102 protein-coding genes and 1 pseudogene (1 of these 103 running past the window's edge) are annotated in these 115,343 nt (G+C 41.1%); 46 read left to right on the top strand and 57 right to left on the bottom strand.

The window, feature by feature from the left end; genetic code table 11:
* Positions 1-159 precede the first annotated feature (159 nt).
* Positions 160-426: a hypothetical protein gene (locus tag AAEY98_RS00005; RefSeq protein ID WP_011638879.1), complete on the top strand. Its 267-nt coding sequence runs from the start codon at positions 160-162 to the stop codon at positions 424-426.
* Between the two features lie 51 nt (positions 427-477).
* Positions 478-900, top strand: coding sequence for an Xre family toxin-antitoxin system antitoxin (locus AAEY98_RS00010; protein WP_011638878.1), 423 nt, complete (start codon positions 478-480; stop codon positions 898-900).
* Between the two features lie 94 nt (positions 901-994).
* On the opposite strand, the gene AAEY98_RS00015 is transcribed toward AAEY98_RS00010, so the two are convergent.
* Both AAEY98_RS00015 and AAEY98_RS00020 read right to left on the bottom strand, forming a co-directional pair.
* Positions 995-1,165: a hypothetical protein gene (locus AAEY98_RS00015; protein ID WP_165870202.1), complete on the bottom strand. Its 171-nt coding sequence runs from the start codon at positions 1,163-1,165 to the stop codon at positions 995-997.
* Between the two features lie 154 nt (positions 1,166-1,319).
* Positions 1,320-1,751, bottom strand: coding sequence for a WapI family immunity protein (locus tag AAEY98_RS00020; protein ID WP_011638905.1), 432 nt, complete (start codon positions 1,749-1,751; stop codon positions 1,320-1,322).
* Positions 1,752-2,599: 848 nt separating this feature from the next.
* Between AAEY98_RS00020 and ltrA the strand changes: the two genes are divergently transcribed.
* Positions 2,600-4,072, top strand: coding sequence for a group II intron reverse transcriptase/maturase (ltrA, locus tag AAEY98_RS00025; RefSeq protein ID WP_011638906.1), 1,473 nt, complete (start codon positions 2,600-2,602; stop codon positions 4,070-4,072).
* A 349-nt stretch (positions 4,073-4,421) separates the two neighbouring features.
* On the opposite strand, the gene AAEY98_RS00030 is transcribed toward ltrA, so the two are convergent.
* The 7 genes from AAEY98_RS00030 to AAEY98_RS00060 all read right to left on the bottom strand — a co-directional run bounded on the left by AAEY98_RS00030 (position 4,422) and on the right by AAEY98_RS00060 (position 9,877).
* Positions 4,422-4,577 (bottom strand): hypothetical protein, encoded by a 156-nt coding sequence (locus AAEY98_RS00030; protein WP_207891339.1) that lies wholly within the window; start codon positions 4,575-4,577, stop codon positions 4,422-4,424.
* A 194-nt stretch (positions 4,578-4,771) separates the two neighbouring features.
* The gene (merA, locus tag AAEY98_RS00035; RefSeq protein WP_011638907.1) at positions 4,772-6,430 is read right to left on the bottom strand and encodes a mercury(II) reductase; all 1,659 of its coding nucleotides are present in this window, start codon (positions 6,428-6,430) and stop codon (positions 4,772-4,774) included.
* 34 nt (positions 6,431-6,464) lie between these two features.
* Positions 6,465-6,884: an organomercurial transporter MerC gene (gene merC, locus AAEY98_RS00040; RefSeq protein WP_011638908.1), complete on the bottom strand. Its 420-nt coding sequence runs from the start codon at positions 6,882-6,884 to the stop codon at positions 6,465-6,467.
* Positions 6,885-6,894: 10 nt separating this feature from the next.
* Positions 6,895-7,170, bottom strand: a complete 276-nt coding sequence (gene merP, locus AAEY98_RS00045; protein WP_041413222.1) for a mercury resistance system periplasmic binding protein MerP — start codon at positions 7,168-7,170, stop codon at positions 6,895-6,897.
* 98 nt (positions 7,171-7,268) lie between these two features.
* Complete coding sequence (locus AAEY98_RS00050) at positions 7,269-7,616, bottom strand: mercuric transporter MerT family protein (protein WP_011638910.1); 348 nt, start codon at positions 7,614-7,616, stop codon at positions 7,269-7,271.
* A gap of 90 nt (positions 7,617-7,706) precedes the next feature.
* Positions 7,707-8,114, bottom strand: a complete 408-nt coding sequence (gene merR / locus AAEY98_RS00055; protein WP_011638911.1) for a mercury resistance transcriptional regulator MerR — start codon at positions 8,112-8,114, stop codon at positions 7,707-7,709.
* A gap of 581 nt (positions 8,115-8,695) precedes the next feature.
* Entirely contained in the window at positions 8,696-9,877 is a 1,182-nt protein-coding gene (locus AAEY98_RS00060; RefSeq protein ID WP_351014382.1) for an OprD family outer membrane porin, read from the bottom strand.
* A 426-nt stretch (positions 9,878-10,303) separates the two neighbouring features.
* Between AAEY98_RS00060 and AAEY98_RS00065 the strand changes: the two genes are divergently transcribed.
* On the top strand, positions 10,304-10,855 hold the full coding sequence (locus AAEY98_RS00065; RefSeq protein ID WP_124018398.1) for a CueP family metal-binding protein: 552 nt from the start codon (positions 10,304-10,306) through the stop codon (positions 10,853-10,855).
* A gap of 182 nt (positions 10,856-11,037) precedes the next feature.
* Here AAEY98_RS00065 and AAEY98_RS00070 read toward each other — a convergent pair whose 3' ends face one another.
* From AAEY98_RS00070 to AAEY98_RS00150, 17 genes are all read right to left on the bottom strand, one after another.
* Entirely contained in the window at positions 11,038-11,481 is a 444-nt protein-coding gene (locus AAEY98_RS00070; RefSeq protein ID WP_351014385.1) for a YybH family protein, read from the bottom strand.
* A gap of 75 nt (positions 11,482-11,556) precedes the next feature.
* Entirely contained in the window at positions 11,557-12,453 is an 897-nt protein-coding gene (locus AAEY98_RS00075; protein ID WP_351014386.1) for a CopD family protein, read from the bottom strand.
* 14 nt (positions 12,454-12,467) lie between these two features.
* Positions 12,468-12,890, bottom strand: a complete 423-nt coding sequence (locus AAEY98_RS00080; protein WP_124018400.1) for a copper resistance CopC family protein — start codon at positions 12,888-12,890, stop codon at positions 12,468-12,470.
* A gap of 114 nt (positions 12,891-13,004) precedes the next feature.
* The gene (locus AAEY98_RS00085; RefSeq protein WP_124018401.1) at positions 13,005-13,718 is read right to left on the bottom strand and encodes a copper resistance protein B; all 714 of its coding nucleotides are present in this window, start codon (positions 13,716-13,718) and stop codon (positions 13,005-13,007) included.
* Between the two features lie 11 nt (positions 13,719-13,729).
* Positions 13,730-15,748 (bottom strand): copper resistance system multicopper oxidase, encoded by a 2,019-nt coding sequence (locus AAEY98_RS00090; protein WP_351014389.1) that lies wholly within the window; start codon positions 15,746-15,748, stop codon positions 13,730-13,732.
* The gene (locus AAEY98_RS00095; protein ID WP_123884748.1) at positions 15,745-16,260 is read right to left on the bottom strand and encodes a DUF411 domain-containing protein; all 516 of its coding nucleotides are present in this window, start codon (positions 16,258-16,260) and stop codon (positions 15,745-15,747) included. Before AAEY98_RS00095 ends, AAEY98_RS00090 begins: the two co-directional genes overlap by 4 nt.
* Before the next feature lie 137 nt (positions 16,261-16,397).
* Entirely contained in the window at positions 16,398-16,766 is a 369-nt protein-coding gene (locus AAEY98_RS00100) for a hypothetical protein (RefSeq protein ID WP_351014391.1), read from the bottom strand.
* A 188-nt stretch (positions 16,767-16,954) separates the two neighbouring features.
* Positions 16,955-20,086, bottom strand: coding sequence for an efflux RND transporter permease subunit (locus AAEY98_RS00105; protein WP_123884666.1), 3,132 nt, complete (start codon positions 20,084-20,086; stop codon positions 16,955-16,957).
* Between the two features lie 2 nt (positions 20,087-20,088).
* On the bottom strand, positions 20,089-21,627 hold the full coding sequence (locus AAEY98_RS00110) for an efflux RND transporter periplasmic adaptor subunit (RefSeq protein ID WP_351014393.1): 1,539 nt from the start codon (positions 21,625-21,627) through the stop codon (positions 20,089-20,091).
* The gene (locus AAEY98_RS00115) at positions 21,624-23,057 is read right to left on the bottom strand and encodes a TolC family protein (RefSeq protein ID WP_123884664.1); all 1,434 of its coding nucleotides are present in this window, start codon (positions 23,055-23,057) and stop codon (positions 21,624-21,626) included. Before AAEY98_RS00115 ends, AAEY98_RS00110 begins: the two co-directional genes overlap by 4 nt.
* Positions 23,058-23,180: 123 nt before the next feature.
* Positions 23,181-23,465, bottom strand: a complete 285-nt coding sequence (locus AAEY98_RS00120) for a hypothetical protein (protein ID WP_123884663.1) — start codon at positions 23,463-23,465, stop codon at positions 23,181-23,183.
* Positions 23,466-23,738: 273 nt separating this feature from the next.
* Positions 23,739-24,104 carry a cation transporter gene (locus AAEY98_RS00125; protein ID WP_123884662.1) on the bottom strand — a complete coding sequence of 122 codons (366 nt, stop codon included), beginning with the start codon at positions 24,102-24,104 and terminating at the stop codon, positions 23,739-23,741.
* 212 nt (positions 24,105-24,316) lie between these two features.
* Entirely contained in the window at positions 24,317-24,667 is a 351-nt protein-coding gene (locus AAEY98_RS00130) for a cupredoxin domain-containing protein (RefSeq protein WP_037425971.1), read from the bottom strand.
* A 10-nt stretch (positions 24,668-24,677) separates the two neighbouring features.
* A complete protein-coding gene (locus AAEY98_RS00135) occupies positions 24,678-26,924 on the bottom strand; it encodes a heavy metal translocating P-type ATPase (RefSeq protein ID WP_351014396.1) in 2,247 nt (748 codons plus the stop codon).
* Positions 26,924-27,394 carry a MerR family transcriptional regulator gene (locus AAEY98_RS00140; protein ID WP_351014398.1) on the bottom strand — a complete coding sequence of 157 codons (471 nt, stop codon included), beginning with the start codon at positions 27,392-27,394 and terminating at the stop codon, positions 26,924-26,926. The genes AAEY98_RS00135 and AAEY98_RS00140 overlap by 1 nt, the downstream gene beginning before the upstream one ends.
* A gap of 121 nt (positions 27,395-27,515) precedes the next feature.
* Positions 27,516-27,950 carry a DUF2057 family protein gene (locus AAEY98_RS00145; protein WP_124018410.1) on the bottom strand — a complete coding sequence of 145 codons (435 nt, stop codon included), beginning with the start codon at positions 27,948-27,950 and terminating at the stop codon, positions 27,516-27,518.
* Between the two features lie 90 nt (positions 27,951-28,040).
* Positions 28,041-28,382: a hypothetical protein gene (locus AAEY98_RS00150; RefSeq protein WP_123884658.1), complete on the bottom strand. Its 342-nt coding sequence runs from the start codon at positions 28,380-28,382 to the stop codon at positions 28,041-28,043.
* 539 nt (positions 28,383-28,921) lie between these two features.
* On the opposite strand from AAEY98_RS00150, the gene AAEY98_RS00155 reads away from it, so the two are divergent.
* Positions 28,922-29,917 (top strand): DUF4382 domain-containing protein, encoded by a 996-nt coding sequence (locus tag AAEY98_RS00155; RefSeq protein ID WP_351014400.1) that lies wholly within the window; start codon positions 28,922-28,924, stop codon positions 29,915-29,917.
* An 810-nt stretch (positions 29,918-30,727) separates the two neighbouring features.
* Complete coding sequence (locus AAEY98_RS00160) at positions 30,728-31,288, top strand: hypothetical protein (protein WP_351014402.1); 561 nt, start codon at positions 30,728-30,730, stop codon at positions 31,286-31,288.
* A gap of 207 nt (positions 31,289-31,495) precedes the next feature.
* Here AAEY98_RS00160 and AAEY98_RS00165 read toward each other — a convergent pair whose 3' ends face one another.
* The 6 genes and pseudogenes from AAEY98_RS00165 to AAEY98_RS00190 all read right to left on the bottom strand — a co-directional run.
* On the bottom strand, positions 31,496-33,103 hold the full coding sequence (locus AAEY98_RS00165) for a hypothetical protein (protein WP_351014404.1): 1,608 nt from the start codon (positions 33,101-33,103) through the stop codon (positions 31,496-31,498).
* Between the two features lie 4 nt (positions 33,104-33,107).
* Entirely contained in the window at positions 33,108-33,971 is an 864-nt protein-coding gene (locus AAEY98_RS00170) for a hypothetical protein (RefSeq protein ID WP_351014406.1), read from the bottom strand.
* Positions 33,916-35,093, bottom strand: a protein-coding gene (locus AAEY98_RS00175) for an IS3 family transposase (protein ID WP_351014408.1) whose coding sequence is annotated in 2 segments (ribosomal slippage) — positions 33,916-34,835 and positions 34,835-35,093 — 1,179 coding nt in all. Because the reading frame shifts where the segments join, the coding sequence is not laid out codon by codon here. Before AAEY98_RS00175 ends, AAEY98_RS00170 begins: the two co-directional genes overlap by 56 nt.
* Before the next feature lie 69 nt (positions 35,094-35,162).
* On the bottom strand, positions 35,163-35,465 hold the full coding sequence (locus tag AAEY98_RS00180) for a hypothetical protein (RefSeq protein ID WP_351014410.1): 303 nt from the start codon (positions 35,463-35,465) through the stop codon (positions 35,163-35,165).
* A gap of 597 nt (positions 35,466-36,062) precedes the next feature.
* Positions 36,063-36,437, bottom strand: coding sequence for a hypothetical protein (locus AAEY98_RS00185; protein ID WP_124018447.1), 375 nt, complete (start codon positions 36,435-36,437; stop codon positions 36,063-36,065).
* 268 nt (positions 36,438-36,705) lie between these two features.
* Positions 36,706-36,866 (bottom strand): annotated as a pseudogene (locus tag AAEY98_RS00190) (transposase); the annotation flags it as partial.
* Between the two features lie 645 nt (positions 36,867-37,511).
* Between AAEY98_RS00190 and AAEY98_RS00195 the strand changes: the two are divergent.
* Positions 37,512-38,162 carry a class I SAM-dependent methyltransferase gene (locus AAEY98_RS00195; RefSeq protein WP_242445107.1) on the top strand — a complete coding sequence of 217 codons (651 nt, stop codon included), beginning with the start codon at positions 37,512-37,514 and terminating at the stop codon, positions 38,160-38,162.
* 208 nt (positions 38,163-38,370) lie between these two features.
* On the opposite strand, the gene AAEY98_RS00200 is transcribed toward AAEY98_RS00195, so the two are convergent.
* Together AAEY98_RS00200 and AAEY98_RS00205 are read right to left on the bottom strand one after the other, a co-directional pair.
* On the bottom strand, positions 38,371-38,748 hold the full coding sequence (locus tag AAEY98_RS00200) for a hypothetical protein (RefSeq protein WP_351014413.1): 378 nt from the start codon (positions 38,746-38,748) through the stop codon (positions 38,371-38,373).
* A 212-nt stretch (positions 38,749-38,960) separates the two neighbouring features.
* Positions 38,961-39,089, bottom strand: a complete 129-nt coding sequence (locus AAEY98_RS00205; RefSeq protein WP_351014415.1) for a hypothetical protein — start codon at positions 39,087-39,089, stop codon at positions 38,961-38,963.
* Between the two features lie 399 nt (positions 39,090-39,488).
* Here AAEY98_RS00205 and AAEY98_RS00210 point away from each other — a divergent pair, with 399 nt between their 5' ends.
* The 7 genes from AAEY98_RS00210 to AAEY98_RS00240 all read left to right on the top strand — a co-directional run bounded on the left by AAEY98_RS00210 (position 39,489) and on the right by AAEY98_RS00240 (position 45,823).
* A complete protein-coding gene (locus tag AAEY98_RS00210; RefSeq protein WP_174839625.1) occupies positions 39,489-40,037 on the top strand; it encodes a hypothetical protein in 549 nt (182 codons plus the stop codon).
* 574 nt (positions 40,038-40,611) lie between these two features.
* On the top strand, positions 40,612-40,860 hold the full coding sequence (locus tag AAEY98_RS00215; RefSeq protein WP_101086109.1) for a hypothetical protein: 249 nt from the start codon (positions 40,612-40,614) through the stop codon (positions 40,858-40,860).
* 24 nt (positions 40,861-40,884) lie between these two features.
* Entirely contained in the window at positions 40,885-41,382 is a 498-nt protein-coding gene (locus AAEY98_RS00220; RefSeq protein WP_351014416.1) for a hypothetical protein, read from the top strand.
* A gap of 457 nt (positions 41,383-41,839) precedes the next feature.
* The gene (locus tag AAEY98_RS00225; RefSeq protein WP_351009885.1) at positions 41,840-43,390 is read left to right on the top strand and encodes a methyl-accepting chemotaxis protein; all 1,551 of its coding nucleotides are present in this window, start codon (positions 41,840-41,842) and stop codon (positions 43,388-43,390) included.
* Between the two features lie 852 nt (positions 43,391-44,242).
* A complete protein-coding gene (locus tag AAEY98_RS00230; RefSeq protein ID WP_101086105.1) occupies positions 44,243-44,494 on the top strand; it encodes a superinfection immunity protein in 252 nt (83 codons plus the stop codon).
* Between the two features lie 531 nt (positions 44,495-45,025).
* Entirely contained in the window at positions 45,026-45,223 is a 198-nt protein-coding gene (locus AAEY98_RS00235) for a hypothetical protein (protein ID WP_351014418.1), read from the top strand.
* 48 nt (positions 45,224-45,271) lie between these two features.
* Entirely contained in the window at positions 45,272-45,823 is a 552-nt protein-coding gene (locus AAEY98_RS00240; protein ID WP_351014420.1) for a hypothetical protein, read from the top strand.
* Positions 45,824-46,019: 196 nt separating this feature from the next.
* On the opposite strand, the gene AAEY98_RS00245 is transcribed toward AAEY98_RS00240, so the two are convergent.
* On the bottom strand, positions 46,020-46,970 hold the full coding sequence (locus AAEY98_RS00245; RefSeq protein ID WP_351014422.1) for a hypothetical protein: 951 nt from the start codon (positions 46,968-46,970) through the stop codon (positions 46,020-46,022).
* A 224-nt stretch (positions 46,971-47,194) separates the two neighbouring features.
* On the opposite strand from AAEY98_RS00245, the gene AAEY98_RS00250 reads away from it, so the two are divergent.
* Positions 47,195-48,061: a pirin family protein gene (locus tag AAEY98_RS00250; protein WP_101086102.1), complete on the top strand. Its 867-nt coding sequence runs from the start codon at positions 47,195-47,197 to the stop codon at positions 48,059-48,061.
* Between the two features lie 325 nt (positions 48,062-48,386).
* Positions 48,387-49,790, top strand: a complete 1,404-nt coding sequence (dbpA, locus tag AAEY98_RS00255) for an ATP-dependent RNA helicase DbpA (RefSeq protein WP_101086101.1) — start codon at positions 48,387-48,389, stop codon at positions 49,788-49,790.
* A gap of 333 nt (positions 49,791-50,123) precedes the next feature.
* Here dbpA and AAEY98_RS00260 read toward each other — a convergent pair whose 3' ends face one another.
* A complete protein-coding gene (locus AAEY98_RS00260) occupies positions 50,124-51,557 on the bottom strand; it encodes a DEAD/DEAH box helicase (protein ID WP_101086100.1) in 1,434 nt (477 codons plus the stop codon).
* Between the two features lie 336 nt (positions 51,558-51,893).
* On the opposite strand from AAEY98_RS00260, the gene AAEY98_RS00265 reads away from it, so the two are divergent.
* The 9 genes from AAEY98_RS00265 to nqrF all read left to right on the top strand — a co-directional run bounded on the left by AAEY98_RS00265 (position 51,894) and on the right by nqrF (position 62,984).
* Complete coding sequence (locus tag AAEY98_RS00265) at positions 51,894-52,952, top strand: DUF3626 domain-containing protein (protein WP_351014424.1); 1,059 nt, start codon at positions 51,894-51,896, stop codon at positions 52,950-52,952.
* 321 nt (positions 52,953-53,273) lie between these two features.
* Positions 53,274-55,064, top strand: a complete 1,791-nt coding sequence (gene cydD, locus AAEY98_RS00270) for a heme ABC transporter permease/ATP-binding protein CydD (RefSeq protein ID WP_351014426.1) — start codon at positions 53,274-53,276, stop codon at positions 55,062-55,064.
* 35 nt (positions 55,065-55,099) lie between these two features.
* Positions 55,100-56,797, top strand: a complete 1,698-nt coding sequence (gene cydC, locus AAEY98_RS00275; RefSeq protein ID WP_351014771.1) for a heme ABC transporter ATP-binding protein/permease CydC — start codon at positions 55,100-55,102, stop codon at positions 56,795-56,797.
* 356 nt (positions 56,798-57,153) lie between these two features.
* A complete protein-coding gene (locus tag AAEY98_RS00280; protein ID WP_101086097.1) occupies positions 57,154-58,533 on the top strand; it encodes a Na(+)-translocating NADH-quinone reductase subunit A in 1,380 nt (459 codons plus the stop codon).
* Positions 58,533-59,747 carry an NADH:ubiquinone reductase (Na(+)-transporting) subunit B gene (locus tag AAEY98_RS00285; RefSeq protein WP_351014428.1) on the top strand — a complete coding sequence of 405 codons (1,215 nt, stop codon included), beginning with the start codon at positions 58,533-58,535 and terminating at the stop codon, positions 59,745-59,747. Before AAEY98_RS00280 ends, AAEY98_RS00285 begins: the two co-directional genes overlap by 1 nt.
* The gene (locus AAEY98_RS00290) at positions 59,737-60,504 is read left to right on the top strand and encodes a Na(+)-translocating NADH-quinone reductase subunit C (RefSeq protein WP_101086095.1); all 768 of its coding nucleotides are present in this window, start codon (positions 59,737-59,739) and stop codon (positions 60,502-60,504) included. Before AAEY98_RS00285 ends, AAEY98_RS00290 begins: the two co-directional genes overlap by 11 nt.
* Complete coding sequence (locus AAEY98_RS00295) at positions 60,505-61,125, top strand: NADH:ubiquinone reductase (Na(+)-transporting) subunit D (RefSeq protein ID WP_101086094.1); 621 nt, start codon at positions 60,505-60,507, stop codon at positions 61,123-61,125.
* Between the two features lie 9 nt (positions 61,126-61,134).
* Positions 61,135-61,743, top strand: a complete 609-nt coding sequence (nqrE, locus tag AAEY98_RS00300; RefSeq protein WP_101086093.1) for an NADH:ubiquinone reductase (Na(+)-transporting) subunit E — start codon at positions 61,135-61,137, stop codon at positions 61,741-61,743.
* Between the two features lie 23 nt (positions 61,744-61,766).
* Positions 61,767-62,984, top strand: a complete 1,218-nt coding sequence (nqrF, locus tag AAEY98_RS00305) for an NADH:ubiquinone reductase (Na(+)-transporting) subunit F (RefSeq protein ID WP_101086092.1) — start codon at positions 61,767-61,769, stop codon at positions 62,982-62,984.
* Positions 62,985-63,180: 196 nt separating this feature from the next.
* Here the strand turns inward: nqrF and AAEY98_RS00310 are convergent, their stop codons facing one another.
* Both AAEY98_RS00310 and AAEY98_RS00315 read right to left on the bottom strand, forming a co-directional pair.
* Complete coding sequence (locus tag AAEY98_RS00310; RefSeq protein ID WP_101086091.1) at positions 63,181-63,354, bottom strand: helix-turn-helix domain-containing protein; 174 nt, start codon at positions 63,352-63,354, stop codon at positions 63,181-63,183.
* Between the two features lie 233 nt (positions 63,355-63,587).
* The gene (locus AAEY98_RS00315; RefSeq protein ID WP_351014430.1) at positions 63,588-64,268 is read right to left on the bottom strand and encodes a Rossmann-fold NAD(P)-binding domain-containing protein; all 681 of its coding nucleotides are present in this window, start codon (positions 64,266-64,268) and stop codon (positions 63,588-63,590) included.
* Positions 64,269-64,490: 222 nt separating this feature from the next.
* Between AAEY98_RS00315 and AAEY98_RS00320 the strand changes: the two genes are divergently transcribed.
* Both AAEY98_RS00320 and AAEY98_RS00325 read left to right on the top strand, forming a co-directional pair.
* Positions 64,491-65,162: a nitroreductase family protein gene (locus tag AAEY98_RS00320; RefSeq protein WP_351014432.1), complete on the top strand. Its 672-nt coding sequence runs from the start codon at positions 64,491-64,493 to the stop codon at positions 65,160-65,162.
* 161 nt (positions 65,163-65,323) lie between these two features.
* Entirely contained in the window at positions 65,324-65,698 is a 375-nt protein-coding gene (locus AAEY98_RS00325; RefSeq protein WP_101086088.1) for a hypothetical protein, read from the top strand.
* A 161-nt stretch (positions 65,699-65,859) separates the two neighbouring features.
* Here the strand turns inward: AAEY98_RS00325 and lpxL are convergent, their stop codons facing one another.
* The gene (lpxL, locus tag AAEY98_RS00330; protein WP_335690720.1) at positions 65,860-66,786 is read right to left on the bottom strand and encodes an LpxL/LpxP family Kdo(2)-lipid IV(A) lauroyl/palmitoleoyl acyltransferase; all 927 of its coding nucleotides are present in this window, start codon (positions 66,784-66,786) and stop codon (positions 65,860-65,862) included.
* A gap of 105 nt (positions 66,787-66,891) precedes the next feature.
* Between lpxL and hldE the strand changes: the two genes are divergently transcribed.
* The 3 genes from hldE to AAEY98_RS00345 all read left to right on the top strand — a co-directional run bounded on the left by hldE (position 66,892) and on the right by AAEY98_RS00345 (position 70,007).
* Positions 66,892-68,322, top strand: coding sequence for a bifunctional D-glycero-beta-D-manno-heptose-7-phosphate kinase/D-glycero-beta-D-manno-heptose 1-phosphate adenylyltransferase HldE (gene hldE, locus AAEY98_RS00335; RefSeq protein WP_192115481.1), 1,431 nt, complete (start codon positions 66,892-66,894; stop codon positions 68,320-68,322).
* A 3-nt stretch (positions 68,323-68,325) separates the two neighbouring features.
* Positions 68,326-69,312, top strand: coding sequence for a hypothetical protein (locus AAEY98_RS00340; protein WP_351014434.1), 987 nt, complete (start codon positions 68,326-68,328; stop codon positions 69,310-69,312).
* A gap of 227 nt (positions 69,313-69,539) precedes the next feature.
* Positions 69,540-70,007 carry a TetR/AcrR family transcriptional regulator gene (locus AAEY98_RS00345; RefSeq protein ID WP_162022321.1) on the top strand — a complete coding sequence of 156 codons (468 nt, stop codon included), beginning with the start codon at positions 69,540-69,542 and terminating at the stop codon, positions 70,005-70,007.
* A gap of 236 nt (positions 70,008-70,243) precedes the next feature.
* Here AAEY98_RS00345 and AAEY98_RS00350 read toward each other — a convergent pair whose 3' ends face one another.
* On the bottom strand, positions 70,244-70,942 hold the full coding sequence (locus tag AAEY98_RS00350) for a DUF3581 domain-containing protein (RefSeq protein ID WP_351014436.1): 699 nt from the start codon (positions 70,940-70,942) through the stop codon (positions 70,244-70,246).
* A gap of 243 nt (positions 70,943-71,185) precedes the next feature.
* Entirely contained in the window at positions 71,186-71,683 is a 498-nt protein-coding gene (locus AAEY98_RS00355) for an Lrp/AsnC family transcriptional regulator (protein ID WP_174839627.1), read from the bottom strand.
* A gap of 147 nt (positions 71,684-71,830) precedes the next feature.
* On the opposite strand from AAEY98_RS00355, the gene AAEY98_RS00360 reads away from it, so the two are divergent.
* Positions 71,831-72,358: a peptidylprolyl isomerase gene (locus AAEY98_RS00360; RefSeq protein ID WP_335690727.1), complete on the top strand. Its 528-nt coding sequence runs from the start codon at positions 71,831-71,833 to the stop codon at positions 72,356-72,358.
* A 30-nt stretch (positions 72,359-72,388) separates the two neighbouring features.
* Here the strand turns inward: AAEY98_RS00360 and AAEY98_RS00365 are convergent, their stop codons facing one another.
* The 7 genes from AAEY98_RS00365 to AAEY98_RS00395 form a co-directional block, all read right to left on the bottom strand.
* On the bottom strand, positions 72,389-73,540 hold the full coding sequence (locus AAEY98_RS00365; RefSeq protein WP_335690729.1) for an MFS transporter: 1,152 nt from the start codon (positions 73,538-73,540) through the stop codon (positions 72,389-72,391).
* A 40-nt stretch (positions 73,541-73,580) separates the two neighbouring features.
* A complete protein-coding gene (locus tag AAEY98_RS00370) occupies positions 73,581-75,293 on the bottom strand; it encodes a hydantoinase B/oxoprolinase family protein (protein ID WP_101086081.1) in 1,713 nt (570 codons plus the stop codon).
* A gap of 17 nt (positions 75,294-75,310) precedes the next feature.
* Positions 75,311-77,368 (bottom strand): hydantoinase/oxoprolinase family protein, encoded by a 2,058-nt coding sequence (locus AAEY98_RS00375; RefSeq protein WP_101086316.1) that lies wholly within the window; start codon positions 77,366-77,368, stop codon positions 75,311-75,313.
* A 57-nt stretch (positions 77,369-77,425) separates the two neighbouring features.
* Complete coding sequence (locus tag AAEY98_RS00380; protein ID WP_351014440.1) at positions 77,426-79,585, bottom strand: TonB-dependent receptor; 2,160 nt, start codon at positions 79,583-79,585, stop codon at positions 77,426-77,428.
* Positions 79,586-79,931: 346 nt separating this feature from the next.
* Positions 79,932-80,948 carry a diguanylate cyclase domain-containing protein gene (locus AAEY98_RS00385; protein ID WP_351014442.1) on the bottom strand — a complete coding sequence of 339 codons (1,017 nt, stop codon included), beginning with the start codon at positions 80,946-80,948 and terminating at the stop codon, positions 79,932-79,934.
* A 103-nt stretch (positions 80,949-81,051) separates the two neighbouring features.
* Positions 81,052-82,536 carry a Re/Si-specific NAD(P)(+) transhydrogenase subunit beta gene (gene pntB, locus AAEY98_RS00390; protein ID WP_101086078.1) on the bottom strand — a complete coding sequence of 495 codons (1,485 nt, stop codon included), beginning with the start codon at positions 82,534-82,536 and terminating at the stop codon, positions 81,052-81,054.
* Between the two features lie 11 nt (positions 82,537-82,547).
* Positions 82,548-84,077, bottom strand: a complete 1,530-nt coding sequence (locus AAEY98_RS00395; protein ID WP_351014444.1) for a Re/Si-specific NAD(P)(+) transhydrogenase subunit alpha — start codon at positions 84,075-84,077, stop codon at positions 82,548-82,550.
* Positions 84,078-84,543: 466 nt separating this feature from the next.
* Between AAEY98_RS00395 and AAEY98_RS00400 the strand changes: the two genes are divergently transcribed.
* From AAEY98_RS00400 to AAEY98_RS00415, 4 genes are all read left to right on the top strand, one after another.
* On the top strand, positions 84,544-86,334 hold the full coding sequence (locus AAEY98_RS00400; RefSeq protein WP_351014446.1) for an assimilatory sulfite reductase (NADPH) flavoprotein subunit: 1,791 nt from the start codon (positions 84,544-84,546) through the stop codon (positions 86,332-86,334).
* Between the two features lie 79 nt (positions 86,335-86,413).
* Positions 86,414-88,105 carry an assimilatory sulfite reductase (NADPH) hemoprotein subunit gene (cysI, locus tag AAEY98_RS00405; protein WP_351014448.1) on the top strand — a complete coding sequence of 564 codons (1,692 nt, stop codon included), beginning with the start codon at positions 86,414-86,416 and terminating at the stop codon, positions 88,103-88,105.
* A complete protein-coding gene (locus AAEY98_RS00410) occupies positions 88,098-88,889 on the top strand; it encodes a phosphoadenylyl-sulfate reductase (protein ID WP_101086074.1) in 792 nt (263 codons plus the stop codon). The genes cysI and AAEY98_RS00410 overlap by 8 nt, the downstream gene beginning before the upstream one ends.
* 878 nt (positions 88,890-89,767) lie before the next feature.
* Positions 89,768-91,492 carry a hypothetical protein gene (locus AAEY98_RS00415; protein WP_351014450.1) on the top strand — a complete coding sequence of 575 codons (1,725 nt, stop codon included), beginning with the start codon at positions 89,768-89,770 and terminating at the stop codon, positions 91,490-91,492.
* 152 nt (positions 91,493-91,644) lie between these two features.
* Here the strand turns inward: AAEY98_RS00415 and AAEY98_RS00420 are convergent, their stop codons facing one another.
* Positions 91,645-92,535, bottom strand: coding sequence for a phospholipase A (locus AAEY98_RS00420; protein ID WP_242445105.1), 891 nt, complete (start codon positions 92,533-92,535; stop codon positions 91,645-91,647).
* A 284-nt stretch (positions 92,536-92,819) separates the two neighbouring features.
* Between AAEY98_RS00420 and cobA the strand changes: the two genes are divergently transcribed.
* The 5 genes from cobA to cysC are packed head-to-tail and all read left to right on the top strand — an operon-like array spanning position 92,820 to position 98,518.
* Positions 92,820-93,638: a uroporphyrinogen-III C-methyltransferase gene (gene cobA / locus AAEY98_RS00425; RefSeq protein WP_101086071.1), complete on the top strand. Its 819-nt coding sequence runs from the start codon at positions 92,820-92,822 to the stop codon at positions 93,636-93,638.
* A 53-nt stretch (positions 93,639-93,691) separates the two neighbouring features.
* On the top strand, positions 93,692-94,600 hold the full coding sequence (cysD, locus tag AAEY98_RS00430; protein ID WP_101086070.1) for a sulfate adenylyltransferase subunit CysD: 909 nt from the start codon (positions 93,692-93,694) through the stop codon (positions 94,598-94,600).
* A gap of 60 nt (positions 94,601-94,660) precedes the next feature.
* A complete protein-coding gene (gene cysN, locus AAEY98_RS00435) occupies positions 94,661-96,121 on the top strand; it encodes a sulfate adenylyltransferase subunit CysN (protein WP_351014453.1) in 1,461 nt (486 codons plus the stop codon).
* Between the two features lie 3 nt (positions 96,122-96,124).
* Entirely contained in the window at positions 96,125-97,849 is a 1,725-nt protein-coding gene (locus tag AAEY98_RS00440; RefSeq protein ID WP_182744240.1) for an SLC13 family permease, read from the top strand.
* A gap of 45 nt (positions 97,850-97,894) precedes the next feature.
* Positions 97,895-98,518: an adenylyl-sulfate kinase gene (gene cysC, locus AAEY98_RS00445; protein ID WP_101086067.1), complete on the top strand. Its 624-nt coding sequence runs from the start codon at positions 97,895-97,897 to the stop codon at positions 98,516-98,518.
* 275 nt (positions 98,519-98,793) lie between these two features.
* Here cysC and AAEY98_RS00450 read toward each other — a convergent pair whose 3' ends face one another.
* The 6 genes from AAEY98_RS00450 to yjjX all read right to left on the bottom strand — a co-directional run bounded on the left by AAEY98_RS00450 (position 98,794) and on the right by yjjX (position 104,196).
* Positions 98,794-99,960, bottom strand: coding sequence for a membrane dipeptidase (locus AAEY98_RS00450; RefSeq protein WP_351014455.1), 1,167 nt, complete (start codon positions 99,958-99,960; stop codon positions 98,794-98,796).
* A 27-nt stretch (positions 99,961-99,987) separates the two neighbouring features.
* Positions 99,988-100,443, bottom strand: coding sequence for a SufE family protein (locus tag AAEY98_RS00455; protein WP_182744243.1), 456 nt, complete (start codon positions 100,441-100,443; stop codon positions 99,988-99,990).
* 65 nt (positions 100,444-100,508) lie between these two features.
* A complete protein-coding gene (locus tag AAEY98_RS00460; RefSeq protein WP_351014457.1) occupies positions 100,509-101,813 on the bottom strand; it encodes an aminotransferase class V-fold PLP-dependent enzyme in 1,305 nt (434 codons plus the stop codon).
* Positions 101,814-101,925: 112 nt separating this feature from the next.
* Positions 101,926-102,966 carry an NADP(H)-dependent aldo-keto reductase gene (locus AAEY98_RS00465; protein ID WP_192115492.1) on the bottom strand — a complete coding sequence of 347 codons (1,041 nt, stop codon included), beginning with the start codon at positions 102,964-102,966 and terminating at the stop codon, positions 101,926-101,928.
* A gap of 143 nt (positions 102,967-103,109) precedes the next feature.
* On the bottom strand, positions 103,110-103,631 hold the full coding sequence (locus AAEY98_RS00470; RefSeq protein WP_192115493.1) for a GNAT family N-acetyltransferase: 522 nt from the start codon (positions 103,629-103,631) through the stop codon (positions 103,110-103,112).
* A complete protein-coding gene (gene yjjX, locus AAEY98_RS00475) occupies positions 103,624-104,196 on the bottom strand; it encodes an inosine/xanthosine triphosphatase (RefSeq protein WP_162024272.1) in 573 nt (190 codons plus the stop codon). The genes AAEY98_RS00470 and yjjX overlap by 8 nt, the downstream gene beginning before the upstream one ends.
* 278 nt (positions 104,197-104,474) lie before the next feature.
* On the opposite strand from yjjX, the gene AAEY98_RS00480 reads away from it, so the two are divergent.
* Together AAEY98_RS00480 and AAEY98_RS00485 are read left to right on the top strand one after the other, a co-directional pair.
* Positions 104,475-105,278, top strand: a complete 804-nt coding sequence (locus tag AAEY98_RS00480) for a DUF4097 family beta strand repeat-containing protein (protein ID WP_101086058.1) — start codon at positions 104,475-104,477, stop codon at positions 105,276-105,278.
* A 174-nt stretch (positions 105,279-105,452) separates the two neighbouring features.
* Positions 105,453-106,241 carry a ribonuclease H1 domain-containing protein gene (locus tag AAEY98_RS00485; RefSeq protein WP_351014459.1) on the top strand — a complete coding sequence of 263 codons (789 nt, stop codon included), beginning with the start codon at positions 105,453-105,455 and terminating at the stop codon, positions 106,239-106,241.
* Between the two features lie 94 nt (positions 106,242-106,335).
* On the opposite strand, the gene AAEY98_RS00490 is transcribed toward AAEY98_RS00485, so the two are convergent.
* Positions 106,336-106,785 carry a GNAT family N-acetyltransferase gene (locus AAEY98_RS00490; RefSeq protein ID WP_192115495.1) on the bottom strand — a complete coding sequence of 150 codons (450 nt, stop codon included), beginning with the start codon at positions 106,783-106,785 and terminating at the stop codon, positions 106,336-106,338.
* Between the two features lie 531 nt (positions 106,786-107,316).
* On the opposite strand from AAEY98_RS00490, the gene mdh reads away from it, so the two are divergent.
* The 4 genes from mdh (at position 107,317) to AAEY98_RS00510 (ending at position 112,775) form a co-directional block, all read left to right on the top strand.
* A complete protein-coding gene (mdh, locus tag AAEY98_RS00495) occupies positions 107,317-108,252 on the top strand; it encodes a malate dehydrogenase (protein WP_011638612.1) in 936 nt (311 codons plus the stop codon).
* A gap of 268 nt (positions 108,253-108,520) precedes the next feature.
* Positions 108,521-109,483 (top strand): extracellular catalytic domain type 1 short-chain-length polyhydroxyalkanoate depolymerase, encoded by a 963-nt coding sequence (locus AAEY98_RS00500; RefSeq protein WP_350998058.1) that lies wholly within the window; start codon positions 108,521-108,523, stop codon positions 109,481-109,483.
* Positions 109,484-109,701: 218 nt separating this feature from the next.
* Positions 109,702-111,981: a TonB-dependent receptor gene (locus tag AAEY98_RS00505; protein WP_351014461.1), complete on the top strand. Its 2,280-nt coding sequence runs from the start codon at positions 109,702-109,704 to the stop codon at positions 111,979-111,981.
* A gap of 116 nt (positions 111,982-112,097) precedes the next feature.
* Complete coding sequence (locus AAEY98_RS00510; protein ID WP_101086054.1) at positions 112,098-112,775, top strand: response regulator transcription factor; 678 nt, start codon at positions 112,098-112,100, stop codon at positions 112,773-112,775.
* 155 nt (positions 112,776-112,930) lie between these two features.
* Here the strand turns inward: AAEY98_RS00510 and AAEY98_RS00515 are convergent, their stop codons facing one another.
* Positions 112,931-115,343, bottom strand: the 3' portion of a protein-coding gene (locus tag AAEY98_RS00515) for a hybrid sensor histidine kinase/response regulator (RefSeq protein ID WP_351014463.1). Its footprint extends 1,094 nt past the window's final position; only the last 2,413 of its 3,507 coding nucleotides appear in the window; its start codon lies beyond the right edge, outside the window; its stop codon occupies positions 112,931-112,933.

Raw genomic sequence — 115,343 nt, forward strand, 5'->3', positions numbered from 1 at the left:
TTTTCATGCAGAATCTCCCTGCGTATATATTACGAGAAAATTCTACTTTTGAAATCTACTATTTTTAGGGGGGATTAGCCCAAACTTGTAACGTTTTATTTGATTATGTAACCAAATCAAGCTACCTTGATATCGTTACGTAATCAAGAGGTTCTAAGTATGGCAGATAAAAGTGATGCTCATAAAGGGGCGCATGGTGGTGTACGTAAAGGTGCTGGCCGCAAGACTAGATATGAAAAAACGATAGTGATGAGAGTTCCTGAACAATATAAAAATGCGATCAAAGCATTAATTCAACACATAGATGAATGCGAAAAAGTTGATCATCACTACTCACCTGTAGTTTCTAAACCTATATTTACAAGGTCGTTGCAGGGCAAGCCGCAACAAGTTACTTTTACGGTGAGTTCAGTAAAAGCAACTTGATATCGTTACAGAATCAAATGTATTTATCAAAAAAATTGTTTAGGACAATCTATGTATCAGAAAGCTTTCTATATACTTGGTGGCAAAGACTTTGATTTTAAGGATGATTCATTACTTAACATTATTCAGTTTCTCAAAATAGGTTTACCTGAAGCAATGCTGGATGAAGCAGCAAGATTAATGGGATTGAATAAAAAGCATGTAATCTTGCTGATAGGAAAAGCTTCAGGTAGCACAAGTTTAAAATTTGTTTGTCGACTATCCCCGAATCAGAGCGAACGTATGTTAATGATTATTGAAGTTTTAGCTCAAGCCGAGCAATATCACGGTAATAATGCAGCCGCTTTGAAATGGTTAAACACTCCAAACCTCCAATTATACAATGAAACCCCGCTGAATTATCTTGATACAGTAATGGGTATTAAACTTGTTTCAGAAGAACTAAATAAACTCTCTCATGGAATGACAACATGAAAAAAATTAGTTAGGATGCAAACAATCTCTATTGGAACTTTAGATAAATTCATCAAGAAATTAGTTATGGACAGTTAGTTTTCATTAAAGACTATTACAAGTCATCAATCCCAATTTCGATTTCTTCTTGATCACGTCGCCGATGAACTATTTCAGCTATTTCACAATCTTCATCTATAGCAAATAGCAAAGATTCATCATCATTTAAAGAACCGTCTATTTTAATATCCTTTAAAATACCTTTTGCTGAGCCATGTTTTTTCACAAAGGAACTCCTCTTACAAAATTTGTATTATAGGTATAAATGGGCCATTTACTAAACCGTTTTTGGACAGAAGCTTGTTAGTGCCCAAGCTCTAACACTCACTATTCGCATTATGATAAGTATGGTGAATTTAGGTTAACGCCATAGTCTCTTGTTATAAAGCTCGTACGGGAAAGCCTTCTAAAATCTCATCTAGATCTTCGATAATAGATTGGAGATAGGTTTGATCAAATCCTGTAGAGAACTTAAGTTCATTTCCAACACCAACACTGTCCATGCAATTACCCTCTAATTCAATTCCACCTCTTCCATTCCCGATTAGCTTGATTTCAAGCTGCCCCTCAAGACTGTCGAATGTAGCTGTACCTTTTAGGCAAACATAGAGCTTTTGTATTTCTTTAGAGAACTTAACGAAATCATAGGTTTGAAAACTGGCAGAAAATTTACCACTGAAGCTTCCAAATGAAACACTAACAGAGCAAATAAGCCAGTTATCATCAAAAGACTCACTGCTTGGAGAATGTTGGTACTGTTCTACAGTGATCTCAACTTGCTCATTTGGAGAACAACCGATGGATAAACTCATACGTTCCTTGTGCTTTATAACGTTTTAGTATTTATACGTTGCGCTATTTGCAAGGCATAAATCGCTTGTTGGACTTGGCCTATGCCACATCCATATTAATCGGTATGTTTTATGCTATAGGAATTTGCTTTTTTACGGTACTTGTTTTTTGTACAGCTTTGTATCTAATCACCTTTTCTGATTACATCTTTTAAGAAAGGTTTTCGATATTTTAGCTTTTATATTGCCCGTTTATGAGTTTTCCCAGATATACCTTACTGACACGTAATGGGGCGTGCGACGTGAGGTCGTATGAAGCGCTGTTCACCGCTTTTGAGTGAACCATCTGTATCACCAGATGAACCTAGGAGCCTGAATAAAGTAGCGGCTCTGACAATGTAATGAAGATTGGTTATAGACCAATCGGGATCTGAATCGTGAGAGAACGATCCTCCTGATAACCACAAATTGGGTGAGTGCTAGGTAGTCAGTATGATGAACATATGTAAATCCGCGTAAGGTGCGTTATACGATGAAACAGCGGAAGTGGTTTATACGCTGTGGCCAAAAGGCAATGAGAGTTGGAAAGAGATTGCCCCATGCTCTTTCGTGGTCAATATAACTCTTCGCACTATAGCGGGCATCTACCCTGACATTGCGCGACATACGGAACACGGTAAGCCTGTATTGCTCCCTTTGGGAAAGCCGATATGGCCGATAGCGGTGCAGGTATAGGAGGTTGGAAAAAGCAAAGGCTGCATTGTAACGATGCAGATACAGACTTGTGTCTGGTCACGAAAGTGAGCCCACTTCCGACTGGTCTCCCGTTGCAAGATAATGTGAAGAACTTTATTCAAGGAGAAACGCAAATGATGATTTCAACAGAGATTAGTGCCTCTCCTGACGGCGAACAATGGCAGTCCATAGACTGGAAATCCGTTGAACCGCATGTATTAAAGCTTCAGATGCGTATTGCAAAGGCAACACGAGAAGGTAAACACGGTAAGGCGAAAGCGTTGCAATGGATACTGACTCACTCGCGTTCAGCAAAACTTCTTGCTGTTAAACGAGTATCAAAAAACAAAGGCAGTAGAACGCCTGGAATAGATGGTGTCATCTGGAACACGGATGCACGCCGCATGAAAGCAGTAAATCAATTGAGCAGGAAGGCATATCAAGCCAAACCACTCAAGCGTATCTATATCCCCAAAAAGAATGGCAAACTTAGACCTCTTGGTATCCCAAGCATGATAGACAGAGCACAACAAGCGCTCCACCTTCTTGCATTAGAGCCTATATCGGAGACGCTTGCTGACCCAAACAGCTATGGATTTAGACCAAATCGTAGCACTGCCGACGCAGTCGATCAGTGCTTCAAATGCTTGGCTCTAAAGAGATCAGCGCAATGGGTTCTTGAGGGAGATATCAAATCCTGCTTCGACAAAATCGGGCATCAATGGCTTGTTGATAACATCGCCATAGATAAACGAATGTTGGAACAATGGTTAAAGTCTGGTTTTATGGATAAAGGGTTGTTTTATCGTACTGATGAGGGCACGCCACAAGGAGGGGTTATATCCCCAACCTTGATGCTAATGACTCTTGCTGGACTTGAACAGCGCATAAAGTCTACAGCACTCAAAAAGGGTGCTAGAGCCAACTTTATTGGATACGCCGACGATTTCGTCGTCACCTGCGCTTCAAAGGAAGTGCTCGAGAACGATATCAAACCGTTGATCGCTGACTTCTTGGCGGAAAGAGGCTTAACACTCTCCGAAGAGAAAACGCACATTACCCACATCAACAAGGGTTTTGACTTCTTAGGGTTCAATCATAGGAAGTACAAAGGAAAATTGCTCATTAAACCGAGTAAATCCAACACGCTGTTGTTCTTGAGTAACCTGCGCGAACTCATCAAAAAGCACGCAACCATCCCTGTTAACGACCTTATCAAACTGATAAATCCGAAACTAAGGGGGTGGGCGAATTATTATCGTCATTGTGTTGCTAAACAAGTATTCGGGTATGTTGGGCACAAACTATTCTATTCGTTATGGCACTGGGCAGTAAGGCGTCACCCAACAAAGTCTAAGACTTGGGTAGCCCTTAAATACTTCATCAACCGAAAAGGCCAATGGCAATTTCACGGTTGGCAGAAGGTCAAGGATATGGATTGCCAATTCAATCTATTCCAAATAGCCAAAGTGCCTATTGAGAGGCATGTGAAAATTCGAAGTGCGGCTATACCATTCGATCCTCAATACCAAGAATACTTGGCTAGGAGAAAATCGAAAAGGCAAGCTCGTAACGCTTGGAATGAACCTGCTCTCACTGCTTTATAAGTTGCTGGGTATCAAACGATACCTTTGTGGAGGCTTGAGCCTAGTGCAGTGAAAGTTGCACGCTGGGTTCTTAGGGGGGCGGCACTTGGCAACAAGTGTCGTCTACCCGACGTCTATAGTACGAGTAGCTAATCGACTGTTGTTTCAATCTAGGGCTAGAAAAAATAAAATCGCTTGCGCTTAACGAAGCAAGTAAGATCCATTTCATCAAACTTTGTTGGGTTCTGGCTATAATTTCAAATTGAACTTCAATATCAGTCTTCTTCTGGATATGCTTAACTCGATTAAATATCCTGTCTTGGGAAGAAACATCGCATACTTTCAAAGATAGTAAGTGTAGTGGTCAAGCTTAATTGGCCCTAAGTTTGCTATCAATAGCCAGATTGAATAGTGCTAACTGCATCAAGTTCTCCTCAATCTCTAGTCTCGTGCGAATACGCCAAATTTCTTCAAGCCTGAAAGGCTTTTTGACACCACTTCGTTGTCCACGGTTTAGTATGACCATGATGACCTCCTTTTTGGTTGACTGGTCATAATGGTCATAGTTAGTAGGATTGGGATACAAATAAATTACACGTCTAGGCTCATTTCTGAACAAAAAAGCTAAGTCTCGGTGGCATTTAGTACCACCGACCTTCGACTGTTCTTGTTTGATTTCAAATTCATATCATATAGAACACCACATCAATCAGTGATTCTTTACCCGGCGCAGCAGGAGAGTGCTTTAACATCCTTGTTAAAGGTCTGCGCGCAGAGTTTTAGTCCTTCCACCATGGTCAGGTAGGGGAAGAGTTGATCCGCTAGCTCAGTGACTGTCATGCGATTGCGAATGGCCAATGCTGCACTCTGAATTATTTCACCGCCTTCATGCGCCAATATTTGCGCTCCGATAATTCGACCGGTTTTCTTTTCTGCCACTAATTTAATGAAGCCGTCGGTCTCGAAGTTGGCCAGGGCTCGTGGCACATTTTCCATGCCCAAGACTCGACTGTCCGTCTCAATATCTTGCGCCTTGGCCTGTACTTCGGTTAAACCCACAGTGGCGACTTGCGGATCGGTAAAAATCACCGCGGGCATAGTGGTGAGATCCAGTTTGGCGTCGCCACCTATCATATTCACAGCAGCACGACTGCCAGCTGCGGCAGCAACATAGACAAATTGCGGCATATTGGAACAGTCTCCGGCGGCATAAATGCCGGAAATATTGGTCTCCATTCGTTCATTGACGATAACCTCACCGCCCTGGTTGGTTTTAACACCGATTGCGGCAAGATTAAGTTGGCTGGTATTGGCATTACGCCCGGTACTGATCAACAGTTGATCACCAATTAACGTTCCCGCATTGGTTTCCAGCGTAAATTGTTCTCCTTGATATGAAACGCTTGCCGCCTGAGTGTGATTCAACACGTTAATGCCTTCTTTTTCAAAACATTCGCTAAGTTTCTCACCTAGCAAGGGGTCTTCTGCATACAGTAATGAATGCCGCGCCAATACCGTCACCTCGCTACCTAAGCGGCGATAAGCTTGTGCTATCTCCAACGCGACCACAGAGGAGCCAATCACGATCAGATGTTGTGGCAGCGCTTTGGCAAATAATGCTTCTGTGGATGTCCAGTAAGGGGTGCCGGCAAGACCATCAATCGGCGGGATCGTCGGCGTCGAACCGGTGGCAATTAATATTTTATCGGCATGCAGCACTAGCTCTGAACCATCGACTTTACGGATGATTAAGGTATTGGCATCGTTAAATCGTGCAAACCCTTTAATTAAACTCAGTGCGGGATTATTGTCTAGAATATTCTGGTATTTGGCTGCCCGCAATTCTTCCACCCGCGCGGTCTGCTGCTCGGATAAGCGCGCTCGACTCAGTTCTGGGGCATGATTTTCCAGTCCTGCAAACGGGTTGCTTCGCTGTTGCTGAGCCAATTGCGCCGCTCGAATTAAAATTTTGGACGGCACACAGCCAACATTGACACAACAGCCGCCGATCACCTCGCTTGCTTCAATAATGGTAACCTGTGCGCCACGCTCCGCTGCCTTGATGGCGCAGGCAAAAGCGCCAGAACCGCTGCCTATGATGGCGACCCGTTGCTGAGGGCTAATGTCTTCTTGCTGGTCAGTGTCGCCACACCTTGTCGTGTCTTTAAGCTCTGTTGCAACGTAGCCTAAGGCATTAATCGCTAGGATCAGTTCTGCTACATTGACACCATCTCTTGTGGTGATCACAGCTAGGGCTTTTGCATAAGACACCTCAGTTTTAATGACGCCTTCAACGGCATCGAGCGCCTCTTTAATGTGTTCGACGGAGCTTGGGCAGCTCATCCCTTGTATGGATAAGCGTATGGATAATAAAATCATTTTCTTTCCTCAACTAAGGTAAATAATCATTGGCTTAAACGGCACAACTTTCATCGTCGCAGCGCTTATTAGCGGGTGAAAAAATGTCCCATACAGAAACGGCCACCATCAGCGCGAGCGCCGAATAGGTCACATAAGCACTCCAGCCATATTGAAACAAGGGGTAGAGTGATAACAAGAGTAGCGCTGGGCCGAACATACCCAGAGCACTGCGATGCCACTGCCTATGGCTGAACCAGCCCAGTCCGTTAAGCACTAAGGCAATCCAAGCGAATAGGGGCAATAAGGTGTTGACGAACAGGCCTTCCCATTGGCTGAGAAAGCCTAATCCAATCGCTGCGCCCAAACTGGCAATCGCCGGGAAACACATGGCGCAGCCCATAGCAGAGATAACAGCACCCAAGGAGCCCGCTTTATCACCGATGCGTGTCAGCATATTGAATAAATTGGTCATAGCCTTCTTCCTATTGTTTGATAGTTGACGGGTAACCTGCGTTGGTGGTCGCATCGATTAACGCTTTGACCGTGGTTTTCTCATCATCAAAGGTCACAATTGCCACCTTGGTCTCAAAGGTGACATCGGCCTCGCTGACGCCTGCAACATTTTGCAGCGATTTTTTCACCGTAAAAGGACAGGTAACGCAGTTCATGGTCGGCACGTCTAAGGTCACAGTTTGTGGTTTGGCAGCAGCAGTCAAACTGGTGAGTGCCATAAGGGTTAATAACGTGACTTTTTTCATTGTATTCTCCAAGTGTTAGTTAAAAGTGTAAGTGCTATGAATCGCTGTGTTCTGTCATTAATCTTCAATTGGTTAACGCCAAATCCTTGGTGCTGCACTTAGGCAAACCAGACAATCCAGTAATTGCTGGTCACTAGCACTAGCGCTGCGAGTGCCGTTAACCAAAAAATGACCTGTCGACGCTTGCGCACTTGCGGCACGGCGCAGGCGGTTCCTGGATCACATGCTTCCATTGGGCGATAAACGTTTCGACCGGCGACAGCAAACAGAGCCAATACCACAACAATGAAAATAGGACGATAGGGTTCTAATAAGGTCAGGTTACCAATCCAGGAGCCACTGACTCCCAGCAACAGCAATATGAAAGGTCCAGCGCAACACAGGCCAGCGCCGACGGCGGCAACAATGCCACCAATAATGGGCAGATTAGGATCTTTTGGGGACACGTCTTACTCCTCAGTTTTCAATGTATGGAGTAAGTGTAAGTGCCGTACCTATGTACGGAGTCAAGCATATTTATCTGTGGGTAGAGTCGATCAGGGTTGCAAGGAATCGATAATGGGGCAATGGCTGTCATCTTCATTGTTATGGCACTGTAGCAACAGTGTATTAAGCGCGGTTTCCAAGCGTCGTAAATCAACCATTTTTTCTCTGACGGCGCCAAGTTTATGCTCGGCAAGCTCTTGGACTTGACTGCATGGGCGATCCTCTAGGCTCAATAGATTAGCAATTTCCTCCAGCGTAAATCCCAACTCCTTGGCTCGTTTGATAAAGCGAATACGGTTCACCGTTTCATTTGGGTAATGACGGTAACCCAGGTCTGGCTTCAGTGGTTGCTCGATCATTCCTCGTCGTTCATAAAAACGCACCGTCTCAATATTGATACCAAGCTCATTGGCCAGCTTACTGATGGTTCTTTTCTTTTCAAGTGAGACAGAAGTCATACCTCTTCCTTTGATTACTATTATGAATGGGATCATAACATTTCTTATTAGGTGGCCAAATCTACTATGCCACTACACAAGAAGTATAAACGATGCTGAACTCCATAATTCTGACTTGAATTTAGTGGCAAGAATCCAGTAATTTATGAGGCTCACCGCCATTGCGGGGCTTATTCGTATTAGAATTACTTATGGATTAAAGTAGTACCCGAAACACGCTTTGGGGCAAAAACAAGTTTGAGTTACAAACGTAATTTAACCTCTACAGTAGTCTTATAAAGTAGCAGCCGATATTTCTTAGCCACTACTGCTAGTGATGTAAAATAGTTATAAAATATCCGTCGGTTTGTGATTTAATTTACTTAGTTCTAAAATACACTCTATTGGAGATTGTTTGTAAAAGTGGATATTGAGACAATTATCAAATGACAAGTTTTTGATCAACTTTAATCATCTAGAGGTATTTTATCATGTGAAATTATAAACCCAAGCAGTTTAAGACGGCCTGGATTTACAATTAAAATAACATTGATAGGGAATTAACCTTTACCAAAAATAAAGTTTTTAATAAATTATAACCGCTAAAAGCTATAAGAGAACTTTGTCCTTAAATCAGTAGCATCTTTTTGATTATTTTCATAATCCAAGATTGAAAAATCAACTGATATACCGCAATTAGCTAGTTTACCATCAAATTGATATGCAAGATTAACCGTCCATTCATTTAAATCTTTTCCAACTATGGGATTGTCAAAAGATGTATAAAATAATTTACCTTTAACATTAGAGATAGTAGAACCTAACCCCAGTTGATACGAATTTGTGCCCGCTTCAAATGCAGCAACCCCCGCAGTTTTAGTAGTTGCAGTAAACTGATAATAAGCTCCTTGACCTATGCCTCTAAAAACTCTATTTTCTCCTTCATTTCCTCCAGCTAATGTATAACCAGCGAAAAAATCTACTCCCCCCTGGCTGAAACCTACTTTAAAGCCCAAAAGATCATTATCAACTAGTTCATTTTTATCCCACTTAGTTTTGTAGTACTGCACCGCAATATAACTGTTAAAGTTAGTTGGCAATGTATATTCTACATCCGCATAGAGTGCTTGGACTTCATTTATTACATTTGCGTACTGTGAGTTAATTTTAACTTTTTTAGCTATCCGTTTATTAACTTGTGCGTAAAAGACGCCATCATTGCCTATCTTATAAAAGTCGCCAGGGGAACCAGAACCATTATAATCAAAATCAACAAATTCATTATCAACATAAAATGATTTATCTGTTCGAGTCTGATATTTAGTCACATAACCAATCGAAATATCAGTATCCTCAAAATGACTTGAAGATACCTGATACATTTCAAAAGACTCTTTTATCAATCTTGAACCTGAGTTAGCGATCAAGGGTGATGAAAAGTGTTGTCTACCTCCAGAAAACACCGTGCCACCAAACTGATATTTCAAAAAAGCTTCTGATAATACAAGACCTTGTGCGTTTATACTGCCCGCAGTTCTATCATCATCATCATTGATGTTACTAACGTATGATCCCTGTACTTCTCCTCCCAATTTAAACCCATTAAACTCTGATGTATTAAAAGTAACATTACCACCATTCACCCAAATCGAGCTATTCTCTGCATTTGAATCGTCAAAATCTTGTTCGAAATAGTACGATTTCGCTGTACCTCCAACATTACCATTGTGTATCCATTCAGAAAAACTTTCAATATCACCATTAGAGAATGCATTATTACTCATTGCTAATAGCACCAAAAAATATTTATTATATTTAAACATATAAACCTTATTAACGTTAAGTTACAAACAAGAAACTATATTGAGTAAAATAAAAACCGAAGATAAACAAATAAATTACAAACCCAATCAATAATACAAATAAAAACATTTTTAACAGTGATCTATTTCACAACAAAAATATTAAACCCACAAAAATAACAAATTAAAATAAGACATAGGTTTAAAACCAAAGTTAAAAACTTAGGTGAAGGAAATATAAAAAAGCACTTAAAGCAAAGATTTAAAACAACAAAAAATATTAAATTAATATCAATAACGTTAATTCGATCAATATAAAATAAACTACAAACATTACAATAAAAATAGATAAACACATTTAAACAAAATATATTATCTCACAAAAAACAACATAGGAAGATTCATATCATGATTAAAAAAAATATTCTATTAGGACTTATAATTGCATTTTCAAGTCAATCATATGCCACAACAATAAATTCAGAAACGTTTAAAAACTTAGACTATAAGAGTGCTGTTACAACAGCACATACACTATACAAAAATAATGAAGGGATAATGATAAAAGTTTTACCCAATAGAATAGTTGCAACTTTCTCAGATGGTAAAAGTAGTTCTGTAGCAATACCAAAAGATCAATTCTTTCTTTCAATAGCTCCGTACATTAATAGCTCTCATCCATGTACTAATCATGTTTTAACAGGTTGTACCGGTGAGATAAAAAATCAAGTAATGAAAGTTGTCATGATTGATACTGATACAGGTGAAACATTAATAGACAAAAAAGTGACGACACAACGTGATGGATTTATAGACTTTTGGGTTCCAAAAGATAAAAACTTAGCATTCAATATTTATCATAAAGCAAAAGACGGAAGCGAAAGAGTGGCGAGAGAGGTACTGTCTACTTTCAATAACGATAGAACTTGCATTACTACTATGCAACTTATTGAAAGTTAATATTTGAATGCAAAATCAAAATAAGACTGGAGTTATTCCGGTCTTTTTTTATATAAAAAAATGGAAATCCTTTTCCATAAAATATCATGCATTAACATGATCCGAGTCTTTGTGGTTTTCTTGGGAGCACCTACAAAGAAGCTCAAGATAATCCCTTATCTGGTTGATGAAACTTTTATTAGTTACGACCAGTGCACGTGGGTTATTTTCCAATGACCATCCGCTTGTTTAATTAACACAAGCGTTTCCATGGTCATTGAGTCAATACTTTTACCTTTATATTCACCTTGGGCGTGACTTATTGACGTTGAAATAGCAATGTCACCCGTAATCGTTATTTGGTGTTCTTTTGCCGTTATGGTTAACCCTTTTAAGTAGGCCATATCCGCAAGCATGTGATGATTGGCATAATCCGTAAGTGAACGTTCTACTTTTCCACCTTCATAAATTTGCACATTGGCTGCTAATGACTGCCTAACAATAGCCTCATTGCCCGTTTGTAATGCAGCATGAAATTGTTTGACGACATTACCCGCGGCGGAATCAACACCGATAAACGCTTTTTGTTCTATAGGGTGAGTTTCATCACCATGGGCGAAGCTCAATGAGCTTTGTCCTGCGGACATCAGTAATATCCCGGTCGTTATGAGTATTGTTAAAGGGCTATTTTTCATTTTTATCTCTCTGTTAATTTATAGTGATTATCCAAGGCTCATAGGACCTAGCACGCTCGAAAGTACCGCTGTTGTCGCTAATATCAGTACTGCTATTAATGCTTCTAATCCAATCGATTTTTGTAGTTTTTGTTTTGCGAGTAATGTGTTCGCAATCGTTAATTTAGGTACTAAAACCAATTTATGCCATGCTGCTATAAGCAAAATGATAGCCACCAAACAGAGCTTGATGGTGACCGCAATACCATAATCGGAACTGATTAATTCAGTGGGACTATCAAACAACATCCACACCATTCCCATGCCTGAAAGCAACACTAGAATGACAATCACTATGCCTAAACGACCAAATGTATCCATGACATTTTTTATGACGATGTGGTCATCGGTGCAGCATAATTTCCATAATGGATAAAAAGCGCCTATCCAACTGCCAATGATCAACACGTGTATCAATATTAAGCCTTGAGCAAGCAATCCCAGTTCAGTGCTATGGCCAATAAAAGTAAACGTGACAGCAATTAACAGACAACTGAGAATCGCTAATACCGCAGAAAACGTTTTGATATAACGGTTCTTATGTAACAGTAAACCACTAGCCACTAGCATTAACCCAAAACCGATTAAGCGCCAAAGCACCGTTTGCCCTACCTGGGTTGGCCACAGAAAAGCATGCATCTGCGCATCGAATATTCCCATCAAGCCACTTTCAGCAAAAGCCCCTACTTGAGCAAAATAATTGATACTAACGGCAATCAACCCCAAAACGGCACCTACGCCGGTATATTTTGCAACGCTAATACCAAGGTTCGGTTGACCCTTAATGAGATATTGCATCAATGTGCCGCCAATAACGGCGGCAACACTCAGATAGATAACCCATTTAGATATCAACACCGATATTTCAAATACGGTTAATATCATGTTTACTCATCCACTTATTGATGTGCAGTGTGCTCGCTAGTCTCATGCTCCATTGTCATAGGCGGTGCACTGCGAGTGTTCATGCCAGAGTCGTGAAGCATAAAGCTCATGTTGCCTTTCATCTTATGACCGTCGTCACCCATGATCATCCAGTTAACTGTGTAATTAGCTGCGCTTAATGCTGGTAGAGCGAATGAAAATGCTGCTTGGCTGGTCGCACTTGAAGGTAATGTTAGCGGTACGCTTTGCTGCTTCTCATCTTGCATTGTTAATTTGACCAAACGTACCGGAGCCGTAAAGGTCAGTTCAAGCGTTGTTGGGGCTTGACTTAGCATGGCACCGTTAGCGGGCATAGAACTGCCCAGTCCGACATGAGCAAATGCTGAAGCACTCAGGAATAGACTTGTTACGACTAAAACGTTGTTAAATAATTTCATGATATTTCCTTTTATATTGTTTTTAACGATCGAAAAACGGTTTACATAAATGATTAATATTGGCTTAGCTAACATCTTGGCGCCAAGCTTATAACTCAGTGTACGAACGAGGTCTTAGAACCAAGCTCTAAAACCAATAACAAACTGGGTTTCTTGTGTATCTTCCCCTTCACTTCGGGCGTAATCGGCGGTATTACCGAGTTTCTGACGCCAATCCACACCGATATAGGGTGCGAACTCTCGAACAATCTCGTATCTCAATCGCAGCCCTGCACTGACGTCAGATAAGCCTGAGCCTATTCCAAGTTCAGCATCGTCCTTACCAAATAAATTTACTTCTACTTCAGGTGTGAGTATCAATTTTTGAGTGATTAACAGTTCATATTCCGCACTCAAACGCATGGCCGTACGGCCTTGTTCACCGATGAATAAGGCAGCGTCAATATCAAAGAAATATGGCGCTAACCCTTGAACCCCAATCACAGCCCAATTACGGTTCGGCGTCGGTTTGATATCGGTTTTAATACCGAATTGTACATCCCAGTATGGTGCGATGGGCTTACTGTAAAGAGCCTGAATTTCAAGGTCTTGCTTATCACTATTTGAATATTCACCTTCGGTTTTAAGCCACAACTTATTCAAATCGTAACCTAACCAGGCTTGTGCACTAAACTGGGTAGGATCTTGCGGATCCACGCCTTTTTCAAATTGATCCAGCATGACTTTTGTTAATAGTGGATCATCATTACCGCCGGCAAACACAGCTGAGCTAGCCAATGAGGCGCTCAGACTCAACAGTCCCAATGCCACTAAATTCGTTTTATTCATCTGTATTCCCCTTATTTCACCACGACTTTTCTGAACATGCCTGGCATGTGGAATAACAAGTGGCAATGATATGCCCATTGCCCTTTTGCATCTGCTGTGACTAAGTAACTGATCTTAGAACCCGGCTGAACTAATACCGTGTGCTTACGGGGAATAAAATCAGGGTCGCCTGTCTCTAACTCACTCCACATACCATGCAAATGCATAGGGTGAGTCATCATCGTGTCGTTCACTAAGGTGATCCGCAGTCTTTCTCCGTATTCAAACTCTAATGGCGCGGCGTCCATAAATTTCACCCCATTCACAGACCACATATATCGGTTCATATTGCCGGTTAAATGCAGTTGAATTTCGCGGCTAGGTTGGCGCGTGTCGTAGGTAGGATGTAAGCCTTTAATATCGCCATAAGTTAATACTTTGCGATTAAATTGTTGTTGATGGTCACGCAATCCAATCCCGGGATCGTGTAAACCACTTTTTGGCGCATCTGCACGCATATCCACTTGTGGGCCGAACTCGGTGTCAATGTGTTTAATTTCATTGTTACTGCCAAAGCCTGCAAGCCCTAGTCCTGAGACTGTCGCTTTCGCAGCGTCCATGGCCATTTTGCTGTGATCCATGCCTGACATATCACCGCCACCCATAGCCATCTTGCTGTGATCCATGCCTGACATATCACCGCTGCCCATAGCCATCTTGCTATGATCCATGCCTGACATATCACCGCCGTCCATAGCCATCTTGCTGTGATCCATGCCTGACATATCACCGCCACCCATAGCCATCTTGCTGTGATCCATGCCTGACATATCACCAGCGCCCATGTCCATTTTGCTATGATCCATACCGCTCATATCCATATCACTCATGTCCATGCCCATATCACTGTGGCCAAGGACTGGCCTTGGATCCATTGGGGGAATAGGAGCATGTAAACTGGCATCTGAGGTAAGGTTACCTACCGTAAAGCCGGTGCGGTCAATACTTTGAGCGAAAATACAATAGGCATTATCAACCTCTGGCTCAATAACCACATCATAGGTTTCAGCAACACCGATTCGAAATTCATCCACAGATACCGGTTGAATGTTCTGACCATCACTGGCGACAACACTCATTTTGAGACCCGGTATACGCACATCAAATATGGTCATAGCAGAACTATTTATAAAGCGTAAGCGCACCTTCTCACCTTGTTCAAACAACCCTTGCCAGCCCTGTTGCGGAGGATTGCCATTCATTAAATAGGTGTAAGTTGAACCCGTAACATCAGATATGTCTCTGTCACTCATGCGCGCGTTATTCCACATCGAACGAGCGTTCCACGTATTGGCTAAGCCATTTTTATCTACGTCAGAGAAAAAATCCATTACCGTACGCTCACGGTAATTATAGTAGTCGGCTTGCTTCTTTAATTTGGCATAAATGTTTTCAGGGGCTTCGTCAGACCAATCAGACAGCATGATCACATAGTCACGGTCATATATGACCGGATCGGGGGTCGCAGGATCAATCACAATAGCGCCGAATAAACCGGTTTGTTCTTGATAGCCTGAATGACTGTGATACCAATATGTGCCACTTTGTTGGACGGTAAATTGATACTCAAATGTTTCACCGGGTTTAATGCCATCAAAGCTAAAGCCAGGTACACCGTCCATTTCGGTGGGTAAAATAATACCGTGCCAGTGAATAGAGCTATCATGGTCGAGATTATTTTTTACTCTTAAGGTGACTGTTTCACCTTCTTTCCAACGTAATAACGGCGCGGGCAGTAATTGGTTGACCACAGTGGCCCGAGCAGATTTTCCGGTAAAATTAACCATTTTATAGTCAATTGATAAGTCAAACACTTTGCCAGAAAGCTGGCTCAACGATTGGCTTAACGCATTGGCAAAGGCATTTTTAGGGAAAGGGATCGACATCAATGCCAACATGGCGGATGCACCAAACACAAACCGGCGTCGGCTGTTGTTGAGTTCACGGTTTGTCGTTTGAATCATGGGTTTTATCATGTATTGCGATTTCATTGCACAGACTCCTCAAGCGAGTTCACTTGGGCGTATACCTGGCTACTGCCATCATTTTTCAACAGTAAGACTTGGTATGGCATAAATTTATCTTGGTACTCCATACCAGGGCTGCCCACAGGCATAGCGGGTACGGTTAGGCCGATAGCATCTTTAGGGGGGGTGGCTAAAAAACGACTAATGAATTTTGCAGGGATATGCCCTTCAAACACATAACCTTGAGATGACACTGCGGTATGGCAAGATTGCATTGAAGCAGGAATACCCTTTGACTGTTTAAACTCATAAAGGTTGTTAATATTGTGGGCATCAACATTAAATCCACGCTCACTAATATGAGTAAGCCATTTTTCACAACAGCCACAATTGGCATCTTTATAAACAGTGAGTAATGGCGCCGTAGTGCCGGGCTCCGCTGCATGGGCAGGTAACATCCCTCCCATAATTTGCAGAATAAAAATAGTACCTATGACACGAAAAAAACGAATAGAATTGCGATATAGAGCAGACATAATATTGCCTCCAAATCAAATTTCGTCACATTAAACAACGCGGTTTAATGTCAGTTTATTAACCGAAAAAGTTAAAAAATTGAAACTACATGATTGGCTAGGACAGTTAGCAAAAAAAAGGCGTAACTGTGCCTATGTTAGGCAAATATTGGAGGACGGTATAAAGATGAAAAATACTGAGGCATTAGTGCTGAGGTAAACATTGTTGCAGCATTAACTAAGCTGACTTCTGATTTAAGCGTTGGCATTGCCATCGTTAAAGCGACTGATAAACATGAGCCGACAGGACAATGGCACGCTTGGGCGCAGCAACTATCATCCGCACCATCGTTCATATTCATGTTCATTTTCATACTAGCGTCATGACATGCTTTGCCATTTTCAGCAGGCATATTTGAAGTCGTCATTGAACTCATTGGCATAGTACCAGGCATAATCACAGACGCAAAAGTTTGACCGACAAACGTCAGTAAAACAAACATCATGATTAAATGGACTCTACGCAAAATATATCTCCAATGATTAGATATTAATGATAATAAGAAAAGCTTAGTTTAGCAATGAATATTTTATTAAAAATATATTAGATTGTTATTAGAATATCATTCTAATAACTATAATTAAAATTAATTAAATATAAAAATATAACGATGCAGATAGTTTTATCTGCATCGTTTTTTTAATCAACTCAACACTATCGTTCCTCATGTCTCAATTGAGTACGACGCCATAAAAAGAACACAACAGGAACAATTAATAGTGTCAGTATTATTGCACTGACCATTCCGCCTACCATTGGCGCAGCAATTCGACTCATCACCTCGGAACCTGTTCCAGTACCATAAAGGATAGGTAATAATCCAGCTATGATTGCTGCTGCGGTCATCATTACAGGACGTACGCGCATACCTGCACCTTGAATAACAGATTGAGTCAACTTTAGTTCATCAAATTTTTCTAGCTGCTGTGAACTATGATCAATCGCTTCTCTATAGGCTTGGTTTAAATAGACAAGCATAATGACGCCAATTTCGACAGCGACACCCGCCAATGCTATAAAACCTACCCCTACAGCAACTGAAAAATTGAAACCTTGTATATACATTAACCAGATACTACCCACCATGGCAAAAGGCAATGTACCCACAATAATTCCTACTTCAACAACATTGCGGAAATTCATGAACAATAAAATAATGATAATAAATAAAGTAAATGGTACTACGTAAGTAAGCTTCGCTTTAGCTCTTTCCATATACTCATATTGACCAGCCCAGGTAATAGAGTAACCGGCAGGTAATACCAATTTATCATTCACAACTTTTTGGGCTATTTCAACATAACTACCGATATCGACATCTTCAATATCGATATAAGCCCAACCATTAAGGCGAGCATTTTCACTTTTAATGCCTGGTGGTCCATTTTCGATAACGATATCCGCTACATCCCCTAAAGAAATCCTCAAACCTTGCGGAGTGACGATAGGCAATAAAGCTAATGCTTCAGGAGAATTTCGATAATCCTGAGGATAGCGTAAATTAATTGGATATCGTTCTAAGCCTTCAACGGTTTGTGAAATATTCATACCACCGATCGCTGTAGCCACAACTTGTTGAACATCCGCTATATTTAAACCATACCGGGCTGCATTTTCTCTTTGGATATCAACTTTGATATATCGACCACCTGCAACCCTCTCAGCATAAACTGACGCAGTCCCTTCAACATTTTTTAGGATTTCCTCTAATTGTTTACCTATTTGCTCAATTTCATTGAGACTAGGGCCAGCAATTTTAATGCCTACAGGCGTTTTGATCCCTGTCGCTAACATGTCAATTCGGGTTTTAATTGGCATTACCCATGCGTTCGTCACACCGGGTAACTTTACTAATGAGTCTAATTCTTGTTTTAAACTCTCAGTCGTCAGGCCTTCTCTCCACTCACTTTTGGGCTTAAGCTGAATAAACGTTTCCACCATTGTTAGAGGTGCAGGATCCGTTGCGGAGTCTGCTCGGCCAACCTTGCCAAATACGGTTTTAACCTCGGGTACTGTGTAAATTAACTTATCCATTTGTTGCACTAATTGGCGAGCTTTACCAATAGAAATACCAGGGTAAGTGGTCGGCATATACATTAGATCGCCTTCATCTAATGGAGGCATAAACTCACTACCAATTTTATTTAGCGGCCACACACCAATTGCCAACACAAATAACGCAAATAGGAGGGTTATCTTCGGGAAAGCCAGTACTTTTTTCAACACTGGCATATATACAGCAGTTAACAATCGATTAACGGGGTTTTTGTGTTCAGGAAGCACTTTTCCCCGAATAAAGTATCCCATTAGCACTGGTACTAAGGTAATAGCTAACGCTGCCGATGCAGCCATTGCGTAAGTTTTAGTAAATGCAAGTGGCGAAAACATCCTACCCTCCTGTGCTTCGAGGGTAAATACCGGTAAAAAACTAACAGTAATAATCAGTAGGCTAAAAAATAATGCAGGGCCAACTTCGCTGGCAGATCGCGCAACGATCTGCCAACGGTTTTCAGGCGTCAATGGCGTTCGTTCCATATGTTTATGCATATTTTCAATCATGACAATGGCACCATCGACCATGGCACCAATTGCAATAGCAATACCACCTAAAGACATGATATTGGCATTTAAACCCTGCAAGTGCATGATAGTAAAAGCGCTTAGAATCCCTACAGGCAAACTAACGATCGCCACAAGCGAAGATCTTACATGCGCCAAAAAGACCATACAGACTAAAGCAACGACTAAAAATTCCTCTAACAGTTTAAACCCTAAGTTTGATACGGCTCTCTCAATCAAACCACTGCGATCGTAAACGGTCACAACTTCCACGCCCTCAGGAAGGCCTTTCTTCAATGTCTCTAATTTAGCTTTAACGCCATCAATAGTCTTTTGTGCATTTTCACCAAATCGCATCACAATAATGCCGCCAACCGTCTCACCTTCACCATTGAGATCGACTACACCTCGGCGCATTTGCGGTCCAGTCCCTATATCCGCAACATCTTTTAACAGTAATGGGGTGCCATTATTGTTAACGCCTAAAGGGATATTGCCTATATCTTCCTTATTCTCAAGATACCCTGTTGTGCGAACCATATATTCTGCTTCAGCGATTTCGACAACTGAGGCACCAATCTCTTGATTACCGCGGTTAATCGCCATTTGAATAGCCGTTAAAGGTATTCCAAAGGCACGCAATTTATCAGGGTCTACCTTAATCTGATACTGTTTGACCATCCCACCTAGAGCACTCACTTCAGACACGCCTGGGACAGTTTGTAATTCATACTTTAAAAACCAGTCCTGTAGACTGCGTAACTCACTAATATCGTGCTTACCTGTTCTATCGACGAGTGCATATAAATATACCCAGCCCACTCCTGTTGCATCAGGGCCTAATTGAGGTTTTGCATTATCCGGTAACGTTGAAACGACTTGACTGAGGTACTCCAACACACGACTACGAGCCCAATATAAATCGGTTTCTTCATCGAAGATGACATAGACATATGAATCACCAAAAAATGAGAAGCCCCTGACCGTTACTGCTCCTGGCACAGACAGCATAGCCGTCGTCAATGGATAAGTGACTTGATCTTCAACCACTTGAGGGGCTTGACCTGGATAACTTGTTTTAATGATTACCTGAACGTCAGATAAATCAGGCAAAGCATCAATAGGGGTATTTTTAAGAGAAAATAAACCCGCGCCGACGAGAATGGCACTGGCAAGCAAGACAAAAAATCTGTTCGCAACAGACCAACGTATAATTGATTCAATCATGACTATTCTCCCAACTCCATTCCTGAATGATCAGCTTGATGTGTTGTGTTAGAAACATCATCTGTGGTTTTGGGATTGTGTATATTTACCACTTTGACCGCGCCATCTGATGTTTTTTCTAATTCAATATGAAGCACAGCACCAACGGTAAATACAGAGAAATCCACACTGTCATCAACAGTAAAGTCCATGGTCATTTGTGGCCATTCCCATTCACTGACAGCTTGATGGTCCACATTAATCATTCGATGTGCAGCCATTAAACTATTTACTTTTGCTTCTACCCAAGCGGTTTCTGATGTGATGGCTTGAATATTTTCTTGCTCATCTTCTGGTGCTGTCATACGTTTAAGATCAGAGGTTTTATTTGATTCAGAATCCAATAAAAATTGTGCAGACGAGACTACAATATCTCCCTCGTACAGCCCTGATTCTATTTGAATGCTGTCATCATCTAATCGCCCTAACGTTACCGCTACAGATTTATATTTACCTTCACCGAGGGCAAGTACAACTCGATCAGAGTTTCCTGTTCTAATAACAGCCTCCCTTGGTAACAGTAATACTTCCTCTTCACTTCGTGTTTTTATCGACACTTGTGCAAACATATTTGGCTTTAATACCGCATTGGTATTATCGAAACGCAATCTCACTTTTAGCGTTCTTGTTTTACTGTCTAATGTCGGATAGACGTAATCTACTTTGCCCTGCCAAAATTGACCAGGCAGGTAATCTAACTTCATTTCAACAGCTTGCCCAACTTTAACCATATTCGCTTGGCGTTCAAAAACCTCGGCTTCGACCCATACTTGTGATAATGAAGCAATTGAAAACATTGTCATACCCGGTTTAACAAACGATCCTTCCCGTATATTCAAATTATCAATAACACCACTTTGAGGGGCATAAAATGTAATATTTTGTTTGACCGTTCTATTCTTACGTAGCGCGTTAATCTCCGCGTTTGGTATTAATAGCGCTTTCAATCGTTCTTCAGATGCAGTAATCAAACGCTGATCTTTTCGATTTAAAGCTAATAACATTTCCTCTTGTGCATTAACTAAAGCTGGAGAGTAAATTGAATATATAGGTTGCCCTTTAACGACCGGATCACCAGAAGCTTTGACATAAAGTTCTTCAATCCATCCTTCAACTCTTGGATTAATATGAATAAGATGGTCTTGATCATACTGGACATAACCCACTGTTTTAATATTATTTTGTAGTGTTCCTAAAGTGACTTGAGTTGTGCGAACACCCAGTTTATTAATCACAGCGGGTGAAATTGAAATTGCACCCGGTCCAAAATCTGTCGAGCCAGCTGCATCTTCGTACACTGGTATCATGTCCATACCCATGGGTGATTTCCCGGGTTTATCGCTACGAAAATTAGGATTCATAGGTGCGACCCAATATGATGGCTTAGCTTTTGCTTTGTCCTCTGAAACTACTTGATTCTGTGGTGTATATAGGATTGATGCACTAATACCAGTAAGAATACCGATAACTAATATGCTGATCATTTTCAAATTGCTGTTCATTTTACTTCTCCATCAACATAAGATTTATGTGAGATGCTAACTGGGCCCACTTTAGGGGTAAAAAAATAGTTCAATTGAACTTTAACTTTCTGTAAATCAACGTTAATGGCCAAAGCATCTAATTGAGTATTTAATTGAGCAATGAGGGAACGTACGACTTCAGCGAAATCACCCTTATCATTTGTGTAAGCCGTTAGCGACGCATCAGCTTGATCTTGCATTTGAGGTAATAAAAAATCGTTATAGAGTGTCTGACGTTGTTCCAATTTAAGAAGTTGCGCTTTCGCAGTACCGTATGACGCCATCATGTTTCGAAGCAGTAACCACTTTTCCGTTTTAATTGATTCCGATTGATAAATAGCGGCTTGAACTTGCTTGTCTTGTTTTGACGAAGTAAATATTGGTAAATCAAAACTCACACCAATTGATAGCAAATCATCGCGAGAATTACCCATAGGATCATTGCCTCGATAACTGTATCCAGCATTTACACCCCATTCTGGCTTATACAATTGCTTTTTTAACTCGACACCTTTTCGGCTTGACTCAATTCTTTGCTCCAATGCTGAAATGAGTGGATGAACAGAGAACGCTTCATACAGAGACTGTTGATAATGTTGGCTTTTTTCCTCATCAAAATAAAGATTAGGATTCGTTAGTTTAATTTGAGGAAGTATATTAGGGACGGTAAACGTCGAAAATAACAGCTCATAATCTTGTTCATGACCTATTCGATATTCATCAACAAATGCCTTACCAACCCATTCAGATAATTTCTGTTTAAACATATCTTCTTGCTGGGCCAAAACGGTCAGCTTATCTTCAAGACGGGTCACCTCTAACTGAGCACGAATAATATCCTGCTGATTAGATTTAACTAAAGCAGATGAATACCCTGCTTTAACAACATCTGATAGTTGTTCAAATAAGTTCCGATTGCGCTCAATCAGTGCAATGCTCTCTTGCGCTTTATATACATCAAACCAAATTTGAGCTGTGGTGACACTTAACTTTGCTCGTCTATCTTGTCTTAAGAAAGGATATTGCTCAGCCGTTAACTCAAGTTGTTGTTGGCGTAAACTTAAGCTATCCCCACGGGGAAACATTTGAGTGACACCAATTTTCATTTGAGTCATTGCTTCTTGTCCAAAATCAAAAGTGTTTATGGACAAATTAGCTAAACCAACACTGATTTTTGGATCTGGTAAGGTTCCTGCCGCGATACTCTCAGATTTAATAGCATCTTGTTGAAATTGATTACTGACTAACCAGGGATCGTTTGATTGAGAGAGATAAACTGCTTCTTCCAGTGATAATGTCTGTACTGGTTCTGCCGCATATACCGCAGCGCTAATACCAATAAAGGACATCACTACTATTAGAATATATTGAGTGTAAATTTCACCCAATTTCTTGTAAATTAAAGACATAAAGCCTCCAAATTAATCACCAATTCTCGAATTGAATTCGAACAAAGGTAATATCTTGTTAATTTATTTTAATAAAGATAAATGAACAGGAAGACGATCAAAAATTGATCAAGCCTTTCCTATCTAACAAGACAATATTGGAGGACGATATAAAGAAGAGTTATATTGCGGAGTCGTATTTTGAGTCAAACCAGATATAAAACTACTCAAACTTGAGATGGTTACTGATTGGACAATTTTCATTTCAAGGGCAATTGAAAAACAAGTACCTATCGGACAATCACATTGATTATCACAACAATCAGGAATGTCAGCGGTAGATGTTTTAACGGCATCAGCATCTGATGTTAATTGGTGATGGCAAGCGTTAGTCGCAGCGGTATTCACTGGATTTGATTTACTTAACATTGAATTCATATCAGAGGGGCATGGCAAAATCACAGACGCAAAAGCTTGACTGACAAATGTCATCAAGATAAGCATCACTGTGATAATTCGCATACGACTCAAGATAAAACTCCAATATAATTACTGCTATTAATGTTAACTCAACTTGACTAAATCATCCTAGTTAACTGTAGTGTTTTTTTACTTTAAACTACTGATACTTGACATAGATCACACTTCGAAAGCTCTTACTAAAAGATAGTCAGTATCGATAAAAATTAACATCTAATTGTCTTAACTTATCTTGGATCCTGGTGGGGGTTTGTGGCAACTATGTGGTTGATGATTTGCATTATCTTTGATGTTTTGATCCACAAATTGGTAGTAACTTTCCTTCACATGAGTCCACCAATCGTTATGAATATTAGCACCATGCTTTCTGATAACCGCTTCAATACCTTCTAAATTGATATGGCTGGCATCATAGGTTAGATAAATAGATCCCGATTTGTCATTATAAATCACTTCTTCTATGCCAAACAGTTTGTCTATCTCAGTCTTTAATGCTTCTAAATTTTGATTATCTACTCCAGTTAATCTTAGGTTTCTGACAACTAAAGTGGCTTCTTTAACGCCCGGTCTATGTTCAAAATCACTCATAATGTCTCTCTTAATCATTAACTCATCATTTTTCTGATGATTTAGGTAAAAAGTAATTAACAAAAAATGGCCAATTTTCTAACCTAGACCGTAAACAGCTTAGGTTAGAATCAAGATATTGATTGCAAAGTTCAAAAAGGCTCATTTTAATACTGCTATTATCTTCATCATTGATACCAACATATTGAAAAATACGCATGGATATCTAGTGTTTACTCAACAATCAATACACCTTTATACATTTGCATCTGACAATGAAATGGATACTCACCCTTTTCCAGAGCCGGTAATGATATCGTCGTGGGCTTATCCAGCGCTAAATCCTGGCTAATCTCCAAGTCGGGTAGCAGGACTGTGGCTGAACATCCGGATTTATCTTGGCGTAAAAAAGTTATCTCTGTTGGTGTATTAGCCGAAATTTTAATTCGTGCAGGCGTATACACACCGTCTTTAACCAGTATCAATGTACTAGCGTCAACACTAGAATCCTTTGTCGGTTTATATAGCCAAAACCACCAAATGATAAAACCGATTAATGCGATACACAGTAAATTAATTAACATATTGAAGCTCCTAGTGTTCTTTGGCTTTAAACAAACGTAAACGGTTAGCGTTACTCACTACGGTAAGTGATGAAAAGGCCATCGCAGCCCCGGCAATCACTGGATTTAGCAAAATACCAAAAACAGGGAAAAGCACACCTGCTGCTAAGGGAATACCCGCGACGTTGTAAATAAACGCGCCAAACAAGTTTTGTTTAATGTTGCGCAGCGTTGCTTTACTAATGGCTATCGCATCGGCTAAGCCATGAAGTGATCCGCGCATTAAGGTAATATCAGCGCTTTCTATCGCCACATCAGTGCCTGTTCCAATAGCAAAGCCAACATCGGCTAACGCTAATGCGGGGGCGTCATTAATCCCATCGCCGGTCATACCAACCACTTCATTTTGTTGCTGAAGTTCAGCCACTTTATTGGCTTTATCTTCTGGCATGACTTCTGCGAAAAAATCATCAATACCGACTTTTTTAGCCACTGCGGCGGCGGTCGCTTTATTGTCCCCGGTTAACATTATCACTTTGATGCCACTGCGTTTCAGTCTCGCAATCGCTTCGATTGAATCAGGCTTTATCGGATCTGATACCGCAATAATGGCCAGTAATTGCCCTGCAAGCGCTAAATACATTGGTGTTTTAGCATTTTCAGCTAACACTTGGGCCTTAGCTTCATTGAATCCAATATCAATATTTTTGTCTTGCATTAATTTTAGATTACCAAATAATAATATCTGGCCATCCACTTCAGCTTCTACACCTTTACCTGAAATGGCATTGAAGTGCTCAGTGTTAATGGCTTCAATACCTCTATCATTCGCACTTTCAACAATCGCTTGCGCGAGTGGATGTTCGGAGTGACTTTCAATTCCAGCAGACAAGGCAAGTACCTGCTCTTCACTGTCTGCATTAACCAAAATAATATCGGTAACTTGCGGTTTACCTTCGGTAATGGTGCCGGTTTTATCTAATACCATGGCGGTTATTTTAGACGCGGTTTGCAATGCTTCACCGTTCCGAATAAGCACTCCCGATTCAGCCGCCTTACCAACGCCGACCATCACTGACATTGGCGTTGCGAGTCCTAACGCACAAGGACAAGCAATAATTAATACTGTTGTTGCAGACACGATGGCAAATACACTCGACGGCTCGGGGCCAAAGTTAAACCACACCATGGCACTGACTATAGCGATGATCATAATGGCGGGCACAAAGTAAGCGGCTATAACATCAGCTAAACGTCCAATCGGCGGCTTAGAGTTTTGCGCCCGTTTGACCATACTAATAATGCGCGCCAGTGCAGTATCTTTACCTACACGAGTTGCTTTAAATATGATTGAGCCTGATTTATTCAAGGTGCCAGTGACCACATCGTCACCGATCACTTTTTCAACAGGCATTGGCTCACCAGTCAACATTGATTCATCAATGGTGCTGTTACCTTCAATAACCACCCCATCAACTGGGATTTTTTCGCCAGGGCGAACTTTAACGTGATCATTAAGTAATACATGAGCAATATCGATGTCGAGGTCTTTTCCATCACGGATTACCCGAGCAGTTTTAGCTTGCAAACCAATAAGACGCTTAATCGCTTCAGAGGTTTTACCGCGCGCTTTAACTTCGAGTGCTAAACCAAGATTAATTAAACCAATAATCATTGCGGTCGCTTCAAAGTAAACATGCCTTGCCATCTCGGGAAATAATTGTGGAAATGCAACTATCAACATAGAGTAAACCCAAGCAGTACCGGTACCTAAGGCAATGAGGGTATCCATATTGGCGTTATGGTTTAAAAATGATTTCCATGCACCGATATAAAAATGCCTACCTGATATCAGCATAATCGCAAGAGTCACCACACCAACCAGTCCCCACACCACTTGTTCGAATAGGGTTGATACCGTCATTTCGCCAATAAACAGTCCATAAATCATCAACGGAATACCGACGGACAAAGCGATAATGGTATGGCGTAATAAACTTTTATAATGTTGTAAATCAGCCTGTTCTTTCTCGTTCATGGCATCATCTGCCGACTCCGCCTGTATTTGAGTAGCATTATAACCAGCGCTTTCAACCGCTTTTATAATCAACTCGGCAGATGCTTTACCGTTAACCAGTACCGTTCTGTCCGCAAAATTCATCTCGGCCGAATCAACGCCTTCTACGCTGTTAATCGCTTTTTCAATTTTGCCAACACAACTCGCGCAGCCTGCGCCGAGGATATTGAGTTGCATAAGTGAGTTTTTTGTTTGATTCATTACTTAACCTCCGTTGACGCTAATATAATGTGGTCAAGCTGAGTAACTGTTGTTGTCTGAGTATCAGCTTGATGTGTACTGTCAATCAAATGGCAAACCATATTTCCTGTAGGCAAGTTATCTGGCATAGTTGACCATTGTTCAACGGCCTGAAAAAGTCTTGCTCTTAATTTCATTGTTTTATTAAATTGTTCTTCAGTTTCATCTAACTTTTGTTTTACTAATTCACGTACAAGGTGGCATGCACTTTCACCATGGTCAGTGTTAGAAAAAATCAACTTAATTTCTTCAACCGAAAAATCAAGCTGACGAGAACTTATGATAAATTGCATACGGCTCAAATCTTTCTCGCCATAATATTTATATCCATTATCAGGTGACTTACAGGGAGAGAGTAGACCTATACGAGTATAAAATCTAACAGTGTCACTGGTTACATTGAGTTTTTTAGCTAATTGATTAACCTTCATAAAACCTCTGAAAACACTAAATTTATTTTCAGACACCAATTTGCGGTTCGATGACTCGTCCACTTTTTAGTAGTCTATTTATAAATTGAGGGTGCAGATTAATAGCACCCTCACAGTGGTGCTAATGACTCATCATTTTTCTATGTTGCTTCATGATAATAGCCATCAATTCTTCGTGATTTACTAAGGTGACAGTTTCATTACTCATACTTGCACTATTAAGAGTTATGACTGGAGATGAAATGAAGCTTTTTGCATTTTTCGCAGATAAAATATCCTTTGTACTAACCTGAATATCTTCATCATTTGTTAAATTTAAACTCCAATATAATGAGTCTGACTTAACAAAGTTTGTATCATCTGCTCCCGCAGTGAATACTTCAAAAAAACGTAATTCGACTAAATGCTGTCCTTGTTTGATATCAATTGTGCTCGACCGATCAGTTGGCTGCCCATCAATGGATGTAAATACTAAATAGTCCGGCAATGAAATAGTGGCGGCCATAGACATAGAACTGACAGCAGATAAAAGTGTAATTGCGATAAATTTTTTCATGAGAAACTCCAGATGCTTTATGATGCTCATAAGTAAACGAGCAACGAAAATCTTTATAAATTAATATAGGTGGTTAATTAAAATAAAGAATTAAGCAATTGGAGGGGGATTTTGACTTCCAAGCGAAGCCGGAGTTGATATCCATAAAGTCGAGTTAACTTTAGAACTTGTGAATAGATCATTAACTAAATTTGAATCTGATAACAAAACAAATGCATTAGCGACTGCATGGCAATGGCTAATACAGTGGCTTGAATCTTCGGGACAACAGTTATCCGTATCATCACAATCATTGTCCATCATAACTGAATGTGACATAGAGCTAGTTTGCATACTTGATTCGGACATTTCGCTAGACATAGCATTATTTGGCATTAATAACTGTGTTATTAATGCCAATATAACTGCTAAATTTAACAAAATCTTAGTCATGCAATTGTATCCAGTTGAATTATGTTATTAACCTTAGCAAATTTTAGAATCTAATTCCATGACATAAGTCACAATCCTAGGTCTATTAAAAGATTCAACTTACTATCTATTTCCAGTAATAAATTATGCGTTCTCTGAATGATTTAATTTCATAACATGGTTACCCCCCCTAACCCCACGTCTTTGAATACTGTATTTTGTCTAAAACCGTACATACCCCAAAATACGAAAAGCATTCTAAAAAACTCACAGTCAAGGTTTTTTGAACAATAGAACACGTTATATGCAACAACACAATAATAAGTTTATGTATTTGATTAGCAAATACTTAAATTGAAAAATTTTACTATTAATATGACATTTTGAACTTTTAAAACATAGACAATTTGTAGTTGAATGAAAATATTACGTTTTCCATTAATTAACAGTACTAGCTTAATTTTATACATTGTTCTAAGTCACATTTATATTCAAGAAATTACCAGCGCTACCTCTTAATAGGTATCATTAGATAAATTTCATATACTCAGGGCGGCTTTATGACGATTTGTAGAACAATGTTGTTATCCTCTATTTTTTTACTTAGCGCATGCGGGAGTGATTCAGATAGTGCTGTGACGGTAGCAGAACAAGTATTACCTCAGGGACAATTCTCTTTAGCTATTTCTGATTCACCTATGGCTGGAGTTTCCCATGTTGGTATGGTCATGGGAGAACTGGTCATGACTGATGCTGAGGGGGTAATCCATAGACATGATTTACAGGATATGGCATTTAATCTGCTCGATTTTCAGGGATTGGATAGCCATCTTGTAGTCGATAATATCGACTTACCTCTGGGTCAGTACCATGATGCCTATGTCACCATCCAACAGGGCGATGGTAATGACGGCTGCTATGTTGAAGATGGCCAGGGTCGACATGGTTTGTATGTTGACAATGGGCAGCTTCCAGTTTCAGACTTTGAAATAGTAGCTGACCAGCATATTTCCATCACGATGGAAATTGACTTATATCGTGGCCTATCATATCAACAAGGAGAATACCATTTAGATCATCAAGCTATGTGGTCCGTCGATAATCGGTATATGGGCCACTTGTTGGGTGAAGTAGATCCTCAATGGATCGCCGATTGCGAGACAACTTACTCCGACCGGACTCCGATTGGGGGACAATTTAGTCACATTGCCTATCTGTATCCTGAAGATATTACTAATATAGATCAAATGACGGATATGAGAACCAATCCTCCTGAGGGGGTAACTCTACCGACTGCGGTAAGTCCTATGATGCGGGATATTGACGGCAACTGGCACTTTGCCATGGGTTATTTGCCAGCTGGAAACTATCGGGTCGGCTACAGCTGCTTAGGTCATTTAGATGACCCTGTCACCAATGATATGACTAGTGGTCAATTTGTCATGTTCAAAGATTCTGGTTCAATTACTATAGAAACAGGAACACAGGGAGGCCAGCAGACAGTACATGAGTGCGGTAACGGCAATGGTGGTCATCACGGACACCATGGCGGCTAGCCAAATGAGTCAGGCTCCCATTCACTTGGGAGCCTCCACGACCAAAAAGATAGTAAGCCATGTTAATGATGATTATCATTAAATCGAAATATGAGCAGATGCCCAGATCCATTATGGTTAATTGGCAGCCCTGCATATAAAGTGACAAAAACCAAAAGAGGTTAATCATCAGCCACAACTAAAGAGTCTTTATGATTTTGTTACTTTTCTTGTTGGAAAATAGCTCTTAGTCTTCTCTTATATAGCTTATTTTCCGGACCCATACTGACTTCTTCAATAGCGTCAATAAAACCTAGTATTAAATTCATAGTCAGTTGAAGGAAGTATGTGCCATCACATTCATTATCAAAAATCTAAACGTAATAGAGCGTAAATAATTTATGTGTCTAGGCTCATTTCTGGACAGAAACGTTTTAGAAAAGCCAATGTTTCAATTTACTTTTTATAAAAGTTTACCCTGCCCCCACTAAATCATTGACCGGCATTTGTAGATGGCTTCGGCCTTATTCGAAAATGCTAACGCTTACGATGGGGCGTCCCTTCCCCTCGAAAGCGAGCTGCCCGTCCATGGCCAGCTCACGTCATTTTCTTCAACGGCCTCAAGTTCAGAGTTGAATAAGGCATTTATGAACTAGAACAATAACTGTGGTGTGATATACATTGCCGTTGAACGTGACACAACATAAATAAATGAGTATAACTATTAGAGGTTTAGTTGTGATTATCAAACTAATAAAATGGATTTCAGTACTATTAATTTTTAGTAAGGTATTAACGGATTATGAAGCGTAGATTTTTTTTATATTTTTAATGATGATTTCTGCTGTTTCTGGATGCAGCAGTATTCCACTAACAACAATGTATAAAATGATGAGTGTCAATCCGCTAGAACTTGAACCAAGTGAGATAGTTGTCGCGGTTCAAGCCCCTAATGGAATCGTGATTAGTAATAACGACGTAGTGATTAAGTTTGAATTCACAACGAATGACCCAAACTATAATTTTGAGGACGAGTATTTTGTAAAATTGAATACTCAATACGTATTACCTAATGAGTTAACACAAGAAATAAATCGGGACAGTACGTTTTATATTTTGCAATTGAGTCAAGATGATACGTTAAAAATGCTTCGAGGGCAGGAGCTTGTAAAGAAATACAGAATGAACAATAGCGATGGCGGAGGAAGCTTTAATCTTAGCGTCGAGTCTGTATGTAAAAATAGTCAGTTTTCTGTTAAAAATAATGAATTAAACGTGTTTTTAAAACTTAATGAGAATGATGAGTTTTTTACCTTTATGGAAGACGTTAACGTGTTAGAGATCGGTGAAGACAAATCGGGTTATATTAAACCTATTAGGTCTTGCACATAGCTATGACCGTTGTGGCGCTTAATCCATACCAGACCAAGAAGAAACTGTATTGGCTAACGAAAGTTGGACATTACTTCAGAAGTTATCTAGCTTATTTTTGGACATTAATGAGTTAGTGCAAAGGGTCTAAGAATATGTAGTGGGATTAGTAAATGTATGGGTATCAATTAAAGTTTACACTGACCCCCACATTTCAATTATTGCTTCTCAATCTACCTTCTTAGTATTTTCTACCTTCTGTGTATTTTCTACCTTCTTAGTATTTTCTACCTTCTGTGTATCTACTACCGTCTTAGCATCGCCTGCCTTCTGAGAGGTTAAAACGGCCTTCTCTTTATTAACATCATTTACTGAGTCTGCTGACTTAGGCTTCCCCAGAGTGAGATATCCAATAACAAAAGAGATAACAACAATTGAAGCCGTTGCCATCCACCATCGAACATACCTTTTTATCTGGATATCAAGATAATCTTTATTACTTTTTAACACTGGGTCAACAGAGTCATCAATTTCACTATCCATTATTATCTTTTTGTAATTAAGATTTAGGATGTCCTTAATTGTTCTTGAAGCAGCTTCAAATCGTTTTTTAGCCTCATGCGCTGTCATTACTAACCACATAGATGACACTAGACAAAGTATGATTACAATTGCTAGGTAGACACCAGAAAAAATATTTTCACTCCCGTTGTCCTTTACTCCATTGACAACAACCACTGTCAATATGAATGTTAATATAACAAATACATTGTTCTTGAAGACATCCAGCAAATCATCCGCTATTGCATAGGTTTTAGTTGTTGACTCAATGATAATCTCACCAATTTTGTTCTTCACATCCAAATAATTTTGAATATTTCCCTTGAGATATATCTGATAATTAGATCTAACCGTATTCCAAACCTCATTATCAAACTTAATACTCCCACTATCATCCAGATGGATAGAAAGTACATTTCTCAACAAGCCAATTTTATCTGCGCAGGATCCACCTTCAAATGACCATGACATGAGTTTATATAGCACTTTACTATCAGCTTCCACGTCAGCGAACGACACGGAATCACAAGAAATTGTTTTAAAACCACAAATTCTATAGGCAAGCTCGTTTTTGGACTTGAAGCCTGAAGCATTAGCCATGAAGATGAGGGATAACACCCCACAAGCCTTACTGAAAAATTTATTTATTTCATGATTTTCTGCATCAACTATCAAATAAAAGTCACTCGGAACAATTTTTAAATTAACATCCGTTATATTTGAGTTTTCACTAAGCATCCCCAATAAAGCGGATCTTTTCTTGTCATTCAAAAAATCTGACTTTACTATTGGTTGGCCTGATGAATAGAAGTACATTCCACTTGAATTAAATGGAACTATTGTGGAGAAAGCTTCAAAAAATAATCCATTACCATGAATAGATGAAAGAGTTATGAATATATCTTTCAGAGGAGAGTCATTCAAATGTTTTGCGAAATGTTCCATGAAATACACTGAAACAGTGTTTTCATTGATGACCTTTTTCACATCAACTATTATCTCATAGTCATCTTCGTCTTCATTAGCAGCTAGGTGATCAGTTAACTCCTTAAAATGTTCTGACGATGTATTGGATATCTTGGTTGTTGCGCCAGAAATCTCTAAAAACAACTCAAAACTATCTCTACTAGAGAGTGTTTTCAGCTCATCAAAGAGCTTTGTGACAAATGCACACTGTGAGTTATTTAAGCTAGCTTTTATATAAAGCTGGTCAAAAGTTTCTTTAACCTCGAAGCTAGCCAACGAACTATTTGCAGAAAAGAAGTCATAAAGCATAAATCTAAACTCTTTCTTTTTCAGTGAACCGTTTAAAACCTTCAGGAGAGCTAATGACTACCAACTCTTTACCTGAAGCTGTCTTTTCTGACCAGATCTTATCATCTATGTTTTCGATTCCCCCTTCAACTGTTAAGGATATTTCCTTCGATAACTCATAGCTTGAACGTCTGAAAGTAACCAGTTCTGGTGCCAAAGTAAATCGTGTATCAAAATTCTTCTTCTCAGGCAGAGAATCTAGTTTTTCTCTTATCTGCGGCAACTTTATTTTTAAGTCATTATCGATTGGTTCGTAGTTACCAAATGTATTTTCGACAAACTCATCGTACTTCATTTCACCATTCTGCTTAAAAGCTGCAATAGTGGCATTTCTCAAAACATTATGGTCTCTAGGGAAAGCTTTCTTTATTCGGTCTACTTCTCTCAAGACTTCCTTAGAGGCGGTTTCTGTGTTTAGGGCGTTAGTTCTTAATTCTTTTAATTCAAGAAAGTCGCTCCACCAATAATGAGAGGGTTTGCTGTTAGTATCATAAACAAAGACATTATGAGGAATCCCATCTACATCAAAGTCAACTTTACAAGCTTTATAAATTTTCTTAGCAACAGAAAGACCTATTTTCTTTTTAAAATCAACTTCATCAAGAAATACCTGATGTTCAAGCTTTACACCTAAATAAGATATAAACGAGCCATTTCTGTACAAAAACTGCAAGAAACTCCCCTTTTTCACATGGCCTTTACCACTCTTACTTAAATGCCCATAACTCTTATCTGTCTCCACTTCTTTATCTAGTAAGCGATTAGTGTAGTGGTCAAGTAAAATTGGCCACGGTTTTAGAGTCATTCCAATATAAACGTTCTGACTCATTTGGCGTTAACCCACCATTATATTGATGGGGTCTAGTTTCACTGTAATATCCAGTGATGTAATTTGTGATCGCTTTGTCTGCTTCTGTAAAATTCCCATAGCCACTTGCGGGTACCCATTCAGATTTCAAACTTCTAAAGAAACGCTCCATTGGTGCGTTATCCCAACAATTCCCGCGTCGACTCATGCTTTGCTCAATCTGAAGACGCCATAATAGCTGTCTGAACTTCAAGCTTGTGTAATGTGAACCTTGGTCGCTGTGATATATCACACTCTCAGGTTTCCCCCTTAACTCAAATGCCATTTTCAAGGCTTTAGAGGTCAGCTCGCTGTCAGGCGATAATGACAAAGCCCACCCAACAGGTTTGCGGGCAAATAAGTCTAGAACAACCGCTAAATATGCCCAACGATTACCGACCCAAACATACGTTACATCGCCACACCACACTTTATCCGGTTGAGTTACGGCAAACTGCCGATTAAGCGTATTCGGGATAGCGACATGCTCTTGTGCAGCTTTCCTATAAGAGTGCTTAGGCTGCTGGCAGCTCAATAACCCAAGCTCTTTCATTAGATTACGGGCTCGATAACGACTGAGATTAATCCCTTTGTTAGTAACTAATTGCGCTATCGTTCGAGCACCGGCAGAGCCATTACTAATACGATGCGCGGCCTTCACTTCACTGCATAAAATTGTAAAATCAGCATCGATATGTTCTTTTCTTTTTAGCCAATATTTATAGCTACTTCGATGCACTTTGAATGCATTACAAATTGTGAGAATAGAGTGGCTCTGCTTGAGTGCGCTGATCAGCGTAAATTGTTCATCGAGTCTGACATCAAGAGAGCGGTAGCCTTTTTTAGGATTAGATTATGCTCCTCAAGACGCGCTATTTGCTTCTTCAGTTCACGGATTTCAATTTGTTCTGGGGTAATCGGAGATGCTTTGGGAGTGCCACCCTGGCGTTCTAATTTTAACTGCCTCACCCACTTATCCATAGTCGATTTACCCACGTTCATTGCTTTTGCAGCTTGAATGATTGTGTGGTTTTTATCGAGGACTAATTGGGCTGCTTCAAGTTTGAATTCAGCGCTAAATGTTTTTCTGGTTGTCGATCTCATGTGCTCACCTAAAGTTATCTACGAGGCAATAATATCACCTCTATTTAGGTGGCCAAAATAACTATGCCACTACATAGCAATATTGGAAGCAAAAAGGTTGGTAGTGAGGTCTCTATCTCGATTATATGATTCAAGTGCTCTATAAAACTCTGTTGTCTCTCTAACAAAGTCGTAAGCCCGCTTCTGTTCTTTATCATTTATTTCATCAAGTAGATCAGTTAGGTAGCCTTCTAAATCTGAATGTTCGTCTGATATAGGTATAAGGTGGCAATCTTGCGACTCAACATCGATCTGATGCAAAACGGTACTGACAATTCTTTGTACTTGAGGCTGAGACTGGACTAGGGCGCTTGCTTTAGGTTCTTCAGACATAGCTAATTCCATTTTACTACCTTACTATTAGAAGTTTATTATTTGGTCATATTACTAGCTTTGTATAATTTTGACAGTGATAACGTGCAAAAATCAAGGAAAACAGGAAGTAGTAAACATTAGTATATTGTTCTGCGTAACAAAAATTCTTAGTTTGCAAGTAATTCTGCTAGAGGTTCGGATACATCTTATATTGGCATGTCCTTAGCGCTGAACCTGCGAAAGTTTATCAAGCAAACTGATAGGACAGACATAGCCTTTTTAGATTATCAAACTCTCCCTTGTTCAGATTAGCTTTCCTATAGACAAAGCTTTACTCACCCTATTTACCTTTTGAACTGCGAAACTCACAATGGGGCATAAATAATTTACGTGTCTAGGCTCATTTCTGGACAAAAAATAAGTTTATTGACACTATAAAGTTTGTACAGTAAATGATAATTCGAATCCATTTCACATTATAGATATGAGGCATGACATCTCGTTTGAAATCTTCATCTATACCTGACATGACCAGCTTGCTTTGCGCATAAATACATACCTAGATTATTTAGAGCAGCTAGAGGATTGCAGATAAAGAATAAATATCTTTTATGCTCATCCCCCGAATAAACCATCTATGTGAACTTGAAGCCTTTGAAAATGCTCTAATTCACCATTGCAAATGAAATCTATTGGCTTGTTACCATTGAAAGGGGAATTATGATTTACCATATTAATAAAACCATAGATGTTTTTAGGGTTGTTAAATGTTAGCCGTAAGCCAGCATGAATATTCAGGATATAGCTTATTCTTTCAACTTGCTCTTTGCTCAAACACATTTGCTCAAACTCAAGTGATTCATAGTTCTCAGGCAATTTAAGTAACTTTTGAATTTCCTGTTGGCTGCAACTCCATTTTTCCAGGATCCTCAATGCCGTTTTAAAACCAATTCGAACAACTTTTGGATCATTGCAATCGATTTCTTTCATATGTATCCCTCAATAACTGACCACATAATCTAACCACTAAAATTAAAAATATTCATTAATTTTACTACTATTTTTTATACACCTAGCTTGGCTAAAAAGATATTTTTTCATGTTCATTTGGAGATACAGGACCAAGGTAGTTCTGCTTGTGTTCGCTGAGTAATGTAAATTTCTATTGAGTCTGACATTGAAAACCTGTAGTTTTTAGGGTGCGTTTATGCTCCTAAAGAAGGGCAATCTGCATTTTTAGTTCACAAATTTCAATTTATTTCGGAGTAATAGGATATGCTTTTTGGGGTAATCCAGACGTTCTAATTTTAGCAGTCTCCACCATTTATCAATAGTCGATTTACCAACCTTCATCGCTTTCACTGTTTGGATGATAGTATAGTTTTTATCGAGAACTAGTTGGGCAACATCGAGTTTAAATAAGTACTAATTTTTTCATTTCCTATCATCAGAATTATTTTTAGAAATAAATACTTAGATAGATTTTGGAACAACTAAATTGACTTTAGACTTTCTGCAACCGACCAAAATACAACGATTTTCAGAAGAAATACTCCCAGCCAAAACTCGCTTCGCATAGCTGTATTGTCGTGAATGCTTTTCTTGTTTGATAGAGCGGAAGTCGTTTGACATGAGATTTATACCATAAAAGTTAGTAGTTAAGTTATACGCTCTGTAGTGTTTATTGCAAGATTTATCACTTCAGATAATAACAACATGATTATGATCCAATTCTAATCCCTAGGTATTGGCGCGATAAATACTATAATGATCTTACCCTAAATAACATGCACATCTTTACGGATCCTATTTATGTTCACCAATCTGAAACAGCAGCTCTTATGTGAACCGTTCTTGGGGTAAAACGTTATCCGTTATTATGCCAACCATATGAAGATCGTGATTAAGGTTAAATTGACGAAACTGCTAATATAGATACATATAGAGTCATATAAAACAGCAAATAGACGATGGCTGTTAGATTAGGCTGTAATCATAATCGTAAATTAACACCCAATGCTTGCAGATGTTAGCCATGGTTTATATTGAGCTTTCGGAATGCAAATGTTAATTATTACAGAGGATTTACCTTTGAGTTTTTATGAAAACAACATTCTTCCACACATTATAAATTGTGCTTGTTCTTCAAGTGTCATCATGGAGCTTAGGCAGAAAGTTGTGCCTTTAGCTTATGGCAATGTTTTAGAGATTGGTATGGGCTCTGCTGTTAATATGGTTTTGTATAATCCTATGAACGTTAATATGATATGGGGCCTTGAACCTTCTCCTGGGATGCGTAAAAAAGCGCGGAAAAATTTAGCGAAATCGCCTATTCAGGTTGAATGGCTAAGTCTCCCTAGTGAACAGATTCCTTTAGATGATCAATGTGTTGACTCAGTTGTGTTAACTTATACTCTTTGCACTATTGCTGATTGGCGTGCCGCTATGCAGCAAATACATAGAGTGTTGAAGCCTGATGGTAAAATATTTTTCTGTGAGCATGGAGAAGCACCTGACGATTCAATTAAAAAATGGCAACATCGTTTAAATCGCTTATGGGGTAACGCTTTTGGTGGCTGTAATTTGAATAGACCTATGATTGACAATATACAAAGCAGCGGCTTTAGTATCGATTGGTTTGAAAGTGATTATATAAAGGGAGTGCCAAAGTTTGCATCGTATATTAGCTGTGGTGTGGCGACTAAAAAGACCTAACAAGAGAGTGGGGATATAAGGTGGTTTAAACTGGTCACTTTAATTTCAGTACTTAGTTTTGTTATCCTAGTCGAGGTGATGAGCATAATGATCTAGATTAAGATAATAGGCGGGAACTGGGCAGTGCTATTTTGGTCTATTTTGGTCTATTTTGGTCTATTTTGGTCTAGAATTTAGTCGCTAGAATTCAGGCGTTATTAATTTCGTGTCATTGAGGTGAATTAGTCGTTCTAATCGTTAATCTCTCTTGACTAGATAACCGAATTTGAATCCCATCGACTGTGGTAATCCGCTGAGCTTCAATATCTTTTTTACGCACCTTGTAACTGTTTGTCATCGCTTCAATAGGTGATGTAATTGTAACTTCAACGACGGTATTATCGTCATACCAACTCCAGCCCCAATAGCCTGCAGAGGCTAACATCGACACAGCAATCATAGTGTAAATAATTACTCGACTAAGAAGAGGCGATTTTTGTGCATCTACCATATCTGCGATGCGATTAACTTTATGCCCTCGTCCACGGCGCAAGTAGACAATAGCGCCAAGGATTACCAATATTGTCACTAGAATTTTTGTTAGCACGTCATCTTCCACCAATTAATAATTAACCACAATTATACAGTTTATTGAATAATTTAACGTTATCTAGCACACATCAATTGTGCTAATTAATATTGATTACTCAGTTGTAAATATAGCCACATAGGGACACTTCCGACGAGGATAATATCGTGATCGTTTATTAAGCTGTGATGACCACTCTAAATGACAATAGCTTAAGTCTTCAATTCTTACTATGCCTCACAGCCTAGGATGACAGCTGCAATGGTAACAAATAACCCATCAAAAAATGGGTTTAATTTTACTTGCCTGACGAGGAACATCGATGCATTAAAGTGAGTTGATTCATCAGCAAGACTCATACAATACTCCTTAAAAAAAGAGTCGTAATGTCACAACAACATTAGCGAGTTAGATAGGTTATCTAATGGTACGAAAAAACATTCCCGCTCTTGTCTTGGTAACTGCGAGTAATGAGTTAATTAAAAGAGTCGACCAAATCAACTCATTATTAAGCGGATGATTGATACCGCTAATAATGAGAACTTGGCAATATTTTTATATACGGATTAATTCATCTATTTTCCTGTTGTAAGGAGGATTGATTTAACCAATGTATGCTGGTAAGTTATTAAAAATATTAATAATTAAACACGTGTTACTATTGCGCGGTTAAATGTGTTCCGGGTATTTACCGAAACTCTGACTATTTTCACAAATACGCTGTCATAGACAAACTTATTAACTCAACGGAGTGATAGATGAAGTTGTTCAAATTGGCTTTAATTTTTGTAGCGGCCATATATTTATCTGGATGCGCATCTGGTGCAAAAATGAAAAATATGACGTTTCAGGGTGAACAAAAATCCTACTTTGATGTATTAAATGACAACATAGAGCTATCAAATGTCTCTGGTGGTCAAAAAACAAATCCACTGTGGACATCAGAAATTAGCAGTGAAGCCTTTTCTGGTGCTGTCAGGGGAAGCCTGCAAGCACAGGGATTATTGTCTGATGATGGTCGATATAAACTGGTTGTGAATATGCTTAAAGTAGATCAACCTATTTTTGGGTTAGATTTTGAAGTTACTACTCATGTTCAATATTTACTGACCGATTCGGCAACCCAATCCATTGTGTTTGACGAAACCATCATTGCACCGCACACAGCAACATTTAAGGATGCCTTTGTTGCGGTAAAAAGGCTTAGATTAGCCAATGAAGGTGCTGGAAGAAAAAACATTGAAGCACTACTTGATAAATTATCTGCGTTACAGATAGATAAGAATGAGGTATCACTAGTAGAGTAAAAAATGCATGGCCTCAAGCTTATTGCTTAGTCTGCTGTAAATTTTAGCTGACTTATTCGGTAGGCTTTTGTTTACTCGGCTCGCAGTTATTTTTTAAAGTGTTAGATTGATATAAGCATCCCCCAAATCACCTAGCCAGAAATTAGTCGAGCAATAGCTATCTAATTTCTAGTTTGGTTATATTTTGTTATTACCAGTTGGATACAATCCCCCATATTATTCTGAAACAACTATTGATGGTTATTTTTATTTTCATGAGTAACTTTTACATAGTAAAAAGTAATAATTTGTAAAAACTACAAAATAATTATATTAAAATATTTCATTTTTTATCATAAAATATAAATGTTATATTTATCAGGTGTTTATTTTTTTGTTGCTTCGGTTTAAATGTGGCATGCCTTTCGCTTTATTAAAATAGAGTCGCTAATATTTAGGCATGTTTTTTTATTAATGTTATATAAATTGACCCAATCTATTTATCGTAATAGTGTGTTAATTGGACAGTTTTTATTGCCCCTATTTATTTCAGCGTAATATCACTCTATAAATTTTGTATTTAAGGAGATTAGAAATGGCTACAACAAAGGCAAAAAATCAAGATCCACAACAGAAAATTGAAGATGCTTATCACTTAGCTGAAGAAGCGACTTCAGAGGCTGTTCATTCCTTGAAAGATAAAGCGAAAGAATCATTGGGTGAAGGCACTGAAAAAGTTAAATCGGCAACAGCTCAAACTGAAAATCTTATTAAGGAACACCCTTTATTAAGTGTCGGGTGTGCTTTTTTAGCGGGATGGGCGATTTCGAAACTTATAAAATAGCAAAGCGGCCGGAGGGGTTTTATTATGGAAAACACTGAGAAAGTGTACAGTAAAGATAAAATCTCCGATGGCTCACAGACCGATCCTCACGTTAACTCTGATGAAATGAACGTAAACTCCGATGACTTAAACGTTGAAGAAATTAAAGATATTTTTAATAAGGCATCGAAATTAGCTCAAGAGGTTGGACAGTGGTCAGAGTCTACAGTCCAACTTTTCTTTATGGAAATATTACGAAATGTTGCCGCAGCAAAACAGTTTCTTGTTTGCCAGCTTTTATTTATTCCATTGTTAGTTCTCTTTATCTTCAGTTTATGTGTTTGCTCTGGGATCGTGATCTACAGCCTCACTCACAGCATATTTATTGGCTTAGGGGTATTTCTACTCACAATGATGTTGGTTTTAGTTGGCTTGCTGTATTGGCAAAAACGGCTTATTCGTTTTTTTGGCTTCAAAGACACTGTCTCCCAATTAAAGGAGGGTATCGATGTCATCTCTAAAGCATCTAAATCATTCGATTAAGTTAACACGTGTGCAGGGGAAAGACTCTGTTAGGCAGTGCGAGTTAACGCTTAATTTATTACTCCATTCTGTCAAAAAGCAGACTCGAAAGCATCCTTTTGGGGTCACAGTTGGTGTCACCATCGCCACGATTGTCTTTGCTCGGTATAGGAAAAGTATTAAATCTCTTTATCCTATTGCTTCTCTAAGCTTTAATTATGCGAAACAACATCGCAATTCAAATCCTCAAGAATAAAAACCAATCAATCATGATGATAGCCATTTTCTTGCCCATTATATGATCGAGTCAATACTTTGAACTGTTGTGAGTCTGGATAACTGTCAGTGTGACCAATCGCAAATATTTCAAAGATGTTAATTATTTACTGATTAAAGTCGTGAGTCATCACATACAAATAATGCTGATTGTTTAATAATCAGCTTAATTATTTAACTCAATGACGTTTAATATATCAACATGACCACAAAAGATATCATCGATGAAGAAGTCACTTATCCGTCGGATTATATGATCCTTTCAACAACCGATTTAGACAGTATTATTACTCATGTTAACGATGACTTTATGACGGTTAGTGGTTATAAAGAAGATGAGCTAATTAATAAACCCCACAATATAGTACGCCACCCAGATATGCCTAAAGCTGCATTTAGTGACCTATGGGACACCATAAAGCAAGGGGAAAGCTGGATGGGATTGGTGAAGAATCGCTGCAAGAATGGTCAGTATTATTGGGTTAACGCTTATGTGACCCCGATTAAACGTAACGGTATTATTTGCGAGTATCAGTCGGTAAGAACTCAGCCTGAAGCAGAGCTGACTGAACGTGCTCAAGCCTGTTACGATGCAATTAATGCTGGTAAAGCTGCTAAGCCTAAGCTTGGCGCCAGTATTATTACCAAACTTTTTTTCGCTTGGTTGCTATCTGTTGGGTTGTTGATGTCCTTGCCTTACTCAAGTGGTTTTTTCACCGTCGTCGCATTTATTGTTGCCATTATCTGTTTTTGTCGGCCGCTTTATGTTCTTAAACAGCGTTTTAGTAACATATTGATATTAAGTGAAACAATACATAATAATCCACTAAATCAATTTGTTTATACAGGTTATACCGATGAGCTTTCTCACATCGAATTAAGTCTACGGATGCAAAAAGCTGAAACGCTGGCGGTGGTTGGACGTATAAAAGACAGTGGTGAGGAATTACAGCAAGGTTTAGAAGAGCATCAACAACAAAATCAAGCCAATCAAAATCAGTTAGTTACGCAATCACAAAACCTTGAGCAAGTTGTCACAGCCATCGGCCAAATGAGCTCGTCTGTTACTGATATAGCTAAAAATACGACAAATTCAACCACAGAAATTCATAACTTAGTTGAACAAATAGAGTCAACTAAGGTGGCATTAGCCAGCAGTCAAATCGCGACTACGGAAATTAATAACTTATTGGAAGAATCTCGTATTGCTATTTCTTCGCTGAATAAGCAATGTCAAAATGTAAACCAAGTTGTCGAGGTGATCGAGAGTATTGCACAGCAAACAAACTTGCTTTCGCTCAATGCCGCCATTGAAGCCGCTAGGGCTGGAGAGGCTGGTAGAGGGTTTGCTGTGGTCGCGGATGAAGTGCGTAACTTGGCCAGTCGCTCGGCAACTTCTGCTCATGAAATACACGCTATTATAAATTCACTTAGTCGTACAACTGCAGAAGCCGTTGCACAGATGGAGCAAAGCCATTTGTTAATAGATAAGAGTATTGATTCTAGTCAAATACTCGAGAAAAGCCTGGTTTCGGTTAGTGAAGTGATGAGTATTATCGAAAGTAATGGCGAGCAGATTTCAGTGGCGGCAGAAGAGCAAGCTGCTGTTGTTAATCAAATTTATAACAACGCGATGATACTACAAGATGGCATTAATCAATTTGAACAAAATTGTCATAATGCAGCAATACATAGCCAAGAAATTAGTGGTCAGGGTATACGTCAAACAGAGTTGGTAAATCAATTTAATTAGATTGTAATATCACAAATTGTGAGGTGATGACTTCGGTATAATTGAGGTAATTTTACTTTGTTGACTCTGCTGAGCATCTTGCTGCCAAAACAAATTAACCAACTTACCAACTTACCAACTTACCAACCAACTAACCAACTAACCAACTAACCCAGGGTGAGGTTGTGAACGTTTTTTATACAGATTAAGTATGTTTTTAGAACTATATTTGTTCAGTACGTTATCACTTCATGAATGATTGGAAGTGATTAAGTATTGAAATTATTTATAGTGTTCAAAAAACGCACACTCATGCGGTTACCCTGCCAACTAACCAACTAACCAACTAACCAACTAAACAACCCACCCACTAACCAATCAATCAACAACATCAATACACTGTACATCGCGAATGTTCATATTAATGGCTTAAATAAGTGCTGTTTATCAACTGTGTTAGCTTGTGTGCTACAGCCTTCTTTGTATGCCGTTATCGTATTCTTTTGCCGAGTATCGCTTTGGGTGTATGGTTTTTTCTTTGATGGTTAATAAAGATTAAAGCTAGATATTATATTTAAATCAGCTGGTTAAGTGGTTTGTAATGGTCGGTGTCCGAATAAGCCATGAGTACTAAACAGGCGTAGTGGACGTAAGCCATAGTTTAATTAGTACAAGTGACATCGGCATGAGAAGTGTCTACTAGACTAGCGGCCAGCACAGAAACGGCAATAATAGTGTCAATAATGTTTCAACTAAAAATGATGATTTGTGTAAATAAGGCATTTTTTATAATACGATGACTTTTAGCTTGTTATTTAGGCTTTATGTTTTAGTATAATCCGTTGCACTTATCAATTAGGGAGAACGTAATAAATGGAATTTATAAATGAAATAGTCGCAAATGAGAATTATACTTTTTTAGTGGTGTTAGTTATTGGGGGGCTGACTCTTTGGTTTCTTCCTGCTATTTTGGCATTATTTTTTAATCGAAAACACTTTAAATATATTCTGTTAGCGTGTATCCCTGCAGGGTTTTCTTTTATTGCGTGGGGCGGCGTTATAGTGTGGGCTACCACGGGTAAAGTTATTGGTAAATACGCTAATAAAGTTAACGCTGAAAGTTAACTTCTATCAATAATATACACTCACCATAAACCATAAAAATCATTATATGCACTTATTTTTCGCTCACTTTGTGATGCTTTTAAGTGCCGGTTTTTGGCGTCAGTTTTCGGTATAAAATGCAAAAGGATATTACATGAAATACTTATCAATTGTCATCATCGCACTCTTACTTGGTTGTTCTTAAAAAGATTTTAGTGCTCAGGTTAACGATTAGTTCATCGAGAAAGTTATTGGTGGCGAATACTCACGTAATGGCGCTCAATGCAAAACCATAAAAAATCAATGTCCTGAAGGACAATACGAAGAGTGGATTCAAAAGAGCGGTGAAAAAGCGTGTGCGTGCAATAGCTTGTAGCATTCAATTGCTTTGAGTAAGGGGTAAAAACTAAAAAACTTGATAATAGTTAGCATAATACTGGCGATTTTTATCGATAGTTAAGCTGGTTATTAACTGTGTTGGAAATCCTTTGTTTCATGTTAATTATCAAAGGATAACGTCAGTTATATCTGGATATACAGGGAAGTAATACGATGAAAAAAATGATAACGGTTGTGACATTATTGGTGCTAGGTGTGTGTTTGAATGTTCAAGCGAATGACAGATATAAGCCTACATCTAATTTGTCATTGTTACGTTCATTAGACCGTGGCTATATGATTATTGGCACTACACATACAAACGATGTTAATGATCTTCAACTTGTCGATATAGAACGCCTTTTTAACTAGCTTAATCCCACTTTAGTGTTGTTAGAAGGTGGTTATTGGCCTGATAAAATGTCTAAAGCTGAAGCGATTAAGTGCTGTGGTGAAATGGGTTTTTTACAGTTTTTAGCTAAGCAGCATCATGTCAAAGTAACAACTTGGGAAGGCGATAGCCTAAGTGAAGCTAAATTTGTGTTAGAGAAGTTTGATGATGAAAGCCTAAAGGTATTTTATTTATTAAGACAAGCACCACAGTTGCTCAGTAATGTTAGTCTTGCCGACGCGAAAAGTAAGATGTCTAATCTGCTCGGACAATCTGGTTTTCCTGCAACAGAATATCACCTAAATGTTAAGCCAGATTCAATTGCTGAGTTAGACATTATGTTATCAACCATGGTGGGGAAATCTGTATCGTGGGTTGAGTTTTCATCGGCAACTATTTTTGACCAACAACTCAGCACCTCTGAATTTACGACGCTTAAAGCGATTAAAGATCGTGTAAATGAGTTTAGGGATAATAGCGCCATTAACAAGGTGAAAGCCGCGATCGATAATAATGAACGAGTCATGTTTGTGGCTGGTGGGCTTCATTTTATGCCTGTCATGAATGCACTCATGCAATAGCTTAGTGCTCATAGCTGTTTATTCATTTATATTTTATTGATAAATATAGATTGGCCATGTGTGGCATCTTAGGTCCTAGTCAGGGATCATCATAAGGAAAGGGCTTTGGGTATTGTATTTGCGGTATTAGCGGCTTATTTATCATTGACTAGGATAGTGATGCCAGATGTTGATATGACCATGCCAATTCAGTAACTCATTTTACGGCGTTGACTCTTTTGCGAATCGCTTCTGTTAATTGTTTTTTGACTTGGTCTTCGCCACAAAATGTTGCAAATCCTAGTCCCCATCCATGAGGATTCACTTGAGTTGCCAATTCAACCACCCGGTAACAATAATCGCCCTGTTTTACTATTCTGTTAGGGTCTAGCCTATGGTTAAAGGTATGCGGTTGGCTGATATCAATTTCTGCTGCTAACTCTATAAAATCAAGGTTAGGGTCCATTTCACTCATAGTGCCAGTGGGTTTGTTTTGTAATGCAGTTTGAGAACCTACGAGTGTGTCTAATGCTGCAATATTATTTTGCTGTATAAAATGGCTAGTGGCTTGTTGTATTGACGCTAATGATGGCGCGGACTTGTTGATGTCAGTGGTCGTGTTTGGTTTTATTTGATTAGGCAATGCATTAGGTATTTTTGCACTCGCACTCGCAGTCGATCGTATGTTGTTGGGCTTATTGTTTGATGGCATCACGTTATCGAGGGGGGTGTCTTCATTTAAAGAGGTCTGCGTCTCTTTAGTCTTTATGGTTGTTGATGGGCTCTCGTCAATTTCAATATCAACATCAATTTCATCAATTTCAACATCAACATCTATATCAGCATTTATATCAACAATGGGTGGTTTACTCTGTACGGGTTGGGCATTTTCTAGGTCATTAAGCTTGGGTGATAAACTTGTTTGGGTCATTGATTGGTATTGCGCCGAAGTCATGAGATAGCTTTTTATTGCGGTGGGCGAAGGCTTAACCACTAAAGCTGACACTCGATGCGTCGTGTCTTGGTACCAAAACGTAATCAACACATAAATCAATAAAACATGGATGATGAATGCCGTGAGTACAGGCTTAAGCCAATATGCTTCTTTAGAGGAGTGTGTTGAAGATCGAGAGTGATGTGGCTCCCAGCCAACCGTTATTACTTCCATTTATATCAATCACTTTATCATCGCAGTATTATCAGTCCTTTTTTGATTGTTAACAGAAGGTAAAGTTCATTAATTGATGTGGATAAATTTATCTTGCTTGAGCAAAAGACATCATCCTTGTTAATTGGTCTATTTTATCGAAAGAAAATCACACTATTATGCAATATTTATTCAGTTAACAGCCTGCTATTATTAAATAGTTATTTTTCATCACCGAGGTTTTCATGAAAGTATTACAGCGTTTTAGCGCTTTGCCCGCAATGGACGGTGATGGTGTAAACATTAATCGTATTGCCGACTTTGATAAGCTTCGTTTTGATCCATATTTAATGATCGATGAGATTAAGTCTGATGATGAACAAGATTTTATTGGTGGTTTTCCGCCGCATCCACATAGAGGTGTAGAAACCTTTACTTATATTCGTAAAGGCGGCTTTGAACATCGCGATCAAATGGGCAATGTTAAACCTATTCGTGCCGGAGATGTGCAGTGGATGAGTACTGGCAGTGGCGTGCTGCATTCTGAAATGCCATTAGCAGATGCCAAAGAAGGGCTGCATGGGTTTCAAATTTGGATCAATATGCCAGCAAAACACAAAATGCGTCCGCCTATTTATCAAGACAGCAGTAAACAGACTAATCCCCGTATAAATAACGAACACGGCGCAACGCTTGTTGCCTTGGCGGGGAGTTGGGGTTTTAATCATGAGCCACATAAGATTACTTCAACTCTTCAGGGGTTAGCTGGCCATGGGGCAATTGCTGATTTAACGTTAACTGAATATGGTCACTGCACGCTGAATCTTGCAGAGCACCAAACGGTGTGCGCTTATGTGTATCAAGGCGAGCTTAACTATATTGATGCACAAGGTTTGCGAGAAACTGCAGGAGCAGGGCAGTTTTTAGTTTTAAATGCGCTTGAAGTCTGTCATTTTCAAACCGAGGCCACAGGTGCTGGGTTGTTAATATTAGCGGGCAAGCCGATTAACGAAAAAATTGTCCACATGGGGCCGTTTGTGATGAATACCCAGGCTGAGATAGAGCAAGCTGTTCGTGATTATCAGCAAGGCCACTTTGGCCAAATTACCTAGCATTACCCTCAAAATAAGCTGAATTATCGATAAATATTTGTCAGCGAACTGCGAATAAAATTGCTACAATAGCTGACATCTGGCTTAGGTTTGTTTTAAGACCTTTGCTCACACCAATCTTATTTATTATCTGTTCCTTCTGGCAAGATAAATCGTTCGCAAATAGCGGTAAGCATTTTTCATATAACATCATTGTATATGCTAATTTTGTTCCGCTGTTTAATGATAGTTTTGCGCGTTATTGGCTCATTTATGTAATGGTATTGGTATATTTTTTTGCAGCTTTTGCCTGCTTTTTACCTTTCGATATCAGAGGATATTTGCCTTGAGTCAGTCTACAGAACAAGTCGTTAACACGGCTTTTGCATCACTTAAATTAAAACCTGAATTGCTTGAAAACCTCCAAACTATGGGTTTTGAATCGATGACTCAGATCCAAGCTGAGAGCTTACCGCCTATTTTGGCCGGTGAAGATGTTATCGGCCAAGCGATGACAGGTTCAGGTAAAACAGCTGCCTTTGGTTTAGGATTGCTTAATAAACTGGATGTAAAACGTTTTCGCATCCAAACCATGGTGCTTTGTCCAACGCGTGAGTTAGCCGACCAAGTAGCGAAAGACATTCGTACCTTGGCCCGTGGTATCCATAACGTTAAAGTACTAACGCTATGTGGCGGCGTACCTATGGGGCCACAAGTTGGCTCATTGGAACACGGAGCACACATTATTGTCGGTACACCGGGTCGTATTGTTGATCATTTAGATCGCAACCGTTTAGATTTAAGTAACATGAACATGCTGATTTTAGATGAAGCTGATCGCATGTTAGAAATGGGCTTCCAACAGCACATTGACCAAATCATTGCCGCGGCCCCTCGTGAACGTCAAACATTGCTGTTTAGTGCCACGTTCCCAGATCAAATCCAAGCGATTGCCGATCAAATTCTGTATAAACCGGTAATGGTTAAAGTTGAAGCTAAACACGATAACCTCACTATCGATCAGCACTTTTATCGTATTGAAGATAACCAGGGCCGTCTTGAGGCATTGCGTTTATTGTTATTAGATAAGCAGCCTGGAAGCGCAGTCGTGTTTTGTAATACCAAGCGTGAAACCCAACAAGTGGCTGACTCATTACATGAGTTTGGCTTTAGCGTACTAGCATTACATGGCGATTTAGAGCAGCGCGATCGCGATCAAATGTTATTGCAGTTTGCTAACCGTAGTGCGCGTATTTTAGTTGCTACCGACGTAGCTGCACGTGGTTTGGATATTGATGAGTTAGACGCAGTATTTAACTATCATATTGCTTACGATACTGAAGTGCATATTCACCGTATCGGCCGTACTGGCCGTGCTGGCAGTTCTGGAGCCGCATATACTTTCTTTGGTGAAGAAGACGGTTACAAAATGGCGATGATTGAAGAAGCCATGAACAAAGATGTCGTCAGTGAGCCTTTACCGCCAATGAGTGCGCTCAACAAGCAACCGCTTGCTGCTGAAATGATCACCATTCAGATTGAGGCGGGTAAAAAGCAAAAAATCCGTCCTGGTGACATTGTTGGTGCATTAACGGGTGGCAATGGTTTAGATTTTAACGATATTGGCAAAATTAAAGTGACTGATTTTCGCGCTTACTTTGCCGTAAAAAGCAATGTGTCTAAACAAGCGATGAATATCATCAGTAAAGGTAAGTTAAAAGGCCGTAGCTATCGTGCGTGGTTCATGTAACTGAGCCTTTTGCAGCCTGTAGGGTTGCAGTTGATTGCTTTGCAGTTGATTGATAGTTAGTCGATTGGGTTATGCCTGAATAATAAAAAAGCCGGTGAACAATGTTCACCGGCTTTTTTATGCTCTATCGCTAATTAACCTCAGCTCGGGATAATAAACAGTTATCAAACAGTCTTTTGTCTCGCTAACAGTGTTGTATCGACTTGCAATAGGCTAGCTATTGACGCGTCAACACGCCTTATTAGCAAAACAAATGACAAGTTTGATATGAAATAGACCAAATTTTGTCGTTTTAACTAACTTATCCCATCTCTTAACCCGAGTTAAGGTTAGTTAGCTTTTAACTTTAGCGTTGGCATAAGGATTATTGCTATTGGCCGACACTACTGGTGCAGTACCACTGCGGCGTGGTGGACGATTACGCTGTGGTGGTTTATTACCATTCGCTCTAGCTTCCGCTTTAGGATCTGCAGGCTTATCGTGACTGCGTGATGGTTGGCGAGAGTCAGGTTTACGCGCTGGCTTATCACCTTGAGCGCCATCATTTGCATGCTGTTGAGCATGTTTACTGCGATTCGGGTTTGGCTTTTTAGCGCTATTACCGCCAGATCTGCTACTCGCTTCAGGGATAGTGAATGGTGCTTCAAAACCAGCGAGTTGCTTACGCTCAATAACACGATTGATTAAACGCTCGATATCATGCAGTAATTTAACTTCTTCAAGACCCACTAATGATACAGCTTGACCTGTTGAACCTGCACGGCCGGTACGGCCAATACGATGCACATAATCTTCAGGTACGTTAGGTAAGTCAAAGTTAACCACGAATGGCAGTTGATCAATGTCGATACCACGCGCGGCAATATCTGTTGCGACCATAACTTGTACTGCACCGGCTTTAAAATCTGCCAATGCTTTAGTGCGTGCTGTTTGGCTTTTATTGCCATGAATGGCTGCGGCTTTGATGCCAGCAGCTTCTAGGCTTTTCGCTAAACGGTTAGCACCATGTTTGGTACGAGAAAACACTAACACCTGTTTCCAATCATTGGTTTTAATCAGTTCGATTAGCGCCATTGATTTACGGGTTTTATCCACTGGATACACACATTGGGTCACAGTGTTTGCTGTTGCGTTACGCGGCGTAACTGAAATCTCTACCGGATTGTTAACCAGCCCTTTAGCAAGTTCACGAATTTCATTCGAGAATGTTGCTGAAAACATCAAGTTTTGACGCTTAGCGGGTAATAATGCTAATACTTTTTTAATGTCGCGAATAAAGCCCATGTCTAGCATGCGGTCTGCTTCGTCTAACACTAGAATTTCTAATTTGTTAAAGCTAATGGCTTTTTGCTGACATAAGTCGAGTAAACGGCCTGGCGTTGCGACCAGAATGTCGACACCATTTCTGAGCGCAGCTAATTGTGGCACGATGGACACGCCACCAAAGACTACGGCTGATTTTAACGGTAAGTTGATGCCGTAAGTGGCGACGCTTTCTTGTACTTGCGCGGCAAGTTCGCGTGTTGGTGTTAATACTAGCGCACGGACTTGACCACGTTGCGCTCGTTCACCTTTAGATAATAATTCTAAAATTGGTAAGGTAAAACCAGCTGTTTTTCCTGTCCCTGTTTGTGCTGCTGCCATTACATCTTGACCGGCTAAAACAGCTGGAATTGCTTGTGCTTGAATTGGAGAGGGGGTGTCATAACCTTGTTTTTCAACCGCTTTTAAAATAGCAGCATTCAGACCAAGTGAGGAAAAACTCATAGAAAAATCTCTTTGGGCAACGCATTGTTGCTTTGAATAAAAGGTAGCCAGTAACGGCGGCCGTGAAGCTTACCTGAAAACCTCTTTGAGTGCTATCAAATCCCTGTGTGGGCAACGATATATACTCTGAAATCACAATTAATAATGAACTATTTAATGGTGAAAATGTCTCGCTTATGATTGCCAAATACAGCGATTTAATGAAATCGTGTTAATCTTAAGACCAGAATCAGTGCTAAAAGTCGACTTATTGCATACAATAAAATGGTAACTCGTTTTCTATCTAAATATTCAGCGACTTAGCTGAGGTTACTTAACTTAAGGTGTCTCTAACTGATGAAATTAACGGCACAAATACATATTGAGAAAATGGCGTATGAGCTGCGAGATCATGCTCATGCCGTGATCAAAAATGTGCTGTTAATGTCTAATATTTCAACCTTATCTCTTCAACTTGCTATGCGCGAGCTCGCTCAACATAGCCGAGTCGCGTTGCATTTTCATCCCGATCAAATTGATAATCGAGGCCTCACTGTCGTTGATGGTTTATTGCGTGACGGGGTGTATAAAAGCCAGTTTGAAACCCATGTCTCTAATGGTCATTTATCACCAGAATTAGGCGGTTCTCGCGACCATTGGGAAAACCAATTATTTGGTCACAGCTATTCTGGGATTAAGCATCGGCCTAAATATGGTGCGTTAGATTTTGGTTTGTGCCCATTAGGTCCGGCGCCTCGCTTTGGCAGTTGTTATTTAGTGACTCATCCTCAAATATTGTCTCGATGTACCTTTAGTTACATGGACTCTTATCGGTTGCCCAAAGAAAAGGGCACTATAAAGTGTTTTGATGCGATTTTAGCGGCATTACTCAGTGAGAGTTTTGAGCGTCAATATGCTTTGGGTATTTCTGGGCTTAAACCGAGTAAGTTGATTGAACATTTTAGTCAGCATTTAACCGATGATATCAGTAGCCGTTTCGATGTGGCCCCTAGCGGTAATTTAGATCATTATATTGAAGCCCAAATTCACGGCGATGTGTCGCTGGATCAAGATATTGCCATATTAGTGGCCGATCCGTCATATGCAGGCACTGCCATTGGCGATTCATTAGTCGCCTTGTGTCATGAGTATGGAATTGAGTTGCATTGGCATCAAGGGCGGCAGATTAATGTAGCACAAATACCCGATGATTTTCGTGGTGCTGCGATGCCTATTTTGGCGCAAAGCCTTGCTGAAAATGAGTTGATTAATGCTGAGATTATTGGCCGTGCGGCGTACCAATTGCAAAAAAAACCGGCTTCATGGAGTGAGCGTGGTGCACATTCTAAAAAACGACAAGACTTAAAGTTACTCTGGCACGTATTGGTAAAATACGGGGAGAGTACTGGTCAATAAATGTTATTACCAACAATAAATTGTTTTACTCGCATTGCTTCCCCTTTGGTTCTTTTTGCAAATTAGCTTGGTTTTGTCGCTCAACGTGTTTGTGCTTAACACTGTGATGTTGTTTGTGATTAACCATTCTATTTGTAAAAAGATGCACTTTATTGAATTTGATAAGTTTCAAGCTGATAGTGGTTAAATTTAATCTTTAAATAAGGCTTTATTAGCAAAATGTGAATCAGATAACATTTACACTGTTTTAGGTGTCAACTCGATGCCAGTACTGCGATACTGCGTGATTAAAGTGGTCATCGATAACTCTGCCGGAGCTTCATGGACAAGTCGTTAGAAAAGTCATTAGCCAAATGGCTTAAAAGCCAACAATCTTCTTGTGGTATTTTCCTCAAACTATCGGTGCTATGTGGTGTGCTAAATGGCATTGCCATGGTGGCACAGGCCTATTTTATTGCTCAGATTTTACAGGGTGTCATTATTGATAACCTTGTTCCCGCCACATTAAACATTCAATTTTTTGCCCTTATTGGTTTGCTATTCACCCGAGCATTGTTAGCGCAGGTGCGTGAACGGATAAGCTTTGAGGCGGGCAAACGTTTACGCACCGACATACGCCAAGCGGTGCTCAATAAATTAGTCGCATTAGGGCCGGTATTTATTAAAGGCAAACCTGCTGGGTCATGGGCAACCTTAGTATTTGAGCAAGTTGAAGATTTACATGACTATTATGCTAAATACCTACCGCAGATGATGCTGGCAGGGTTTATTCCTTTGCTTATATTAGCCTGTGTGTTTCCGCTTAATTGGGCCGCTGGGATCATTTTGATGGCCACGGCACCATTGATTCCGCTATTTATGATTTTAGTGGGTATGGGCGCCGCAGATGCTAATCGTAAAAATATGCAGGCGTTATCACGTTTAAGCGGTCACTTTATGGATCGCCTAAAAGGCCTGCAAACGTTAAAGCTGTTTAATCGCGGTGAAGCCGAGTTAGTTAACATTGAACATGCTTCGGAAGATTTTCGTGCCCGGACGATGTCGGTATTACGCTTAGCCTTTCTTAGTTCCGCGGTATTAGAGTTCTTTGCCGCGGTATCGATTGCCGTGTTGGCGGTGTACTTTGGCTTTAGTTACTTAGGCCATTTAGATTTTGGTCACTATGGCGTACAGGTAAGTTTGTTTACTGGCATGTTTGTGTTGATTTTAGCGCCAGAATTTTATCAACCCCTGCGAGACTTAGGCACTCATTATCACGCCAAAGCTCAAGCGATAGGCGCTGCAGAAGCGTTGGTTGAGCTACTTGATTATCACGTTAATACCCCCGCTAAAATCCATTCAGCATCACCAGATATGGCGTTCACAGCCGACAGCATAGACATTCAAGCGATTGGGATTGAAGTGTTTAGTTTAGATGGTCAGCGTTTAGCTGGGCCAATATCATTTACATTACCCACAGGTGAACACTGGGCTATTGTGGGCCCAAGTGGTGCGGGTAAAACCAGCTTGCTTAATGCGTTGCTGGGTTTTTTGCCTTATCAGGGATCGTTACTGATTAATGGTCAGGAATTGTCACAACTTAATGTGGCCCAATGGCGGCAACATTTGGCTTGGTTAGGGCAAGATCCGCAATTGTTTCATGGCACGGTGAGAGAAAATGTTGCATTGGCCAATCCGCAATTAAACGATGAACAAATTATGACGTTGCTAGAACAAGCTGATATCAGTGAGTTTGTAAAGCAGCAACCATTAGGCCTCGATTTAGTCATAAGCGACCAAAGTGCAGGAGTGTCAGTGGGCCAGGCCCAGCGTTTTGCATTAGCACGTGCGTTGGCACAACCCGCTAAATTGTTTTTATTAGATGAACCCACTGCCAGCTTAGATACCCAAAGCGAGCAGTCAGTGCTGGCCTCGTTGCACCGCGCGATGCAGTCGACAACAGCATTAACCGTTACCCACAAATTAGATGATTTACACAACATGAATTACGTATTGGTGATGGACAACGGAATGGTAGTGCAGCAAGGCCATGTAAATGATTTACAGCAGGCTGATGGATTATTAGCACAAATGCTCAATCAGCAACAGAATCAACAACCGGAGGTGTGCTGATGTCGCAACCCGTTGATGCCGCGCCGCGTAACATTATTCAGGTGTTACGGCCATTTATTGCTTTGTTCCGCCGCCAGTGGCTGATGATGTTAGTCGGCTTATTGCTTACGTTTACCACGTTACTCACCGGTATTGGTCTGTTGTCTTTATCTGGTTGGTTCTTATCAGCCAGTGCGGTAGCAGGCTTAGCAGTGTTGACGGCCCAAACATTCAACTTTTTTACCCCGGCAGGAGGCGTTCGATTTTTCTCCATCGCCAGAACAGCAAGTCGTTACGGCGAGCGTTTAGCAACTCATGAAGCGACCTTTAAATTGCTGACTCAACTGCGTGTTTGGGCATGGAATAAGTTGCTGCCGTTGAGTGCAGCTAACTTACAAGGTCTGCGCAGAGGCGACTTACTCAATCGTTTAGTTGCCGACATTGATACGTTAGATCATCTCTACTTACGCTTACTCACGCCAATGACCGCATCTTTGATGATGATTGGGGTATTGTTGGTGTTTCTCGGGTGGTTTGATAACCATTTAGCCTTGAGTTTATGTGCTTTGTTATTAGCGGCTTGGTTTATCTTACCGCTGGTATTTTATTACTTAGGTAAGGCACCTGGGCAAGCATTGATGCAAGCGCAAAGGCAATATCGAGTCGAGTTGTTTGATGTTATTCAGGGGCAAGCTGAATTAAGTTTATTTGGCGCCAATAAGCGTTATTTAGCCCAACTTGATAAATCACAGCAGGCTTTATTTAGTCAGCAAACTACCATGGCTAATATTACTGGGTTGAGCCAAGCATTATTGATATTAATCAATGGCATTGCAGTAGTGTTTATGTTGTATTTAGCGGGTCAAAGCGTCGGAGATGCCACGCCTCCGGGGCCGTTAATGGCCTTAATGGTGTTTGCCACCATGGCCAGTCTTGAAATGATGATGCCAATAGCCGGTGCATTTCAACATTTATCTAGCACAGTACTTGCTGCGCGGCGGGTGACCGAAATAACCGAACAAATACCGAGTGTTAAATTTAATGCTAACAGTCACTTGCAAGCAAAACACGGCGCCTTGCAGCTCAGTGGTGTTCACTTTGGTTATCACAGCCATTCACCAGTGTTACAAGGTGTAGATTTGACTCTTAAAGCCGGTGAAAAAGTGGCTATTTTAGGTCCCACAGGTTGTGGTAAATCCAGCTTGTTGGGGCTGATTACTCGTGATTGGGCGCCGCAACAAGGGTCTATTTCGCTTGATGGCGAGCCCATAAGTGCCTACAGCGATGCCAATCTTCGTGCTGCGATGACCGTGGTGAGTCAGCGAGTTTATCTGTTTTCTGGCACCTTACGTGACAATTTAGCCTTGGCGTTGCCCTTTGTGCAAAGCGAAACCCAAAAAGCTCATGATCCTCGTTTTATAGAGGTATTACAGCGCGTTGGTTTACAAACCTTGTTGCAGGGCGATAAACCATTAGATTGCTGGATAGGCGAGGGCGGTCGGCAATTATCGGGTGGTGAGCAGCGCAGAATCGGAGTCGCAAGGGCATTATTGCGTGACGCTCCTTTGTTATTGCTTGATGAACCGACTGAAGGATTAGATAAACGTACCGAGCGTGAAATCCTTAACGTGTTGCTCGATTTTGCGGAGCATAAAACCCTGTTAATGATTAGTCATCGTTTAACTGCGTTAGAACAAATGGATTGCGTGTACCTTTTTCAACAAGGTCGACTAATTCAACAGATAGCGGATTAAAATAAGCCATTAGCGGATTAAACTCCTAGCCTAGCGCGATAGAACATACGTTATGGCTGTTTTGGTGCGGAGTAATCAAGTCTAATTTGTGGATGTTAATCAATCTAGTCGTGGGTTTTTTATGGATTATTGATTATAACATGTACCGCTAATACTGCCGGAATGTAACAACCCTTTTGACACATAAATTACATAAATAGTTTTTTCTCGAGACCATAAATTGACCTGCTTCACAAATATGGCATTCGGTTATGTTCCAAAATTACAGTCCTCGCTCGGAGTGTGATCTTAGTTACTATATTAGTAGTTGCAAACATATAACATAAGCTATCGAATATTTTTAGATGGTGAATGTGATGGCTGGTGTTACCAATCCAGTAATAACTATTAAGCGCGGACTTGATATCCCGATTGCTGGAGAACCACTGCAGCAAATAGATGGCGCACCTAAAACGACCCAAGTGGCGTTAATTGGTGAAGAATACGTTGGCTTAAAGCCTACAATGTCGGTTGAAGTGGGTGATCATGTCGCCAAAGGCCAAGTGCTGTTTGAGGACAAGAAAACCCCTGGCGTGTTATTTACAGCGCCAGCCAGCGGAGTTGTTTGCGCGATTAATCGCGGAGAACGTAGGGTACTGCAGTCGGTAGTGATTGATTGTGATGCCACGCAAGAGCCTGCCATTATTCTCCAATCAGTGGATATTCATGCGTTATCACATCAAGCCGTTAAAGACGGTTTAGTCCGCAGTGGCTTATGGACAGCGCTGCGTACGCGTCCTTTTTCTCGAGTGCCCCAATTAGATGTCAGTCCTGCAGGGATATTTGTTACTGCTATTGACACAAATCCTCTCGCGCCCGATCCGCGTGTCATTATTGCCACTCAACCACAAGCTTTCCAAGCCGGATTATTTGCCCTAACGTTTTTGACCACCGAAAAAGTGTATTTATGCCAAGACGATGGCGTTTCGTTATTGGCAGATGCCAGCAGCGAGTACGACTTATCGCAAGTCAGTGTGCAACGCTTTAACGGCGTGCACCCAGCAGGATTAGTCGGCACTCACATTCATTACCTGTTACCAGCCAGTATTGAACGCCAGGTGTGGCATGTCGGTTACCAAGACGTGATTGCCTTCGGCAAACTGTTTTTAACCGGTGAACTGTATACTGATCGCATCGTCGCGCTAGGAGGGCCTAATGTATTAAAGCCTCGTTTAGTGCGTACCCAGTTAGGCGCAAAGTTAAGCGAATGGGTAAATGGTGAAATTGACCAGCGACAGTCGCGCATTGTGTCTGGGTCATTATTGTCAGGCCATACCGCTGCTGATGTGTACGATTACCTAGGTCGATTCCATAATCAAATTAGCGTATTGACTGAAAATGAACGTCAAGAGTTGTTGCCTTGGGTGCGTCATGACAGCAGTAAATTTTCACTTACCGGCATCATGATGTCAGGTTTTAGTCGCACCAAAAAACTGTTCGATTTCACCACTACTGCTGGTGGTTCTCCACGAGCCATGATGGCGTTTGGCCAACTGGCCCGCGTTATGCCGCTTGATATTTTACCCATCTTGTTAGTACGTGATTTAGTGGTGCGAGATACCGATGAAGCACAACTGCTCGGCGCATTAGAGCTAGATGAAGAAGATTTAGCGTTGTGCACTTTTGTGTGCCCAGGAAAGTATGACTTTGGTAAAGAACTTCGTGCTTGCCTAGATATTATCGAGAGGGAAGGTTAATGAGTCAGCAACAGAAAAAGCCTAGCAAACAAGACAGCTATTACGCTCATGGCAACTCGATGCGCAGCTATTTACGTTCGTTGTGGATAGCCAATGGTCGTAGCACCAAAGGTGATGTGCATATTCGTGATGCGATTGATGTTAAGCGCACCATGCATATTGTGGGCATGTGCTTATTTCCTGCAATGTTATTGGGCATGTACAACATTGGCCTGCAGGCTCAAATAGCCATTATTGCCGGGGCAACACAGCCGGATGTATGGCAACTTGCCTTTTATGACTTACTGTTTGGCCCACTTACGCAAAGCGCAGGTTTAATCAGTTTGTTCGCCTATGGTGCCAGTTTTTATGTGCCATTTTACTTAACTGCGTTGGTGGTCAGTTTGATGTGGGAAGTGGTGTTTGCCAAAGTACGCCACCAAGAACTGCACGAAGGCTTCTTTATCACCGCGTTATTATTCTCACTCATATTACCTATCTCTACGCCGTTATGGATTGTGGCTTTGGGCCTTAGCTTTGGTGTGGTCGTGGCCAAAGAGATGTTTGGTGGTATGGGTTACAACTTTTTAAACCCTGCACTGGCGGGTTATGCGTTTATTTATTTTGCATACCCAACAGAAGTGGTGTCATTAAGCCAGTTTGTGGCGGTTGATGGCTTTTCTGGTGCAACGACGTTAACCCTTACCGTGGCTAAAAAATTAAGCTTTATTGATGTGAGTTGGTTCAGCGTATTAAGCGACAGCACTTGGTGGGATGCCTTTTTAGGTTTTACCCCAGGTGCAGTGGGTGAAACCAGTACCTTAGCCATCCTTATCGGTGGTGGTATTTTACTGCTTACCCGCGTAGCTGATTGGCGTGTGGTAGCCGGCGTGATGCTAGGAATGATCATAACCGTTTTGTTGTTCAACTATTTTGGTTCTAGCAGAAATCCTATGTCGGCAATGCCGTGGACATGGCATTTAGTCACTGGTGGTTTTGCACTGGGGATGATGTTTATGGCCACCGATCCGGTAACGGCGTCATATACCCGCAAGGCTAAATTTGCCTTTGGTTTTATGATTGGTTTTATGACCATTATTATTCGTTTACTGAATGCCAAAATGCCAGAGGGCATTATGTTGGCTATTTTGTTTGCTAATTTATGGGCACCGTTATTCGACTACTTAGTCGCACGCGCCAATATTAAACGGAGACTAAAACGTCATGGCCTTTAAGAAAGATAGCGTCGCTGGAACAATGATTTTTATCATCATTTTAAGCCTAGTGTGCTCATTTATGATCACCGGTACCGTGGAGATTTTAAAAGAACGTAAGTTGGCTAAAAAGCGCGAAGAAGTGCAGCAGTTTGTGTTAAAGGCTGCGGACATCGACATTAGCCAAGGTGACTTTAGTGAGTTATTTGCTCAACGAGTGAAGCCTAAGATGGTTAACTTAGCGACAGGCAAGGTGACTGAAAAAGCTAATCTACTTGATTTTGATGAGCGCATGGCATCGATCAATCCTGAAACCTCGACCAAACCGAAAAAAGATATCGCTAAAATTAAAACCATGGCGACCGACATTCGTATTTTTGAGGTGTATGACACCAATGGCCAACTTGCCAGCATTGTTATGCCAATCTATGGCAAAGGTTTATGGTCGATTATTTACGGTTACATGGCGATAAAACCAGACTTAAACACTATCGAAAATATCGTGTTTTATGAACATGGCGAAACCCCAGGTATTGCGGACTTTATTACTGACCCACAATGGTTAGCCTTGTGGCAAGGCAAAACGTTATTTGATGCCAAAGGTAATATTGCCATTAAAGTGGTTAAGGGCGGCGCCAAAGACGGTGACATTCACGGTATTGATGGCGTAAGTGGGGCTACTCGTTCCGGTGTCGGTATTCAGCGCTTAGTCGAGTTTTGGTTTGGCGTAGAAGGATACCAAACCTATCTACACACGTTAGCTGCGGAGGGTAAGTAAATGAGTCGTGCTATTTCAACTCGTGAGATCCTAACATCGCCAATTATGGCTAATAACCCTGTGGCAATACAGGTATTAGGTGTGTGTTCGGCTTTAGCGGTCAGTAATTCGATGCAAACTGCATTCGTCATGACACTTGCTGTGACCTTTGTGTTGGTATTTTCTAACTTGATTATCTCAAGTATCCGCAATTTTATTCCTAATAGTGTGCGGATTATTGCGCAAATGACGGTGATTGCCTCGTTGGTGATTATTGTCGATATGGTGCTACAAGACGTGGCGTATGAATTGTCAAAACAGTTGTCTGTGTTTGTTAGTTTGATCATCACTAACTGTATCATTATGGGCCGAGCTGAAGCCTTTGCGATGAAACATCCGCCTCATTTAGCCGTATTTGATGCCTTAGGCAATGCCTTGGGTTATGGCTTAATTTTAATGGGCGTAGCGTTTATTCGTGAGCTACTGGGTCGTGGCAGTTTGTTTGGTCACAACATATTTACCACTGTTGAAAATGGCGGTTGGTATCTTGCAAATGAAATGTTCACTTTACCACCCAGTGCGTTCTTTTTAATTGGCGTGATGATCTGGGTCATTAAAATCATTCAGCGTAAGCGCGGATAAGGAAACAGCATGGAACACTATATTAATTTATTTATCCAAGCGGCGTTTATCGACAACATGGCGCTGTCATTTTTCTTGGGTATGTGCACCTTTTTAGCCGTGTCGAAAAAGGTCTCTACTGCATTTGGTTTAGGCATTGCGGTGATTGTGGTCATGATGCTGGCTGTGCCATTAAACCAAATTATCTACGTTAATATCTTAGCGCCAGGCGCATTAGCTTGGGCTGGGTTTCCTGAGCTGAATTTAAGCTATTTACAGTTGATTACCTTTATTGGGGTCATTGCTGCATTAGTGCAAATCTTAGAAATGTTTTTAGACCGTTATATTCCGACCTTATATCAGTCATTAGGGATCTTCTTACCGCTATTAACGGTGAATTGTGCCATTTTTGCTGGGGTTATCTTTATGGCTAACCGTGACTATAACTTTACTGAGTCAGTGGTTTTTGCTGCGGGTTCTGGTGTGGGGTGGGCGATGGCCATTGTGTTATTAGCGGGATTGCGTGAGCGGATGAAGTTTCATGCTATTCCTGATGGGTTACAAGGCATTGGGATTACCTTTATTACCACCGGCTTAATGGCTCTGGGCTTTATGTCATTTGCGGGCATTACGTTATAACGCATTGAAGAGAGGGTTATTTAATGGAAATGGCAATAGGTATTGGCATGTTTACCATAGTGGTAAGTTTGCTAGTGGTGGTGATTTTAGCTGCCAAACGTAAGTTAGTGAACACTAATGATATCACTATTAGTATTAATGGTGACGCCAGCAAAAGCGTGCAAACTCCTGCGGGTGATAAGTTATTGGGCGCACTGTCTGGACAACATATTTTTATACCATCAGCGTGTGGCGGTGGTGGTACATGTGGCCAATGCCGCGTAAAAGTGAAAGCCGGTGGCGGTGATATTTTAGCGACCGAACTTGATCATATTTCGAAAAAAGAAGCCAAAGAAGGCTGTCGTTTAGCGTGCCAAGTGACGGTGCGAACCGACATGGAACTTGAGATTGATGAAGAAATTTTTGGGGTTAAAAAATGGCAATGTGAGGTTGTTTCAAATAATAACCAAGCGACGTTTATTAAAGAGCTGTTATTAAAAATCCCCGACGGTGAAGATGTATTATTTAAAGCCGGTGGTTACATTCAAATTGAAGCGCCTGCGCATGAAGTACGTTATGCCGATTTTGATATTCCTGAAGAGTATCGTGGTGACTGGGTTAAATACGGTTTGTTCGATTTAGTGTCTACCGTTGATGAAGACGTATTACGTGCTTATTCAATGGCAAACTACCCTGATGAAAAGGGGACGATTATGCTAAATGTGCGTATTGCAACGCCGCCTAAAGCCGGTTTACCACCAGGCAAAATGTCGTCATATATTTTTAATTTAAAAGCCGGTGATAAGGTAACGATCTCTGGTCCCTTTGGTGAGTTTTTTGTCAAAGAAACCGATGCTGAAATGGTGTTTGTTGGTGGTGGTGCGGGTATGGCACCGATGCGATCGCACATATTTAACCAATTAAAAAGTGTTAAAACCAAACGTAAAATGAGCTTTTGGTATGGTGCTCGCTCAACTCGTGAAGTGTTCTATCAGCAAGATTTTGATCAACTAGCCGCCGAAAATGACAACTTTGTTTGGCATGTTGCTTTGTCTGATCCATTATCTGAAGATAATTGGACGGGTTATACCGGCTTTATTCATAACGTGCTGTATGAGAATTACTTGAAACAACATAAAGCGCCAGAAGACTGTGAGTTTTATATGTGTGGTCCTCCAATCATGAACGCGTCAGTGATAGCCATGCTAGAAAGCTTAGGTGTCGAGTCTGAAAACATCTTGCTAGATGATTTTGGTGACTAATGCTGTGTTGAGCGTTGGGTTTATGTTTGCTAGCCCATGTGCGGTCATTCATATTTACTCGTCCAAGCGTAGCTTAGAAGCTGTAAATAAGAATATGAACTGAGCGTATCAATAAAAAATCCCCATACTGTCATTGACGGTTTGGGGATTTTTTAGCAAATAGGGTTTCACTCGACATTAACGTTCAGAGTCGATATTAACGTTCAGAAAACGCCAGATAACGCATTACTTCGGCTTTGTTGAAACTTAGCACATTACCGTTTTGTTCAGTGAACAGTAAATTTTCGCGAGCATAACGCTTAATCGTAGTAGGGCTTTTGTCGAGTATTTCACAGACTTCATTTAAAGATAAATCGTTATCATCACTCATTCTCGTTCTCCTTACGTTATGGTTATAGTTACTCGTGTTGCCTTGTTAGTATTAAACATCACATGTGCATTAACTTGTCATATTCGCGTGTTTTTGTCGAGCTTAGTATCAAACCAATCACATTATTCTGCGTTGAAGCCTTTTGACGTAAAATGACTATGCCTTCAAGTCTTCGACTTGATTAACGTCATTTGAATTCCCACAGCATGAGCAGATAACTAATACGATTGGTATTAATAATGACAGCGATGCATCATGGCATTAGTGATAATTTGATGCGTGGGAGCGACCTGAGGCTTCAAAGCTACTTGGTACATCGACTCCGCTACCGTGTGCGCATTAATGGGCTGATATTTACGCAGCGGACCGATAAATAGAAACGATAAACCACCAAAAAGGCTTTGGCCAATATCTTCCATAAAACGACCATTATCTCGTGGTCCTAATAATAAGCTCGGTTGAAAAATATTGAGTACCGGTAAAGATAGTGCCTTAAGGGCTTGCTCTACTTCGCCTTTGACTCGATTATAAAACACGGTTGATTTAGCATCCGCGCCCAATGCGGTCACCACCATAAATTTAAGTGAAGGATTTTCTTGAACTTGGATAAGTTTAGCGAAAGCCAATACGGCTAATTTATCGACTTGAATAAAGGCTTCTTCGCTGCCCGCTTGTTTGATTGTGGTGCCTAAACAGCAAAACGCATGATCAACTTTTTCTGCCAATGCCAGCTCATGTACTTCGTCCAGTTGGCAGCAAATAAATTGCACTTTCTCAGCCCCAAATTGATGTTCGACCAAATTAGGTGCCGAACGGCCAATAACCAATACTTTACTATAATGTTCACTTTCAATGATGCGAGTAAGTAAGATATTCCCCACTAAACCCGTCGCACCTATTATTGCTGCAATCATATAATCCTTTAGAAAGCTAAACCGACTCGCTAGACTCTAATCTGTCGCCTTAATGGTTTCAATAAGAATATTTTAATAGCAATTATTATCCTGTTTGTTAGCTTAGGACTATTACAAAAACTACCGGTTATTGAAATGAGTGTTCACTTTATAAAAATATAACCATCATAAGAATAACAATCATAAGAATAGCAATCATAAGAACAACAATTAGGATGGATTATGAGCCAAGCACATTTACCACTAACAGATTTTATTGAATATTCTCCAGATGAAATGCTCAAGCGGGCACAAGATAATTACCAGCAAGTTAAGCGACGTCATTCAATACGAGCATTCTCTGATCGCGCGGTACCCCAAGCCATTATTGAGCAGTGCATATTGGCGGCGGGCACGGCGCCCAATGGTGCTAACCATCAACCATGGCATTTTGTGGCGATAAATAGCCCACAGATAAAAGCGCAAATTCGTCAACAAGCTGAGGCGTTAGAGCAAGCATTTTATGCAGGTCGCGCCGGTGAAGAATGGTTAGATGCATTAAAACCTTTAGGCACTAATGCTGATAAACCGTATTTAGAACACGCGCCTTGGCTGATTGCAGTGTTTAGCAAAAAACGTACTGAAGAATCGGGTGAACAGAAAAGTAATTATTATGTGCATGAGTCTGTGGGGATTGCGACCGGTTTTTTAATTCAAGCATTGCATCATGCAGGTCTTGGCACATTAACGCATACGCCAAAACCGATGAGTTTTTTAAGTAAAGTGTGTGGGCGCGACAATGATAATGAGCGTCCGTATATGCTTATTATAGTGGGATACCCGGCCGATGGAGCGACCATTCCACAGCATGCTATTGAGAAAAAGTCGCTTGCGGAGATTTGTGATTTTATTTAATGCTGTTCACTGTTAGTCTAGCTGTATTTACAAAACGACAGCTTGTAAAACGGCTGCTTGTAAAACGGCTGCTTGTAAAATGACTGCTTGTAAAATGATTGTTGGTAAGAATATCATTGATCTCAATGATCGTCGTTAGATACGTATTAAAAGGAGTTAATATGAAATTGTTAAGTTCGTTGTTGGTTTGCTCTCTAGGCGGGATTGTCTCCATGCTAGCAGAAGCAGATGATGCTCAATTAGGCCACTTAGTCGAATTATCGATAACACACAATGATAACGCTATTGGGTTAAGTTGCTTGCCAAGAACTGAAGCCGCTGGCGAAACCGCTGATTGGGTGATTGAGTGTAACCGTTTGGCTTATCAATATTTAATCAGCCAAACGGGCGAAGGTATTGAGTTTAATCGCCAAGTTAATGAAAAGCCTTTTGGGATGGCAGCCGATTTTATGGCGAAAACCTTGATGGCGGACCCATCAGGATTTAAGGCGGTCAATATTTCGCAAGAGTTTGAATTTACTCATAAGAAAACTTAATAGCCTCTTTTTTTGTCTCGATTTTTACATTTTTCTGAATACATAACTAACCCGCTATGGCTTTAATACTGCTATAGCGGGTTAATTATGTATTGCTCATCAGTAGCTATTAGTTGGTAGCAACAGTCATCATTTATATACCCCGACGCGTTTAACTTAAATCAGTCATATAACGATGGAGTGTCTTCAGTGGGACGGGTTTTAAAACGACGATGAAGCCACATGTATTGAGCTTTGTTACGGCTAATCAGTTGTTCTACAATCTGGTTACCACGAATGGCGTCGTCTGTTTCATTGTCGCCAGGAAAATTCTCTAAAGGCGGCATTATTTCAAGGGTGTAGCCTTTGTCATCACTATTACGTTCAACAAAAAAAGGCACTACATTGGCTTTACCTAATCTTGCCAGTGAGGTTGCGCCAGTAATGGTGGCAGCGTCTGGCACGCCAAAAAAGGGAATAAACACCGCGCTTGAACGGCCAAAATCTTGATCGGCGGTATACCAAATGACATCAGGACTGCGCAGACTGCGGATCATCTGGCGCACATCACGCTTAGGCACTAAGCCTTTGTTTGAACGTAAGCGACCTTTGACTTGTAAGTATTCCATCACCGGATTGTTATGGGGACGATACACGCCAATTCCCGGGGCAAACTGGCCAAATATACGCGCGCCCATTTCAAGTGGTAAACAATGTACCGCAAATAAAATCACCCCTTTGCCATTGTCTAAACTCTGACTAACATGCTCAGTGCCTTTAATGGTCATGTGCTGTTGCACGCGCTCGTTTGACCACCACCATGCGTTAATGGTGTCAAATACCGCTTTACCGGTTTCTTCAAAAGTACGCTCAAGCAGTTGTTGCTTGTCTGCATCACTCATCTCAGGAAAGCATAAATTGATATTTCGCTTAGCGGTATGGGTTCTTCCGCTCGCAACTTTCATGACTAATCGACCAATGCCACGGCCAATTTTCATTTGCCAAGACAGAGGTAATAGTAAGGTTAAACGCATCAAACCGACGCCAAACCATATAGGCCAATGTTTAGGATGATATAAATCAGAAGAAAATTCGGCTTTCTCGACCACGGACAACTCGTCTAGTTCACAAAAAATTATTTGTTATTCTAACTCATATTTAGATGAAAATTAGGTACAATCACGGTTAAATTTTTACAAGACAGCGAATACACTATGAAGGTTTCTCTCCCAGCTTTTGAAAATGCGCGCGTTTTAGTGATTGGCGATGTGATGTTAGATCGCTATTGGGTAGGCCCTACGGGACGCATTTCACCCGAAGCCCCTGTACCTGTTGTTAAAATTAATCAAATTGAAGATAGACCCGGCGGCGCCGCCAACGTGGCATTAAACATTGCAACATTAGGTGGACATGTCCAGTTAGCGGGCATAGTAGGCCAAGATGAAACCGCACAAGCATTAACCCAAGGGGTAAAAGTGTTTGGCGTTGAGCCGCAATGGTTAACGGTAGCAGACAAGCCGACAATTACTAAATTACGAGTATTGTCGCGTAATCAACAGTTAATCCGCTTAGATTTTGAAGAGCAATTTGATAAAGCGACTAGCCAAGCATTATTCGCGCAAAGCGAAGCCATTTTAGACAATGTCGATGTATTGGTATTGTCTGATTATGCCAAAGGCGCCATTGATGAACCTAGGGACTTTATTGCTAAAGCACGAGCCAAAGGGGTAAAGGTATTAGTTGATCCGAAAGGGCATGATTTTGCTCGTTATCACGGAGCTTCATTAATCACGCCAAACATGAGTGAATTTGAAGCGGTTGTCGGTACGGTAACCAGCGAAGATGATTTAATCGAAAAAGCACAGAAACTGATTAAGTTGCACGACTTTGACGCCATTTTAGTGACCCGTTCAGAAAAGGGCATGACGTTAGTGTCGCAAAGCCAACCCGAACTGCACATTCCAACGGTTGCACGTGAAGTTCACGATGTTACGGGAGCAGGTGATACGGTGATTTCTGCTTTGGCGACCTCAATTGCTGCCGGTGCTTCGTTAGCGCAAGCTTGTGCGATAGCCAATACTGCCGCGGGTGTGGTTGTGGGTAAACTAGGCACTTCAACGGTTAGCCGCATTGAGCTGATTCAAGCATTAGCTCTTAACCATGGCGAGTCTGGTTTTGGCGTAATGACCGAAGATCAATTAGCTTATGCAATGGATCAAGCCCGTTTACGCGGTGAGCGCATTGTCATGACCAACGGTTGTTTTGATATTTTACATGCTGGCCATGTGAGCTATTTACAACAAGCCAAAGCCTTAGGTGATCGCCTTATTGTTGCTGTAAATGATGATAGCTCGGTGACGCGCTTAAAAGGCCCTGGACGTCCGGTTAATCCTGTCGACCGTCGTATGGCTGTTTTAGCGGGCTTAGCATCGGTAGACTGGGTAGTCCCTTTCACTGAAGACACACCACAACGTATTATTACGCGATTATTGCCAGATTCTTTAGTCAAAGGCGGCGATTACAAAGTGGAAGATATTGCTGGTGGTGCTGAAGTGATGGCTGCAGGTGGCAAGGTTGAAGTGCTTGGATTTGAAGATGGTGTATCCACTACCGCTATTATTCAAAATATTATGTCACAAAAATAGTTGATGCTTAGATACTGGCAACGGTCATTACTGAAGTTATTAAGCTGTAGCGTTGCTTGCGCGCCGTTATTGGTTGGTCACTTTGTTAATGCCGGCCAGCTTATTACGCCTCAATCTATGACCACAAATCAACTAAAAACCACAACAGTTATGGTTGAAAATGGTTTGGCGAGTGATGACATTCGCCAGGCTTATTTTATCCCAATAGCAACCAAACAAGCGCTAGTATGTTCTTTATCTTCACTGGTAAGGTGTATTGCGTTACTCCCTGCTTCATTACAACAACAAACCGCTTTTTCTGTTGCCAATATTCGCCGCGCCGTTGGGCGTAAAAGTGCGATGGTGCTGGTTGCTGAACATCATATAATAGCAGGGGTTATTGTTGTCAATCCTGCTAACAATATGGCTGAGCAGAGTGGCGCAATTGGTTTAAAAACTTATCAGTTGCCATTAGCCAACCAAATACAATTAACCTTGTGGCATGAAATAGGCCATTTATATAACATTGCACTACAAGGCAGTATTTTACCCTCATCTTTAACTGAGTATCAGCATGAGTGGCTAGCGGATTTGTATCTGTTATGGCGTATTGCGCAGCATTATCAGCAGCTCGATTTAGCGTGGCAACAATTTCATCGCCGAAATCTGGCCCTTATTAACGACAGTGGTAATTTGTCGCATTGGAGCGCGCCTCAACTTCAAATTGTGCTCAATCATTATAATGCCCAACAATTGCAGCATTTTACTCACTATGAGGATTTTTTATCCGCAGTTTATCCATTAATGCCGACGTGGTCGCCGCGTGACATGGGAGAATTTTCTAGCTTAGTGCAGCGTACTTTTAGTGCGGTTCAATCTTTGCCAGGGTACATGTTTTGGCGTCAATCGGAGCTAATTCAAGTGTTGTCGCCGACATTAGAAAGGTTAATGGGTAAGGCTGAGACACAACGTTGGCTGAAAAATCAATTCTTAACCGAAAATAATATGTAAATTTTTGTAACCTGTTTTTATCACCTTCTGCAGCTCATTAAATTGTGATTTTTTATAACCTTTGATTTTAAAGGGTAAATAAATAGTTATCGCGATAATGTTCTGTTTTATCTTGTCTTTCTGGATATTGTACGGTTAAAAATGTTGTAAATTCGCTAATTCTTAGCAGAATTTTCTAGTTTGGTCTGGTAAGCTCTGGCACCAAAATAATTAGAGAGACCAAGTTTATGGCCAAGCGTTCACGAGTTGAAACTGAGTTAACCGTTAACCAAATTTTAGATGAAGCCTTTAAACAAATCCTCACGATTGGTTTTGAGGCGATGTCTTATACCACGCTGTCTGCCGCCACTGGAGTCAGCCGAACGGGTATCAGTCATCACTTTCCGCGTAAAACAGAATTTTTAGTGCGTTTAGATCAGCGTATCGGACAGTTTTTTATTGAAGGATTAGATTTTTCTTCGATATCGGCACTAGAGCAATCATGGGCTGAAGTTATGAAACAACCTGAACGTAAAGCAGTATTACAACTGTTTTTTAGTTTATGTGGCAGTAGTGACGAAAGCATGAAAATACTCAAATCGCTTAATATTGTCATCGAGGCTGCTGTTAGTCATTTTGCTGATGCTGGGCGTAAATGTGTTGAGCAACTTATCGGTAATAGTGCCTTGGCATTATTACAAGATGTGCCAAAGTAACTGATCAAAATTCACGAGTTTGTTACACGTACCAATTTGTTGTAAGCACCAAAAATTTTGGCTATTTAAGTTTTACCCTGTAAGTAACAAATCGGTATTAAAATTGACATTATGATCAATACGATATCGAAGAGACTATTCCATATTGGTATCTGAGCATTCAATAAGTTGAATTACGCAGGTATCGTTATGGAATGGTATTTCGTGAACGATGAACATCGCTCACGTATCTTGGTTTACGCCAGCTTTCTACTTTCATATCTGTCGCACATTTGCTGCGCTTGCTCGTCATCAAAAGCACGTAAGCCGCTTAATACTAATGTTTTGACTCCGCTACCAATCACTTTTCCTTCGCTTTTCAGTTCAAAGGTGAGGGTGACATCGCCACGCTTACCATCAATCGCTAAGTCTTGTTTGATAAGGTGCAAATTGATGGTGCTGAAATCAAAATGGTCTAAATGAAATGACATGCTTTCATAAATCACTAATGGGCGATCAGGGTTAATCATAACCTTGTATTGCTTCATCATCGGCACAAGTACGTGGATAAAGTTCAATCCTGAAAAAGCAACATAACTTTTAATAAATGCCGCTGTTTGAATATCACATTGGCACACTTCACCTTGACGCTCAATATGCAGATATTCTTTGCCTTTGGTGTCGCTAATGCTGAATTTATTGGCCACATTTTTATCGATGTGCAGCTCAACGTTATCACCGACCATGCCGGCAAACTTAAACTGCATGTTTTGGCTTAAGCCGTATTGGGTCAGCACTAGTGCAAATAATAAATCGCCAGGGACACAAAAGCGTTTAGCGCCCACATCGTGTATAGGGTTGAAATCTCCAGCGATTTTTTTGGCGAAGTCACTGGCTTGTTGAGCCGAAATAAACACGCTTTGATCTTGCTTAGTAAAATAAGGTGATAAAAACATAAAGAATAATTCTTATTAGTCAGTTGTCTGCTATCGCACAGCAGCGGTTTGTTACTGATTATGCAGCAATAAACATGCTTTTGGACAACAATATATTAATAAAATAGTTAATTGAGCCAGAGTGTACTTTAAAACATCAATTAAACTCACCCGATGACTAGGCTGTACATCTTTCGCTTCAATTAAAACGTATTTGACTTGAACGAAAATTAATCAGTAAAGAACAACAGACCTAGACTCTAATTACATACCTTTCCATTGCAAATTATTCAAGGGGTATCCACCAAACCACTTTGGCTCATCGAGTACGAAATGAGAGGTGATATTTTCGATGCCTAAATCTGCTTGTAAAAGCTCATCACAAAAGTCATTAAATTCTTCAATAGAAGTGCAAATGACAAAAGCGATATAATCAATTCCACCATTCACTCTTAAGCAGTCGACTATTTGAGGGTATTTTTTTGCAGAACGCTCGAAAATAGAGCAGTTTTGGTAGGTGTTACTCTTTAGCTTGATATTGATATAGGCTTTTACATTAACGCAGAGTTTATTGATATCTAAAGCCATAACATACTGTAATATATAGCCACAATCTTCCATCGCTTTTACTCGTTGCAGGCATGCGCTGGGTGACAAACCTACCCGTTCAGATAATTCGTTATTACTAATTCGAGAGTTATTCTGTAGTTCAATAAGAATATTTCGATTTATTTTATCCAGTTTGACAGGTTTTTTTATCATTCATCTTGTCCTTTTATGCCTTGCAAAAGAATAACCTGATTTGTAGGCATTATTCACCAAATAACTCAAAATAGTTAACATATTTCCGATTAAAATTTTTAATAAATATATGATAATTATTAAATTATGATTTTCTGGAGAGTATAGGTGATACATAACCCAAAAGTAAAAATATACACTGACATTGGCGACCTCATCGTTACTCTATACGCTGATAAAGCACCAGTAACAGTCAGTAACTTCTTAAATTATGTCCAACAAAAACGATTTAATGACTCGACGATATTTCGAATTGTCACTGAAAGTAATGCTGAGCAGCCTGAAGATGCCAATACAAAAATTCAAGTGATCCAAGCAGGATTACCGCCCGAACATCCCTTACTTTTACCGCCGATAATCCATGAGTCAACAAAAGATTCTGGGCTTTCACATACTCATGGCACCATCTCGATGGCGAGATTTGAACCGGGTAGTGCTGATGGTAGCTTCTTTTTCTGTATTGGCGATCAATTAGAACTTGATTATGGTGGTAAACGTTATAGTGACGGCCTTGGTTTCGCTGCTTTTGGCCGAATTACTGACGGGATAGACGCGTTAACAAGTATTTTTGAACAGGCAGAGCCACAAGAGTATCTTAAGAATGAAATTACTATAAAATCAATAGCCTTGATTTGATTTCAAGGCTATTTCGTTTATGAGATAGCCTTATTTTGATTGGTAAGCTAGAGGGATCATTAATATAAAACACGCAACAAAACAGATAGATCCCATTACATTTACCCCTAAGTAGCTAAAGTCTAACATAATTTTACTTGCCACAATCGGACCAACAATGTAACCAACACCAACCCAAGTTTGGGCTGCAGTAATATATTTTCCTGAGTGGTCGGCATCTGAAATAATCGCAAAAGTTCTTGCGCCAACAATACTCCAAAAGAAGCTGAATATACTTAACAAAGCTAAATATTTAAATTCACTGACGTCAAAAGACACAGCAATCAAACAAGCACTCATCAACACAATAGAGAGTAGTAACAACAAGGTGCTCTTGCCTTTAATATTTAACCAAGCAAAAAATAGCGCCCCCAATAAGCCCGCTATCATAGCAAGGGCGAGTGCTTGAGAAACATAGTCTAAAGATAATCCTGCATCCGTACCTACAAAGGAAATGTAACTCCACGTACCGCCTATACCGATGTAAAAACAAAATAAACCAGCAAGTGCGATAAGAAAGTATCGCGTGGGAATTGTGTTTATAGCGCCATCATTTGTAAGCTTACTTTTGTAGCTTTGACTGTTTTTGGGTAAATTGTTGATGACAAATAATGGTGTTAAATAAAATATTGCCATGGCGACAAATACCCCCTGTAGCCCAGCAAATTGATAAATAGGTGCAACAGCTACCAGCCCGAGTGCTTGCACGGCAACGACTACCGCGGTATAAAATCCAAACCAACGATTTGGGTTAGTCGTCATACCGATTGAAGTGATGCCAACGGCCACGAGTAAACCTTCACCAATGCCTGCAATAACTCGAATGAGGCACAACACCAAAAAATCACCGGTATAGGCTGATGCCAAATTTGCACAGCAACTCAGTAATACTCCGGCAATGACGATATTCCTGAAATTAAGCTTTGAAACAAATGTTGAAAATACGAGGGTAGCCACCACGATACCCATCGCATCGGTAGCGGCTAAATACCCCACTTGCACATTTGTCAGCTTCATTGTTAATGCAATAACTTCTAAATATACAGGTAAAAATAATAATACTAAGTAACCAATTGGAGCGGTTAATAAGCCTGCTAAACCAAATGCAAAATCTTTGGTTTTATGAATTGGTAATGTAGACATATAATCCTTTTGTTTTTAGAAGTCTTAATATTCAATAAAGTTACTGATTATATTGGTATATTTCTATAGCTTCCTGTTCGGAAATAAATCCATTTACAATATCTTTAGTGATAGATTGTGCTGAACGTTTTAATGGGTCTCCCCAACCGCCACCATTGCCAGTGACTAAGCGTATTAAGTCACCTTTCTCTAAAGGATATCGGCTTTTTCGACTGAATCTAGCTTTTTCATTGCCATCACAATCAATAATCGCGATATAGTTACAAGAACCGTTCTGGCCACCATTGGTTCCCCATGTTGGTGTGATCCCTCGACCAAAAAAGCTCGAAATATCAGCTCCATCACCTAATACGCGATACTCGAGAATAACCCCTTTACCACCGCGAAATTCACCACAACCAGCACTATCTGGATTAAATTCATAGCGCTCAACGCGAACACCATAACGCTCTTCAGTGATCTCTATGGGTATATTGCTCGTTTCGCCATTGCCAACACAGAACTGACCAGACTCACCATCTTTGATGATATTTGCTCCCCAACCACCGACTAATGGTTCAACCAACAAAAATGGTTCTTTTGTCAGAGGATTAATTCCCGATAAGCTTATTGTGCACACAGAGCCAAATTGACCTGCAGTTAATACATCTGGAATGGCAGAGGAGAGTGCTTTACGGATCACATCCGCCGCACAAACCATTGACTCAAAATAGGATGAAACAGGAGCAGGGCGCTGGGCTGTTAATATTGTGCCCTCTGGACACTCTACTCTAAGACGTCTAAAGCAACCGTCAGTAGCCGCTGCATTGGGCTTTACAACGCCCATAAATACTTCTCTCGCTGCCGAAACAAGCACACCCATAGTGCAATTAATTGGCCCAAGTGCTTGTTTTGACGAACCTGTAAAATCACAAATAAACTCTTCATCAGTGATGGTGACTTTGACTTTAATGACAAAGGGGCCGTGTCCCATACCATCTTCGTCGATAATGTCTTCAGCATAAAAGTCGCCTTTGGGTAACGTTTTAAACTTTTCAAACACCATGGTATCGCCGTGATCTAATAGTTTATCAATTGCTGTTAATGTTGTTTCTTGTCCATATTTTTCTATCAAAGATAAAAAGCGCTGCTCACCTACTTTTAATGATGCCGCACAGGCTTTTAAATCACCCAAGGTCATTTCCGGTAAGCGCACATTTGCTTCAATCAAATCTAACAGCGATTGATTTGCAATGCCTTTTTCATACACTTTGATACCCGGGAACTGAAGGCCTTCTTGGTAAATAGAGCTTGCATCAGCACTGTAGCTTCCAGGGTCTTTGCCGCCAACTTCAGTCCAATGCGCTTTATTTGCCGTCCATGCAACCAATGTATGCTGATAAAATATAGGACGGATCATACACACATCGGATAAATGAGTGCCTCCGCCTGAGTAAGGGTCATTTAAGATGAATACATCATCGGCATAAATATTATTGGCATCAAACTTTTCAATGATGCGCTGCACTGCAGCGTCGAGTGTTCCTATAAAACCCGGAATACCGTTACCTTGTGATATTAATCGCCCTTGGGCATCTGTTACCCCAATTCCATAATCTAATGATTCATAAATAATGGGGCTTTTACTGCTGCGCTTCAACGCTAAAAACATTTCTTCGCCAATCGCGATTAAGGCATTTTTAATGATTTCTATAGTAAAAATATCAACAGATTTAGGCTGCTGAGGTTCCTTGTTGGCTTGAATTATTGTCATGTTTAAAGTCCTTTAACTTAATACGTTAAGTGGATATGTATGCCACCAAAAGCATCTATTTCTACTTTGTTGTCGGGCAGAATGACTGTCGTAGTCGTTGGTTCTTCAATAATGGCTGGCCCTGAGAATTTCATACCGTGAGTCAATAATTCACGATTATAAAGAGGGGTGTTGTGGGTTCCCAATTCATCGAAATCGACATCGCGTTGGCCAATAATCGCAGTAGAGGCATCTGCACTTTCGCTTTTTGCTACTGGGGTAATTTCAGCTTTATCTAATAGACCAAATGCAACCAAATGAATGTTGACAATTTCTATCGCTGAATCTTCAAGATTGAAGGTATATTCTTGCTCGTGAGCTTGATGGAAACGTTGGGATAAAGTATCAATAAATTCTTTATTTTCGAGCGTTAACCCTGGAACAGGTATTTTTACGGTATGTTCTTGGCCATGATAACGAGCATCAACATAAAGCTCTAACATCACTTTATCTTCACTAAAACCATCTTCTTTGTAGTCTGCTAATGCATTGGTTATCACGCCATCAAAAGCTTTACCAATGTCTGTTTTGCTATCATGGGTAATACTGATTTTATGGGTGTGAATGTAATCTCGACGTAAATCAAGCATCAGCATTCCCCATGCTGAAAACACCCCAGCAAAGGGCGGAATAATGACCTTTCGAACATTAAGTTCTTTTGCTAGCGCAGTGGCGTGTAAAGCCCCGCCGCCGCCGAATGCCATCAGTGAAAAGTCGCGTGGATCAAAACCTCTGTTTACCGAAATAAGCTTAAGAGCATTAACCATGTTTGAATTTGCAATTTTCAATACTCCATGTGCAATTTCCATGGCGGTGACACCAAGCGTATCACCGAGCTTTTTGAAGGCGTTATGCACAGCTTGTTGAGCAGGTTTGATTTCTCCACCCGCAAAGTTGTCGGGATTAATTCGTCCCGTATAAAGATTGGCATCTGTTGTCGTAGGTTCTGTACCATTACGACCATAAGCCACAGGTCCAGGCGTTGAACCGGCACTTTTTGGCCCGACATGTAAACTACCTGCAGCATCTATCCAGGCAATACTGCCCCCACCATTACCTATTTCAACGATATCAATGACGGGGGTTTTTATGGGATAACCTGCTGTGCTCTGTGTTTTCTCGAGCATATATTCGGTGGTGATCCGCGTCTCACCTTGGTTAATGAGTGAGCATTTTGCTGTTGTACCTCCAATATCTAAAGCTAGCAGGTTTTCGTCACCGATAACTTTACCGTATGCTACAGCGCCTAAAATCCCGCCTACAGGGCCTGACTCTACAAGTGTAATAGGATTTTTACAGGCGGCCTTTAAGGTTGCAATACCGCCATTTGACTGCATGATGTAAGGTGCATTTTTTAATCCCTTTTCGGCGAGTTTTTCATTCAGTTTATTTAAGTATTGCTGAGCGGGTGGGAGCACATATGCTGATAATACTGTGGTGTTCGTTCGCTCATATTCTCTCCACTCCGATGAAATTTCATAAGAGGCAATAACATCCACTTCAGGCCAGTATTTTTGGATCGCTATTACGGCTGCTTTTTCATGCTCATTATTCAAATAAGAATGTAAAAAACACACCGCAATAGCCTGAATATCTAGGGATTTAAAGTACGTTAAGATCTCTGGTAATAATGAGAGATCAAGCGGCGTTATTTCTCGGCCTAAATGGTCTAAGCGTCCGGGGAGTTCTCTGCGTAAATGGCGCTCAACAAAAGGCGTTGGTTTTTGATAGCAATTGTTAAAAATATCAGGGGTGTTACCCCGGGCTATTTCTAACACATCGCGAAATCCTTGAGTGGTAATTAACGCTGTTTTCACGCCTTTACGCTCGGTAATCGCGTTGATAACCACGGTTGAACCGTGTGCAAAAAAGTCGACATCGGCTAACGATATATTTGCTTTATCAACAGTATTGATCACCCCTTGCTCAAAATTAGGTGGGGTAGTATCACTTTTAACCGCTTTTACTGTGCCTTGTTCAATGTAAACAAGATCAGTAAACGTACCACCGACATCAGTCGCAACTCTAATCGTCATAATAATCTCTTTAAATAAATCAGAAAGGGTCGCCATATACATGGGCGACCCTAAAACCTAGAATGAATACTTAGCTTGAACCCCAACTTGTCGAGGGCTGTTTTGCATGCGAATTAATGGGTTATATAGGAATACTGTTTCTGGAGATTGCTCATCTAAGATATTGTTGGCAAACAATGAAACTGACCACGACTCATTATTGATGGTGAAATTAGCGTTGAGGTAGGTGTGAGAGTCTGTTTCTCCGGTATCATCATTGTAGATATCAAAGCTTCTTGGCCCGACAGTGTTAAATGCTAAGCGTGAGCTTAGTAACCAGTCTTTATGTAATTCAGTGTAATGAGTAATAGAGCCATTAAAGTTAAACTTAGAGACGTAAGGCATTGTACCACCTTCAGTTTCTTGTAAATCACGCCCTGATAAGATGTCAGTTCCTTTATTTTCAGTTATTTCGTTATCAATATAACCAGCCCCAAAAGACACTTTAATGTCTTCAGTCACATTGGCAGATAACTCTAGTTCTAATCCATTAATGATCACTTCATCGATATTTAAGTTTTCTAGGGTGAAAGTAGACGGGTTTAAACGCGTAAACTGAGCATCTTGCTGAACAATTCTAAAGGCCGCTAGATTTAACCAAATGGTGTCATCAAGCCAAGTTGTTTTAGAGCCAATTTCAATTGTGTCGGACACTTCTTTATCATATTGACGATTGACGGTAGGTGAGTATTCATTAAAACCACCACTTCTGAAGCCTTTTGAATAGGTGGTGTAAAGTAAAACATCGGGCGTATATTGCCAAGCAAGTGAGGCTTTAGGTTGGAGTTGGCTATAGGTTTGTTCGGCTTTTGATGCCGCTTTATCGCGTTCATCATATGCTTCGCGTGTTTCTGAGTCATACCTTAATGCAAATGTTAACTCTAAATCATCGGTAATATCATAATTACCTTGCCCAAAAAAGGCATAGGCGTAACTGTCTAGGACTGTTTTTTCACCTTCTAATACCAGAGAAGGATCTGAAGCCATTAGTGCTTTTACATCATTGTAGGTCACAAGTTCTGTTGGTGTGACATCAATAACCTGGTCATATGAAACATACCTGTCTTTTGTTTCTGCAAAACTGCCTAAGGCCCAACTAAATCCATCGTTGCTCTCTGAGACAAATCTCACTTCGAGATTCTCTGAACTTTCTTTTATCGGGTTGATTTGTGTTATTGGGAAATAAAAGTTTTCCTCGCTTGCGTCGGAGTGAGTAAAATCACCATCAGCAAAAAACTCAATATCTGAATCATTTGCAGAAAGCACTACCACCAATTTACCTAGGTCAAATTGACTTTCCAGTTTAGAGGATAAAAACCACATTTCTGAAATATCTTCACCGATTGCATTGCTATCGTTTTCAATACTAAAATTTTCTAACTCGTCGGCGGAAATCCTCGCCATATAATTACTACCCTGTCTACTGTTGGAGTAGTTACCTCGAAAAGTGATATCTGTATCGTCAGTCATCAAATAGTGAAGCATTCCTTGGAAGCCATATGCGCTGTCAACAAAGTCGACATCTTCGTTGAAGTGAGCATTATCTATTTGCCCATCACTGTCGCGATAGTTTGCAGATATACGGTAATAAAGTTTGTCTTCAATGACAGCGCCACTCAAGGCTGAATTTAGCTTAACTTCATTCCCTTCGGCATATGATGCCTGTACTGAACCTTCAGTTTCATCGGTTGGGGCTTTAGTGATGATATTAACCGCTCCACCGATAGCATTTTTTCCATAGAGTGCCCCTTGAGGGCCTCTTAGTACTTCAATGCGTTCAATGTTATGCAATCCCTGGTTTATAAATTCTAAATTGGGTACGGTCACTCCATCAACCACATAGGCAATTGGAGCTTCGCCTACTTGAGGAGTTATTAGGCCACGAACGGTGATGAAATTTAAACCAGATCGAAAGTTTTTAGATACATCAAGATTAGGTGTCAGGGCGGCAAAGTCTTTGATTGTTTCTATTCTTGCTTGGGCAACTTCAGAAGCATTTATGACAGTGACTGAGTCTGGGATTTGTTGCAGTGTTTCCACTCGCCCGCGAGAAGTCACAACGATCTTTTCCATTTCGGCATTCTCTGCCTCCTGCGCATAAGCATGGTTTGTGACAACCAATGAATTTGCAATGGCGAGTGCGAGTGTCGTCTGAAAAAAAAGCTTACTTCTGCTCATACTTTTCCCCTGTAATATTATTATCGCTTTCTAATTTTCGTTAACTATAACCTAACGTGTTTTTAACAAAAAAATTACGATGATTAAGTAGTTGAAACAAAAATAATTGCTTAATTTTGTATTGAAAACGAATTATATGTTTTGAACATTCAGGGTGTTTTATTGAATTTATCGTGAATACAAACTGTTGAGTTGGATTTTGACTTTGATAACGTTAATTAAAATTCAAGCTGACAACAGTAAGGTCGAACAGTAAATTAACATCAATTTGATTATGTCAAATTCTGTCGGTGGGAATGATTTGTCGATTATTAATATCGTCTTATCTGAGGGGGCAAGGCAAATTTTACCAAAATAAGAAATTATGTTTACCGTGTTTTTTAATGCTGTACATGGCTTTATCGGCTTGCTCACAAACATTAGTGAACTCGTCTAATTCATCAAATAAGCTGATGCCAATACTGAGGCCTACTTTAATGCTTTCACCCTCCAATTCGATAGGATGTTGATAGTGTGACAGCAAGGTTTTAGCCAATGCTGTTAATCGTTCCACATCATTGCAATGAACTAAAATGACAAACTCATCACCACCAAAACGTGCCACATGATGAAGTGGGTTTTGTGTTGAGTCTACAGTGCTAAACAGTTGATCGCATATTTGCGCAATATCGTTGGCAATATGGATTAATAAACTATCGCCATATCGATGGCCTAAATGATCATTAATAATTTTAAAGCCGTCTAAATCGATAAAACATAACGCGCCATGATGTGTACTGTGAGTGCTTTTTCCTTGTTCAAAGGCAGCAATGAGTGCATTTCGATTGAGTAAATTAGTTAACGGATCACGATGAGCTAGTTTGGCTAAGTCTTGTTCGTAGCGCTTTTCTTGAGTGACATCAATATGAGTGCCCATAATACGAAGCGGTTCACCGTTAATACCATATTCAATAATACGCCCACGGTCAGACACCCAAGCCACAGTGCCATCTTTGTGCACCATGCGATGCACGGCTTGATAAATTTCAGCATTACCGGCTACATGACTTTCAAAGGCTTGTATCACCCAGTCTTTGTCTTCCGGGTGGAGATTATTTTTCCAGCTGCTGATATGGGCCGGTAACTCTTCACGGGTAAAACCGAGCAGATGGCCCCACTGTTGATTAAAAATAGTCAGGTTTCCGCTGGGAATATGTTGCTCCCATAGACATAAACCAGTGCCATCAAGCGTAGCGTTGAGTTGCTCGTTTACTCGTTTATTGAGCAATGTAAGCCGATTATTCTCGTATTCTAGTCGCTTGATTTTCTGCTTATGCTGCTCTAGTTCAAGCTGTAATTGAGCAATAATATCCTGCTGTTCCATGAATAACTGAAAATCCTTTAAGTCCAATGGACCCAGTTTAGCGGGTTATTAAACAAAAAAACACCAGCATTGATTGCTGGTGTTTTGTTTGCCACAAGTTGATTTATAAGGCTTTAAGGATTGCTTCTACACTGTCCTTCGCATCGCCAAACAACATTTGGGTATTGTCTTTAAAGAACAATGGATTTTGTACACCGGCATAACCTGTGTTCATTGAACGTTTAAAGCCAATCACGTTTTGCGCTTTCCACACTTCTAACACCGGCATGCCAGCAATAGGGCTCGTTGGATCTTCCATCGCCGCTGGGTTAACCGTATCGTTAGCGCCAATGACGAGCACGGTATCAGTACTGCTAAAGTCTTCGTTGATTTCGTCCATTTCTAACACGATATCGTAAGGCACTTTAGCTTCTGCCAATAGTACGTTCATGTGGCCAGGTAAACGCCCTGCAACAGGGTGAATACCAAAGCGAACTTTTATCCCCAACGCGCGCAGCTTTTTAGTGATTTCAGCTACTGGATATTGCGCTTGAGCCACCGCCATACCATAACCTGGGGTGATGATGACTGAGTCTGACGCTTTTAGCATATCAGCGACATCTTCTGCGGTTGTTTCGCGGTATTCGCCCACAGTGTCATCGCCAGTTGATACTGCAGCATCGTTACCAAAACCACCGGCAATAACAGAAATGAACGAGCGGTTCATGGCTTTACACATAATGTAAGACAGAATCGCACCCGATGAGCCCACAAGCGCACCAACAACAATAAGAAGGTCATTAGATAACATGAAACCTGCTGCTGCCGCTGCCCAGCCTGAATATGAGTTCAGCATTGAAACCACAACTGGCATGTCTGCGCCGCCAATTGATGCGACTAAATGCCAACCAAATGCAAACGCGATTAAGGTCATCAAGATGATTGGTGTCACTGCACCACCCGCCTGAACGAATATCACCATTAGAATAAACGACACCACAACGGCCAATAAATTTAATTTATGACGATGAGGTAGCATAAGTGCTTTTGATGAAACCAAACCACGTAGCTTAGCAAACGCCACAATAGAGCCTGTGAAGGTGACTGCACCAATAAAGATGCCTAAAAATACTTCCACTAAGTGAATGTTAAGCATGGCACCGGTTAGATGCTCAGTTTGTTGGGCTTTGCTTGCTTCAGCAAATGCAGCTTTTGCGGTTTCTAGGGTGGTGTTGAGGTCTTGCCCCATGACCACGACAATTTCAGACACTTCGTGTGGTTGGATATCAATAAAGCTATTAAAGCCCACTAATACCGCAGCTAGACCCACAAAGCTGTGCAAAATCGCGACTAGCTCTGGCATTTCAGTCATTTCGACTTTTAATGCTAAGCGAATACCAATCGATCCACCAATGACCATGGCGAGAATAATCCATTCTACGCCGCTTGTAGCAGGATTGAGTATGGTTGCAATAAGCGCAATTGCCATACCAATAATGCCAAATAAATTACCATTTTTAGCAGTTTCTTGTTTTGATAACCCAGCTAAACTGAGAATAAAAAACACCGCGGCAATGATATAAGATGCTGTAACCAGTCCTTGAGACACGATATGACTCCTTAATCTTTACGGAACATCTTCAGCATGCGCTGAGTGACGGTAAACCCGCCAAAGATGTTAATACTGGCAATAAGCACCGCGACAAACGCAAGCGCCGTGACTAATGCTGAACCCTGGCCTATTTGCAATAACGCCCCGACCACAATAATGCCTGAAATAGCATTAGTGACCGACATTAACGGCGTATGCAATGAGTGCGACACATTCCACACCACGTAATACCCCACCACACACGATAGGATGAACACGGTGAAATGCGATAAGAACTCAGCGGGCGCAACTGACGCCACTGCAGCAAAACCGGCTAGACCTAACACAGCTAAAATGTATTTAAGTTTTGACGGTACTTTGTCAACTTTGGCCGCTTTTGGCTCGATACTCGCTGCTGGTTTTTGCGGTGCCGCAGACACTGAAATTGCCGGTGGTGGGAAAGTAATTTCGCCGCCACGAGTCACGGTCATGTTGCGCATGACCACATCATCAAAATCGAGCACTGCATTGCCGTCTTTGGCTTTACACATTAACTTCATCAAGTTGACTAAGTTGGTGCCATAAAGTTGTGACGATTGCGCCGGTAAACGACCGGGTAAGTCGGTATAACCCAATACTTTTACGCTGTTTTCTGTAATAAAACGTTCGCCAGTGACGGTGTATTCACAGTTACCGCCAGTTGCTGCTGCTAAATCGACAATCACTGAGCCCGGTTTCATGGTATCGACCATGTCTTTGGTGATCAGCTTTGGCGCAGGACGACCAGGAATTAATGCGGTGGTAATGATGATGTCGACGTCTTTGGCTTGTTCGGCAAACAGTGCCATTTCAGCAGCAATAAACTCTTCTGACATGGTTTTAGCATAGCCGTCAGACGAGCCGCCTTCATTGTTTTCAAATTCAAGCTTTAAGAAGCTACCGCCCATTGACTCAATTTGCTCAGCCACTTCAAGGCGAGTATCAAATGCGCGCACTATGGCCCCTAGCGAGCCCGCAGTGCCAATAGCAGCAAGTCCGGCTACACCTGCGCCAATAACCAACACTTTGGCTGGTGGCACTTTACCTGCTGCAGTAATTTGCCCGGTAAAGAAACGACCAAATTCGTGGGCAGCTTCGATCACTGCGCGATAACCACCAATGTTGGCCATCGATGATAAGGCATCGAGTGATTGGGCGCGTGAGATGCGTGGCACCATGTCCATCGCCATCACGGTAATATTGTGACTTGATAGCTTTTCAACAAGCTCAGGGTTTTGGGCTGGCCAAATAAAACTCACCAACGTTGTGCCTGGTTTCATTTTGGCAATTTCGTCATCGGACGGTGCATTCACTTTAAAAATAAAGTCAGCGTCGTATACATTGTCGACCACATCCGCCCCAGCGGCTTCAAATGCAGCATTATCAAAGCTCGACTTCACACCTGCCTGTGCTTCAATTGCCACACTAAAGCCGAGTTTTATTAGCTGTACCACAGTGGCTGGAGTCGCGGCGACTCGAGTTTCACCTTCGATACTTTCTCTCGGTATTCCAATCTGCATGACTGTTTCCTGATGGTTAATAAAAAGACCGTCTATTGTTGTTCCCCATCAATAGACCATTCCGTTTGAGTATTTCTGCCTCACATGCTGCACTTTGAAGATAGAAAAAGAGCAGCATATGACCATTGAAGTCGGGTAAACTATTTAGCCAATGGCATTACGTTGACACAGTTACATTATATTTGCATGTCGTTTTACTCAGAGAACAATCAACCTGATAATTATTCATCAGTTAATTGGCGCTCCTAGCTTGCGACATGAGGCATGTTCGGTACAAGTGCCTTTAGGCTAATTAAAGGGTTTTAAATTAAGGTAATTTAAAAACTTTTAACTGCGCCACACTTTTGTAGCTTAAAAAAACATCTTTGCATATTCCTAAATGGAATAAAAAATCATCTTTTATTCTTTTTTGGTTTTTGTCCGTAGGAGTAAGCTAGTCCACATTACACTGTTATAAGGCCGTCTTATGTTGTTAAAAGAACTTTCAGCTTTAGCATCACCATTGTCTCAAGGACAAGTCGATAAGTTAAAGCAACTCACATCAGAATTATCTTCAGTTCAACTTGCATGGGTCAGTGGTTATCTCGCTGCGAGTGCTAACCAAGGTCAAAGCGGTGTCGAGACGACAGCAGAGACAAGTGCCGCACCAACAGTTACGATTTTATACGGTAGCCAAACGGGCAATGGCCGTGGCGTAGCCAAAGAGCTAGCCGCTAAAGCGCAGGCGCAAGGTTACGCAGTAAATTTAGCTTCTATGGGCGAATATAATGTCCGCCAGCTAAAACAAGAAACCATCTTGTTATTGCTTGTTAGTACTCATGGTGAAGGCGAAGCGCCTGATGATGCGATTGAACTACACAAGTTTTTAGCCTCAAAGCGTGCACCTAAATTAGATAAGCTACATTATTCTGTGCTAGCACTAGGTGATTCAAGTTATGAGTTCTTCTGCCAAACAGGTAAAGACTTTGATGCGCGTTTAAGTGCATTAGGGGCAACATCATTATTACCGTTGGTAGAATGTGATGTCGACTATGAAGATATTTCACAACAATGGCAGGACAGTGTTGTAGAGGCTGTTAAGCCGTACATTCAAGCCTCAAGCGCCAGTGTGGTCTCTATTGGTACTGCATCTGTTGCGGGTGAAAGCGAATATACCAAGCAAAACCCCTATACAGCAGAAGTACTGGTAAGCCAAAAAATTACTGGTCGAGGTTCTGATCGTGATGTCCGCCATGTTGAAATTGATTTAGGCGAGTCAGGATTAACTTATCAGGTCGGTGATGCGCTAGGTGTGTGGTTTAGTAATAATCAAGTGCTTGTTGATGAAGTTATCGCCGCGCTCGGTTTAGCTGCAGACGACAACGTCACCGTGTCGAAACAGTCACTATCATTAAAAGCGGCGTTAACTGACAAGAAAGAATTAACTCAGTTATACCCAGGCCTAGTGAAAACATGGGCTGAGTTAAGTGGAAGTGCTGAACTTGCAGCCATTTGTGAAGACAAAGAACAAACCAGACAGTTTATTCTTAAGCATCAGTTAGCTGATTTAGTCGCAGCATATCCAGCCAAGGTTAGCGCGGTGCAATTGGTTGATATGTTACGTCCATTGACGCCACGCTTATATTCAATTGCCTCTAGCCAGGCCGAAGTGGAAGCTGAAGTACACTTGACGGTGGCGTTAGTTGAAGATGAACGTCAAGGCCAAGCACGTTTTGGTGGGGCATCGCATTTCTTAGCCTCGGCCGAAGAAGGCCAACAAGTTAATGTGTATGTTGAGTCTAATAACCATTTCCGTTTACCCGAAAATCCAAACACACCGGTCATCATGGTGGGTCCTGGTACAGGTGTTGCGCCTTTCCGCGCCTTTATGCAGCAACGTGTGGTTGACGGAGTGTCAGGTGACAGCTGGTTATTCTTTGGTAACCCGCATTTTGAACAAGATTTCTTATACCAAGTTGAGTGGCAGCAATATCTTAAAAATGGCGATTTATCGCGTTTAGATGTCGCTTTCTCGCGCGACCAAGTTCATAAAGTGTATGTTCAGCATCGCATTGCAGAGCAAGCCGAAGCGTTGTGGCAGTGGCTACAAAATGGCGCACATGTGTATATCTGTGGTGATGCAGAACGCATGGCAAAAGATGTACACCAAGCATTAGTGAATATTGCGGTTGAACAAGGTGGCTTAAGCGCTGATGACGCAGAAGCTTACTTTGAAACACTACGTAGTGAAAAACGCTACCAAAAAGACGTGTACTAAATTCGACCTCGGTTGTTGGGCCAAATCTAGCAACCCAATCGCACTAATGAATTGAACAGAATTAAGAGAGGCCCAGGCCATGAGTGAGCAAAAGTTAGCGTTAAACGAATACTTAAAAATCGACAGTGATTATTTACGCGGCGATATCAAAGAGGGTTTAGATACCCAAGTGACAGGATCGTTTAGCGATGGCGATCAGCAGTTGATCAAATTCCACGGTTTTTATCAGCAAGACGATCGTGATTTACGTAATGAACGTAAAGAGCAAAAGCTAGAGCCACTGCATAGCTTCATGCTACGAGCCCGCGTACCTGGTGGTATTTGTACTCCTGAGCAGTGGTTAGAAGTGGATAAAATTTCATCTACGCTGACCACCTCAAACAGCATTCGTTTAACCACGCGTCAAACGTTTCAATACCACGGCATTCCTAAGCGTAATCTAAAAACCTTGATCCAAGGTCTTGATCGCGCCGCCCTTGATTCTATTGCCGCTTGTGGTGACGTAAACCGTAACGTGATGTGTAATCCAAACCCGGTTGAATCTAAGTTACATGCGCAGGCTTATGCGGTTGCAAAGCATTTATCTGATCATCTATTACCACACACTCGCGCTTATGCTGAGATTTGGTTAGATGAAGAAAAGCTATTAGGCACCGAAACGGTTGAACCTGTTTACGGCAAAACCTATTTGCCACGTAAATTTAAAATGGCTGTTGCGGTTCCGCCACATAACGATGTAGACGTGTATACCAACGACCTTGGTTTTATTGCGGTAGCAGAAGCTGGCGAGTTAATTGGCTTTAACCTGGTTGCTGGTGGCGGTATGGGTTCTACCCACGGTGAAGTTGAAACTTTCCCACGTTTAGCTGACGACTTGGGCTTTATTAAAACGGATGACGTCACCAAGTTTGCCGAAGCGGTAATGACGGTTCAACGTGACTGGGGTAATCGTGTTGTGCGTAAACGTGCGCGTTTAAAGTACACCATTGTTGACCATGGTCTTGATGCATTTAAAGCCGAAGTTGAAAAACGTGCTGGGGTTAAATTTGCACCTAAGCGTGAGGTGGTCATTGGCGATCGCGGCGACCGTTATGGTTGGGTTGAAGGTATCGACAATAAGTTCCACTTAACGCTATTTATTGAAAGTGGCCGTATTAAAGATATGCCAGGTCAAACCTTGCAAACTGGTCTACGTGAAATTGCCAAAATCCATAAAGGCGATTTCCGTATGACATCTAATCAGAACATGATTATTGCCGGTGTTGCTGCACAAGATAAAGCTGAGATCGAAGGTTTAGCGCGTAAGCACGGCTTATTAGGCCAAGTGCTAAGCGGTACTCGCGGTCATTCAATTGCCTGTGTGGCATTACCAACGTGCCCATTAGCGATGGCTGAAGCTGAGCGTTACTTCCCTGAGTTTATTGATCACATCGATGCATTACAGGCTAAACACGGCATTAGCGAGCAATCAATCGTGGTGCGCATGACAGGTTGTCCAAACGGTTGTGCCCGTCCATTTGCAGCTGAAATTGGTTTAGTGGGTAAAGCACCTGGGCGTTATAACTTGTATTTAGGCGCCAGCTTTGAAGGCACGCGTTTAAATAAAATGCATAAAGAAAACATTCAAGAAGCTGAAATTTTAGCTGAATTGGATACCTTATTTGGTCGCTACGCCACAGAGCGCGATGCGGGCGAAACCTTTGGTAACTTCACTGTACGCATTGGCGTAGTGAAGGCGGTTATAGACGCCGCTAAGGATTTTCATGCCTAATGAAGTGGTAACGACTGCGTCAACTGACGCGGCCGTCGATCATTCAGTTACTCCGGCTCAACTGCAGGCGTTATTATTAGCGCCTAAAGCTGAGCAAATCGCAGCGCTTGAAAACATTAACCTGTTTTTAGCAGGCTTAACGGCGCAACAACGAGTGGCATGGGGTCTAGCATATTTACCGGGCGATCATGCGTTATCGTCTAGCTTTGGTATTCAAGGTGCGGTGATGTTGCACATGGTGACTCAAGCGCAAAGCGATATTCCGGTTATTTTAACCGACACTGGCTATTTGTTTGCTGAGACCTATCAATTTATTGATCAGTTAACCGAGCGTTTAAGCCTGAATCTTAAAGTGTACCAAGCGGGTCAAACCCAGGCGTGGCAAGAAGCGCGTTTTGGTAAGCTGTGGGAGCAGGGGATCGATGGCTTAGAAAAGTATAACCGCATCAATAAAGTTGAGCCTATGCAGCGTGCATTAGCTGAATTGAATGTCGGTACTTGGTTTGCAGGCTTGCGTCGCAGTCAGTCTAGTACCCGTGAAGCATTGCCGATTTTAGCCATTAGTGGCAAACGTTTTAAATTGTTACCCATCATTGAGTGGAGCAACAAAGACGTGCACATGTACTTAACGGAACATGACTTGCCCTATCACCCATTATGGGAACAAGGTTATGTGTCGGTAGGTGATACTCACTCAAGCAAACCACTTGAGTTAGGTATGTCTGAAGAAGAAACCCGTTTTAATGGCTTACAACGAGAATGTGGTTTGCACTTCGATATCTAGTTGTGAAGTGGTGTTAGATAATGTACTCCATTCATCCGCAATTTATTGCGGATGAATGCATTTTAAGGCTTTCATTATCTCCCGTATCAGCCTCTATTTTGTCTTAAATTCGACGTTGTTCTTTTTCATTAATTTGTTTTATTCTTGTCATTCATAAGTTTGAATTATGAGATAAACTGCTTTTACCTCATCGGTTTGTAATATCATGCAGCCAAATTATCACCAAGCCTGTTTGTTAGCATGTTGTCAGACATTGCAACGTTATAATTAACAAGGGCAGGTTGAGGTTGGTTTGTCCTCCTAAATAATTAGTTGTGCATTGAATTGAGCTACTGGTTTTATGTGTAAATTGAAAATAATTAAATTTTATTTAAATTTTCATGCATCAGTGCCGATAATAGTCTAGATTTAGAAGTTCCTGTAGACGGTTTTTGTTGACGTTTTGGGATTGTTTTTGCAATCCACGTACCTTCAAAAGCTTCGCTCGCATCCTCGAGCACATTGATTGACTTGTTAGCGTATAAGCAATCTGTTTGATTGTTCCCGATAACTCAGCGGTTTGAGTTATCGGGAGATCAGATGTTTGAATTATTTCCGGCTTAATGCTTTTTGATTTTCACTTTATTCTCGTCAAATTCCCTCTCAAAACTCGTTAGATAATAAGCTGTCTTTTTGGCGTATTGGTTTTTTACAAGTGCAGTTTTCAGGATAAATATCCCCCAAAAGGTAACATCTAATGCGCTTATTAACATTTAATGCTAAATTAATCCGCAGTTTATCGGTGTAATCGATAATGCTTATCCCAAAAAGATGATAAATGTTTAAACGCTAACTCATTTCAAGGAAGAGTTAACAATAATATAAATTGGAGTTTATAGATGAATAAGATGGCAATTGCTGCTGTGGTATTAGCTGTTGGTGCTGGTGGATATTTTCTGTCGCAACAAGGGACGTCAGTCGTTAAAAATGATCCTATGTTGGACTATATTCCAGCAGATACATTAGCGTTTTCTGGGCAGTTAGTTCCATTTCCGTTAAAAGATTATCTGTATAGCATTGCAGGTAATTATCAAGCTTATGATCTGGATAAAATGCTGTCGCTAGATGATAGTTCATCAGCTCAAGAGCGCTTTTTTATCAGTTTATACAAGCAATACATGACCGTGTTGCCTGAGCCTGAAACCTTACTATCCACCTACGGCTTACCTGATTCAATCAAGAGTTATTTTTATACCTTGGGTGCATTGCCGGTCATGAAAGTTGAGATCAGCAATCCTGCAGCATTTTGGGCGGAATTAGATCGCGCCGAGCAGGAAAGTGGCTTAACTCATACTATGGGCAAATCTGGATCTGTTGAATATCGCGGTTATACATTGACTGATGTTGATGAGAAAGAACACGCTGAGATCGTATTTTCTGTTAAAGATGGCTGGTTAACTGTGACCTTGAATACGTCATTTAATCAACCTGAATTGCTTGAAACCGCCTTGGGTGAAAAGAAAGTTGAGCATCCAATTAGCGAAACCACCCTGTTGCAAGACATCGCTAATATTCATGGTTTTATGCAAGACAGTATTAGCTTTATTAATCATGTTGAATTGGTTAAAGGGTTAACGTCGACTGACGGTAATATGCTGGCCAAGCAAATGACCAAAATGATTGAGATTCAGGGTGAAGATCCTTTTGCTGAAATGAAAACACCCGTGTGTCAAACTGAATTAAGTGCCATTGCTGCTAACTGGCCGCGCAGTGTAATGGGGTTAAATTCATACTCTATCACTCGTGAAGAAAGTACCATTGATGCTGCTGTTGTGCTTGAAAGTAATAACCAGGTGATTTTGTCTGCATTGAATAAAATGCGTGGCTTTGTGCCATCATTTGCCAGTAATGGTCATGATAATATTTTATCACTTTCACTCGGTATTGATGTTAATCAACTCGCACCAGCATTGAACGAAGTGTGGAAAGATTTACAAACACCGCAATATCAATGTGCTGCATTGGCTCAAATGCAATCAGAATTAAGCGAGTTAAATCCAGCAATGCTTGGCATGATGACGGGGATGGCTAATGGCGTTAAAGGCATTAGTGTGACACTAGCGGATTACAAGTTAACAGAGAAGAATGGCCAAGCTAGTTTCGAAAAACTAGATGCATTAATAAGCGTGTCGGCTGAAAAACCGATGATGTTAGTGGATATGATGAAGCCGTTTTATCCACCGCTTGCAGAAGTGGACTTGAAAGATAATGGCGATCCAGTCGATATAACTCCAATGTTAATGTTGCCACCTGAATTTGGGGTTAGTGCAAAATTAGCCATCAAAGGTAGTCATTTAGTTGCTTATACTGGCGACAGGGGTACTGAGTTAGCTGATTTGATGTATAAGCAACCACTTGAATCTAATGGTTTCTTTGACTTGTCTGTCGATTACCAAAAAATGTTTGCTCCATTAGTTGATATGGCAGAAATGAGTGGCGAACCAATGCCAGAAGAATTGCTGATGTTAAAAGACTACGACATGCGTTTACAGATGTCGGTAGACTTTACAGATAAGGGCTTAGTAATTGGTTCTAAAGTAAATTCTAAAGCGAGTGCTAAATAATTTCATTAACGTTACTGTGCTAATACGACATTAATGAAACTAAAAAGGTGACCAAATGGTCACCTTTTTTATGTCTTGTACATTCTATTGTTGCGTTAATCGATTACAGCTAATTGTCGATGTTAATGAATTAAAGACATTAATTATCTAGCTTACAGAATGTCATTTAACGCAATACCAATACCAATACGCTGATTATGATGGTCATAATCAATTAAGCTTTCACCGTAACCATTAAAATATTGAGTATAAACACGTAAAGTACCAATAATCGGGTAGCTCCAGGTAAATTCAACTGCACCGCGATTGGTATCGCGTAAGTTGTTACGCAGTAGCATGGTAAAGCGATGCTCATTTAAACCGTACACTCCAGTCAGTTCGAAGTTACCCATGTAACTGTCGATATCTGGATTGTCATCGCCTTTAGCTGAATTAATATCTTCTTTTTCATCTTCAGGGATACGCCACCACACTCTAAGTCCGAGTGCGAAAGGGCCACGGTCGAATACTGCACTGCCGTATATTCGGTTCCAACTGCGTGATAATTGGTTGGTTTGACCATTAGACTGATGCACAGCACCAAACCCTAAGAATGAGTTGGTAAAACCACCAATTTTCCAATCATTATTGAATAACATAAACACTTCAGGTTCATGTGTGGTTTCACGAAACGGAGATGAAGCTTCTTCGTTGTAGACTTGCCAATACGATTGGTTGGTGTAGGCAAAGAACAAATGGCCATTATCACCAAAAACATTGTACCAAACTGGAAACTTAAAACTGATTTGGAATTTTGCTTCTAGATTATCGATTGCGAAATCTTCGTCTGGGTATTTAACTTCAAAGGGTAATGCGTTGGTTCTGGTTTGATAGGTTACTGGAAGCAGATAATTAGCTTTGTGTGGCGTGATCACAAACGGCTTTTCAGATGTAGCGAGTTCTCCTTTTACACGTTCATCGACTAAGGAGTCTTCTGCAAGGGCGAGGGTACTATAGCCAAGTAATAATAACGAGAGTCCAAGATATTGAGTGCTTTTTATCATTGCATCATCCATAAGCATAATTATAGGTTTAATTTTAGTGTAATTCTTAGTTTCAGTATTTTTCAGTGCTCATTGTTATCAATTGGCAGAGCTTTGTCGAATTAAGTTAACAATTCTTTTCATTTCAACGGCGGATTCTATACGTATTAGCATGTCAAATAGATTAAATTGCGAACAAACCGCCTCATATTCTATTTAGTTATAAAAACTAACTATTAACTATTGTATATGGAATATAGAAAACGCTATATTTGAACATGGTCAAATATCTTGAGGTAAATGTGATGGAGTTAGTCTCTATGCCAGGGCAAAAAGCCAAAGGCAAAGTGTGGTTAGTCGGCGCCGGTCCAGGCGACGTTGAGCTGCTAACACTAAAAGCCTATCGCATTCTTAAGCATGCTGATGCGGTGTTATATGACGCATTAGTCAGCCAAGATATTTTAGATTTGATCCCCAGCAACGCTGAAAAAATTGCTGTGGGTAAGCGCGCAGGTAAACACAGCGCTGCTCAAGATGAAATTAATCAGCTATTAGTGACTAAAGCATTTACCCGTAAAAATGTGGTGCGTTTAAAAGGCGGCGATCCGTTTATTTTTGGTCGTGGTGGTGAAGAGTTACAAACCTTAGTTGCAGCCGGTATTACTTTTGAAGTAGTGCCTGGAATTACCGCTGCCAGTGGCACTTCCGCTTATGCAGGTATTCCGTTAACGCATCGTGATTATGCTCAAGGTGTCACGTTTATTACTGGTCATTGCCAGTTAGCGAGTCGCCCTATGGATTGGCAGGGTTATGCTAATTCCAACAATACTTTAGTGGTGTATATGGGCATATTAAATGCCAATATTATTAGTGATGGTTTAATCAACGCCGGCCGAAGTGCTGATACGCCAGTGGCCATTGTGTCGAACGCGACCACCTCATCACAACAGCGGTTTATTGGTAAGTTAGGTGAGCTGGCTCAATTAGCCGCAGATCCTGCTTTACAGATGCCTGCGCTGATGATTATTGGTGAGGTTGTTGAATTAGCTGACAGCTTAAATTGGTTTGATCCCGTCACTGCGCAACAAAAAACAGATTTAGACACAGTCGCGAAAGCGCTGTAGTCGAATAATTTAACCCGCTGCTCTGCAGCAATATTAGGTAATGGAGAATAATCATGGCAGGCCGTTCGTTAAGCCATTTACAACAACTGGAAGCCGAAAGCATCCAGATTATCCGTGAAGTAGCAGCTGAGTTTGGTAATCCTGTCATGATGTATTCGATAGGTAAAGATTCATCGGTGATGCTGCATCTAGCGCGCAAAGCTTTTTACCCGGGTAAAATTCCATTTCCGTTATTACATGTCGATACGGGTTGGAAATTTAAAGAGATGATAGCCTTTCGTGATGCGCAAGCTAAAGCGTTTGGTTTTGAGTTACTGACTCATACCAATCAGGAAGGTGTTGAACAAGGTGTTGGCCCATTCACTCATGGCAGTGCCAAGCACACTGACATTATGAAAACACAAAGTTTAAAGCAAGCCTTAAATCAATATGGTTTTGATGCTGCTTTTGGTGGTGCGCGACGTGACGAAGAAAAGTCTCGTGCCAAAGAACGGGTATATTCGTTCCGTGATAAACACCACCGTTGGGATCCTAAAAACCAACGTCCAGAGTTGTGGCGCACTTATAATGGCGCGGTCAATAAAGGCGAGAGCATTCGAGTATTCCCTTTATCTAACTGGACTGAGCTCGATATTTGGCAGTACATCTATCAAGAAAGTATTGAGATTGTGCCGTTATATTTTGCTGCACAACGCACCGTAGTAAACAAAGGTGGTCAGCTAATCATGAAAGATGATGACCGTATGCCTATTGAAGAAGGTGATGTTGAATCGGTTGAACGGGTTCGTTTCAGAACCTTAGGTTGTTATCCGCTAACTGCGGCGATGCCTTCAGAAGCTGACACCTTAGAAAAAATTATTGAAGAGATGCTATTAACTCGTTCAAGTGAACGTCAAGGTCGCTTAATTGATTCTGACCAAAGTGCGTCAATGGAGCAGAAAAAGCGTCAAGGCTATTTCTAAACAATTGAACATGGTTGTTTTATCAACCCAGCATGCGAATGAATTTGAGTGAGAAAGATTATGGACCAAGCAAAAATCAATACCGACCGTATGGCAGCAGAGATCCAGCTGCACGGTGTAAAAGAATATTTAGCCTTACAACAAAACAAAGGCTTACTGCGTTTTTTAACTTGTGGCAGTGTTGATGATGGTAAAAGTACCTTAATTGGTCGTTTACTGCATGACAGTGCGCAAATTTATGAAGATCAGTTAGCGAGTCTAAAAAGTGACAGCGCGAAGATGGGCACTACTGGTGAAGCCATTGATCTCGCGTTATTGGTCGATGGTTTACAAGCTGAACGTGAGCAAGGTATTACTATCGACGTGGCGTATCGTTATTTCTCCAGTGAAAAACGTAAGTTCATCATTGCTGATACTCCAGGTCATGAACAATATACTCGTAACATGGCAACGGGCGCATCTACCTGTGACTTAGCGGTTATTTTGGTTGATGCACGTTATGGTGTCCAAACCCAAACTAAACGCCATGCCTTTATCGCATCGTTACTAGGTTTACGTCACTTTGTTGTTGCTGTGAATAAAATGGATTTGGTCGGTTTTGATCAAACTGTATTTGAAAAAATTCAAGCTGACTTCACTGAATTTGTTAAAGGTGCTTGTGATACAGAAAATGGCGGTGATTTAGATATTCACTATGTACCGTTATCTGCTTTAAATGGCGACAACGTGGTTAACCGCAGTACGCAGTGTGATTGGTATCAAGGTGGCACATTACTTGAGTTACTTGAAACTATCGATACCCAGCGTGAACTGAGCGATCTACCCGTTCGTTTCCCAGTGCAATACGTATTACGTCCTAACTTAGATTTTCGTGGTTTCTCTGGCACATTAGCGTCAGGTATCATTAAAGTGGGCGATGAATTAGTTACATTGCCATCAGGCAAACGCAGTAAAATCGAGCGTATTGTGACATTTGATGGTGATTTGCAAGAAGCTGTAGCAGGCCAAGCTATTACGATTACCCTTGAAGATGAGATTGATATTTCACGTGGTGATTTATTGGCTCACCCTATAACTGCACCAGAAGTTGCTAACCATATTGTTGCCGATATGGTGTGGATGGATGAAAAGCCATTACAGATCGGTCAATTATATGATGTGAAAGTCGCGGGTAAGAAAACTCAAGCCGTCGTGAGCGAAATTGAATACATTACTGACGTGAACACGCTTGAGCGCAGTGCAGCAAGCTCATTAAGTTTAAATACCATTGCCCGAGTTAAGTTAGATTTAACTGAATCGATTGTGTTAGACGCTTACAGCTTGGTGCGTGATACTGGCGGCATGATTTTAATCGACAGATTATCTAATGCTACCGTAGCAGCGGCTATGGTTGTCAGTGGACATCAAGGCGATAAGCAAACCAACACTGAGTTTAGTGCATTTGAAGTCGAGTTTAATACGTTAGTGCGTAAGCATTTTCCGCATTGGAATGCTCGTGATATTAGCGTACTTGGAAAATAAATAATGAGCGAAATATGGTTGTTAGCGATTATCTTGTTAGCACTGGTCGGTGGGCTTCTTGCTGGGCTTGCAAAACCGGCCGCCATGTTTTTTTTCGCTTCATTACTTTGTTATATCCTCGGACTAGTTGACTTAAATGTAGCGCTTGGCAGCTTTACTAATAACGGACTAATTACTTTAGTGCTGTTGGTGCTGGCTGCCACAGCACTCGAGAAAACCTCATTACTGGGCAAATTAAGCCAAGTGATAGGGAAAGGCTCGTTATTTTCTACCCTGGCTAAGTTAGGTATATCGACGGCGTTGTTGTCGTCGTTTACCAATAATACAGCTGTTGTAGCATCGTTAATTGGCGTTGTGCGTCGTAATCAAGCGCATGCTCCTTCTAAGTTATTGTTGCCATTAAACTATGCTGCAATCCTCGGTGGCACGCTTACGCTCATTGGTACTTCTACCAATTTGATTGTTAACTCATTTGTTGAAAATGCTGGTCTTGAACCTCTGGGTTTTTTTGAGTTTTCACAAGTTGGCGCATTAGTTGTTATAAGTGGTTTAGTCGTGTTGACCATTATGGCTAATTTTTTACCCGATAGACGTGAAGAGTCCGAAGATGAAGCATTGCCTTATCTATTGGAAGCTCATGTTGCTAAAACCTCTACTTTAGTGGGTAAAAGTGTTATTGATAACCGTTTGCGCGCACTTAAAAAACTCTACTTAGTTGAATTAGAACGCAGCGGTATACGTATTTGCCCTGTGCCACCACAAATGGTGCTGCAAGCCGATGACGTTTTGCGTTTTAGTGGCGCTGTTGAGTCGGTTGAGCTATTGCATCAGTTTGATGGTTTAGAGTGGTTTGGTAAGCAGCATGCTAAAGGCCAAAATTTGGTTGAAGCGGTATTAGCGCCATCATCAAGTTTGGTTGGCACAACCTTAAAAGATTCGCGCTTTCGTGAAGTCTTTGATGCAGCCGTGATGGCTATTCGTCGTGGTCATATACCGTTAAAAGGTGGACTCGGCGATGTGGTTTTACAACCCGGTGATGTGTTACTGCTCACGCCAGGCGATCGTTTTTCTAAGTGCCCTAATTTAACCAGCGACTTTGCTGCCGTTAGCGGCTTAGACTTAAGCGTGCGTTTAGATGAAAAACGCGGTAACTGGGTACTTGTTGGGTTTGCACTAACCATTTTGGCGAGCATTTTTGAGCTATTACCATTAGCCAAAGGCTTAGTTTTATTATTACTCAGCTACGTGGCGATTGGCGCGATAACCTTAAGTGAGCTTAAACGTCGCTTCCCGCTAGAACTGGTGGTGATTGTAGGCAGTGCCTTAGGCTTAGCTAACTTAATGGTCGCAACCGGCTTAGCAGACGTCATGGCGCAAACTTTATTGAGTGTGTTTAATGGTTATGGTGTGTTTGCCGCCTTTGTCGGGATTTACCTGATTACGTTAATTGTCACTGAGCTGATAACCAACAACGCCGCTGCAGCACTTGCCTTCCCGGTCGCTTATGCGGTCGCGACCAGTTTTGGCGTCGATCCTCGGCCGTTTATTATGGCGGTGGTATTTGGCGCAAGCGCTAGTTTTATTTCGCCTTACGGCTATCAAACTAATCTGATGGTATTTAATGCCGGTAACTATAAATTAAGCGATTTTGTCCGCTTAGGTTTACCGTTATCCATCGTATATTCATTAGTGGTTATTTTTTCGATCCCGTATTTCTTCCCGTTTTAACAAAGAATTTTAGTGTGGTGTAACAACCATTCGATAGGAGTAGTGATGAGTAATATTGTTTGGCATCAACATGCCATTGACCAAGCTGCCCGTGGCGCCCAAAAAGGCCAAAACCCAGTATTGTTATGGTTTACGGGATTATCAGGCTCGGGTAAATCAACCCTTGCCGGTGCATTAGAACGGGCGTTATTTGAGCATGGTTTTCATACCTATTTACTTGATGGTGATAACGTTCGACATGGTCTATGTAAAGACTTAGGCTTTAGCCTTGACGATCGCGATGAGAACTTACGACGTGTTGGCGAAGTGGCTAAGTTAATGGTTGATTCTGGCTTAGTGGTGCTGTCGGCATTTATCTCGCCAACCCGTGAAGAACGTGATCGCGTCCGGGCATTATTCCCACAAGGTCAGTTTGTTGAAGTCCATGTGTCTACACCATTGAGTGTGTGTGAATCGCGAGACCCGAAAGGCTTGTATGCTAAAGCTCGCAAGGGAGAGATCACTAACTTTACCGGTATTTCATCACCTTACGAAGTGCCAGAATCAGCAGAATTAACCATTGATACCAGCAAAGGCGATCTTGATACTCAGGTACATGGTTTATTAGCTTACTTAAAAGCGATTGATGTACTTAATCCGCCAAGAGAAATTGCTGGTGCAGGGATTTAAACTTCCCTAAGTCGACTACATAAAAAGGGTTGATTATTTTATCAATACCTTAGCCAGATTAAGAGATAGGTTCTAGGAACTCGCAAGCTCGCCAGAGGGCGGTGCTTCGCTCCTTCTAGATACTAGATCTCTGCGCAGCTAGGTACTAGGACGCTTCGCGGCTAGATGCTATAAAATCTTAGCAGCGAAGCTTCCCCTATCCCTGAGATAACAAGCCAGCGTTTGCTTGTTATCTTTTCTTTAGCAGACCGAAGGTCGTTTGGGTATATGGTGCATTACACTAACACCTGTTTAAGCACTCTTTGCCAGTTTTCACCCATAAAACGATCGCGATCGGTAGATTTGAAACGGGCTTTTTTCAAGGCATCGTCGATGCGGCTCATGCGGTCGATACTGTTGAATTCTGGGATCACTACATGCTTGGGTTCAACGTCAAAACCTAATACATTTTTGTCTTCTAAGGTGTGCCACCATTGGAGATATTCTTTTATCCCTTCGCTATTATTGTTATCTAACGCTAATAGGTTTTCTTGACCACGAAGTGGGAAATCATTGGCGATGGCTACGCAATCAAAGCCGCCCACTTTAGAAATATAAGCAAGTTGCTTTATGTAGTCTTCTATCGTTGGAATTGGCTTGTTGGTGAGCCAAAAACTCATCATGAACACCCCCAATACTCCGCCGTTATCGCCAATGGCACGGATAACTTCATCGGGTGAACAACGGGCATTGTTGACAATAGCGCGCGCAGCACCATGACTTAGCACTACCGGAGACTGGCTGGCTTTTACTGCATCAAGGGCCGTTTGGGCGCTTGAGTGACTCACATCGATAAGAATGTTTTTCCGATTAAGCTCTGTTATGAGCTCTCGCCCAGCGGCGGTTAATGGGGTATTTAAACTATTTAAGCCATTATTATCGAATGCACCGCCGGCATAACGATTACCATAATGATGTGTCAGCTGCATTACCCGTAAACCCTGTTGATGCAAATTATCTAGTTGTTGCCATTCATTACTTAAACCGTCATTTTCAACACAATCAGCGCCTTGAATTTGAAAAAACACCGCGGTTTGTTGCTGCGTTTTAGCTTTAATAATGTCAGTTCCTGTAAGCCCTTGCAGATACACGTCTGGATTGGCTTTTACTGAATTAGCCGCTTGGGTAATACTGTTGATGCAGGCTTCATAAGTGCGTTTGTAATTTTTAGTGCCATCAGCTTGTTCAATGGTTTCAATCGCCGAGATATCGGCGATAAAAGCGTCGAGTTTTGAGGCTTTAACGTCATTGATGTCGGTCGGTAAAAATGATAAACCATCAATGTATAAACGACGTGGTTTAGCTGCCCATGCAGGAAATGAGCTTAAAGGGCTTAATAATGTGGCTGCTCCAAGGCCTTTTAAGATATGACGGCGAGCTTGGTTACAGACTTTTTGGGTCATTATTATTCCTTAGGGTTGGCAGGTGTTTCAGGTACCAACATCTTGTGTATAGGCAACGATGGCTTGCGCTAACGCAGTTAAACCATTGGTACGAGATGGACTTAATTGGCCGCTTAATCCGAGACGATCAAAATACTGTTTTACATCAAATTGCTGTATTTGCCCGGTGGTTTTACCTTGGCAGGCGACCAGTAACAATCCAATTAAGCCTTTTACAATACGGGCGTCACTATCGGCCAGATAAAAATGCTGGCCATTTAGTGTGTAATGGTACAGCCATGCTTGGCTTTCACAGCCTTTAACTTGTGCGTCTGCCTGTTTAAATTCCGGCGCGAGTGGTGGTAATAATTTTCCCAATAACATTATCTGACGGTATTTATCTTGCCAGTTATTGGCTTGCTCAATGAGGTTAACGGCTTCAACTAATTCATCCGATAAAGGCGAAAATAACTGCGGTGAAGGTGTGGTGCTTGGACTTAACATGGTAATTCAAATAACCTCGGTTGTAGAGAAAAGATACATCAGGAGCCGCGTGTTGTACCTTAATACTATAACAATAACTCTTTTACAGTATTAAGTGCATGAATAAATTGATCAACATCTTGCTTATTAGTATAGATGCCAATAGAAGCACGGCAACAGCCACTTAAATTAAGGCTGGCCATCAATGGCATAGCGCAATGATGACCACAGCGAACAGCCACAGCTTGTTGGTCGAGTAAAATCCCCACATCTTGGTGATGTTCACCTTGCAGATTAAACGCCACCGCACCAATATTATGGCGTTGACCATCAGCGCAGTGCTTATCATCAGATCGGCTATCACCAGGGTGACTATTATTGGCAATACCATACAACTCAATAGCGCCAAGCTGTTGCAGTTGTTGCTGTAAGTAGTGCAGCAATTGTTGTTCATGTGCGAGTATTTGCTCGCGAGGCAATTGTTGTAAAAAACGAATGGCAGCCCCTAGGCCAATGACTTCTGCGATAGCGGGCGTGCCAGCTTCAAGGCGATTTGGTAGCGCACCAAACTCAGTATGCTCAAAACTCACGGTTTTGATCATCTCGCCGCCAGTGAGCATTGGGGTTAATTGATCGAGCTCAGTATATCGACCATATAAAATTCCCACGCCCGTTGGCCCATACATTTTATGGCCTGAAAACGCATAAAAGTCACAATCAATTTGTTGTACATCAACAGGTAAATGGGCAATGGCCTGAGCGCCATCAACTAAGGTTAACGCGCCGACGGCTTTGGCTTTTGCGACTAGCTCATTGATAGGGTTTAATGTGCCTAGTGCATTTGACACATGGCATAGGGCAACTAGTTTAGGCTTAAGCTTTAATAGTTGATCAAAAGCGGCTATATCCAGTTGCGCATCTATTGTCAGCGGAATCGGTTTGATCACAGCGCCAGTGCGCTTTGCCAGTTCCTGCCAAGGAACAATATTGGCGTGGTGGGCTGCGGTATCGATTAATATCACATCATTCGCTTTAATCTGCGAAGTCAGTCCGTAGGCCACCATATTGATCGACTCTGTGGTGCCATGGGTAAAAATGATTTCGTCTTGACGCGGGGCATGAATAAATTCAGCAACTTGTTGCCGAACCGCTTCATATTGCTGAGTTGCCCGCGCAGACAATTGATGCGCCGCACGGTGCACATTGGCGTTGTTGAGTTGGTAGTACTCGGTCATCGCATCAATCACCGCTTGCGGTTTTTGGCTAGTGGCTGCGGAGTCTAAGTAGCACAAAGGATGATCGCCAATGGTCTGTTTAAGTGCCGGGAATTGATCGCGCAATGCTTGATGATCAAATAAAACGGCAGACGATGATGACGATGCAGGCTTCATAAATAAGGGTTTCTGTATTGAAAAGAAAAGGCATCAAGATCTTCAGTGATCTTGATGCCCATTGCAAGGTTTTGTGGCGATAAGCTCAATTTGTCTGGCGGTTATTGTTTTCCTACGGACAAGGGAAACGATATAGCGCTGATAGTTCGTTAATTCTTATCATCAGTTCGTCAGATAAGCTGACCTTGTGGCTGTCGATATTTTGCTTTAGCTGATGCAAGTTAGTGGCGCCTATAATGTTAGCGGCAACAAATTTGCGGCTATTGACAAAGGCTAAGGCCATTTCGGTGGGTGACAAACTAAACTCGCGGGCCAAATCGATATAAGCTTGCGTCGCTTGCAGTGCCATTGGGGTACTGTTGTAGCGGGCAAAGCGTTTAAATACCGTTAAACGTGCGCCTTCAGGCCACTGATTATTTTCGTATTTACCGGTTAAGGCACCAAAGGCTAACGGCGAATAAGCTAATAACGGCACATCTTCACGATAACTGATTTCAGACATGGCGATTTCGTAGCTGCGATTAAGCAAGTTGTAAGGATTTTGCACACTGATAATACGTGGCAAATCGTGCTTTTCGGCTAATTTTAGGTATTTCATAAAGCCCCAAGGGGTTTCATTAGAAATGCCGATATAACGCACTTTACCTTGCTTAATGATTTCCGCTAAGGCTTCAAGCGTGTCCAAAATAGGGGTGTAGTGCTCTTCGTCGTCGTGTTCATACATCATTTCGCCGAAGAAATTAGTATTTCTATCCGGCCAATGCACTTGATACAAATCGATAGTGTCGATTTGTAAGCGTGCTAATGAGTCATCAACGGCTTGATGAATGTTGCGCCAGTCAAGAGCCATATCTTTACGGATGTAATCACCTTTACCACCAGGCGCAGCAACTTTAGTGGCAATCACTAAATTGTCGCGATTACCTTGTGCTTTAAGGTAGTTACCAATAATGCGTTCGGTTTCGCCCTGGGTTTCGGCTTTAGGTGGTACAGGGTACATTTCAGCGGTATCGATAAAGTTAATGCCTTGACCAATAGCATAATCGAGTTGAGCAAAAGCTTCTGCTTGAGTATTTTGTTCTCCCCAAGTCATGGTGCCGAGGCAGATTTTACTCACCTCAAGGTTAGAATGCGCGATACGTTGATATTCCATGATCATCCTCCTATGGAATGTGCTTAATCTGAGGCTACCAAGCTTTTGGGTGATTGCAAAGCGCTATAATAAAGTCGTAGTAAAACTGTTTAAAAAACAATCTAATACCGCTGATATCTGATAATAATGGAGTGTTTTATACGTTATAAGCTCATTATCATCGCAATTTCACAGGCATCATGGCCGGTTTCGCCTAAATGCTGACAGTGGCTAAAGCCCAGTTTTTCATAGAGTGCTAGTGCTTCAACTAGCACTGCCGTGGTTTCTAAATACATCGATTGATAGCCTTGTTGTTTGGCGAACTCAATACACTGACGGGTTAATGGCTTTGCCATACCTTGACCACGTATAGCGCGAGAAAAGTACATTTTTTGTAATTCACATACGCCGCCATTTTTTGCTAATGGCGCAATACCTGCGCCGCCAACCACTTTGCCTTGATATTCAATCACCCAGTATTGTGAACCTTCAGCTTGATACACCTCACTTAAACAGTCGAGGGTTTTATCGGCCACGCTAAAACCTTTATCTGGGGTTAAACCATATTCTGCAGACACTTCACGGATCACCGCGGCCAATGCAGCATCGTCATGGGGTTGTAACATTCTAATCAAGGGCGCTTGCAAGTCGTCCTTGGTTGTATTTGCTTGCTGATTTTCAGTCATTAAATAATTCCGCATTGATAAAGGGAGCCATTGCCAGCACTAATGCTTGGGTATAAATGCTTTCGCGGGTGGCTAAACCTCGAGTTAGCAAGCCAATCGCGCCACCTTTTTGTTTAATATTATGAGTGTTAAATACTCGGTCCATTACTTTGCCAAGTTCTTCACCTGCTTGTAAAGCGTTAAAAATTGATAGTGGCAACGGCAAATTAGCGCTTCGACCAACAGATAATGTGTCGTTATGGATAATGGCCATGTAAGCAAAGGTGGCAGGGCTTTGATCAAACTGATCTACTCCGCCTTCCATTGCCACATAAAAGTCAGCATGTTGATCGACTATTTTTGCATTGGCTTGGCAAAATTGAGCACGGTTGATGGCACCCAATTTAGTTTCTGCTTCGGTCATTGGTTGGTCTGCGACCAGTGATGGCGCATGCATGCCAGTGCAATCAATATGAACATCAGGGAAATATTGTCCAATAGCTTGTTTTGCTGCATTGATTTTAACTGGGTTGGTTGAACCAACAATGATAGTTAGCGTTTGTGGTATCGCAGGAGAAGTCGGCATAGGGTTATGTTCTTTTTTGTTTGAGTTAACCATGATGATCACAGTGGTGAAGTTAACCACATTGTATGGGATTTTAACCATTTTGGGTTTGATGACGAAGTTACTTTTATTACCGTCAATTGTAACTTGTTGTAAATATTAATTTTGTTTAGTTGGTATGAAACCTGCTAACTGACTGTTAATTGCCGCTAACGCGCACTAACCACAGTTTACTCATATTAAGAGCATTTGTTTGGCGGCCTAAGCTTATTGTTATCCTCATAAAGGGAATTAATCTTATGTCTATTCGTATCGCAACCATTAGTGTCACAGTCGGGCTTATTCTGGGCGCCACCCTATTTGGTGCTTCGCAAAGTGAAGCAGAGTCAGTATTTTCGTCATCATCAGAGCAAAACCATACAAATCTTAACTTAGTACAGCAGCAATTGAATCTTGACGCAGGGTCGTTAACTGAGTTAGTCGCTAATACTGGCGCCGGCAAGTTAACGATTGTCGGCGTTGAAGGCCTAAAAGAAGTCACCGTACATGCTGATATCTACACCCAGTCATTGGATCAAGATGACATCGAAATTAAGCTCAGCTTGACCCGAAAAGGTGATAAGGGCTATTTATTATCAGAAATACACAGTGACCAATATTTCGGTGAGTCGCCTTATATTGATTTATTGGTAGAAGTGCCAACAGTGCTCGCATTGAATATTAAAGACGGTTCCGGGCCCATCCAAATAGATGATGTTAGTGCGGATATTGAGTTAATAGATGGTTCTGGCAGTATTGTGATGAACCACATTGGCAAATTGGTTTTAGTTGATGGCTCAGGCTCTATTAATATTTCCGAGGCGAAAGGCGCGATTGAGTTGCAAGATGGCTCGGGATCTATTCGCATTAACCATGTTATTGGTGATGTGAGTATTGAAGATGGTTCGGGTTCAATCAAGGTTAATCAAGTCTCCGGATTAGTTAAGATAAATGATGGTTCCGGTGGCATTGATGTGGCTAACACCAAAGGTTTGACCATTGTTAATTCGGGTTCTGGTAGTGTCGATTATCAAAATATCGATGGCCCACTAACCCTAGACTGATGCTCTGCCACATTAAGCTCAGTTAAATCAAACTTAAGCTTATTTGGTCAAGATGTTCAAGTTAACTGCAACTGCGGCACGCATCATGTATTTTTGTTTCAAAGCCAAGTTTAATCATGGCATGATGCAAGCACGTTATTAGTGAAGTTAGCATTGTTGAAGTAAGAGTTAATCATGGCAAAGAAGTTTTACGTAGTATGGGCCGGTCGAGAAACGGGCATTTTTACCAGCTGGGATGTTACCAAGCGTTCAGTTGATAAATATCCGCAAGCCAAGTACAAATCCTTTGCTACAGAAGCAGAAGCCAAAGCTGCATTTGCTAAATCTCCTGCAAGCAGCATAGGCAAAAGTGTGCCAGTAAAAGCGGCAGGTCGTTCATCGACAAAGGCTGCAGGGGCTGGAACATCAACCAAAACTCTTAGCGCTAATCAAGCTGTGTTAAGCCAATTTGATGTGGTTATTTACACCGACGGTGGTTGCGAACCCAACCCAGGTAAAGCGGGTTCAGGGATGGCAATATACCGAAAAAGCGAGTTAGCCGAATTATGGTTTGGTTTGTTTAATCCTAATGGCACCAATAATACTGCCGAGCTCAATGCGCTGCACCAAGCATTAATTGCGGCTAAAAAGGTCCTAGACGCGGGTGAAACGGTGCAAATCATGAGTGACTCACAGTATTCGATTAAATGTGTTTGTGAGTGGGCATATGGTTGGAAAGCCAAAAGCTGGACCCGAAAAACCGGTGAAATCGCCAATCTGGAGATTATCAAGCAAGCACATGAGCTATATGATGCAATGAAAGCCGATTTAGTACTTCAGCATGTCGCTGCCCATATTGGTATTGAAGGTAACGAGTTGGCAGACAGAATGTCGATTCATGCGATTGATCAACAGCACAAAGGGTTTAGTCAATTTAGTGCGCCACTGGATATCAGTAAAATTCTCGCGTTGCGAACAGGCTAGTTATTGTCGCAATCTCTGTTGAACGCGTTAAATTCTTTAAAACAGAAACACAAAAAAGCCGGAGTTTTCCGGCTTTTGCATGTGTGACTTACGATTACTTAGTATTTTCTTCGTACATTAAATAATGACTTTGCTCCATCCCCAATGATTCATAGGTTTTTTGGGCAATTTTATTGTCATGCTCAACATACAAACGGAAACTGGCGGTGCCACCGTTTTCTGCTGCTAAGTCTTTTACCGCTTGATATAGCTTGCCATAAATACCCTGACGACGATTCTGTGGACGTATATACACACTCTGGATCCAGTAATAATTACTTGCGCGCCAGTCACTCCACTCATAGGTGACCATTAACGATCCGGTAATTTCGCCGTCAACTTCGGCGACTAAATATACCCCACGTTCAGGATGGGTAAGCAGTCCTTCAACACCGCGAGTCAATTGCTCAGTGTCTAATGATAGGTTTTCGGTTTCCATTGCCATGGCTTGGTTAAACTGAACTAGGGCGTGCAGGTCGGCATGTTGGCCTATTCTTATTGTCATGTTTTTCTCGTTTTTATAGGATGATCTGCAGCCATCATAACGCGACACTCAATAAAAGTATTGGCTTGTTGCGTCAGAAAATGTGTACGAAATGAGTTAAGGCTCCAATATTTATGGCTTTAAACAGGATGAAAGACCCAGTTCGATAACGGTAAAATTCATCAATACAAAATCAACATTTTAATGCCTAAAACAAACATATCGATATTGCTTAACCCGCTTGATAGGGTGATTACAACTCCACAATAAAACAGCTGAGTTATATTTGTTCAATATAAAAACTCTCAAATGTTGGTTTTTTTCGGTATAACGAAGATGAAAAATAATCATATTATCGATGTTTTTTGCCGTATTTTTACACGGATTCATGCTGCTAATACTCGGCGTTACGCCAGTCTGTGCGTGGATCAGGGCTTACTTATTTACGGTCCTCCACTAACGTATAATTGAAATTATTGTGACGATGCAGTAATGTGACGCCACGACGATTTAGATCTATGTCACAAACTGCATAAATTGATGGAGATAATTATGAAAGTTGCTGTATTGGGTGCTGCTGGTGGTATTGGCCAGGCTCTAGCTTTACTGTTAAAAACTCAACTGCCTGCGGGCTCAAAGTTGTCTCTATATGACATCGCTCCTGTTACTCCTGGTGTTGCGGTTGACTTAAGTCACATCCCAACAGACGTAGAAGTAAAAGGTTTTGCTGGTCAAGATCCTACAGATGCATTAGTTGGCGCAGACGTAGTGTTAATGTCTGCTGGTGTTGCGCGTAAGCCTGGTATGGATCGTTCAGATCTATTCAACATCAACGCTGGTATCGTGCGTAACCTAATGGAAAAAGTGGCTGTAACTTGCCCTAAAGCATTAGTGGGTATTATTACTAACCCAGTTAATACGACTGTAGCGATTGCTGCTGAAGTATTAAAAAATGCCGGTGTTTATGACAAAAACCGTTTATTCGGTATCACAACACTTGACGTTATTCGTAGCGAAACCTTCATCGCTGAGCTTAAAGGCTTAAACGTTGCTGACGTTAAAGTTAACGTGATCGGCGGACACAGCGGTGTGACTATTCTTCCACTACTTTCTCAAGTTGAAGGTGTTACTTTCACTGATGAAGAAGTAGCAGCAATGACAACTCGCATTCAAAACGCAGGTACTGAAGTTGTTGAAGCTAAAGCCGGTGGCGGTAGCGCAACATTATCAATGGGCCAAGCAGCATGTCGCTTTGGTTTATCATTGGTACGTGGTCTACAAGGCGAAGCTAACGTTGTTGAATGTGCCTATGTTGACGGCGGCAGTGAGCACGCTACATTCTTCGCACAGCCAATCCTACTTGGCAAAAACGGCGTAGAAAAAGTATTACCTTACGGTGAAATCAGCGCATTCGAAGCTAACGCTCGCGATGCAATGTTAGACACCCTTAAAGGTGACATCAAATTAGGCGTTGAATTTGTTAAGTAATTAACAAGTCGATGGTCTAAAAAACGCGAAGCCAAGGCTTCGCGTTTTTTTTGGTTTAAAATGCCTAGCATCTAGTATCTAGCATCTCGGTTTATTGCTATTCGATTATTCACATTGTTTACACCCACAATTCTTCATTGCTACAGGCTCATCATCTAATCTTTCATCGCCTTACCGACATTAGTTTTCCATGTGGATCTAAAGTGCCATTGCTGTTTGGAGCAAAATTCTGCAAGTTACTAATATGTTAAATTTGGAAATCGCTGAAATGAGAAATAAAAAATACAGCTTAACCATGCCACTGCTCTTATTGGGTTGGATTTTTTCGATGCTACCGGCTCAAGCAACCGATACGCCTTATACCCCACTCACCGATTTTGGTGATAATCCTGGTGCGCTGACAAGCTTTTATCTTCCTGTGACGCAAGGCTCAAATGCTTCTCCTGCTGGGGATTTATCTTTGGTGGTGTTATTGCATGGTTGTATTCAAGACGGTGTCGAATTGGCCAACAAAAGTGGCCTAACGTCATTGGCGTTAGAGCATCATTTTGCGGTTTTAGTGCCACAACAAAGCTATGACAATAACGTAAAGGGTTGTTTCAACTGGTTTGCAAGTCAAGATACGCAGATAGACAGTGGTGAAATGTTATCGATAAAAAACATGATAGTAACTACTCAAGAAAAACTAGCTGCCAAGCATGTTTATATCATCGGGTTATCTGCTGGTGGCGCCATGGCGAGTGCGGCAATCGTCAATTATCCAAATCTATTTCAAAGCGGTGCGATCATCGCTGGCTTGCCATATCCCTGTGCCGATAATTTGATCAAAGCCATCTCTTGTATGAAGCAAGGACCAGCGCTATCGGTTGAAGAATTAGCTCAATTTGCTAAAGCAATACACCCTCAACAAACTCGTTGGCCTTCGTTGAGTATCTGGACGGGTGACAGCGACAATGTGGTCAATGCTAACAATGCGCAAATGCTCGCATCTCAATGGCAAGTGTTAACTCAATCTAACGCTAAGCCAACGGTGTCAAATGAATCTGGATACAGTATTTCACGCTGGAAAGATGCTCAAAATAACGCGTCAATCGAACTCGTTACTATTAACGATTTTGGTCATGGCATTGCCGTCAATCCAGACATAAAACATGGAGGTGAAGAAAGTGACTATCTGCTTAGGGCACCCATAAGCAGTGTGACTGAAGTGATTAAGCTTTGGGGGCTTTAATCAAGGTTAAATATATAACATTATGTTTTTGTTATTAATTAATCGTTTGTTTTTTTAATATCTAGACCAACACACATACTACTATAGTACCGATTCAATGTTGTTAAAAATGCTATACAGTCAATATGTGAACAGATAGTAATAAATCAAAATCAGTCGTAAACCAGAATTAGTAGTAAGTAAAACCATTAATAATAAATATTACAACGGGGATCTGTATGAAACAGAATACTATTAAAATGAGCTGTATTGCCTTAGCCATTTCGTCAGTGTTAAGCGCGCAATATGCCGTTGCCGTAGAAGAACAAAATAACAGCGGCGACAAACAACCTGTGTTAGAGCGCATTGAAGTGACAGCACGCAAAACAGTTGAAAGCTTGCAAAATGTACCTGTGGCAGTGACATCGGTCAGTGCTACCGAGTTGGCAGAAAACGGCATCAGCGTGATGACTGAAATTCAGCAGTTTTCGCCCAATACCACATTACAATCTAGCCGAGGCACTAACTCTACGCTTACCGCTTTTATTCGTGGTGTGGGTCAAGAAGATCCACTTTGGGGCTACGAGCCTGGGGTTGGCATTTACATTGATGACGTCTATATTGCGCGTCCGCAAGGTGCAGTGTTAGACATTCTTGACGTACAACGTATTGAGGTACTTCGGGGGCCACAAGGCACGTTGTACGGCAAAAATACCATTGGTGGCGCAATTAAGTATGTTACCAAAAAGATGTCTGGCGATAGTGAATTAAGTCTTAAAGGTACCGTCGGCAGTTATGGCCAAAAAGATGTCAAAGTGGCAGGGCAGTTACCTATTGTTGATGACAAGCTCTATGTCGGTTTTGCCTTTGCGAGTTTAAACCGTGACGGTTTTGGTGAATTTAAAACCTCGGCATTAGATGGCCAAGATACCGAAAACTATAATAAAGATGTAATGGCGGGTCGCTTAAGCGTTGAATACACACCTAACGACGATCTGTTTATGCGTTTTACTTATGATAAAACCCAGGATGACTCCAACTCAAAAGGCGGCTATCGACTACTTCCTAGCTTATTAACTGATGCACCAGTACCTGATAGCAAATATGATTCTTACACCAGTATGCCTACATGGAACAAAGTAGAAACAGAAGGGTGGAGCGCGACGGTCGAATATAACCTCAATGAAAACTGGAGCGTAAAGTCGGTCACAGCCAAGCGTGAAGGCGAGTCACTAACCAACATCGACTTTGATAATACCAGCTTACGTATTTTCGACGTGCCAGCTATCTACGAAGATGAGCAATTTAGCCAAGAGTTTCAGGTGAACTATGTTGGTGACAATCTCAACTTAGTGTCGGGGATTTACTATTTTGACGGTGATTCTTGTGGTGTTTTCGATGCTATTTTAGAAGAAGCCTTTAAAGCATATGGTGGGCTAACTCGTGAGGTGAGTGGTTGTAATAATAGCGAAAGCTACGCTGCTTATGTGCAAGGTTCATACGACTTTACTGAAAAGCTATCGATGACATTAGGCGGCCGTTACACCCGCGAATCAAAAGAAGCCACGGTTTATAATGGCGTGATATTCGATAGTATTTATCCTGAAACGGGCTGGTATCCTGGATTTGTGCGCGATGACGCGTTAATTGAATCTCAAATACCTAAAGTGCTCGATGATGAAGAAACATGGTCTAAATTCAATCCGCGAGTCGGTTTAGAATACCAAGTGAGTGATGACATGATGGTGTTTACCAGCTACTCACAAGGCTTCAAATCGGGTACGTTTAATCCACGAGCAACAGGTGCTGAACCCGCGGTTGATCCAGAAACGGTTAATTCATATGAAATTGGTATGAAGAGCGAATGGAACGATAATCTTCGCGTCAATGCCACGCTATTTTACCTCGATCATAAAGACAGGCAGTTTGTCACGGTGTTACCAGGAGAGGACAGTTCAGACCTTAATCAGCGTTTAGGAAACATCGGTAAGTCTACAGCGACAGGCCTAGAGCTTGAAGTTGAATACGCTGCGACGGATTCACTTAACTTATTTGCTAATCTTGGCTTAATTGACGCCACTTTTGACGAGGTGATTTCATATGACGAGCTGGGTAATAAAATTGATATTAGCGACACTTATACCATTACCAATACCCCAGATACCACTGCAAACCTAGGGTTTAGTTACAGCATTGAAGCTGATGTAGGCAGCTTTATCATTAATGGTAATTACTACTACCGCAGCGATTATGACTTAGCGGTAGTGGACAATCTATTGAGTCAAGATGGATACGGATTGCTGAATTTTGGTGTGAATTGGTATAGCAATGATGGCCATTGGAATGCTGGATTACATTGGAAAAACGTCACTGATGAAGAGTATTTAGTGGGTAACTACGCCTTTGTCACGCCAACAGGCAATGGCGATTTTACGCCAGGGCTAGGCGGCGATAACACCTTAATTGGATATTATGGCGACCCAGAGACCATTTCATTAACCGTTGGCTATGTCTTCTAAAACCTTGTTTAATTGATGTAGATAAGGATAGCCGGTCTCTTTAGAACCGGTTATTCTTTTTATTGCTTATAAAGAGTGAACCATAACAATATCAACGCAATGTTAGGGAGCCAATGATGTCTCAAATTAAAGTGGCCATTGCAGATGACCATCCACTATTTCGTGCCGCGTTAACCCAAGCCGTGCTTAAAAGTGTTAACAATGCACAAGTGCTAGAGGCGGAAAACTTTCAGGAGTTAATCGCTATTGTGGAGCAGCACTCAGATATTGAGCTTATCTTTATTGATTTGCATATGCCGGGAAACGATGGTTTTACTGGACTGACGTTATTGCAAAATCACTTCCCCGATATCGTGGTTATCATGGTGTCCTCTGACGACCAGCCGGAGATTATCCGTAAGGCGATCAATTTTGGCGCCAGTGCTTTCATTCCAAAATCAGCCAATCTAACCCAAATATCGACGGCGATTGATACTGTGCTTGAAGGCGGTGTTTGGCTTCCAGATCACACCAATATCAGTGCCGATCAACACACCGCCGCAGAACATCAACGTTTAGCAAAGCAATTAGCTCAACTCACACCGCAGCAGTACACTGTGCTGGCCAATATTGCCAATGGTAGGCTCAACAAACAAATAGCGTATGATTTAAACATTAAAGAAACCACAGTAAAAAAACATGTCTCAGCGATTTTACTCAAACTCGAAATCAATAATCGCACGCAAGCTGGGCTGGTGTTTCAACAATTAATGATTACTTCAACTGAAAACCAGCAGGTGGATGTACAAGCATAAATCGATTGCCCTAACGAACGGTTATTGTCGCAATGAATAGTTATCGCCATTGATTGCGGTTACTGATCGATAATAAGAATAGCGATAAAAAGAGTTAACCCAAATGCCTCCATATGAGGCATTTTTTGTGGTCATTAATCTATTGAAAATATTAGTTATTCAGGCGTCAGTTGTTTAATGATCCGCTTTAAGGCTATTGCCTTAAGTGGTTTACGCACAAAGCTAAATTGAGCACTGCTGGTGTGTTGCCTAACGGCTTCCGAAGGGTCCGCAGAGCAGATAACACAGGTGGGTTGGTTACGGCTTATCGTCAGGTGATTGGCTAATAAATACTGTACTAAGTCCACACCATTTTTATCATCTTCTAAGTGATAGTCAGCAATAATCAGTTTGGGTTGTGGGTTATTGGCCAATTGCAGTATGGCACTGGGTTGGTCTTTTGCGGTAATGACATTACATCCCCAATCGCTGAGTAATGTAGAAATCGCTTTTAGCATCAGGTCGTCATTGTCGATCACCATTACAGTGATATTAGCGCTGTCACTGCTTATGTCATCTTCGGCTGTTTCAATCACTTTAAGCGGCTTTTTCTGCTGTAATACTCGGGGTATTTCAACACTAAAACACGTCCCTTTGCCTACTTCAGAATGCAGCGATATGTTGATATCCAACAACTTGGAAATTCGTTCACATATCGCCAAACCTAGCCCTAATCCCGGAATTTCACGAGTGAGCTCTAAGCGTTCAAATTCACAAAAAATGGCTTGCTGTTTATCCAGCGGAATACCTGGGCCATTGTCCCAAACTTGGATTAATAAAGCGTGCTCAAGTCGCCTGACGCCTAATAACACTTTAGGGACAAACTCAGTATTGTTAGTCTGCCCGTTTACTTTATTGTCAGGCCTAGAGGTTTGGGATATTACTTGCTGATTGCGTTTGCCTGAAGGTGAATAATGAAACGCATTAGACAAAAAGTTCTGAATAATACGCCGCAGTAGCCTTTGGTCGCTTTCTACAAAACAAGAAGAGACTTGGTAGTTAAAATCAATACCTTGTTGAACCGATAACGCCTTAAATTCATTAACTAACGTTGACAGTAAATCATCAATCGCAAATTGGCTTTTTTCAGTTTTTAGCGAGTTACTGTCTAAGCGAGATATCTCAACCAGATCTGATAGTAAGCTTTCCACCACGTTTAAGGAGTCTTCAATATTGGTTGCCAAGTCATACAGTTCCGTTGATTTAACCCTTTGCTTCAACATTTCAGTGAATAAGGTTAAGGCATTAAACGGTTGCATTAAGTCATGGCTGGCCGCGGCCAAAAAGCGGGTTTTACTGCTATTAGCAGCTTCCGCTTCAGCTTTGGCTTTTTCCAGTTCTTGGGTGCGGCTTTCAACCCGTTTTTCGAGTGTTTCATTGGCCAGTTGTAAGGCTTTTTCTGCTTCAATGTGGGCAGTAATATCAGCAAAAGTACTCACAAAGCCGCCGCCTGGCATGGCTTGGCCGCGAATCTCCAGTACTTTTCCATCTAACATCGTGCGTTGGAAATGATGAGGGCTACCACTGCGCATATGAGCTAAGCGCTTTTCAACTAGCTGGTGAGCCTCGTCACCGACAATAATACCTCTGTCGATATTAAATCTAATCAGCTGTTCAATTTGCAGTCCTGCTTTGACGTAATCTTTAGGGTAATCAAGCAGTTCAATATAGCGTTGATTCCAAGCTACTAAGCGCATATCGGCATCGACAACACTGATGCCTTGCTCAATATTCTCCACGCCAGATTGCAGCAGTTCTCGGTTAAATTCAAAGATTTGGCTGGCTTCATCGACAATGCTAACTACATCTTCTAGTGGCACCTGCTGGCTGCGTGATGCGGCATTCATCACCATTCGGGTAGAGGCTGAACCGAGTACGCCAGACAGTTTTAAGCGAGTATAATCAACAAGCAGTTGTTGCTGATTTTTGCCTGCGAGTTTTTTTGACTCTGCAATAAGAGCATCGGCTTCATCTTTGTTGATAAAACGATTTAATAAACTGGCTAAATCTTCTATAGATAAGTGCCGTTCTAGTTGCACATGTTTTCTATTTACAAATAAATCAGCTTGTAAAACCTCGCCAACGCTTTGCTCTTTAAGCAGAGATATCATCACAAAGCAACCAATGTTAGCCACTAAACTGTAAAATACGCCGTGGCTAATATTGTCCAAACCGGTTAAGCCAAACAAGGCTGTCGGCGTTAGCCATGTGATATCAAATAAGCCAAATTTAACCCAATGAGCATCGGGAAAGGTAACCGGTAACAGTAAGGTATAAAGCCAGACAACACTGCCCATTATTAGCCCCACAAACGCGCCTTGAGTGGTGGCACTTCGCCAATATAAGGCGCCTACTGCGGCGGGGGCAAATTGAGATAACAGTACAAATGACAGCAAGCCAATACTGGCTAGATGATTTTGCTGATCGATAAAACGTTCAAAGGCGAAAGCTGACAAAAGAATGACTGCGATTGAGAATCTGCGTAAATTTAATAAAATGCCGGATAATTGCGGGGTTTGCTGAGAACCA

Source organism: Shewanella sp. AC91-MNA-CIBAN-0169 (genome assembly GCF_040310165.1).
Taxonomy (GTDB): Bacteria; Pseudomonadota; Gammaproteobacteria; order Enterobacterales; family Shewanellaceae; genus Shewanella.

Bases quoted from the DNA above. Each gene is read 5' to 3' on its own strand.
- AAEY98_RS00005 (WP_011638879.1), top strand. From the start codon at position 160: ATGGCAGATAAAAGTGATGCTCATAAAGGGGCGCATGGTGGTGTACGT.
- AAEY98_RS00010 (WP_011638878.1), top strand. From the start codon at position 478: ATGTATCAGAAAGCTTTCTATATACTTGGTGGCAAAGACTTTGATTTT.
- AAEY98_RS00020 (WP_011638905.1), bottom strand. From the start codon at position 1,751: ATGAGTTTATCCATCGGTTGTTCTCCAAATGAGCAAGTTGAGATCACT.
- ltrA (WP_011638906.1), top strand. From the start codon at position 2,600: ATGATGATTTCAACAGAGATTAGTGCCTCTCCTGACGGCGAACAATGG.
- AAEY98_RS00030 (WP_207891339.1), bottom strand. From the start codon at position 4,577: ATGGTCATACTAAACCGTGGACAACGAAGTGGTGTCAAAAAGCCTTTC.
- merA (WP_011638907.1), bottom strand. From the start codon at position 6,430: ATGATTTTATTATCCATACGCTTATCCATACAAGGGATGAGCTGCCCA.
- merC (WP_011638908.1), bottom strand. From the start codon at position 6,884: ATGACCAATTTATTCAATATGCTGACACGCATCGGTGATAAAGCGGGC.
- merP (WP_041413222.1), bottom strand. From the start codon at position 7,170: ATGAAAAAAGTCACGTTATTAACCCTTATGGCACTCACCAGTTTGACT.
- merR (WP_011638911.1), bottom strand. From the start codon at position 8,114: ATGACTTCTGTCTCACTTGAAAAGAAAAGAACCATCAGTAAGCTGGCC.
- AAEY98_RS00060 (WP_351014382.1), bottom strand. From the start codon at position 9,877: ATGAGTAATAATGCATTCTCTAATGGTGATATTGAAAGTTTTTCTGAA.
- AAEY98_RS00065 (WP_124018398.1), top strand. From the start codon at position 10,304: ATGATTAAAAAAAATATTCTATTAGGACTTATAATTGCATTTTCAAGT.
- AAEY98_RS00070 (WP_351014385.1), bottom strand. From the start codon at position 11,481: ATGTCCGCAGGACAAAGCTCATTGAGCTTCGCCCATGGTGATGAAACT.
- AAEY98_RS00075 (WP_351014386.1), bottom strand. From the start codon at position 12,453: ATGATATTAACCGTATTTGAAATATCGGTGTTGATATCTAAATGGGTT.
- AAEY98_RS00080 (WP_124018400.1), bottom strand. From the start codon at position 12,890: ATGAAATTATTTAACAACGTTTTAGTCGTAACAAGTCTATTCCTGAGT.
- AAEY98_RS00085 (WP_124018401.1), bottom strand. From the start codon at position 13,718: ATGAATAAAACGAATTTAGTGGCATTGGGACTGTTGAGTCTGAGCGCC.
- AAEY98_RS00090 (WP_351014389.1), bottom strand. From the start codon at position 15,748: ATGAAATCGCAATACATGATAAAACCCATGATTCAAACGACAAACCGT.
- AAEY98_RS00095 (WP_123884748.1), bottom strand. From the start codon at position 16,260: ATGTCTGCTCTATATCGCAATTCTATTCGTTTTTTTCGTGTCATAGGT.
- AAEY98_RS00105 (WP_123884666.1), bottom strand. From the start codon at position 20,086: ATGATTGAATCAATTATACGTTGGTCTGTTGCGAACAGATTTTTTGTC.
- AAEY98_RS00110 (WP_351014393.1), bottom strand. From the start codon at position 21,627: ATGAACAGCAATTTGAAAATGATCAGCATATTAGTTATCGGTATTCTT.
- AAEY98_RS00115 (WP_123884664.1), bottom strand. From the start codon at position 23,057: ATGTCTTTAATTTACAAGAAATTGGGTGAAATTTACACTCAATATATT.
- AAEY98_RS00120 (WP_123884663.1), bottom strand. From the start codon at position 23,465: ATGTTAAGTAAATCAAATCCAGTGAATACCGCTGCGACTAACGCTTGC.
- AAEY98_RS00125 (WP_123884662.1), bottom strand. From the start codon at position 24,104: ATGAGTGATTTTGAACATAGACCGGGCGTTAAAGAAGCCACTTTAGTT.
- AAEY98_RS00130 (WP_037425971.1), bottom strand. From the start codon at position 24,667: ATGTTAATTAATTTACTGTGTATCGCATTAATCGGTTTTATCATTTGG.
- AAEY98_RS00135 (WP_351014396.1), bottom strand. From the start codon at position 26,924: ATGAATCAAACAAAAAACTCACTTATGCAACTCAATATCCTCGGCGCA.
- AAEY98_RS00140 (WP_351014398.1), bottom strand. From the start codon at position 27,394: ATGAAGGTTAATCAATTAGCTAAAAAACTCAATGTAACCAGTGACACT.
- AAEY98_RS00145 (WP_124018410.1), bottom strand. From the start codon at position 27,950: ATGAAAAAATTTATCGCAATTACACTTTTATCTGCTGTCAGTTCTATG.
- AAEY98_RS00150 (WP_123884658.1), bottom strand. From the start codon at position 28,382: ATGACTAAGATTTTGTTAAATTTAGCAGTTATATTGGCATTAATAACA.
- AAEY98_RS00155 (WP_351014400.1), top strand. From the start codon at position 28,922: ATGACGATTTGTAGAACAATGTTGTTATCCTCTATTTTTTTACTTAGC.
- AAEY98_RS00160 (WP_351014402.1), top strand. From the start codon at position 30,728: ATGATGATTTCTGCTGTTTCTGGATGCAGCAGTATTCCACTAACAACA.
- AAEY98_RS00165 (WP_351014404.1), bottom strand. From the start codon at position 33,103: ATGCTTTATGACTTCTTTTCTGCAAATAGTTCGTTGGCTAGCTTCGAG.
- AAEY98_RS00170 (WP_351014406.1), bottom strand. From the start codon at position 33,971: ATGAGTCAGAACGTTTATATTGGAATGACTCTAAAACCGTGGCCAATT.
- AAEY98_RS00180 (WP_351014410.1), bottom strand. From the start codon at position 35,465: ATGTCTGAAGAACCTAAAGCAAGCGCCCTAGTCCAGTCTCAGCCTCAA.
- AAEY98_RS00185 (WP_124018447.1), bottom strand. From the start codon at position 36,437: ATGAAAGAAATCGATTGCAATGATCCAAAAGTTGTTCGAATTGGTTTT.
- AAEY98_RS00195 (WP_242445107.1), top strand. From the start codon at position 37,512: ATGTTAATTATTACAGAGGATTTACCTTTGAGTTTTTATGAAAACAAC.
- AAEY98_RS00205 (WP_351014415.1), bottom strand. From the start codon at position 39,089: ATGAGTCTTGCTGATGAATCAACTCACTTTAATGCATCGATGTTCCTC.
- AAEY98_RS00210 (WP_174839625.1), top strand. From the start codon at position 39,489: ATGAAGTTGTTCAAATTGGCTTTAATTTTTGTAGCGGCCATATATTTA.
- AAEY98_RS00215 (WP_101086109.1), top strand. From the start codon at position 40,612: ATGGCTACAACAAAGGCAAAAAATCAAGATCCACAACAGAAAATTGAA.
- AAEY98_RS00220 (WP_351014416.1), top strand. From the start codon at position 40,885: ATGGAAAACACTGAGAAAGTGTACAGTAAAGATAAAATCTCCGATGGC.
- AAEY98_RS00225 (WP_351009885.1), top strand. From the start codon at position 41,840: ATGACCACAAAAGATATCATCGATGAAGAAGTCACTTATCCGTCGGAT.
- AAEY98_RS00230 (WP_101086105.1), top strand. From the start codon at position 44,243: ATGGAATTTATAAATGAAATAGTCGCAAATGAGAATTATACTTTTTTA.
- AAEY98_RS00235 (WP_351014418.1), top strand. From the start codon at position 45,026: ATGAAAAAAATGATAACGGTTGTGACATTATTGGTGCTAGGTGTGTGT.
- AAEY98_RS00240 (WP_351014420.1), top strand. From the start codon at position 45,272: ATGTCTAAAGCTGAAGCGATTAAGTGCTGTGGTGAAATGGGTTTTTTA.
- AAEY98_RS00245 (WP_351014422.1), bottom strand. From the start codon at position 46,970: ATGGAAGTAATAACGGTTGGCTGGGAGCCACATCACTCTCGATCTTCA.
- AAEY98_RS00250 (WP_101086102.1), top strand. From the start codon at position 47,195: ATGAAAGTATTACAGCGTTTTAGCGCTTTGCCCGCAATGGACGGTGAT.
- AAEY98_RS00260 (WP_101086100.1), bottom strand. From the start codon at position 51,557: ATGAGTTTTTCCTCACTTGGTCTGAATGCTGCTATTTTAAAAGCGGTT.
- AAEY98_RS00265 (WP_351014424.1), top strand. From the start codon at position 51,894: ATGAAATTAACGGCACAAATACATATTGAGAAAATGGCGTATGAGCTG.
- cydD (WP_351014426.1), top strand. From the start codon at position 53,274: ATGGACAAGTCGTTAGAAAAGTCATTAGCCAAATGGCTTAAAAGCCAA.
- AAEY98_RS00280 (WP_101086097.1), top strand. From the start codon at position 57,154: ATGGCTGGTGTTACCAATCCAGTAATAACTATTAAGCGCGGACTTGAT.
- AAEY98_RS00285 (WP_351014428.1), top strand. From the start codon at position 58,533: ATGAGTCAGCAACAGAAAAAGCCTAGCAAACAAGACAGCTATTACGCT.
- AAEY98_RS00290 (WP_101086095.1), top strand. From the start codon at position 59,737: ATGGCCTTTAAGAAAGATAGCGTCGCTGGAACAATGATTTTTATCATC.
- AAEY98_RS00295 (WP_101086094.1), top strand. From the start codon at position 60,505: ATGAGTCGTGCTATTTCAACTCGTGAGATCCTAACATCGCCAATTATG.
- nqrE (WP_101086093.1), top strand. From the start codon at position 61,135: ATGGAACACTATATTAATTTATTTATCCAAGCGGCGTTTATCGACAAC.
- nqrF (WP_101086092.1), top strand. From the start codon at position 61,767: ATGGAAATGGCAATAGGTATTGGCATGTTTACCATAGTGGTAAGTTTG.
- AAEY98_RS00310 (WP_101086091.1), bottom strand. From the start codon at position 63,354: ATGAGTGATGATAACGATTTATCTTTAAATGAAGTCTGTGAAATACTC.
- AAEY98_RS00315 (WP_351014430.1), bottom strand. From the start codon at position 64,268: ATGATTGCAGCAATAATAGGTGCGACGGGTTTAGTGGGGAATATCTTA.
- AAEY98_RS00320 (WP_351014432.1), top strand. From the start codon at position 64,491: ATGAGCCAAGCACATTTACCACTAACAGATTTTATTGAATATTCTCCA.
- AAEY98_RS00325 (WP_101086088.1), top strand. From the start codon at position 65,324: ATGAAATTGTTAAGTTCGTTGTTGGTTTGCTCTCTAGGCGGGATTGTC.
- hldE (WP_192115481.1), top strand. From the start codon at position 66,892: ATGAAGGTTTCTCTCCCAGCTTTTGAAAATGCGCGCGTTTTAGTGATT.
- AAEY98_RS00340 (WP_351014434.1), top strand. From the start codon at position 68,326: ATGCTTAGATACTGGCAACGGTCATTACTGAAGTTATTAAGCTGTAGC.
- AAEY98_RS00345 (WP_162022321.1), top strand. From the start codon at position 69,540: ATGGCCAAGCGTTCACGAGTTGAAACTGAGTTAACCGTTAACCAAATT.
- AAEY98_RS00350 (WP_351014436.1), bottom strand. From the start codon at position 70,942: ATGTTTTTATCACCTTATTTTACTAAGCAAGATCAAAGCGTGTTTATT.
- AAEY98_RS00355 (WP_174839627.1), bottom strand. From the start codon at position 71,683: ATGATAAAAAAACCTGTCAAACTGGATAAAATAAATCGAAATATTCTT.
- AAEY98_RS00365 (WP_335690729.1), bottom strand. From the start codon at position 73,540: ATGTCTACATTACCAATTCATAAAACCAAAGATTTTGCATTTGGTTTA.
- AAEY98_RS00370 (WP_101086081.1), bottom strand. From the start codon at position 75,293: ATGACAATAATTCAAGCCAACAAGGAACCTCAGCAGCCTAAATCTGTT.
- AAEY98_RS00375 (WP_101086316.1), bottom strand. From the start codon at position 77,368: ATGACGATTAGAGTTGCGACTGATGTCGGTGGTACGTTTACTGATCTT.
- AAEY98_RS00380 (WP_351014440.1), bottom strand. From the start codon at position 79,585: ATGAGCAGAAGTAAGCTTTTTTTTCAGACGACACTCGCACTCGCCATT.
- AAEY98_RS00385 (WP_351014442.1), bottom strand. From the start codon at position 80,948: ATGGAACAGCAGGATATTATTGCTCAATTACAGCTTGAACTAGAGCAG.
- AAEY98_RS00395 (WP_351014444.1), bottom strand. From the start codon at position 84,077: ATGCAGATTGGAATACCGAGAGAAAGTATCGAAGGTGAAACTCGAGTC.
- AAEY98_RS00400 (WP_351014446.1), top strand. From the start codon at position 84,544: ATGTTGTTAAAAGAACTTTCAGCTTTAGCATCACCATTGTCTCAAGGA.
- cysI (WP_351014448.1), top strand. From the start codon at position 86,414: ATGAGTGAGCAAAAGTTAGCGTTAAACGAATACTTAAAAATCGACAGT.
- AAEY98_RS00410 (WP_101086074.1), top strand. From the start codon at position 88,098: ATGCCTAATGAAGTGGTAACGACTGCGTCAACTGACGCGGCCGTCGAT.
- AAEY98_RS00415 (WP_351014450.1), top strand. From the start codon at position 89,768: ATGAATAAGATGGCAATTGCTGCTGTGGTATTAGCTGTTGGTGCTGGT.
- AAEY98_RS00420 (WP_242445105.1), bottom strand. From the start codon at position 92,535: ATGATAAAAAGCACTCAATATCTTGGACTCTCGTTATTATTACTTGGC.
- cobA (WP_101086071.1), top strand. From the start codon at position 92,820: ATGGAGTTAGTCTCTATGCCAGGGCAAAAAGCCAAAGGCAAAGTGTGG.
- cysD (WP_101086070.1), top strand. From the start codon at position 93,692: ATGGCAGGCCGTTCGTTAAGCCATTTACAACAACTGGAAGCCGAAAGC.
- cysN (WP_351014453.1), top strand. From the start codon at position 94,661: ATGGACCAAGCAAAAATCAATACCGACCGTATGGCAGCAGAGATCCAG.
- AAEY98_RS00440 (WP_182744240.1), top strand. From the start codon at position 96,125: ATGAGCGAAATATGGTTGTTAGCGATTATCTTGTTAGCACTGGTCGGT.
- cysC (WP_101086067.1), top strand. From the start codon at position 97,895: ATGAGTAATATTGTTTGGCATCAACATGCCATTGACCAAGCTGCCCGT.
- AAEY98_RS00450 (WP_351014455.1), bottom strand. From the start codon at position 99,960: ATGACCCAAAAAGTCTGTAACCAAGCTCGCCGTCATATCTTAAAAGGC.
- AAEY98_RS00455 (WP_182744243.1), bottom strand. From the start codon at position 100,443: ATGTTAAGTCCAAGCACCACACCTTCACCGCAGTTATTTTCGCCTTTA.
- AAEY98_RS00460 (WP_351014457.1), bottom strand. From the start codon at position 101,813: ATGAAGCCTGCATCGTCATCATCGTCTGCCGTTTTATTTGATCATCAA.
- AAEY98_RS00465 (WP_192115492.1), bottom strand. From the start codon at position 102,966: ATGGAATATCAACGTATCGCGCATTCTAACCTTGAGGTGAGTAAAATC.
- AAEY98_RS00470 (WP_192115493.1), bottom strand. From the start codon at position 103,631: ATGACTGAAAATCAGCAAGCAAATACAACCAAGGACGACTTGCAAGCG.
- yjjX (WP_162024272.1), bottom strand. From the start codon at position 104,196: ATGCCGACTTCTCCTGCGATACCACAAACGCTAACTATCATTGTTGGT.
- AAEY98_RS00480 (WP_101086058.1), top strand. From the start codon at position 104,475: ATGTCTATTCGTATCGCAACCATTAGTGTCACAGTCGGGCTTATTCTG.
- AAEY98_RS00485 (WP_351014459.1), top strand. From the start codon at position 105,453: ATGGCAAAGAAGTTTTACGTAGTATGGGCCGGTCGAGAAACGGGCATT.
- AAEY98_RS00490 (WP_192115495.1), bottom strand. From the start codon at position 106,785: ATGACAATAAGAATAGGCCAACATGCCGACCTGCACGCCCTAGTTCAG.
- mdh (WP_011638612.1), top strand. From the start codon at position 107,317: ATGAAAGTTGCTGTATTGGGTGCTGCTGGTGGTATTGGCCAGGCTCTA.
- AAEY98_RS00500 (WP_350998058.1), top strand. From the start codon at position 108,521: ATGAGAAATAAAAAATACAGCTTAACCATGCCACTGCTCTTATTGGGT.
- AAEY98_RS00505 (WP_351014461.1), top strand. From the start codon at position 109,702: ATGAAACAGAATACTATTAAAATGAGCTGTATTGCCTTAGCCATTTCG.
- AAEY98_RS00510 (WP_101086054.1), top strand. From the start codon at position 112,098: ATGTCTCAAATTAAAGTGGCCATTGCAGATGACCATCCACTATTTCGT.